93 protein-coding genes, 8 tRNA genes and 1 riboswitch (1 of these 102 running past the window's edge) are annotated in these 115,343 nt (G+C 56.5%); of the genes, 71 read left to right on the top strand and 30 right to left on the bottom strand.

Features of this window, described 5'->3' with window-relative positions:
• Nucleotides 1–82 precede the first annotated feature (82 nt).
• The 25 genes from HUV30_RS05495 (at nt 83) to HUV30_RS05375 (ending at nt 24,618) form a co-directional block, all read left to right on the top strand.
• A complete protein-coding gene (locus HUV30_RS05495) occupies nt 83–1,009 on the top strand; it encodes a DUF1385 domain-containing protein (protein WP_243452097.1) in 927 nt (308 codons plus the stop codon).
• A complete protein-coding gene (gene prfA, locus HUV30_RS05490; protein WP_174404412.1) occupies nt 1,009–2,079 on the top strand; it encodes a peptide chain release factor 1 in 1,071 nt (356 codons plus the stop codon). Before HUV30_RS05495 ends, prfA begins: the two co-directional genes overlap by 1 nt.
• Before the next feature lies 1 nt (nt 2,080).
• Complete coding sequence (prmC, locus tag HUV30_RS05485) at nt 2,081–2,965, top strand: peptide chain release factor N(5)-glutamine methyltransferase (protein WP_174404411.1); 885 nt, start codon at nt 2,081–2,083, stop codon at nt 2,963–2,965.
• Between the two features lie 134 nt (nt 2,966–3,099).
• Nucleotides 3,100–4,017, top strand: coding sequence for a UDP-3-O-acyl-N-acetylglucosamine deacetylase (gene lpxC, locus HUV30_RS05480; protein WP_174404410.1), 918 nt, complete (start codon nt 3,100–3,102; stop codon nt 4,015–4,017).
• Between the two features lie 392 nt (nt 4,018–4,409).
• Nucleotides 4,410–4,485 (top strand) — tRNA-Thr (locus tag HUV30_RS05475).
• Between the two features lie 3 nt (nt 4,486–4,488).
• Nucleotides 4,489–4,574: transfer RNA gene (locus tag HUV30_RS05470), tRNA-Tyr, on the top strand.
• A gap of 55 nt (nt 4,575–4,629) precedes the next feature.
• A tRNA-Gly gene (locus HUV30_RS05465) sits at nt 4,630–4,705 on the top strand.
• A gap of 37 nt (nt 4,706–4,742) precedes the next feature.
• A tRNA-Thr gene (locus tag HUV30_RS05460) sits at nt 4,743–4,818 on the top strand.
• A gap of 52 nt (nt 4,819–4,870) precedes the next feature.
• A complete protein-coding gene (tuf, locus tag HUV30_RS05455) occupies nt 4,871–6,064 on the top strand; it encodes an elongation factor Tu (RefSeq protein WP_174404409.1) in 1,194 nt (397 codons plus the stop codon).
• Nucleotides 6,065–6,067: 3 nt separating this feature from the next.
• Nucleotides 6,068–6,217 (top strand): 50S ribosomal protein L33, encoded by a 150-nt coding sequence (rpmG, locus tag HUV30_RS05450; protein ID WP_174404408.1) that lies wholly within the window; start codon nt 6,068–6,070, stop codon nt 6,215–6,217.
• 17 nt (nt 6,218–6,234) lie between these two features.
• A tRNA-Trp gene (locus HUV30_RS05445) sits at nt 6,235–6,311 on the top strand.
• A 35-nt stretch (nt 6,312–6,346) separates the two neighbouring features.
• Nucleotides 6,347–6,595 carry a preprotein translocase subunit SecE gene (gene secE / locus HUV30_RS05440; RefSeq protein WP_174404407.1) on the top strand — a complete coding sequence of 83 codons (249 nt, stop codon included), beginning with the start codon at nt 6,347–6,349 and terminating at the stop codon, nt 6,593–6,595.
• Between the two features lie 13 nt (nt 6,596–6,608).
• Nucleotides 6,609–7,163, top strand: coding sequence for a transcription termination/antitermination protein NusG (gene nusG / locus HUV30_RS05435; protein WP_174404406.1), 555 nt, complete (start codon nt 6,609–6,611; stop codon nt 7,161–7,163).
• Nucleotides 7,164–7,217: 54 nt separating this feature from the next.
• Entirely contained in the window at nt 7,218–7,640 is a 423-nt protein-coding gene (gene rplK, locus HUV30_RS05430; RefSeq protein ID WP_174404405.1) for a 50S ribosomal protein L11, read from the top strand.
• A 107-nt stretch (nt 7,641–7,747) separates the two neighbouring features.
• Nucleotides 7,748–8,455, top strand: a complete 708-nt coding sequence (gene rplA, locus HUV30_RS05425; RefSeq protein WP_174404404.1) for a 50S ribosomal protein L1 — start codon at nt 7,748–7,750, stop codon at nt 8,453–8,455.
• Nucleotides 8,456–8,623: 168 nt separating this feature from the next.
• Entirely contained in the window at nt 8,624–9,145 is a 522-nt protein-coding gene (gene rplJ, locus HUV30_RS05420) for a 50S ribosomal protein L10 (RefSeq protein WP_174404403.1), read from the top strand.
• A gap of 38 nt (nt 9,146–9,183) precedes the next feature.
• Nucleotides 9,184–9,564, top strand: coding sequence for a 50S ribosomal protein L7/L12 (gene rplL, locus HUV30_RS05415; protein WP_174404402.1), 381 nt, complete (start codon nt 9,184–9,186; stop codon nt 9,562–9,564).
• A gap of 464 nt (nt 9,565–10,028) precedes the next feature.
• The gene (rpoB, locus tag HUV30_RS05410) at nt 10,029–14,138 is read left to right on the top strand and encodes a DNA-directed RNA polymerase subunit beta (RefSeq protein ID WP_174404401.1); all 4,110 of its coding nucleotides are present in this window, start codon (nt 10,029–10,031) and stop codon (nt 14,136–14,138) included.
• A gap of 107 nt (nt 14,139–14,245) precedes the next feature.
• Nucleotides 14,246–18,418: a DNA-directed RNA polymerase subunit beta' gene (rpoC, locus tag HUV30_RS05405; protein ID WP_174404400.1), complete on the top strand. Its 4,173-nt coding sequence runs from the start codon at nt 14,246–14,248 to the stop codon at nt 18,416–18,418.
• Nucleotides 18,419–18,615: 197 nt separating this feature from the next.
• Complete coding sequence (locus HUV30_RS05400; protein ID WP_174404399.1) at nt 18,616–19,260, top strand: GAK system XXXCH domain-containing protein; 645 nt, start codon at nt 18,616–18,618, stop codon at nt 19,258–19,260.
• Nucleotides 19,261–19,265: 5 nt separating this feature from the next.
• Entirely contained in the window at nt 19,266–20,444 is a 1,179-nt protein-coding gene (locus HUV30_RS05395) for a hypothetical protein (protein WP_174404398.1), read from the top strand.
• A gap of 32 nt (nt 20,445–20,476) precedes the next feature.
• Nucleotides 20,477–20,743: an amphi-Trp domain-containing protein gene (locus tag HUV30_RS05390; RefSeq protein WP_174404397.1), complete on the top strand. Its 267-nt coding sequence runs from the start codon at nt 20,477–20,479 to the stop codon at nt 20,741–20,743.
• Nucleotides 20,744–20,746: 3 nt separating this feature from the next.
• Nucleotides 20,747–22,408, top strand: coding sequence for a phosphate signaling complex PhoU family protein (locus HUV30_RS05385; protein ID WP_174404396.1), 1,662 nt, complete (start codon nt 20,747–20,749; stop codon nt 22,406–22,408).
• Nucleotides 22,409–22,460: 52 nt separating this feature from the next.
• Nucleotides 22,461–23,333 (top strand): GAK system ATP-grasp enzyme, encoded by an 873-nt coding sequence (locus tag HUV30_RS05380; RefSeq protein WP_174404395.1) that lies wholly within the window; start codon nt 22,461–22,463, stop codon nt 23,331–23,333.
• 79 nt (nt 23,334–23,412) lie between these two features.
• Nucleotides 23,413–24,618: a GAK system CofD-like protein gene (locus tag HUV30_RS05375; protein WP_174404394.1), complete on the top strand. Its 1,206-nt coding sequence runs from the start codon at nt 23,413–23,415 to the stop codon at nt 24,616–24,618.
• Nucleotides 24,619–24,818: 200 nt separating this feature from the next.
• Here HUV30_RS05375 and HUV30_RS05370 read toward each other — a convergent pair whose 3' ends face one another.
• Nucleotides 24,819–25,433, bottom strand: coding sequence for a LysE/ArgO family amino acid transporter (locus tag HUV30_RS05370; RefSeq protein ID WP_174404393.1), 615 nt, complete (start codon nt 25,431–25,433; stop codon nt 24,819–24,821).
• 122 nt (nt 25,434–25,555) lie between these two features.
• On the opposite strand from HUV30_RS05370, the gene HUV30_RS05365 reads away from it, so the two are divergent.
• Together HUV30_RS05365 and HUV30_RS05360 are read left to right on the top strand one after the other, a co-directional pair.
• A complete protein-coding gene (locus HUV30_RS05365; RefSeq protein WP_174404392.1) occupies nt 25,556–26,440 on the top strand; it encodes a LysR family transcriptional regulator ArgP in 885 nt (294 codons plus the stop codon).
• Between the two features lie 85 nt (nt 26,441–26,525).
• Nucleotides 26,526–26,900: a hypothetical protein gene (locus HUV30_RS05360; protein ID WP_174404391.1), complete on the top strand. Its 375-nt coding sequence runs from the start codon at nt 26,526–26,528 to the stop codon at nt 26,898–26,900.
• A gap of 71 nt (nt 26,901–26,971) precedes the next feature.
• Here the strand turns inward: HUV30_RS05360 and HUV30_RS05355 are convergent, their stop codons facing one another.
• Nucleotides 26,972–28,276 carry a TolC family protein gene (locus HUV30_RS05355; protein ID WP_174404390.1) on the bottom strand — a complete coding sequence of 435 codons (1,305 nt, stop codon included), beginning with the start codon at nt 28,274–28,276 and terminating at the stop codon, nt 26,972–26,974.
• 213 nt (nt 28,277–28,489) lie between these two features.
• Here HUV30_RS05355 and HUV30_RS05350 point away from each other — a divergent pair, with 213 nt between their 5' ends.
• From HUV30_RS05350 to HUV30_RS05330, 5 genes are all read left to right on the top strand, one after another.
• Nucleotides 28,490–30,496: a response regulator gene (locus HUV30_RS05350; protein WP_243452079.1), complete on the top strand. Its 2,007-nt coding sequence runs from the start codon at nt 28,490–28,492 to the stop codon at nt 30,494–30,496.
• Nucleotides 30,497–30,755: 259 nt separating this feature from the next.
• A complete protein-coding gene (locus HUV30_RS05345) occupies nt 30,756–32,735 on the top strand; it encodes a PAS domain-containing sensor histidine kinase (RefSeq protein WP_174404389.1) in 1,980 nt (659 codons plus the stop codon).
• Entirely contained in the window at nt 32,716–34,164 is a 1,449-nt protein-coding gene (locus HUV30_RS05340) for a sigma-54-dependent transcriptional regulator (RefSeq protein ID WP_174404388.1), read from the top strand. Before HUV30_RS05345 ends, HUV30_RS05340 begins: the two co-directional genes overlap by 20 nt.
• A 677-nt stretch (nt 34,165–34,841) precedes the next feature.
• Nucleotides 34,842–35,978 (top strand): ABC transporter substrate-binding protein, encoded by a 1,137-nt coding sequence (locus tag HUV30_RS05335; protein WP_174404387.1) that lies wholly within the window; start codon nt 34,842–34,844, stop codon nt 35,976–35,978.
• Nucleotides 35,979–36,257: 279 nt separating this feature from the next.
• Nucleotides 36,258–36,686, top strand: a complete 429-nt coding sequence (locus HUV30_RS05330) for an RrF2 family transcriptional regulator (RefSeq protein WP_174404386.1) — start codon at nt 36,258–36,260, stop codon at nt 36,684–36,686.
• 78 nt (nt 36,687–36,764) lie between these two features.
• On the opposite strand, the gene HUV30_RS05325 is transcribed toward HUV30_RS05330, so the two are convergent.
• The 5 genes from HUV30_RS05325 to HUV30_RS05305 form a co-directional block, all read right to left on the bottom strand.
• A complete protein-coding gene (locus tag HUV30_RS05325; protein ID WP_174404385.1) occupies nt 36,765–38,225 on the bottom strand; it encodes a carbon starvation CstA family protein in 1,461 nt (486 codons plus the stop codon).
• A 321-nt stretch (nt 38,226–38,546) separates the two neighbouring features.
• Nucleotides 38,547–39,278, bottom strand: a complete 732-nt coding sequence (locus HUV30_RS05320) for a PAS domain-containing protein (protein WP_174404384.1) — start codon at nt 39,276–39,278, stop codon at nt 38,547–38,549.
• A 265-nt stretch (nt 39,279–39,543) separates the two neighbouring features.
• Nucleotides 39,544–39,702: a rubredoxin gene (locus HUV30_RS05315; protein WP_174404383.1), complete on the bottom strand. Its 159-nt coding sequence runs from the start codon at nt 39,700–39,702 to the stop codon at nt 39,544–39,546.
• Between the two features lie 135 nt (nt 39,703–39,837).
• On the bottom strand, nt 39,838–41,010 hold the full coding sequence (locus tag HUV30_RS05310) for a KamA family radical SAM protein (protein WP_174404382.1): 1,173 nt from the start codon (nt 41,008–41,010) through the stop codon (nt 39,838–39,840).
• A gap of 609 nt (nt 41,011–41,619) precedes the next feature.
• Nucleotides 41,620–42,165, bottom strand: coding sequence for an arylesterase (locus tag HUV30_RS05305; RefSeq protein WP_243452078.1), 546 nt, complete (start codon nt 42,163–42,165; stop codon nt 41,620–41,622).
• A gap of 211 nt (nt 42,166–42,376) precedes the next feature.
• On the opposite strand from HUV30_RS05305, the gene HUV30_RS05300 reads away from it, so the two are divergent.
• On the top strand, nt 42,377–43,081 hold the full coding sequence (locus HUV30_RS05300) for an ABC transporter ATP-binding protein (protein WP_174404381.1): 705 nt from the start codon (nt 42,377–42,379) through the stop codon (nt 43,079–43,081).
• A complete protein-coding gene (locus HUV30_RS05295; protein WP_174404380.1) occupies nt 43,078–45,645 on the top strand; it encodes an ABC transporter permease in 2,568 nt (855 codons plus the stop codon). Before HUV30_RS05300 ends, HUV30_RS05295 begins: the two co-directional genes overlap by 4 nt.
• A 300-nt stretch (nt 45,646–45,945) precedes the next feature.
• Here HUV30_RS05295 and HUV30_RS05290 read toward each other — a convergent pair whose 3' ends face one another.
• Both HUV30_RS05290 and murI read right to left on the bottom strand, forming a co-directional pair.
• A complete protein-coding gene (locus tag HUV30_RS05290; RefSeq protein WP_174404379.1) occupies nt 45,946–46,518 on the bottom strand; it encodes a hypothetical protein in 573 nt (190 codons plus the stop codon).
• Nucleotides 46,519–46,616: 98 nt separating this feature from the next.
• Entirely contained in the window at nt 46,617–47,441 is an 825-nt protein-coding gene (gene murI / locus HUV30_RS05285) for a glutamate racemase (protein ID WP_174404378.1), read from the bottom strand.
• 233 nt (nt 47,442–47,674) lie between these two features.
• On the opposite strand from murI, the gene HUV30_RS05280 reads away from it, so the two are divergent.
• Nucleotides 47,675–48,403: a TIGR00266 family protein gene (locus HUV30_RS05280; protein WP_174404377.1), complete on the top strand. Its 729-nt coding sequence runs from the start codon at nt 47,675–47,677 to the stop codon at nt 48,401–48,403.
• A gap of 231 nt (nt 48,404–48,634) precedes the next feature.
• A complete protein-coding gene (locus HUV30_RS05275; protein ID WP_174404376.1) occupies nt 48,635–50,674 on the top strand; it encodes a methyl-accepting chemotaxis protein in 2,040 nt (679 codons plus the stop codon).
• Between the two features lie 77 nt (nt 50,675–50,751).
• Here HUV30_RS05275 and HUV30_RS05270 read toward each other — a convergent pair whose 3' ends face one another.
• Nucleotides 50,752–51,633 (bottom strand): flagellin, encoded by an 882-nt coding sequence (locus HUV30_RS05270; protein ID WP_174404375.1) that lies wholly within the window; start codon nt 51,631–51,633, stop codon nt 50,752–50,754.
• Nucleotides 51,634–51,883: 250 nt separating this feature from the next.
• Nucleotides 51,884–52,044: riboswitch (cobalamin riboswitch) on the top strand.
• Between the two features lie 171 nt (nt 52,045–52,215).
• Here HUV30_RS05270 and HUV30_RS05265 point away from each other — a divergent pair.
• From HUV30_RS05265 to HUV30_RS05245, 5 genes are all read left to right on the top strand, one after another.
• Nucleotides 52,216–54,279: a ribonucleoside triphosphate reductase gene (locus HUV30_RS05265; RefSeq protein ID WP_174404374.1), complete on the top strand. Its 2,064-nt coding sequence runs from the start codon at nt 52,216–52,218 to the stop codon at nt 54,277–54,279.
• A 438-nt stretch (nt 54,280–54,717) separates the two neighbouring features.
• A complete protein-coding gene (locus tag HUV30_RS05260) occupies nt 54,718–55,383 on the top strand; it encodes a helix-turn-helix transcriptional regulator (protein WP_243452077.1) in 666 nt (221 codons plus the stop codon).
• 122 nt (nt 55,384–55,505) lie between these two features.
• Nucleotides 55,506–55,880, top strand: a complete 375-nt coding sequence (locus tag HUV30_RS05255; protein ID WP_174404373.1) for a RidA family protein — start codon at nt 55,506–55,508, stop codon at nt 55,878–55,880.
• Between the two features lie 86 nt (nt 55,881–55,966).
• Entirely contained in the window at nt 55,967–57,169 is a 1,203-nt protein-coding gene (locus HUV30_RS05250) for a dicarboxylate/amino acid:cation symporter (protein WP_174404372.1), read from the top strand.
• Between the two features lie 60 nt (nt 57,170–57,229).
• Entirely contained in the window at nt 57,230–58,522 is a 1,293-nt protein-coding gene (locus HUV30_RS05245) for an L-cysteine desulfidase family protein (protein ID WP_174404371.1), read from the top strand.
• 243 nt (nt 58,523–58,765) lie between these two features.
• Here HUV30_RS05245 and HUV30_RS05240 read toward each other — a convergent pair whose 3' ends face one another.
• From HUV30_RS05240 to HUV30_RS05230, 3 genes are all read right to left on the bottom strand, one after another.
• Nucleotides 58,766–59,029: an RNA recognition motif domain-containing protein gene (locus HUV30_RS05240; protein ID WP_174404370.1), complete on the bottom strand. Its 264-nt coding sequence runs from the start codon at nt 59,027–59,029 to the stop codon at nt 58,766–58,768.
• Nucleotides 59,030–59,479: 450 nt separating this feature from the next.
• A tRNA-Ser gene (locus HUV30_RS05235) sits at nt 59,480–59,571 on the bottom strand.
• Nucleotides 59,572–59,679: 108 nt separating this feature from the next.
• A complete protein-coding gene (locus tag HUV30_RS05230; protein ID WP_174404688.1) occupies nt 59,680–61,353 on the bottom strand; it encodes an ATP-binding protein in 1,674 nt (557 codons plus the stop codon).
• 325 nt (nt 61,354–61,678) lie between these two features.
• Here HUV30_RS05230 and rfbC point away from each other — a divergent pair, with 325 nt between their 5' ends.
• From rfbC to qrcD, 5 genes are all read left to right on the top strand, one after another.
• Nucleotides 61,679–62,230: a dTDP-4-dehydrorhamnose 3,5-epimerase gene (rfbC, locus tag HUV30_RS05225; RefSeq protein WP_174404369.1), complete on the top strand. Its 552-nt coding sequence runs from the start codon at nt 61,679–61,681 to the stop codon at nt 62,228–62,230.
• A gap of 557 nt (nt 62,231–62,787) precedes the next feature.
• Complete coding sequence (gene qrcA / locus HUV30_RS05220) at nt 62,788–63,417, top strand: menaquinone reductase multiheme cytochrome c subunit QrcA (RefSeq protein ID WP_174404368.1); 630 nt, start codon at nt 62,788–62,790, stop codon at nt 63,415–63,417.
• A 14-nt stretch (nt 63,418–63,431) separates the two neighbouring features.
• Nucleotides 63,432–65,501 (top strand): menaquinone reductase molybdopterin-binding-like subunit QrcB, encoded by a 2,070-nt coding sequence (qrcB, locus tag HUV30_RS05215; RefSeq protein ID WP_174404367.1) that lies wholly within the window; start codon nt 63,432–63,434, stop codon nt 65,499–65,501.
• Between the two features lie 12 nt (nt 65,502–65,513).
• Nucleotides 65,514–66,278 (top strand): menaquinone reductase iron-sulfur cluster-binding subunit QrcC, encoded by a 765-nt coding sequence (qrcC, locus tag HUV30_RS05210; RefSeq protein ID WP_174404366.1) that lies wholly within the window; start codon nt 65,514–65,516, stop codon nt 66,276–66,278.
• 6 nt (nt 66,279–66,284) lie between these two features.
• On the top strand, nt 66,285–67,547 hold the full coding sequence (qrcD, locus tag HUV30_RS05205; protein WP_174404365.1) for a menaquinone reductase integral membrane subunit QrcD: 1,263 nt from the start codon (nt 66,285–66,287) through the stop codon (nt 67,545–67,547).
• 275 nt (nt 67,548–67,822) lie between these two features.
• Here qrcD and HUV30_RS05200 read toward each other — a convergent pair whose 3' ends face one another.
• The 7 genes from HUV30_RS05200 to HUV30_RS05170 form a co-directional block, all read right to left on the bottom strand.
• Nucleotides 67,823–68,818 carry a hypothetical protein gene (locus HUV30_RS05200; protein ID WP_243452076.1) on the bottom strand — a complete coding sequence of 332 codons (996 nt, stop codon included), beginning with the start codon at nt 68,816–68,818 and terminating at the stop codon, nt 67,823–67,825.
• Between the two features lie 133 nt (nt 68,819–68,951).
• The gene (locus HUV30_RS05195; RefSeq protein ID WP_174404364.1) at nt 68,952–69,611 is read right to left on the bottom strand and encodes a flagellar brake protein; all 660 of its coding nucleotides are present in this window, start codon (nt 69,609–69,611) and stop codon (nt 68,952–68,954) included.
• Nucleotides 69,612–69,794: 183 nt separating this feature from the next.
• Nucleotides 69,795–70,259 (bottom strand): ribonuclease HI, encoded by a 465-nt coding sequence (gene rnhA / locus HUV30_RS05190; RefSeq protein ID WP_174404363.1) that lies wholly within the window; start codon nt 70,257–70,259, stop codon nt 69,795–69,797.
• Nucleotides 70,260–70,401: 142 nt separating this feature from the next.
• Nucleotides 70,402–70,899 carry a TPM domain-containing protein gene (locus HUV30_RS05185; RefSeq protein WP_174404362.1) on the bottom strand — a complete coding sequence of 166 codons (498 nt, stop codon included), beginning with the start codon at nt 70,897–70,899 and terminating at the stop codon, nt 70,402–70,404.
• Entirely contained in the window at nt 70,899–72,677 is a 1,779-nt protein-coding gene (locus tag HUV30_RS05180; protein ID WP_174404361.1) for an aldehyde ferredoxin oxidoreductase N-terminal domain-containing protein, read from the bottom strand. Before HUV30_RS05180 ends, HUV30_RS05185 begins: the two co-directional genes overlap by 1 nt.
• The gene (locus HUV30_RS05175) at nt 72,667–73,218 is read right to left on the bottom strand and encodes a 4Fe-4S binding protein (RefSeq protein ID WP_174404360.1); all 552 of its coding nucleotides are present in this window, start codon (nt 73,216–73,218) and stop codon (nt 72,667–72,669) included. Before HUV30_RS05175 ends, HUV30_RS05180 begins: the two co-directional genes overlap by 11 nt.
• 36 nt (nt 73,219–73,254) lie before the next feature.
• The gene (locus HUV30_RS05170; RefSeq protein ID WP_174404359.1) at nt 73,255–74,628 is read right to left on the bottom strand and encodes a phosphomannomutase/phosphoglucomutase; all 1,374 of its coding nucleotides are present in this window, start codon (nt 74,626–74,628) and stop codon (nt 73,255–73,257) included.
• Nucleotides 74,629–74,726: 98 nt separating this feature from the next.
• Between HUV30_RS05170 and hflK the strand changes: the two genes are divergently transcribed.
• The 3 genes from hflK to HUV30_RS05155 all read left to right on the top strand — a co-directional run bounded on the left by hflK (nt 74,727) and on the right by HUV30_RS05155 (nt 77,921).
• Nucleotides 74,727–75,809, top strand: a complete 1,083-nt coding sequence (gene hflK / locus HUV30_RS05165) for an FtsH protease activity modulator HflK (protein WP_174404358.1) — start codon at nt 74,727–74,729, stop codon at nt 75,807–75,809.
• Between the two features lie 2 nt (nt 75,810–75,811).
• Nucleotides 75,812–76,660 (top strand): protease modulator HflC, encoded by an 849-nt coding sequence (gene hflC, locus HUV30_RS05160; protein WP_174404357.1) that lies wholly within the window; start codon nt 75,812–75,814, stop codon nt 76,658–76,660.
• A 565-nt stretch (nt 76,661–77,225) separates the two neighbouring features.
• A complete protein-coding gene (locus tag HUV30_RS05155; RefSeq protein WP_174404356.1) occupies nt 77,226–77,921 on the top strand; it encodes a LexA family transcriptional regulator in 696 nt (231 codons plus the stop codon).
• Between the two features lie 86 nt (nt 77,922–78,007).
• Here HUV30_RS05155 and HUV30_RS05150 read toward each other — a convergent pair whose 3' ends face one another.
• Genes HUV30_RS05150 through HUV30_RS05140 form a run of 3 tightly spaced genes read right to left on the bottom strand, consistent with a single transcriptional unit; the run spans nt 78,008 to nt 83,036 of the window.
• Nucleotides 78,008–81,175: an efflux RND transporter permease subunit gene (locus tag HUV30_RS05150; protein ID WP_174404355.1), complete on the bottom strand. Its 3,168-nt coding sequence runs from the start codon at nt 81,173–81,175 to the stop codon at nt 78,008–78,010.
• Nucleotides 81,172–82,284, bottom strand: a complete 1,113-nt coding sequence (locus HUV30_RS05145) for an efflux RND transporter periplasmic adaptor subunit (RefSeq protein WP_174404354.1) — start codon at nt 82,282–82,284, stop codon at nt 81,172–81,174. The genes HUV30_RS05150 and HUV30_RS05145 overlap by 4 nt, the downstream gene beginning before the upstream one ends.
• Nucleotides 82,275–83,036, bottom strand: coding sequence for a TetR/AcrR family transcriptional regulator (locus HUV30_RS05140; protein WP_174404353.1), 762 nt, complete (start codon nt 83,034–83,036; stop codon nt 82,275–82,277). Before HUV30_RS05140 ends, HUV30_RS05145 begins: the two co-directional genes overlap by 10 nt.
• Nucleotides 83,037–83,287: 251 nt before the next feature.
• On the opposite strand from HUV30_RS05140, the gene HUV30_RS05135 reads away from it, so the two are divergent.
• Both HUV30_RS05135 and HUV30_RS05130 read left to right on the top strand, forming a co-directional pair.
• Nucleotides 83,288–84,937, top strand: coding sequence for a flagellar assembly protein A (locus HUV30_RS05135; RefSeq protein ID WP_174404352.1), 1,650 nt, complete (start codon nt 83,288–83,290; stop codon nt 84,935–84,937).
• A gap of 11 nt (nt 84,938–84,948) precedes the next feature.
• A complete protein-coding gene (locus HUV30_RS05130) occupies nt 84,949–86,079 on the top strand; it encodes an HD domain-containing phosphohydrolase (protein WP_174404351.1) in 1,131 nt (376 codons plus the stop codon).
• 270 nt (nt 86,080–86,349) lie between these two features.
• Here HUV30_RS05130 and HUV30_RS05125 read toward each other — a convergent pair whose 3' ends face one another.
• Complete coding sequence (locus tag HUV30_RS05125; protein WP_174404350.1) at nt 86,350–87,279, bottom strand: DUF362 domain-containing protein; 930 nt, start codon at nt 87,277–87,279, stop codon at nt 86,350–86,352.
• Entirely contained in the window at nt 87,276–88,151 is an 876-nt protein-coding gene (locus HUV30_RS05120) for a rhodanese-like domain-containing protein (RefSeq protein ID WP_174404349.1), read from the bottom strand. Before HUV30_RS05120 ends, HUV30_RS05125 begins: the two co-directional genes overlap by 4 nt.
• A gap of 164 nt (nt 88,152–88,315) precedes the next feature.
• On the opposite strand from HUV30_RS05120, the gene HUV30_RS05115 reads away from it, so the two are divergent.
• The 3 genes from HUV30_RS05115 (at nt 88,316) to HUV30_RS05105 (ending at nt 89,922) form a co-directional block, all read left to right on the top strand.
• Nucleotides 88,316–88,392 (top strand) — tRNA-Pro (locus HUV30_RS05115).
• Between the two features lie 128 nt (nt 88,393–88,520).
• Nucleotides 88,521–88,596: transfer RNA gene (locus tag HUV30_RS05110), tRNA-Thr, on the top strand.
• Between the two features lie 252 nt (nt 88,597–88,848).
• Nucleotides 88,849–89,922, top strand: a complete 1,074-nt coding sequence (locus tag HUV30_RS05105; RefSeq protein WP_174404348.1) for a hypothetical protein — start codon at nt 88,849–88,851, stop codon at nt 89,920–89,922.
• 253 nt (nt 89,923–90,175) lie between these two features.
• On the opposite strand, the gene HUV30_RS05100 is transcribed toward HUV30_RS05105, so the two are convergent.
• Both HUV30_RS05100 and HUV30_RS05095 read right to left on the bottom strand, forming a co-directional pair.
• Nucleotides 90,176–90,859, bottom strand: coding sequence for a DUF6946 family protein (locus HUV30_RS05100; RefSeq protein WP_174404347.1), 684 nt, complete (start codon nt 90,857–90,859; stop codon nt 90,176–90,178).
• 248 nt (nt 90,860–91,107) lie between these two features.
• Entirely contained in the window at nt 91,108–91,965 is an 858-nt protein-coding gene (locus HUV30_RS05095) for an acyltransferase family protein (RefSeq protein WP_174404346.1), read from the bottom strand.
• A 681-nt stretch (nt 91,966–92,646) separates the two neighbouring features.
• Here HUV30_RS05095 and HUV30_RS05090 point away from each other — a divergent pair.
• The 5 genes from HUV30_RS05090 to HUV30_RS05070 all read left to right on the top strand — a co-directional run bounded on the left by HUV30_RS05090 (nt 92,647) and on the right by HUV30_RS05070 (nt 98,823).
• Nucleotides 92,647–93,063: a PaaI family thioesterase gene (locus HUV30_RS05090; RefSeq protein ID WP_174404345.1), complete on the top strand. Its 417-nt coding sequence runs from the start codon at nt 92,647–92,649 to the stop codon at nt 93,061–93,063.
• A gap of 439 nt (nt 93,064–93,502) precedes the next feature.
• Nucleotides 93,503–94,645 carry a GGDEF domain-containing protein gene (locus tag HUV30_RS05085; protein ID WP_174404344.1) on the top strand — a complete coding sequence of 381 codons (1,143 nt, stop codon included), beginning with the start codon at nt 93,503–93,505 and terminating at the stop codon, nt 94,643–94,645.
• Between the two features lie 107 nt (nt 94,646–94,752).
• The gene (locus tag HUV30_RS05080; RefSeq protein WP_174404343.1) at nt 94,753–95,199 is read left to right on the top strand and encodes a GNAT family N-acetyltransferase; all 447 of its coding nucleotides are present in this window, start codon (nt 94,753–94,755) and stop codon (nt 95,197–95,199) included.
• A gap of 734 nt (nt 95,200–95,933) precedes the next feature.
• The gene (locus HUV30_RS05075; RefSeq protein WP_174404342.1) at nt 95,934–97,526 is read left to right on the top strand and encodes an alkaline phosphatase; all 1,593 of its coding nucleotides are present in this window, start codon (nt 95,934–95,936) and stop codon (nt 97,524–97,526) included.
• Nucleotides 97,527–97,584: 58 nt separating this feature from the next.
• On the top strand, nt 97,585–98,823 hold the full coding sequence (locus tag HUV30_RS05070; protein WP_174404341.1) for a YibE/F family protein: 1,239 nt from the start codon (nt 97,585–97,587) through the stop codon (nt 98,821–98,823).
• Nucleotides 98,824–98,933: 110 nt separating this feature from the next.
• Here the strand turns inward: HUV30_RS05070 and HUV30_RS05065 are convergent, their stop codons facing one another.
• Both HUV30_RS05065 and HUV30_RS05060 read right to left on the bottom strand, forming a co-directional pair.
• Entirely contained in the window at nt 98,934–99,521 is a 588-nt protein-coding gene (locus tag HUV30_RS05065) for a GNAT family N-acetyltransferase (RefSeq protein ID WP_174404340.1), read from the bottom strand.
• Nucleotides 99,522–99,731: 210 nt separating this feature from the next.
• Nucleotides 99,732–101,162 carry a response regulator gene (locus HUV30_RS05060; protein ID WP_174404339.1) on the bottom strand — a complete coding sequence of 477 codons (1,431 nt, stop codon included), beginning with the start codon at nt 101,160–101,162 and terminating at the stop codon, nt 99,732–99,734.
• Between the two features lie 406 nt (nt 101,163–101,568).
• On the opposite strand from HUV30_RS05060, the gene HUV30_RS05055 reads away from it, so the two are divergent.
• The gene (locus HUV30_RS05055; protein WP_174404338.1) at nt 101,569–102,774 is read left to right on the top strand and encodes an ABC transporter substrate-binding protein; all 1,206 of its coding nucleotides are present in this window, start codon (nt 101,569–101,571) and stop codon (nt 102,772–102,774) included.
• Nucleotides 102,775–102,911: 137 nt separating this feature from the next.
• A complete protein-coding gene (locus HUV30_RS05050; RefSeq protein ID WP_174404337.1) occupies nt 102,912–105,236 on the top strand; it encodes an ATP-binding protein in 2,325 nt (774 codons plus the stop codon).
• Between the two features lie 172 nt (nt 105,237–105,408).
• Here HUV30_RS05050 and HUV30_RS05045 read toward each other — a convergent pair whose 3' ends face one another.
• A complete protein-coding gene (locus tag HUV30_RS05045; protein WP_174404336.1) occupies nt 105,409–105,996 on the bottom strand; it encodes an NAD(P)H-dependent oxidoreductase in 588 nt (195 codons plus the stop codon).
• A gap of 360 nt (nt 105,997–106,356) precedes the next feature.
• Between HUV30_RS05045 and HUV30_RS05040 the strand changes: the two genes are divergently transcribed.
• From HUV30_RS05040 to HUV30_RS18360, 10 genes are all read left to right on the top strand, one after another.
• Nucleotides 106,357–106,761 carry a hypothetical protein gene (locus HUV30_RS05040; protein ID WP_174404335.1) on the top strand — a complete coding sequence of 135 codons (405 nt, stop codon included), beginning with the start codon at nt 106,357–106,359 and terminating at the stop codon, nt 106,759–106,761.
• 272 nt (nt 106,762–107,033) lie between these two features.
• Nucleotides 107,034–107,498 (top strand): outer membrane lipoprotein, encoded by a 465-nt coding sequence (locus HUV30_RS05035; RefSeq protein ID WP_174404334.1) that lies wholly within the window; start codon nt 107,034–107,036, stop codon nt 107,496–107,498.
• A gap of 278 nt (nt 107,499–107,776) precedes the next feature.
• Nucleotides 107,777–109,174 carry an SLC13 family permease gene (locus tag HUV30_RS05030; RefSeq protein WP_174404333.1) on the top strand — a complete coding sequence of 466 codons (1,398 nt, stop codon included), beginning with the start codon at nt 107,777–107,779 and terminating at the stop codon, nt 109,172–109,174.
• 204 nt (nt 109,175–109,378) lie between these two features.
• Nucleotides 109,379–111,034, top strand: coding sequence for a sigma-54 interaction domain-containing protein (locus tag HUV30_RS05025; protein ID WP_243452075.1), 1,656 nt, complete (start codon nt 109,379–109,381; stop codon nt 111,032–111,034).
• A gap of 45 nt (nt 111,035–111,079) precedes the next feature.
• Entirely contained in the window at nt 111,080–111,451 is a 372-nt protein-coding gene (locus HUV30_RS05015) for a NifB/NifX family molybdenum-iron cluster-binding protein (protein WP_174404332.1), read from the top strand.
• A complete protein-coding gene (locus tag HUV30_RS05010; RefSeq protein ID WP_174404331.1) occupies nt 111,418–113,202 on the top strand; it encodes a sensor histidine kinase in 1,785 nt (594 codons plus the stop codon). Before HUV30_RS05015 ends, HUV30_RS05010 begins: the two co-directional genes overlap by 34 nt.
• Entirely contained in the window at nt 113,199–113,627 is a 429-nt protein-coding gene (locus HUV30_RS05005; protein WP_174404330.1) for a response regulator, read from the top strand. The genes HUV30_RS05010 and HUV30_RS05005 overlap by 4 nt, the downstream gene beginning before the upstream one ends.
• Nucleotides 113,628–113,876: 249 nt before the next feature.
• Nucleotides 113,877–114,509, top strand: coding sequence for a hypothetical protein (locus HUV30_RS05000; protein ID WP_174404329.1), 633 nt, complete (start codon nt 113,877–113,879; stop codon nt 114,507–114,509).
• Between the two features lie 33 nt (nt 114,510–114,542).
• A complete protein-coding gene (locus HUV30_RS04995; RefSeq protein ID WP_174404328.1) occupies nt 114,543–114,950 on the top strand; it encodes a response regulator in 408 nt (135 codons plus the stop codon).
• A gap of 87 nt (nt 114,951–115,037) precedes the next feature.
• A protein-coding gene (locus HUV30_RS18360; protein ID WP_174404327.1) for an ATP-binding protein crosses the window boundary here: on the top strand, nt 115,038–115,343 show its 5' end (the start). 1,191 nt of this gene lie beyond the right edge of the window; 306 of the gene's 1,497 nt are visible here — the first part of the coding sequence; its start codon is at nt 115,038–115,040; the stop codon falls past the right edge of the window.

Below are 115,343 nucleotides of genomic sequence, written 5' to 3'. Positions count from 1 at the left end.
GAGCACTAAAAGCAACGTGATCAGGCACATCATTACCGCATTGGGCGCATCTGCCCGATGCACCGTCGGCGGCCAGGCCGTGATGGAAGGCGTAATGATGCGCAACAAAGACCGGTTGTCCATCGCAGTCCGTCGTCCTGACGGGTCCATTGTCGTTGACAACCGCCCCTGGTTTACTTTCCCGGGCACGGATTTTCTCAAACGCCCGTTCGTCCGCGGTTTTCCCATTCTCATTGAAACGCTTGTCAACGGCATAAAGGCGCTGAACTATTCGGCAACGCAGGCTGTTGATGAAGAGATCGACGGAGAGATCAAGCCCTGGCACCTTGCCATGACCCTTATCTTCTCCATTGTTCTTGCTCTTGGCCTGTTCGTCGTATTGCCGCACCTTTTCTCACTGGGCATGAAGTTTCTGGGCCTTGGCGGCGATGCTGACGGCCTGAGCTTTCATGTATGGGACGGCATTTTCAAATTCGGCATATTTCTCGCCTACATCATTGGCATTTCCTTTATTCCGGACATCAAGCGCGTCTTCCAGTATCACGGCGCCGAGCACAAGGTTATCTGGACCTATGAAGACGGCTATGCCGTCACACCCGGTTCGGCCAGCCTGCGCAGCCGCCTGCACCCGCGCTGCGGCACCACATTCCTGCTGTTTGTGCTGTCCATTGCCATCATTCTGCACACCATACTGGTTCCCGCGCTGCTGCTGATCTGGAGCCCCGAAAGCATGTGGGTGAAGCACAGCTTCATCATCGTGCTCAAGCTGGGACTCATGGCTCCCATCAGCGCCATCGCCTACGAGGCGATCAAGTATTCGGCAAAGATCAACGACACCTTCTGGGGCAAGATCTTCAGCGCTCCCGGCATGCTTCTGCAGATGCTGACGACCAACGAGCCGGATGAACAGCAGCTGGAAGTAGCCATTGTCGCCCTCAAGGAAGCCCTCGGCGACGATGCCGAAGCCGAGTTGCACGCCCCTGAATATACCGTTTCGGAGAAAAACTGATGTTTTCCAAACTCGAAAATCTGGAACGTCGATTCGAAGACCTTGAACAGCAGCTCAGTTCCCCCGAAGTCTTCGGGGATCAGGATCGTTACCGCCAGCTGACCAAAACCCATTCAGACCTCAAGCTTGTGGTCGATGCGTTCCGCAAATACCGCAAGATGAAGCAGGACCTTGAAGAAAACAAGATGCTGCTTCGCGACAGCGACCCTGAAATGGCTGAAATGGCCCGTGAAGAAATCAAGGGAATTGAAGCAGCCCTGCCTGAAATGGAGCACGATCTCAAGATCCTGCTGCTGCCCAAAGACCCCATGGACGAAAAGAACTGCATTCTCGAAATCCGTGCAGGTACCGGCGGCGACGAAGCAGCCCTGTTCGCGGGCGACCTGTTCCGCATGTACAGCCGCTATGCGGAAGCCACCGGCTGGCGCATGGAAGTGCTGGAAACCAGCGAGACGGGTACGGGCGGCCTCAAGGAAGTCATCGCCATCGTCAAGGGTGACAAGGTATACAGCCGGCTCAAGTTCGAATCCGGCATCCACCGTGTTCAGCGCGTTCCCGCAACGGAAACGCAGGGCCGCATCCACACTTCCGCAGCCACGGTTGCCGTTATGCCCGAAGCAGACGAAGTGGACCTGAACATCCGCCCCGAAGACCTGCGTTTCGACGTGTACCGCTCTTCCGGCCCCGGCGGCCAGTCGGTTAACACCACCGACTCCGCAGTGCGCGTAACACATATTCCCACCGGCCTCGTTGTCTGCTGTCAGGATGAAAAATCCCAGCACAAGAACAAGGCCAAGGGTCTGAAGATTCTGTCTTCCCGCCTGCTCCAGCTGGAACAGGACAAGCAGCATGCCGAACAGGCCGAAAAGCGCAAGCTTCTGGTCGGCAGCGGTGACCGCTCCGGTCGCATACGCACCTACAACTTCCCGCAGGGACGTTGCACGGATCACCGTATCAACCTGACCCTGTATAAGCTGGATGCCATTATGGAAGGCGATCTCGAAGAGCTGCTCGACGCTCTGGTAACGCACGACCAGACCGAAGCCCTGCAGGCTCAGGCCGAGGCCTAGGATGGCCGTAGCCAGACCTGCGCAGCTTACCATACGCAATATCATCACGGCCTTCTCGGAATACCTTTCCGGGAAGGCCGTTGATTCTCCGCGCCTGTCCGCAGACCTGCTGGCCATGCATGTGCTCGCGATCAGCAGGCTCGACCTTATCACCGAACCACACAGGCAGGTCTCGGAAGCTCACTGGCAAGCTATCGCCGACCTCGTAGAAAGACGCGGCAACGGCGAACCGGTGGCTTACCTGCTCGGCTCGCGTGAATTCTACGGACGGGATTTTGCCGTTTCCCCCGCCACACTCATTCCGCGTCCTGAAACGGAACACATCATAGAAGAAGTAGTCAGGCGCTTCTCGGGCAAGGGGCGGTTCATATTCGCCGACCTCGGCACCGGTACGGGATGCATAGCTACGACTATTGCCGCAGAGCTTCCCGACGCAATGGGCATTGCCGTGGACCTGTCGGCGGACGCACTGGCCGTTGCCACCGCCAACGCGAGAACCCACGGTGTGGCCGACCGGTTGCTTTTTCTCAACGGCGACTTCACATCCCCCCTTTTCCGCCACACAAGCCTGGACTGCATAGCCACCAATCCGCCGTATGTCAGCGAAGCCGAGTATGCGGAACTCAGCCACGAAGTTCGCGATTACGAACCTCGCACCGCACTGGTTCCCGGTGAAACCGGCCTTGAGCATGCGGCTCTGCTCATCCGCAATGCACAGGACTGGCTCAGGCCCGACGGCATATTTATAATGGAGATGGGCTATACACAGGCAGGGCCCAACCTATCCTGTTTTGGCGATGCACAGGGCATATGGCACGGTGAAAAAATCATCCGCGATCTGGCCGGACTTGACCGCATGGTCTTTGCGATTCGCTCCCGCAACTAGTGTAAAAAAGCAACACGTTGCTGAAAAAACACACTCAACTCCGCAAAAACCACAACACCGCAACCTGTAATTCCGGCTAGTTACAAGCACATCCCTCGCGGCATGTTTTTTGCTTTAGAGACGTCGGAGGCTGTATGAAACAGACAACGATCAAAAAAGCAATCGGATGCTCCGGCATCGGACTACATAGCGGCAAAGTGGTGAAGCTTTCTCTTTCCCCTGCGCAGGAAGACACCGGTGTGGTATTCCACATCCACGGTGAGCACGGGGTAAAGGTCATCACTCCCGAACCCAATGCAGTTGTGGCCACAGGGCTTGCAACAACGCTGGGCCTTGACGGTGCTTCCGTAGCTACGGTCGAACACCTTCTCGCCGCCATCGCCGGCCTCCAGATCGACAACATCAGAATTGATATCGAAGGCGGAGAAGTGCCGATCATGGACGGCAGCGCCGCCTCCTTCGCGTTCATGCTCAGAGATGCAGGCATAGCCCGCCAGAGCCGAAACCGCGTTGTGCAGCGCATCAAGAAGTCCATCAACTTCGAAAGGGACGGCAAGTTCATCAAGGCCACCCCTTACAACGGCCTGCGCATAGACTACACCATCGATTTCGACCATCCGCTCATCGGCCGCCAAACCATGAGCCTTGAAATAACTCCCGCCACATTTACGCAGGAAATCGCCAAGGCCCGGACCTTCGGCTTCATGCGTGAAGTGGAATATCTGCACAAGAACGGCCTTGCCCTTGGCGGATCGCTGGATAACGCCATCGTGCTGGACGAATACTGCGTGCTCAATCAGGACGGCCTGCGGTTCGACGACGAATTCGTACGCCACAAGATTTTGGACTTCATCGGCGACATGACCATGCTGGGCACCCCCCTGCAGGGTCACTTTGAGATCTTTGCCTCCGGCCACGCACTCAACAACCAGTTCCTCCGCACTATTAATGATAATGCAGAGATCTATCTGGAAACGGTTGAACTGCACGCCTTCACCCCCGAAAGGGCGAATGCAGAATCCCACGCCGGTCAGGCCGTTATCGCCGCCTAGCACGAACCATAATGCGTTTGAGAGCCGCTCTTACGGGCGGCTCTTTTGTTTTGCAGGCTCCCAGTCACGCATATTTATGCCTGAAACAGCCCGGAAACCAGCGGCAAATCACCTGATAATCATTGTTTTGAAAAGAAAATGGCGTACGGTGCATTTTTCGCTTGCGTGTTTATGCCGGGTTGTATAAAAGCCCCCTACGTGAAGCGTGGGCCCTGCAACGCAACTGTCAGTAGACAAAGTTAAATGGCAATCGAAGCCCTTTTTCGAAGCCGGAATCAGCATGTAAACCCAATGGTTTTACCGAGAATCCCAAGCTACGAAAAAAAAATTCAAAAAACGCCATTTTTTGCTTGCCAAATGTTCGAGTGAAATATAAACACTCAACCTCGTTGGCTGGCGTAGCTCAACTGGCAGAGCAGCTGATTTGTAATCAGCCGGTTGCGGGTTCGAGTCCCATCGCCAGCTCCACGTGGAGGGGTTCCCGAGTGGCCAAAGGGAACAGACTGTAAATCTGTCGTCGTACGACTTCGGAGGTTCAAATCCTCCCCCCTCCACCACACGACGCTGACAAAGCTGTAGGAGACATACGTCGGAGAACTACGGCATTACGATGCGGGAATAGCTCAATGGCTAGAGCATCAGCCTTCCAAGCTGAGGGTTGCGAGTTCGAGTCTCGTTTCCCGCTCCACCTACGCTTGAGTTCTCCCCTACAGTTGAGTATAGAAGCCCACATAGCTCAGTAGGTAGAGCGCGTCCTTGGTAAGGACGAGGTCAGCAGTTCAACTCTGCTTGTGGGCTCCATTTTTTATTTTCGGTGTAAAATCGAGAACAACATCGCCAGGGAGAACTACTCATGGGTAAGGAAAAATTTACTCGTACTAAGCCGCACGTTAACATCGGCACCATCGGTCACATTGACCATGGCAAGACCACTCTGACTGCAGCCATTACCAAGTGCGCTGCCATGATCAGCGGCGGCAAGGCTATTGCATTCGACGAAATCGACAAGGCTCCTGAAGAAAAGGAACGCGGTATCACCATTGCTACCGCTCACGTCGAATACGAATCTTCCAAGCGTCACTACGCACACGTTGACTGCCCCGGCCACGCCGACTACATCAAGAACATGATCACCGGCGCTGCTCAGATGGACGGCGGTATCATCGTAGTTGCAGCCACCGACGGTCCCATGCCCCAGACCCGTGAGCACATCCTGCTCGCTCGTCAGGTTGGCGTTCCGTCCCTCGTCGTGTTCATGAACAAGTGCGACATGGTTGACGACGAAGAACTGCTGGAACTCGTAGAAATGGAAGTTCGCGAACTTCTTTCTTCTTACGACTTCCCCGGCGACGACATCCCGGTTATCCGCGGCTCCGCTCTGAAGGCTCTTGAAGCTGAAAGCGCTGACGATCCGGCTGTTGATTGCATCAAGGCTCTTCTCGACGCTTGTGACTCTTACATTCCTGAGCCCGAGCGCGAAATTGACAAGCCCTTCCTGCTTCCCATCGAAGACGTGTTCTCCATCTCCGGCCGTGGTACTGTTGTTACCGGTCGTATCGAGCGCGGCATCATCAAGGTTGGCGAAGAAGTGGAAATCGTGGGCATCCGTCCCAACCAGAAGACCACCTGCACCGGCGTTGAAATGTTCCGCAAGCTGCTCGACGAAGGTCAGGCTGGCGACAACGTTGGTCTGCTCATCCGTGGTATCAAGCGTGATGAAGTTGAGCGCGGTCAGGTTCTCTGCAAGCCCGGCTCCATCAAGCCCCACACCAAGTTCAAGGCAGAAGTTTACGTTCTGTCCAAGGATGAAGGCGGCCGTCATACCCCGTTCTTCACCGGCTACCGTCCCCAGTTCTACTTCCGTACCACTGACATCACCGGCGTGATTGCTCTGGACGAAGGCGTGGAAATGGTAATGCCCGGCGACAACGCTGTGTTCAACGTAGAACTCATTCACCCCATCGCAATGGAAAAGGGTCTTCGCTTCGCTATTCGTGAAGGTGGCCGTACCGTTGGTGCAGGTGTCGTGTCTGAGATCGTGGAGTAAGTCATGCGCGTTAACATTCAGCTTGCTTGCACCGAGTGCAAGCGGCGCAATTACGCGACCGACAAGAATAAGAAGAACACTACCGGTCGTCTGGAGCTGAAGAAGTATTGTCCCTGGGACAAGAAACACACGCTCCATCGCGAAACCAAGTAAGGTAGTTTCGATAAAGCAGGGGTGTAGCTCCAACGGCTAGAGCGCCGGTCTCCAAAACCGGATGTTGCGGGTTCGAATCCCTCCACCCCTGCCACTTTTTCTTCTTACCCCCTTTTCGGTGAGGCGACCATGGCGAATAAGCACTCTAAGAAAGCTGAAAAAGCCCATGATTCCCAGTCGGGAGTTGAAAGCAAGATTTCTCAGCTCAAAGAGTACTTCGAAGAATCCCAGGTTGAAATTAAGAAGGTAGTCTGGCCTTCCCGGAAGGAGACGATAACCACAGGCGTAGCAGTGCTGGTGCTTGTTGTTATCATGTCTCTTTTTCTGGGTGTAGTTGATCTGGGACTTACGAAGCTCGTTGAATACATCCTTTCCTAAATTGGACTGTCCCATGACTGAGGAACACATTCCCGCACCGAAGGCTCGTTGGTATATCATTCACACCTACTCTGGTTTTGAGCAGCGTGTTGAACTGACCATCAACCAGATGATCCGTACCAATGAATCTCAGGGCCAGATAGAAGAAGTCGTTGTACCAACCGAAAAGGTTGTTGAACTTGTTAAGGGCGAAAAAAGAACGTCCACCCGCAAGTTCTACCCTGGGTATGTCATGGTCAAAATGGTCATGACCGATTTTTCATGGCATCTGGTTTCCAATATTCAGCGGGTAACCGGCTTTGTGGGCGGCAAAAACCGTCCTACCCCCATGCGGGACTCTGAAGCCGAACGCATCCTCGCCATGATGGAGTCCAGACAGGAACAACCCCGACCGAAGTTCAGCTTCGATCGTGGGGACGAGGTCCGGGTCATTGACGGTCCTTTCGGCGGATTCAACGGCGTTGTAGAGGATGTCAATTTCGACAAGGGCAAACTTCGCGTCTCAGTGTCCATTTTCGGCAGACAGACTCCAGTTGAACTGGATTTTGTCCAGGTTGATAAGGGCTAACGCGCATAGAGCATTTTCGCCGATCAAAGGCGATTGCCATAGAGGTATATTGGAATGGCTAAGAAAGAAATTGCAAAAATCAAGCTTCAGATTCCGGCAGGCGCAGCTAACCCCTCCCCGCCCATCGGTCCTGCTCTGGGCCAGCATGGTCTGAACATCATGGGCTTCTGCAAGGAATACAACGCAAAGACGATGGACCAGAAGGGTCTGATCATCCCCGTTGTTATTACCGTTTACGCAGACCGCTCCTTCAGCTTCATCACCAAGACCCCGCCTGCTTCTGTTCTGATTCTCAAGGAAGCCAAGGTTCAGAAGGGTTCCGGCGAGCCGAACCGTAAGAAGGTTGGTTCTCTGACCATGGATCAGGTTGAAGAAATTGCCAAGCTGAAGATGCCCGATCTGAACGCAGCCAGCCTTGAAGCTGCGAAGAAGACCATCATGGGCACCGCCCGCAGCATGGGTGTTGACATTAAGTAGGTTTCTGGAAATCAGTCGGACTGCCGCTCGCTGGATAAAACCAGCAGTTACTACTTTACATTGAGTGGCAGGAGATTATCGCAGAACAAGACAAAGGAAGGATGACAATGCCCAAGCACGGCAAAAAATATCGCAAGGCAGTTGACGGAGTTTCCCTCCTCGACAAACTGCCCGTAGAAGAAGCGGTTGCAAAATCCGTTGCTTCTGCCTTCGCCAAGTTCGATGAAACCGTAGATGTTTCCATCAACCTTGGTGTAGACCCCAAGTACTCCGACCAGATGGTTCGCGGCGCTTGCGCCCTGCCCCACGGCCTTGGCAAGACTGTTCGCGTTGCAGTATTCTGTAAGGGCGAAAAGCAGGCTGAAGCTACTGCTGCAGGCGCAGACGTTGTAGGTGCTGAAGAACTGGTTGAAAAAATCAAGGGCGGCTGGCTGGACTTTGACAGCGCAATCGCCACCCCCGACTGCATGGCCCTTGTCGGCCAGGTAGGTCGTGTGCTCGGACCCCGTGGTCTTATGCCCAACGCTAAGACCGGCACCGTTACCTTTGACGTTGCAGGCGCCGTTACTGAAGTAAAGGCTGGCCGCGTAGAGTTCAAGGTTGACAAGGCTGGTGTTCTGCACGCTCCCATCGGTAAGGTTTCTTTCGGTCCCGAGAAGCTTCTCGGCAACCTGAAGACCCTGCTTGATACCGTGAACCGCCTGAAGCCCTCTTCTGCTAAGGGCACCTACATGCGCGCCATGTGCGTATCCAGCACCATGGGCCCCGGTTTCAAGATTGATCCGACCCTGATTAAGAAGTTCCTCGAAGGTTAATCGAAAGATCCTTCGACAGATATTCGGCTTGGGTGGTTTCCACCCAAGCCTTTTTGGCAAGAGAAATGGAATCTAAGTCGCAGACAGCAGGCTGTTGAAAGACTTAAGCCCTGCCGAGACGATTGGCTTAGCTTCCACTTGGCACCCCTTAGTCCAAGGAGACTCACCGTGAATAGGTCTGAAAAAGCTGCGATTATTGAGCGACTGAAAGCTCGTGCCGAAGGCGCCAGCATCGCAGTGGTGACCGACTTCAAGGGTATGCCGGTGGAAAAGATGACCGAGCTGCGTGATGTTCTTCGTAACGGCGGTGGTGAATACCACGTCGTGAAGAACACCCTGGCCGGCATTGCATTCACTGGCAGCCAGCACGAAGTTCTTTCTTCCAAGTTGAAGGAGAACTGCGCTGTTGCCCTTGGGTTCGATGATCCTGTCGCAGTGGCTAAGGCGCTTGTTGAATTCACCAAGAAGAGTAAGCATTTCGCAATCAAGTTTGCTTCCCTTGAGGGTTCTTTCCTCAGCGAAGCACAGATTGGTGAACTTGCAAAGCTCCCTGGCAAGCAGGAACTGCTCGCCAAGGCTCTTGGTACAATGAACGCCGTACCCACCAACTTCGTTGGCCTTTTCGCCAACATCATCCGCACCTTCCTGTACGCCTTGAACGCAATCAAGGAACAGAAGGAAGCTGCTTAACCCAACCTAACTAAGCCAAAATTTGTAAGGAGATCACCATGTCCGTTACCAAAGAACAGGTAGTTGAGTTCATTTCCAATATGACCGTTCTGCAGCTTTCCGAGTTCATCAAGGAACTGGAAGAAACCTTCGGCGTTTCCGCTGCCGCTCCCGTAGCCGCTGTTGCTGCTGTTGCCGCTGCTGCTCCTGCTGAAGAAGCTGAAGAAAAGACCGAATTCGACGTTATCCTGAAGAGCGCCGGCGCCAACAAGATCGGCGTTATCAAGGTTGTTCGCGCTCTGACCGGCCTCGGCCTGAAGGAAGCTAAGGACAAGGTTGACGGCGCACCTGCTTCCCTGAAGGAAGGCGTGTCCAAGGACGACGCTGAAGCCGCTAAGAAGCAGCTCGAAGAAGCCGGCGCAGAAGTCGAAATCAAGTAATTTCGATTTAGCACCTAGCTATTCCAAGCGCGGGCAGGGAAACTTGCCCGCGCTTCTTCAACTATAAATTATAACGGTTAAGAGCCAAAATAACTCTTGCCATTTTGCGTAGGGCAAACTACTCTGCAAATTTTGGTCGACCTCTCCATACACCTAACGCAAATCCATATCGGGCGACACGTTGCACACCCTTTCCGGACGCATAACACCCCGAATTTTCTGCATAAGTGCAGGGCGCTCTATGGCGGACGCGCTCTGCTTTCTGCTGTCGTGTAAGCATGCGCGCGACGGCCTTTTTTCTGCAGACTCATCTTCATGGCAGTCCCCGGCCAAGAGTCTGTGTCCAGCATGCATGTATCCGTTCCGGACCTCCGCCAAACACGGTCTCGCAACTGCCGTCGCCAGTTGATGCGGAACAGCCGTTTTCCGTATCTGTGGCAAACCGTCTCCCCTGAGGTGAAAACATGGGCCAGCTTACAAAGAAATTTGGTAAAATCGAAGTAACTCTTCCCATTCCGCATCTGCTCAACCTGCAAGTGGACTCCTACAAGAAGTTCCTGCAGGAAGGCCGTACGGAACGTCTGCCTGAAGAAGGCCTGGAAGGGGTATTCAGATCCGTATTTCCCATTGAGGACTTCAACCGTACTGCAAGCCTTGAGTACGTCAGCTACGAAGTTGGCGAACCCAAGTACGATCAGGCGGAGTGCATATCCAAGGGCCTCACCTATGAAGCCCCCATCCGCATCAAGGTTCGCCTTGTTGTGTATGACGTTGATGAAGATTCCCAGAACCGCACCATCCGTGACATCAAGGAACAGGATATCTACTTCGGTACCCTGCCCCTGATGACCGAGAAGGGCACCTTCATCATCAACGGCACCGAGCGCGTCATCGTCAACCAGCTGCAGCGTTCTCCCGGTATCATCTTTGAGCATGATTCCGGCAAGACCCATTCCAGCCGCAAGGTTCTCTACAGCTGCCGCGTTATTCCCATGCGCGGTTCGTGGCTCGACTTCGACTTCGATCACAAAGACATTCTCTATGTCCGCATCGACCGTCGCCGCAAGATGCCCGCGACCATCCTGTTCAAGGCCATGGGCATGAGCCGCACCCAGATTCTGGACTACTTCTACAAGAAGGAAATCTTCCATCTGGACGGCGACAAGCTGCTGTGGGACGTGGAAAAGGACCTGTACCGCAAGGAACCCGCCTACGTGGACCTCGGCGTGGGTGAAAATATCTTTGCCAAGCAGGGCAAGCTGATCACCAAGCGCGCATGGCGCCAGCTGGTGGACGCCGGTATCACGAGCATAGAAGTAGCTCCTGACACCGTCATCGGCATGTACCTTGCCGAAGACATCGTCGACGAGAACACCGGCGAAGTGCTCGCCGAAGCCGCTGACGAAATCTTCCCCGAAACCATCGAGCGCCTGCGCGATGCCGGCGTAACGCGTCTGCCCATTCTGCATACCAAGGGTACCGACGTGTCTTCTTCCATGCGCGACACCCTCGTCATGGACAAGACCACCGACGAAGACAGCGCCCGTGTGGAAATATACCGCCGCCTGCGTCCCAGCTCGCCGCCCACTCCCGAAATTGCGTCCTCGTTCTTCGAGAACCTGTTCCGCAATTCCGACTACTATGACCTTTCTCCCGTGGGCCGCTACAAGCTGAACCAGCGTCTCTCCCTCAAGGAATCCCTTGAGCTGCGCACCCTGACCGATGAGGACATCCTCACCGCCATCTCCGTGCTCTGCAAGCTGAAGGACTCCCACGGTCCTGCCGACGACATCGACCATCTCGGCAACCGTCGCGTACGTCCCGTTGGCGAGCTGGTGGAAAACCAGTACCGCATCGGTCTCGTCCGCATGGAGCGCGCCATCAAGGAACGCATGAGCCTGCAGGAAGTCGCCACCCTGATGCCCCATGACCTGATCAACCCCAAGCCGGTTGCCGCCGTGCTGAAGGAGTTCTTCGGAACTTCGCAGCTCAGCCAGTTCATGGACCAGACGAACTCCCTGTCCGAAGTCACGCATAAGCGCCGCCTGTCCGCTCTGGGACCCGGCGGTCTTACCCGTGAACGTGCAGGCTTCGAAGTACGCGACGTGCACACCTCGCACTACGGACGTATCTGCCCCATTGAAACGCCTGAAGGTCCGAACATCGGTCTTATCGTTTCTCTGACCACCTATGCAAAGGTGAACGATTTCGGTTTCATCGAAACCCCCTATCGCGTTGTACGCGACTGTCAGGTGACCGATGAAGTCCATTACATGGACGCTTCCGGCGAACTGGGTGCCGTTGTTGCACAGGCAAACGCACCTCTTGATGCCGAAAACCGCTTCGTGAACGAATTCGTTACCACCCGCGTAAACGGCGACGTTATCATGTCTCCCCGTGAAGAGGTGACGCTCATGGACATCTCGCCCAGCCAGATGGTGTCCATTTCCGCAGCGCTTATTCCCTTCCTGGAACACGACGACGCCAACCGCGCACTCATGGGTTCGAACATGCAGCGTCAGGCCGTTCCGCTGCTCCGCTGCCACAAGCCCATCGTGGGTACCGGCATGGAAGGCGACGTGGCCCATGACTCCGGCGCATGTATCATCGCCGAAGGCAACGGTATCATCCGCTACGTGGACGCAGACCGCATCATCGTGAGCTACGAAGGTGATCTGTATCCCAATACCGGCGGCGTGCGTAACTACGACCTTTTGAAGTACCACAAGTCCAACCAGAACTCCTGCTTCGGCCAGAAGCCCACCTGCCTCCCCGGGCAGATCGTGAAGAAGAACGACATTCTCGCGGACGGCCCCGGCATCGAAGAGGGTGAACTGGCTCTGGGCAAGAACCTGGTTGTCGCGTTCATGCCCTGGTGCGGTTACAACTTCGAAGACTCCATTCTCATCTCCGAGCGCATGGTGAAGGAAGACGTATTCACCTCCGTGCACATCGAAGAGTTCGAAGTGGTTGCCCGTGACACCAAGCTCGGACCCGAAGAAATCACCCGCGACATCCCGAACGTCAGCGAAGACATGCTGCGCAATCTGGATGGCAGCGGTATTATCCGCATCGGTGCCAACGTGAAGCCGGACGACATCCTTGTGGGTAAGATCACCCCCAAGGGTGAAACCCAGCTCACCCCTGAAGAAAAGCTGCTCCGCGCCATCTTCGGTGACAAGGCACGCGACGTGAAGAACACCTCCCTCAAGGTTCCTCCGGGAATCGAAGGCACCGTCATCGACGTGAAGGTGTTCAACCGCCGCTCCGGTGAAAAGGATGAACGCACACGCAACATCGAGGACTATGAACTGGCCCGCCTTGACCGCAAGGAACAGGATCATATCGATGCCCTGACGACCACCACCATGGATAAAATCGTGGAACTGGTGGCCGGCAAGCAGCTCGCGACCAACATCGCAGGCAAGAAGAAGGGTGAAGTTCTCGCCGAGGCAGGCCATGTGCCTTCCGAAGAAGTGCTGCGTCAGGTTCCCGTGAAGAAGCTTGCGGGCATCTTCAAGGACAAGGAAATCAACGAACAGCTCGACGCCGTTATCGAGTCCTATGACAGCCAGATCGCATTCATCAAGGGCATCTACGACAACAAGCGCGAGAAGGTGACTGAAGGGGACGACCTGCCCCCCGGCGTCATCAAGATGGCCAAGTGCTACATCGCCGTTAAGCGTAAGCTGAGCGTAGGTGACAAAATGGCAGGCCGCCACGGTAACAAGGGTGTTGTTTCCCAGATTCTGCCCCTTGAAGACATGCCGTTCTTCGCAGACGGCACCGCCGTGGACATCGTGCTGAACCCCCTGGGCGTTCCTTCCCGAATGAACATCGGGCAGATCATGGAAACCCACCTTGGCTGGGGCGCACTCAAGCTCGGTCAGCAGCTGGCCGATCTGGTTGCCTCCAGCGAACCGCTCAAGCAGGTGCGTGAGCAGGTCAAGGCAGTCTTCAAATCCAAGCACATCGACCAGATGGTCGACAGCATGGACGATGAAGAATTCGTGAAGGCCGTTCGCAAGCTTGAAAGCGGTATCGTGACGAAGACCCCGGTCTTCGACGGTGCCTCTGAAGAAGAAATCTGGGGCTGGCTTGACCATGCCGGTCTCGCAAATGACGGTAAGACAGTGCTGTACGATGGCCGCACCGGTGACGCGTTCCATAACCGCGTAACCACGGGCGTCATGTACATTCTCAAGCTCCACCACCTGGTAGACGAGAAGATCCACGCACGTTCCACCGGTCCCTACTCCCTGGTTACCCAGCAGCCGCTCGGCGGTAAGGCCCAGTTTGGTGGTCAGCGTCTGGGTGAAATGGAAGTGTGGGCGCTGGAAGCACACGGCGCCGCTTACATGCTGCAGGAATTCCTCACCGTTAAGTCGGACGACGTGACCGGCCGCGTGAAGATGTACGAAAAGATCGTGAAGGGCGACAACTTCCTCGAAGCCGGTCTGCCCGAATCGTTCAACGTTCTCGTGAAGGAACTGATGTCCCTCGGTCTGGACGTCACCCTGCATCAGGAAGAAGGCAAAAAGCGCCCCAAGCGCTCCGGATTCGTAACCGAGTAACCTCGCGGGCCTGCGACCGCATCCCAAGGTCGCAGGCCCGATTCTGAATATACAGATACAGGTTCCCGAAACCCGCATACAAACCAAATTTGGGTGGGGTATCAACCATGACGTTAGACGACCTTTTCACTGTCCGGGGCACCAGCACCCAGACCACCAACATTCGCAACCTTAAGGCCATTCAGATTTCCATTGCCTCCCCGGAGAGCATACGCGAATGGTCTTATGGCGAAGTTAAAAAGCCGGAAACCATCAACTACCGTACGTTCAAGCCTGAACGCGACGGCCTTTTCTGCGCCAAGATCTTCGGTCCCGTTAAGGACTACGAATGTAACTGCGGCAAGTACAAGCGCATGAAGCACCGCGGCATCGTCTGCGAAAAGTGCGGCGTTGAAGTTATTGCTTCCAAAGTACGCCGCGAGCGCATGGGCCACATTGAGCTGGCCGCACCCGTTGCACATATCTGGTTCCTGAAGACCCTGCCTTCCAAGATCGGTACCCTGCTCGACATGACCATGGCCGACCTTGAAAAGGTGTTGTACTTCGATTCCTATATAGTTCTCGATCCCGGCCAGACCTCGCTCTCCAAGATGCAGGTCATTTCCGAGGATCAGTACTTCCAGGTGCTCGACCACTACGGCGAAGACGCCATTACCGTGGGTATGGGTGCCGAGGCTGTACGCAGCCTGCTGGAAGAACTGAACATGGAAGAACTGCGCGCCACCCTGCGCGAGGAATCCCAGTCCACCCGCTCTCAGACCAAGAAGAAGAAACTCACCAAGCGCCTCAAGATTGTTGAAGCGTTCATCGAGTCCGATAACAAGCCCGAGTGGATGATCATGGAAGTTATTCCGGTCATTCCGCCGGAACTGCGTCCTCTCGTTCCGCTCGATGGCGGCCGTTTCGCCACCTCCGACCTGAACGACCTGTACCGCCGCGTCATCAACCGTAACAACCGTCTGAAGCGACTGATGGAGCTGGGTGCGCCCGACATCATCATCCGCAACGAAAAGCGCATGCTGCAGGAAGCAGTTGACGCGCTCTTCGACAACGGTCGTCGCGGCCGCGCCATCACCGGTACCAACGGTCGCCCGCTGAAGTCCCTTTCCGACATGATCAAGGGTAAGCAGGGCCGCTTCCGTCAGAACCTGCTCGGTAAGCGCGTTGACTACTCCGGTCGTTCGGTTATCGTTGTGGGTCCGAACCTCAAGCTGCACCAGTGCGGCCTTCCCAAGAAGATGGCTCTGGAGCTCTTCAAGCCGTTCATCTACTCCAAGCTCGAAGAAAGGGAACTTGCTTCCACCATCAAGAGCGCAAAGAAGATGGTTGAGCGTGAAGAACTGGTCGTATGGGACATTCTGGAAGAAGTGGTTCGCGAATACCCCATTCTGCTGAACCGCGCTCCCACGCTGCACCGACTCGGCATCCAGGCATTTGAGCCCATCCTCGTGGAAGGCAAGGCAATCCGTCTGCACCCCCTCGTCTGCTCCGCATACAACGCGGACTTCGACGGTGACCAGATGGCCGTGCACGTGCCCCTTTCCGTGGAAGCCCAGATCGAAGCCCGCGTGCTCATGATGTCCACCAACAACATCCTGTCGCCCGCCAACGGTTCGCCCGTTATCGTGCCTTCTCAGGACATCGTTCTCGGTCTGTACTACATGACCGTTGAGCGCTCGTTCGAGAAGGGCGAAGGCATGTACTTCTGCGGCCCGTGGGAAGTTGTTACCGCATACGATCATGGTCAGGTTTCCCTGCATGCCCGCGTCAAGGTGCGCATGCCCAACGGTGAGCTGGTAGCTACCACGCCCGGCCGCGTGCTGGTTTCCGAAATCCTTCCCGAAGGACTCGGTTTCGAGCATGTGAACTGCGTCATGACCAAGAAGAACATCGCCCGTCTGGTGTCCACCGCCTATCGTCAGTGCGGCATCAAGGCAACCGTTCTTCTGTGCGACAGCCTGAAGAACCTCGGTTACGAGTTCGGCACCCGCGCCGGTGTAACCATTGCTGTTAAGGACCTTGAAATTCCTGCCAGCAAGAAGGGCATCATCCAGCGTTCGCAGGACGAGGTTGACGATATCGAACGCCAGTACCGCGAAGGTATCATCACCCGTACGGAAAAATACAACAAGATCGTTGACGTGTGGACCAAGACCACTCAGGACGTTTCCAACGAGATGATCAAGTCCATCTCCACGGAAACCCTCACCTGCCCCAAGACCGGCAAGCAGGAAGTGAACCAGACGTTCAACTCCATCTTCATGATGTCCAACTCCGGTGCCCGAGGCAACCAGGACCAGATGCGTCAGCTGGCCGGTATGCGCGGTCTGATGGCAAAGCCCTCCGGCGAAATCATCGAGACCCCCATTACCTCAAGCTTCCGCGAAGGCCTCTCCGTGCTGCAGTACTTTACCTCCACGCACGGTGCTCGTAAGGGTCTTGCGGATACCGCACTGAAGACGGCAAACTCCGGTTACCTCACCCGTCGTCTGGTTGACGTTGTTCAGGACGTTATCATCGGCGAACACGACTGCGGCACTGTCGACGGTCTGGAACTGGGCCACCTTATCAAGGGCGGCGAAATCAAGATGCGCCTCACCGAGCGTTGCCTCGGCCGAGTACTGCTCTACCCCGTGTTCCACCCCGAGACCAAGGAAGAGCTCATTCCTGCCAACACCCTCATTGATGAAGAGGTGACGGCAAAGCTCGACGCGTACGCCATTAACACCATCACCATCCGCTCCGCACTTACCTGCGCAAGCGAACATGGTGTGTGCGCACTGTGCTACGGACGCGACCTTGCACGCGGTCAGCTGGTCAACACCGGTGAAACCGTGGGTATTATCGCTGCACAGTCCATCGGTGAACCCGGCACGCAGCTCACCATGCGTACGTTCCACATCGGTGGTACTGCATCGCGTGAAATTGAACGCTCCAACATCGAAGCGCAGCATACCGGCCGCGTGGTCATGTCCCGCGTCAAGGCTGTTACCAACCGCGACGGCTACATGCTCGTGCTCGGCAAGTCCGGCCAGCTCGGAATTGTCGACGAACAGGGCCGTGAACGCGAAAAGTACATTCTGCCCAACGGTTCGCGCCTGAACGTCGTGGACGGTCAGGAAGTGAAGAAGGGCACCGTTCTTGCCGAATGGGACCCCTTCAACGAACCCTTCGTTTCCGAAGTGCAGGGTACCGTCAAGTTCAGCGACCTGATCGACGGCAAGACCTTCCAGGAAAAGATCGACGAAGCCACGCATATGGCGACCCGTACGATCATCGAGTACCGCACCACGAACCTGCGTCCGTCCGTGTCCATCTGCGACGAGACCGGCACCCCGATGATGCGCGGCGAATCCAGCATTCCCGCCGTCTACCAGCTGCCCGTGGGCGCAATTCTCATGATCCGCGACGGTCAGGAACTGAGCGCCGGTGACATCATCGCCCGTAAGCCCCGCGAAACCTCCAAGACCAAGGACATCGTGGGTGGTCTTCCCCGCGTTGCGGAACTCTTTGAAGTTCGCAAGCCCAAGGATCTGGCAGTTGTCACGGAAATCGACGGTGTTGTCTCCTTCGAAGGTGAAACCAAGGGTAAACGCAAGCTCAAGGTTACTCCCGAAATCGGCGATGCCAAGGAATATCTGGTACCTAAGGGCAAGCACATCACCGTTACCGAAGGCGACTTCGTGGAAGCGGGCGAACAGCTCACCGAAGGCCAGCCGGAACTGCACGACATTCTCCGCATCAAGGGTGAGAAGTACCTCGCCAACTACCTGTGCGAAGAAATTCAGGACGTGTACCGCTTCCAGGGCGTTGGTATCGATGACAAGCACATCGAAATCATCGTGCGCCAGATGCTGAAGAAGGTTACCGTCATCGACACCGGTGAATCCAGCTTCCTCGTCGGCGAGCAGGTGGACAAGCAGGAATTCCGTATCGAAAACCTGCGCCTGGTGGCAGAAGGTCTCCAGCCTGCAAAGGCGGAACCGCTGGTTCTGGGTATCACTCAGGCATCGCTGACCACCTCTTCCTTCATCTCCGCGGCATCCTTCCAGGAAACCACGAAGGTGCTGACCGAGGCTTCCCTGCGCGGCAAAATGGACGCGCTGCGCGGCCTCAAGGAAAACGTCATCGTGGGTCGCCTCATTCCCGCCGGTACCGGTTACCGCGAGTATGTGCACTCCGACATCAATGTGCCGGATCAGGAAGAACGCGCAGACAAGTTCCTGGAAGAACTGGAAGACAATCCTCTTCTGGTCGACAGCCACGCTTACTACGCCTAATCCCGATTCACACCCGGATTATCCAAGGCCCCCGCTTCTGCGGGGGCCTTTTTCATGGCCTGCCTACACGCAAACACGGACTGTTGCCTCGCCGTATTTCCTGCATCTATCCGCGCTACGCTTGCACATTGACACGACTCGCTCATGCGCTAAAATGGCTGGCCGCAGAACGGAACCGCCTTTGCAACGAGGTATGTATGAGCAGGAAACACGTTTTGGAATGCACCCGCGATGAGCTGCCCGCCCTGTTCAGGGCCATTGCCGATGCATTGGAAGGGAAAGAGCCCAATGACCATCCAGATAGTCAGCCAGACGGCCATCACCTCCCTTCTCTTGCTGCGTTCCGCAAACTGCAGATAAGCGTCAAAGACGACTACGGGCTCGTAAGCCTCAAGCTCAAATACAGAAACGACCACGGCTGTATCGAATCGGACGATGCGCCGGAAGCCTGCCAAGCGGCACAGTCATCAGCAACACCGTCTTCCGGACCACCGTACTCACATGCTCTGTCCTCAGGCGCACCATCCACTGGTGCTCCTTCCTCCGGCCCCCCTCTCCCGCGGTACAGCAACCTCAAACACGAGCTGCAGGCCAGCTACAAGGCCATATACCGCGCAGTGCATGCAGGCACCCTGCCCCCGGTCGATGCCGTGCGGGCCTTTGAGGAACAATCGCGGCAGATGACACAATACGAAGATGCCGGTTCCGAATATTATGCACCATACAACGCCGCGCTGGAGCGCTTTCTCAAGGCCTGGACCTCTGCGGACATCGCCGCAATGCACGATGCCGTAGATGCCCTCAATCACGTAAAAACCGACTGCCACCAGCGGTACAAGTAGGCCCCATGAACAAGCAGCCCTCACCCTCTCCCACCGCACGGTACTGCGAGGATACCGACAAACTCCTCTCAGCCTTCTCTTCTGCTGTCACGGAAGACGATCAGCTCCTTTTCTCAAGCATCGTCTCCACGGAACTTTCCGACTGGCAACGGCAGCAGATAGAGAACCCGCCCCAGATCTTCAACCGGCAGGACACCCTGCTTGCATGCCACTGGCATCCGGAATTCGTTCCCATGGACCTGTGCCGCAAGCGTATAGAAACCATGTTCCCCGGCGTGCGTGAGCAACTGATCATTCCCACGCAGCACAACGTGCTCATGTCCTACGACGACTATTCGGGAGTGGAAGTGGACTGCTACGCCAGCAAGTTCAACCAGAAGGTGCAGCTGCTTTTCCATTTCCATAACTCGCGGCTTGAGCAGGCCCATACCTTCAAGGCCATGCTGGATCATACCTTTCAATACCGCTCAAGCCAGCTGTTTGAATTTCTTGCCTCTTTCAGCACGCCCCACACCGAGCGACTTGAAAAGGCTGCGCGTGAAACAGGTGCCACACAACAGGTAGTTGATTTTGTCACCCTGCTGGCAGCCAAGCTGGAACGCCTGCTGGATGAAAACAGAGACAGGATAGATCCCGCATCCATCAAGAACAAACTGCTGCGCGATTTTGCAGACGGCATGCGCCCCCGTTTCGGCCACTTGTTCATCAACCACGCCCAGGCCTTCATCAAAGAGGTAAAAGAATCCGTCAAACGCGGTTTTCCGCTGGACTATTTCTACAGGGCGTCGGAAATTATCGAGGAAGCAAGGAGCCTTGGCTGCGGCATTGTCATACCGCACCCCGAACAGTTCTGGCCGATTCTGCTGCGCGGGTATGATGTAGACGGCTACGAGGTCTGGAACCCGCAGTCGCAGCGGTACACGGATTTTCTCATAGAAGTGGTGAACCAGCACAATCGCTCGCGCAACGGCGCGCAGCGCGAACTGCTCATCTTCATGGGGGATGACTGTCACATGGGTGAAAAAACCCGCCCTGCCGAACAGCAGGATATGGAAAAGTGCGGCCGCGAAATAGGACTTCAGCCGCCGTGGGATGACCTGAACATACGAAAGAAGCTTGTTTCCGGCGCGGTGGACCGCCCTTCCGTCATCCGCTGCTACAGGGAACGGCTGGCTGGTTTCTGATCTGCATCTGCGTATAACCGGAGAGGACCATTATGCCTGAAGAAAAATTCGTTTTCGAATCCATACAGGATACACAATCCATCAAGGTCTTTCTGGAATCCCTGATTCAGGGATTCGAAAATGAAAAAGTCACCCTTGCTGCGCACGGCGACAAAATCGACCTTGCCCCCAACGGCCTGCTGGAATTTTCCGTCAAGGCACGCAAGGCCGGCAACTCAAGCAAACTGACCATCAAGATAGGCTGGAAGGAAAACCGCCATAAGACAGAAGGGAGTACTCTCTCTGTAACCACCGGATAACACATGATTACCTTTGAAGGTCTGAGCGAGAATTTCAAGTTCATCATTCTGGAAGTTGAGGGGCAGATCAATGCCACCCTCTCCTTTCTGCGTTCTCCCTCGCGTCCGCTGCTGGAAAAGATCGAAACACGCGACGACTACATAGACAACCTCAAGAACATCATCGAGAACAAGTGCTATTCCCGCCTGCACACGGACAAGCAGCTCGACAAGCGTGAGATAAACCGCATCCGCTCCATTCTGGCCATCACGGTCAACCTTGAGCGCATTGCGGACTTCTGTGTCTGCATCGTACGCCAGATGGGCTATCTCTCAGACCATACCATCCTGCAGGAAACCGACTACCTGCCCATCTTCTCCGAAATACAGGGGGCCATACGGCGCATTCTGCCCACCATGGAAAAAGAAGAGCTGCACAACGCCCTTGCCATATGCAAGGCGGAATACGAACTTGATACCATGTACAAGCATGTGTTCGAACGCGTGCTGGCGGAAATGGGCAGCGGGCGCGACGCGCGCAACCACATCACGGTCATCTTCATCTACCGCTACCTTGAGCGCATCGGCGACTCCCTGCTCAATGTGGGCGAGGCGCTCATCTTCAGCATCATCGGCGAGAAGATCAAGATAACCCAGTTCGAGGCGCTGCAGCGCACCCTGACCAGCTCCGGCTTTCAGGGTTCCCTGCAGGACATAGATTTTCAGGCCATATGGGGAACCCGCTCGGGTTGCCGCATAGGCAGGGTGGACGCGGCCCCCGAAAAGGGCGGCACCATACGCGAGCAGGCCAACAAGCTCGGTTCCATCTACAAGGAAGGCACCATCGCCAAGGTCAGGAAGGAAAGGGCAAATATAGAGCGCTGGAGCACCATTTTTCCCAACCTTGTGCCACAGATCTACGGGTACCATGAAGAGGGAGCCAATGCCTCGCTGCTGGTCGAATTCCTTCGTGGCTGCACACTGGACGAGGTGCTGCTCACAGGCGACGAGGAGCTGGTGAACAACGCCCTGTTCATCCTCTTTCAGACCCTGCGCGAAGTATGGGACAAGACCCGCCGCAACACGCCGGTATCCGTTGACTACATGGCGCAGCTGCGCTCCCGCATGTCGTCCATACAACAAGTGCACCCCGAACTGGTGCGCGATTCAATGGGTGTCGGCACCACGCGCATCCTGTCCACATACGATCTGCTGGACGAATGCGAGGAGCTGGAAGAAGAACTCAGCGCCCCCTTCTCCGTCTTCATCCACGGCGATCTGAACGTGAACAACGTGGTGTATGACCACACGCAGCAGGCCATACGCTACATAGACCTGCACCGCTCAAGAGACTTCGACTACGTGCAGGACGTTTCCGTCTTCATGGTTTCCAACTTCCGCATGCCCGTGTTCGAGCCGGAAATGCGCACACGCCTGAACAGGGCCATACATGAATTCGACCAGTTCGCCGCCGCATATGCAAAACAGAACAGCGATGAAACCTACGAGGCGCGGCTTGCCTTCGCCCTTGCGCGTTCCTTCTACACGTCCACGCGCTACGAGCTGAACTTCACCTTTGCCAAGGAAATGTACATGCGGGCGCAGTTCCTCATGGACAAGATCATCACGCACAAGGACTTGCCGTGGCGCACCTTCCGGCTGCCGAGGGATGTTCTCTACTACTGAGCCGGGCTTGATGTCAGTCTGATCTCACCTGCCAATGTATGAGGAGAAGCGTATGAAAATAGGCGTTGTCGGCACACGCGGAGGCTGGTCTTCCGAGCGGCTTGCTGATGCCGTTGCCGAAAAGACCGGCTTCAGGCTGCTTGTCGAAATGGACAAGGTGCGGCTGGACCTTCCCTCCGGCCGGTGCCTGTATGAAGGCGAAGATATTTCGGCACTGGACGGCCTTATCATCAAGAAAATCGGTGCGCGGTATTCCCCCGACCTGCTGGACAGGCTTGAAATACTCCGCTTTCTCAAAGAACGCGGCATGCCTGTGTTTTCCGATCCGCTCAAGGTCATACGGGTGCTCGACAGACTTTCCTGCACGGTAACGCTGCAATCGGGCGGCATTCCCATGCCACCCACCACCATTACCGAAAACATCGGGCTTGCTCTGGACGCTGTCAAAGAATACGGTCGCGCGGTATTCAAGCCGTTGTATACATCCAAGGCCCGCGGCATGTTCATGCTGGAACACGGGCCGGATGCGCGGGAAGCTGTTGAACGCTACGCCCGCGAATACCGGCTCATGTACATCCAGAAAGCCGTTGATCTTGAGGAGGGCAAAGATCTCGGTGTGGTCTTTCTCGGCGGGCGGTATCTCACCACCTACGCCCGCTGCAAAACCAACGATTCGTGGAACACCACCACGGCCAGCGGCGGACGTTACGCCCCCTTTGAACCCTCGCAGGAGATACTGGACCTCGCCTACAGGGCGCAGTCGCTTTTTGGTCTGGATTTCACCTGTGTGGATGTGGCATTAACCCAAGCCGGACCATATGTATTCGAGGTTTCCGCATTTGGCGGATTCAGAGGCATCAGCGATTCCTCGGGAATGGATGCGGCCTCCCTCTACGTCGACCATGTCCTGAACAGCATCAGGTGATACCGGAATAACCGGGCTAGCAGGGGAAGGCAGACACAGCCAGCCCCATACAGTGAGAAACGAGCCGACACACAACACCATGCAGACACGGAAACAGCTTATTACGCCGGCGCCCGCCACCATACCGGACCAGACCAAACTGGCGCGGCACACAGGCGCGCCCGAGCATGGACCCGGCATTCTCTTTTTCAGCGGCGGCTCGGCACTGCGGGATGTTGCCCGCGCCATTACGCACTACACGCACAACACGGTGCACCTGATCACGCCGTTCGATTCCGGCGGCAGTTCAGCAACCATACGCGAAGCATTCAACATTCCCGCGCTTGGTGATATCCGCAGCCGCCTCATGGCCCTTGCAGACCAGTCCGTTCCGGACAATCAGGCCATTTTCGACCTGTTCTCCCACCGGCTGCATGCCAAGGCATCCCCCGAACTGCTTTCCGAAGAACTGGCGAGCCTTGCCGATGGTACGCATGCTCTGTTCCGGCCTCTGCCTGCTGCGCGGCGCGAGGCTATCTGCCGGCAGCTCAGGCAATTTGCCGAGCTCATGCCATCCGGCTTTGACCTGCACGGCGCGAGCGTCGGCAATCTGGTGCTTGCCGCAGCCTTTCTGGCAAACAGGGAACGCTTCACCCCTGCCATAGACTTTTTCTCGCGCCTCCTGAACGTTCTCGGCACCGTGCTTCCGGTTGTGGACTGCAACGGACATCTGGCCGTGCGCCTTGCCGACGGAAAAGTGCTGGTGGGCCAGCACCGTTTCACGGGCAAGGAATTCCCGCCCATTCGGAGCGCCATTCAGGATATCTGGCTCACGCCTTCGCTGCAGAGCGCCAGCCGCATCACCACCCCCATCTGCGACACCTCGGCGGCGCATATCCGGCGGGCAGACCTTATCTGCTACCCCATGGGCAGTTTCTATTCCAGCATCATTGCCACGCTTCTGCCCCACGGCACAGGCACGGCCATTGCCGCCAACCCCTGCCCCAAGGTCTTTGTGCCCAACACGGGCGCAGACCCTGAACTGTTCGGGCACGATCTGCCTGCACAGGTGGAACGCCTGCTGCGTACCCTGCGCAGCGATTCACCCGAAACCATTGCCGACAGCGATGTTCTGAACATCATTCTGCTGGACAAGGAAAACGGGCGATACAAAGGTACCCTGAACAGGGATGCCCTTGCCGCCCGTGGCATTTCGGTTCTTGAACTGCCGCTGGTCAACGATGACAGCGAACCGTATATGGATGGCGACCGGCTTTCCGCCACCCTGATCTCTCTCTGCGACTAACCGCAGGCACGCTGTTTCTCCTTTTCCGCTTTCATCTTCAGACTGCCTGCAGGTCTGATGCCCGCCCTGTTCCACCCGGTTCTGCCCAGTTCTGCCCGGTTCTGCACGATTCTGCACGATTCTGCACGTCGCCTGCCTGCAACATTCGTACGGCAATATGACGGTGGCAGGACTCTCCGGCGACTGGCGACGTATAAAACTCAGGCAAGTCCCCGCATCAGCAGTCCGGTACCTATATACCACATGGTGAGGCATACCACGCCATCCAGCACCTTCCATGCGGTCTGGGAACGAAAGAACGGAGCCATCATCCTGCCACCGAAGGAAAGCGAAAAGAACCACAGAAAGGATGCCGTTGCCGCCCCCGCGCCGAACACATAGCGCGCATCGTCCACATACTGCCCGCTCACCGCGCCCAGCAGAACAACAGTATCCAGATAGACGTGTGGATTGAGCAGGGTTACCGCCAGCGTTGCCGCAACTGCCGAACGCCGGGTGGTCAACTCGCAGGCGGCATCATCTTTCAGGCAGCCCCCACGGAGCATGGACCGCATGGCCCCGAGCCCGTACCAGAATAGAAAGGCAGCACCGAACAGGGCGGCATAGCGCCCCAGCACCGGATTGGCAGCCACGGCCGTTCCCACGCCGGTGACGCCAAGACAGATAAGAATGGCATCACACAGGCTGCACAGCAGTGCGATGGTCAGAGGATGATTCTGTCGCACCCCCTGTGAAAAGACAAAGGCATTCTGCGCGCCAATGGCAATGATAAGACTGCCTCCCATGCCCATGCCCTGTATATATGTTCCCAACATGTTCTCTCCGGAAACGCAGCCAGATTTGCCCTGCGGCGCTGCGTCAGTCCTGTTTAGACTCCCTATACAAACAAGTAAAACTTATTATTTTACTATCCAATAAGTTTTACTTATAATTAGACATGCTGGATTACAAACAACTGGAAGCACTGGCCACGGTGGTGGAAGAAGGCGGCTTCGACAAGGCCGCAGGCAGGCTGCACATTACGCAGTCTGCTGTCTCGCAACGCATCCGCGCACTGGAAGACACTGTGGGGCAAGCCTTGCTCATACGGTCCACCCCCGTCAGGCCCACGCCCGCGGGCCAGCGCCTGCTCACGCACTTTCGCAAGGTCTACCATCTGGAATCCGACCTGCTTGCCGACCTGCTCCCCTCGTCGGACAGTGTTCCCATGATTGCGCTGGGCATCAATGAAGACAGCCTCGCCACATGGTTCCTGCCTGCCCTGCATCCTTTTCTGCAGGCAAACAATGTTCTGCTGGACCTGTATACGGATGATCAGGAACAGACGCACGACCTGCTGCGCGCGGGCAAGGTGGCCGGTTGCGTCAGCACCAGACCGGACCCCATTCAGGGCTGCTCCTGCTTCCGTCTCGGCAGAATGGAATACCAGTGCCTCGCCACGCCGGAATTTGCCCGAAGGTGGTTTCCTCACGGCGTAACGGCAGAAGGGATTCGGCAGGCTCCTGCGGTCACCTTCAACCGCAAGGATATGCTGCACTGCCGTTTTGCACAGGCGTGGAACGTGATGCCGGGAGAATTTCCCACCCATTACGTGCCATCCACAGAAAAGTTTGTCGAACTCATCTCCGCAAGCCTTGCCTACGGCATGGTACCGCACCCTCAAGGGTTGCCGCTGACCACACGAGGCGAGCTTTTGCCCCTTGCCCCCCAATCGCACATATCCATCACGCTCTACTGGCACCAATGGAGCCTTGGCACCACGCTCATACGCGACCTTGCCGGGGCATTGAAGCAAGGCTGCCGCGACATGCTGCTGCAATAGGCGGGGACCATATGATTATAATTCTACCATCCGGCCGACATGCTATGATTACGGCATCTTCGCATTCAAACCATTGGAGGATGATATGCCGAACATGGATTACCCCGGTCCCTGCCAGAGTTGCTCTGCCATCGAAGGGTGCAGCACCGACGCTCAACGTGAAGCCGCTGTTCAGAGCTATTGCAAAGGCGTTGAGATGGAGTTGAATATTTGGAAAGCCCGCCTGTACGATATTCTCGCCGAGGCCCCCAAGGCAGAAAACAAGGCAGGCTTTGAAGACACACTGAACCTCATCAAGTCCACGGTTCGTGAAATCGAAATGCTCAACACCCAGCTCTCTTCCGAGTGCTCTCTGGACATTGCTGCTCAGGAAAAGGCCGTAGGCGGCAAGCTCGCGCTGTTGCGCAGCAAGTACACCGAAGCCCTTTCGGTTATCAGCCCCGGCTATTTCGGCGGTTAACAACCACAAATACCAATACAAAACGCCCTGCAGAATGGAACCTGCAGGGCGTTTTCACGTTGTGATATGTATCAGCGGTTTGCAAACAAGGAAAGATCGAGCTTGCCCATGGCGTGCAGTGTTGCGTAACCGGAGCGGATGGCGTCTGTTTCCGCTGCCAGTGCAAGGCTCACGGCGTTTATGTAGTTCACTTCAGCCACCAGCACGTCCAGCAGGGAACGGGTGCCGAGCTTGCGTTCGCGCTTGGCCATATCCATGAACTCACCGAGAATCTCCGTCTGTTCCCTCAACAGCTTGGCATTGCGGCGGCTGGTGCGAAGGTCCTGCCACGCTACGCGGACATTTTCTTCAACCGTGCGGCGCATATCAGCCTGCGTATAGCGGGCCTGTGCCTCCGAAGCACGGGAAGCGCTCAGCTGAGCCTCGTCCCCGAAGCCCGAAAAGAGATTCCACTGCATCTCGACACCGACGGAGGAATCCTCGCGCACGCCAAAATCGCCGGTGTCATTCTCACGCCGACGGGCCTCTGCGAACAGATTGAAATTGGGGTAAAAGCGGGTGCGGTCAATGTCCACCTGCTTGGCGCTTGCCTGCACGGTGGCATCGGCAGCTTTAAGCAGCGGGCTGCCGTCTATGGCAGCCACAGCGGCATCATCGGGGGAAACAGGAAGCAGATCGGCAGGGACTACGGGCTTTTCAAAGGTGTTTATTTCCGCCATGTCGGGTGCATACCCGAACAGGGAACGAAAGCGTGCACGGGCGCGGGCCAGTTCGCCCTCTATGTTCACCCGCAGCGCCATGGCCCCCAGCAATTGCTGCTTGGCCTGCAGAACGTCGGACGAAACGCCCGCTCCGCGCTGCACCAGCGTTTCTTCTATGCCGGTCTGCTGCTTTATGCGTTCTTCAGAACGGGTGGCATATTCCAGCCTTTTGTAGGCCTTGAAGACATCCAGATAGGCACCAATGCCTTCCAGCAAAAGATCCTGTCTGGTGGAAACCTGCTCCAGCCTGCTGCGTTCCAGCAGACTCTCGGACTGCTCCACCCGCAGCGTGGTGGCATCAAAATCATAGAGCAGCTGGGTTCCGCGAACCCTCTGCATATTCCGCTCGCGGGACGTATAATCGTTCGGCTGGCTTCCGGGACGCTCTATCTGCTCGCTGGAGACATCGCTCGTCACATCCAGTCTGGGGAACCAGCCGGAACGGCTCACATCCACAGTATGCGCGGCAGCTTTCGTCTGGCTGTCCTTGGCCAGCACGCGCTCATGCCTTTCCAGCAGTTCCGGCAGCAGGTCGCCCAGGTTTCTGGCCTGCGCCGATGCTGCCCCACCGAAACAAAAGACAGCCGCAGCCAGCAATGCTCCCAGACGTTTCATGCAACATCCCCCTCATTCAGGTGGCAAACACCAGCGGCGAGAGTGACACAACACAATATGTTCGTCAACACGCTCACATTTCTTTATCACCTGAACTTGCTTGAAATATTCCATGCTTTGTAGCATACATGCCCTGTAGAATTGATGCACCGTTCCGGTGCTTCCGGCGCACTCCCCCCGTCAATGCCCCCTGCGCCCACAAACGGAGGAACCATGTCCCTTTCCATCCTGGTTGTGGATGACGAACAGATCGTTGCACTGGATATCAGGCGTACCCTCGAACGCCTGGGCTATGCTGTCCCGGCCATTGTCGCCGACGGAGAAACCTCCATCAGCAAGGCATCCGAACTGCGGCCGAGCCTTGTCCTCATGGATATCCGCCTGAAGGGCGAGATGGACGGCATTCAGGCCGCAAGCATCATCACGGGCAAGCTCAACATTCCGGTCATCTATCTTACCGCCTATTCGGATGAAGCAACGCTGGAACGGGCCAAGGCGTCCAATCCCTTCGGCTTTCTCATCAAGCCGTTCGAGGAAAGGGAGCTGCATTCCACCATCGAAATAGCCCTGCTCAAACACCGCTCGGAGCGCAACCTTGACGAAGCCCGGCGCAGGGCCGAGCAGGATAACCTTGCCAAATCCGGCTATTTCGCGGACATGAGCCACGAAATTCGCAACTCGCTCAACGGCATTGTCGGCATGACCGATCTTGCCCTTGATACAGACCTTTCCACGGAGCAGCGCGAATATCTTTCCACAGTGCTGGATTCCGCAGAGCATCTGCTCAGCATTCTCAACGACGTGCTGGATATTTCCCGCATCGAGGCCCGTAAACTTTCGCTCACCGAGCGCCCTTTCGAACTTGCAGGGTGCGTTTCGAAAGCCGTGCGCACGGTCCGGCCGGATGCGGAAAAGAAGGGACTGCAACTTGAGTGGCGCATTGCCCCGGACGTTCCCAAGGCCATGGTGGGCGATGCCGGACGCCTGCAGCAGATTCTGCTGAACCTGCTGGGCAATGCCATTAAGTTCACAGCCAGCGGCGGTATTTCCGTGGAAGTGAACACCGTGCAGGATGCCACGGGACCGGCAATCCCTCACGCTCCGGGCAGGCAGCGCACACTGCAGTTGCTGTTCTCCGTGCGTGATACGGGCATGGGCATACCGGAAGACCGGCAGACAAGCATTTTCGAGCGCTACCGGCAGGTGGACAGGGAGGGGCCGCAGGATCAGGTGGGGTCCGGTCTGGGACTTGCCATTTGCAAAGAACTTATCGAACTGATGGAAGGCGCCATATGGGTGAGAAGCCGTGTGGCCCACGGCAGCACCTTCTATTTTACCGCACGGCTGGCCCCGACCGACCAGCCCCAGCCGGAACGCGAAACCGGCGCACCCCTGCTGCCTGTAGAAAAACATCTGCATGTTTTGGCCGTGGATGACAATCTGGTCAGCCGCAAACTCCTGCGCCTGCTGCTGGAAAAGCAGGGGCACACCTGTGTCACCGCGTGCAACGGGCTGGAAATGCTTGCGCACCTTGCGCAGGAGCGGTTCGACCTTGTTCTCACAAACATCCAGATGCCGCGCATGGGCGGCCTTGAGGCCGTGCGCCGCATACGTTCCGGCATTGCGGACGGCGTACCGCAGGACATTCCCATCATCGCGGTTACCGCGCACGCTCTCAAAGGTGACCGGGAGCGGTTTCTCGAAGCCGGAATGACAGACTATATTGCCAAGCCCATCCATGCCGCCCGATTTTACAGAGCCATTAACAGGGCCATCCATCGGGATGCTTCTCCGGCGGAAGACCTGCCCCCGCCGGACCAGCAGCGACTGCTGCACCCCATACTGGACACGGCCGGAGTGCTGGAACGCATGGATGGCGATGTGACCCTTGTCCGTGAAATATGGCAGGCGTTTCTGGCCGATTCGGCCGACCAGATGCTCAGTGTCCGCGAAACTTTGCGGGGATCATCCCCCCGCCTTGACCTGACACTCACTGAAGTCGCCATCGGCGCTGCACAGGCCTTGCAGACGGCCGCACGCAACGTGGGCGCGCTGGAACTTTCCGTCACCGTGGAGCAGTGTATAACAGCCCTGCGATTCGGAGAGCGCGAACGGGCCGAAGCTGCCATAATGCATGTAGATACCGTGCTCAGACACACCCAGAGCGTCATGGACACGAGCATGAAAAGCCTTTCGCAGCCGGAAGGTGAGACACCCTGAACCGGGCGAAACTCACAGCTTACACAGTGCGCACCTCAAGAAACAAGGCTCACCGCCGGACAGCCTTTTCTGCGCCCCTGAAAACACCATTTTGCTTTTGACCGATGGGCCGAAAAACCGCATCATCCCGTCACTGCTGCCGCGTGTACCATGGCATATCTGCAGGAGCACCAGACGCAGAAGACGCGCGGCAACAGAGTGCGGCAACAGAGCGCGGCAACAGAGCCCGACAACACTATTACCCCGCAGCACATACAACATGCAGTCCCAACGATACCCGCAGCCTCATACGCAGTGCGAGGCCACGCCGCCTCCGCAGGTGCTCCGCTTCCTGCGCCAGATAAGCGACTCCGCCGCCGGCAGCAACGCGCTGGATCTGGGGTATGCAGGCTCCTTTCTCTGCCCGCTGCTGGGCATCCCGCGGCGGGATATCCTGCAGGCGCTGACCAGGATACTCTGCGCCGAGCCCATTCCGGCCATACTTGCAGACCAGATGCGTAAACAGGAGCGGGGTATTTTCGAAGCGTACACCCTCAGCCTGCATTCCCCCACAGGACACAGTGCGGAGGTGCAGGTCTGCCCGCGCCCGGTTATGCTGCCGGACGGCAGCGAAACCGTTACAGCCACGCTCAGCCTTGCGCCCGCAGATATGGAAAGGCAACGTGCGGTGCAGGCAGAACGCGACAGACTGCTCGGCCTGCTCGACAGGCTGCCCGCCTTTGTCAGCCTTATCGCACCGGACTATTCCCTCAGGTACCACAACCAGACCTTCCGGGAACTGTTCGGCTCTCATCCGGGCCAGCCGTGCTACAGAACGCTTAAAGGCAGAAACACCCCCTGCCCCACCTGCCCGCCATTCGACGTGTTCGACACCGGCAGCCTTTCCATCTACGAGTGGACCAATCCTGCCAACGGTCAGGCATTCCGCATCTATTCCTATCCTTTCACGGATGAGGACAACTCTCCGCTGGTACTGAAGCTCGGCATTGATATCAGCCAGAGCAAGCAGGTTCAGGAAGCGCTGGTCATATCTGAAGCCCGCTACCGTTCCATCACCGACAACCTTGCGGTGGGCATTGCCGTGGTGGACCGGAACATGCGCATAACAGCCGCAAACCCACTTTTTTCCCAATGGTTCGGCATCTTCATCCACGACAGGCACGGCCCTGCCAACCTGCCGCAGGCCGACGAGCTCTTTGCCGCCATGTGCCCGCCGGATATCGCCGAACGCACCGAAACGGCAGAGGGCGCATCTCCCGGACAGGCAGATCCTGAATCCCTGCTGCGGTCGGTTTTCATCTATGGCAGAGCGCGGGACATGGAATTCTCCTGCCGCCTCTTCCGCCCTGACGACCCCAAGGAAGAAGAGGGTATCCGGACGCTGCGCATTACGGCATGTCCGACAAGAGATGCCTCCAACGCGGTTGATTCCATTATCCTGCTGCTTGAAGACATAACCGAACGCAAACGGGTAACCGAGCAGCTGAACCGTGCCCGGCAACTGGAAGCCATGGGTACCCTTGCGGCAGGCATTGCGCACGAGATTAACCAGCCGCTTTCAGCACTGCGCCTCTACGCCAGCGGTCTTGAGCTTCTGGTGGAACAACAACACGCCATTTCGCAGGATACGCTGCTGGAACGGCTAGGATGGATACTCCGCGAAGCGGAGAATATTCAGGAAATCATCGCGCACATGCGTTCGCTGGTCATGCAGCAGGATGCTCCGCCCATCGGCAGGGCCAGCCTGAACAAGGCCGTGGAACGGGCGTTGGGACTTGTGGGTGCGCAGCTCAAGGCACACGGTATTCAGCTTGATCTGCAGCTTGCTCCGGATCTCCCGTGCGCCCTTGCCAACATTGTGCAGTTGGAGCAGGTTGTCATCAATCTGGTCGTGAACGCCATGCATGCGCTGGACACCATAGATGCTGCACGCCAGACGGAAAAATGGATCCGCATCGTCACGGAGCAGACCGAATCCGGCTCCCTGCGCCTGCGGGTGGCTGACAACGGCCCCGGATTACAGGGGCTGGAAAAACGCATCTTCGATCCGTTTTTCACCACAAAGGATGCGGGGTCAGGCATGGGGCTCGGGCTTTCCATTGTTCACACCTTCGTGGAAGCATGGCACGGCGAGATAACCACCCTTCCCACAATGCAGGGAATCGGGGCCACTTTTATCATAACCTTGCACGCAGCGGATACCACAGCGGGAGACACGGATGCGCATACTGATAGTTGACGACAACACCACAAGCCTTCAGAGCCTGCGTATTGTTCTCAGCGATCTTGGTCACGAACCTGCACCGTTCACCGACCCGCAGCTTGCTCTGGAAGAAGCCAGACGCAACCGGTATCCGCTCATCATAACGGACATCCGCATGCCGCGCATGGACGGCCTGACGCTGCTCAAGGAACTGAAGGGCTCGCCGGATACCGAAACGTGTGACGTTGTGCTCATAACCGGTCACGGGGATATGGAAACGGCGGTGGGTGCTTTGCGGCACGGGGCCTATGACTATCTGAACAAGCCCATCAACGCCCGAGAACTTGCGGCGGTGGTGGAGCGAAGCGCCGAACATCAGGCGCTGCTCTCAGAAAACCGTGACCTCAGACAGCATCTGGATTCCCGTGTAAACGAGGTGGCCGGCACCCTGCGGCGCGATCTGGACGAAGCACGCACCCTGCTGCGCGAAGTATCCGGCATAGGAACCGTGGTATCACAGTCACCGGCTACCGAGCGGGTCATGAACGATGCCCGCATGTTTCACAACGATCCCTCCGTTCCGGTTCTCATTGAAGGAGAAACCGGCACCGGCAAGGAAATCATCGCCCGCCTTATCCATTTCGGCGAGAGCGGTTGTGAGCATCCCTTTGTGGCCATCAACTGTGCCGCCATCCCCCACGAGCTGTTTGAAAGCGAATTGTTCGGACACGAAGCAGGCGCGTACACGGGCAGCCGTGCCGGTGGCTCGCCGGGCAAACTTGAACTTGCAGCCGGTGGCACACTGTTCCTCGACGAAGTGGCGGAAATGCCTCTCACCCTGCAACCCAAGCTGCTGCGTGTTCTGGAAGAGCGCACGTTCTACCGCGTCGGGGGCATCCGCAAACGGGAATTCAGAGCCCGCGTCATCTGTGCAGCCAACATAGACCTTGCCGGACAGGTCGAACGCGGACACTTCCGCCGCGACCTGTACCACAGACTGAAAGTCGGCCATCTGGTCATTCCTCCGCTCCGGGAACGTCAGGAGGACATACCCGCCCTTGCCGGACTGTTCCTCAAACGACAGGCAGAGAGAAAACGCAAAAAGTTCACATCCATATCCTCCGAGGCCATGGACGTGCTGCTTCGGCATATGTGGCGCGGTAATGTGCGGGAACTTGAAAACACCATAGAACGGGCCGTGCTCGTGAATGATGACCCAATTCTCAAACCCGAGCACATCGCCTTCCTGAACATGGACCGCAGTCTCCACTGCGGAGCGGAAAGCATGGGAACAATTCCGCTGGATATAGAAAATCTGGAACTGCCTGAAGCTCCCATCGACCTTGAGGCGCTCACCACCGCCATCGTCCAGAAGGCGCTTGACCGCTTTGACGGCAACAAGAGCAAGGCAGCCGCCTATCTCGGCATTTCCCGCTTCGCCCTGCACAGGCGACTGCAAAAGTGATGTGCGGTTTCGAACACTGAGCGATTTCGCACGTGCACTTTCGCACACTGGAACATGTGCCGACAAAATGCGGGATACAGTCGCGGCAAAACCTTACAAGATTCCCCCTGATTACGAGCAGTGAATTAATCATTGCAGCAACAACAAAACTGGCACGCCCTATGCATACAGGGATCTGCAGACGGCGGTCAGGATGCCAGCGATCAGGCGTTCACCCCCCCCAACAATTCTGACCAAAGTCTGTAACGGGATCTGAATACCGGAACCGCAGCAGGTTCATGGAATACCCCCCCCTTTCCATGGCCGTTTATGTGCGTATCCGGGGCGTTTGTTCAGACCAACCTATCTTGGGCTTCCGGCAGATCACCTCCCCCCCGATCTCCGGAAGCCCTACTTCTTTCCGCCCATCTTTCGCTTAATCCCGTCCTCCATTCATGAGCAACAGCATCCGGAACCAGCATCCATAACAGTCATCTGCACCATGATTTGTTTTGCCCTCCCCCACATCGAACACCCTGCCGCACTTGACAGAACGCTCCCCTTCCGAAAAAGTTCCGACATGCAGCACTGCTGCCTGTAACAGGGGCACTTGCTGTATTGCGCACCGGCCGGGGTAGACTCCGCCATGGCGGAGAGTGTGGACAATGAAACAATTTTCACTGGGAAAGAGGGTTTTCATGAATCGTTCCGGCCTTGTTCTCCTTTTACTCATCGTTTTTTCGGCAACCGCTTCACTGGCGGCGGACCCCATCCGCATCGGCGCCATTTTCTCCAGCACCGGACCGGCATCCTTTCTTGGCGAGCCGGAAAAGAACAGCCTGGAAATGGCGGCGCACTCCATCAACGCTTCCGGGGGCATACTCGGCAGGCAGGTCGAGATCATCCAGTATGATGACGAGACTGAAGTCAACAAATGCGTACTTGCCGTGGAAAAGCTGGCCCGCAAGGATGAGGTGAAGGCCATCATCGGCCCCACCACCTCGGGCAATACGCTTGCCGTTGTCCGGAATATGGCCCGCTACGGCATTCCGCTCATCTCATGCGCGTCTTCGGACAAGATCGTGCAGCCGGTGAACCCGTGGGTCTTCAAGGTTGCCCCTTCCGACAGCTTTGCCATCGAGCGGCTGCTTGACTACATACACACCACCGGCGCCAAGCGGATTGCCATTCTCACCGTATCGGACGGCTACGGTCAGTCCGGCCGCGCCGCTCTGCAGACCCTGATTCCACAAATGGGCTACGAGCTTGTGGCTGATGAAGTGTACGGCCCCAAGGATACGGACACGACAGCCCAGCTGACCAAAATACGCGGGCTTTCCGCCGATGCCATCATCTGCTGGGGCACCAATCCCGGTCCTGCCGTTGTTGCCCGCAATCACCGCCAGTTGGGAATGGAAGCCCCTCTCTACATGAGCCACGGCGTTGCTTCCAAGAAATTCATGGAGCTTGCCGGCGATGCGGCAGAAGGCATCATCCTTCCGGCTGGCCGCCTCATCGTTGCCGGCCAGCTTGAAGACGGACACCCGCAGAAGGCCATGCTCATCAGCTACGAAAAGCAGTATGGCGAGCAGTACAAGGCTGCCGTGTCCACCTTCGGCGGTCATGCGTGGGATGCCATGCTCCTGCTCAAGGCCGCCATTGAAAAGGCCGGTTCCGATGACCCCAAAGCCATTCGCGATGCCCTTGAATCACTCACCGGCGTGGTCGGCACGGCAGGCATTTTCAACTTCTCCGCACAGGACCATAACGGTCTGGACAAGTCCGCTTTCGAAATCATCCGCATAGAAGGCGGCGACTGGAAGATCGTCCGCTAATCACTGACGGCATCTCCCCCGAAACAACAAAGGCCGCCTCCGGGCGGCCTTGCTATTTCGTCACTCCAGCACTGCCTGCTGCGGTTGTCGCTGCCAGATCAAATCCTACATGCCAAGTATGCTATTGACTGACACATAGGCATTGCATATTCAATTCATATAACACAGGGCATGCCGCCTTAACGATCAGCTGAAACACCACCACGCACAAGGGCACTACAATTACATGCGAGAGCAATGCGGCACACCCTGTCACTGCAACCCAGATGAGGCACCGCAATGAAATTGTCCGCACGGTCCCGCTATGCCACCCGCATTCTCGTCATTCTGGCAGAGAACAAGGGGACTGTGGTCAATACGACCAGTCTCTCGGAGCAAACGGGCATTTCAGTCCAGTTCATAGAGCAGATCATACGTCCGCTGAAGCAGGGCGGCCTTGTCACCAGCACCCGCGGCGTAACAGGAGGTCACACGCTGGCCAATCCGCCATCCGGCATTTCTCTTGGTGACGTGGTCAGGGCCATCGAAGGCCCCATTGATCTCACCCAGTGCTGCGACGGAGAAGCCGCCGCATTATGCCCCCGCAAGCAGGAATGCCCTACCCGTCCGGCATGGCTGCAGGTATCCGGCATATTGGAAAACGCGCTGGACAACATATCCATTGCCGATCTGCTGACCCCACCACCGCACCTTGCAGCCTTCGCCTGACACAACAATTTCTCATACACTAGAAAAGCCCCCGTCCGGAAACGGGGGCTTTATCATTTGCGGTCAGTACACCGGCCGTTAGCCGATGGTACCGGGAGAATCGGGAGCATCCACTTCCACGACAGTCTTGCGGGCCTTCAGCATGAAGAGCACGAAGCAGACTGCAGCCGTGGCGATGCCGATGGGGTAGCCCACGCTGGAATCGAACTTGAGAGCGAATTCCGGAGCAACGCACAGGTAGGTTGCGCACACTGCGGTCATGAAGGTGGCGGGTATGGAAGCAATCCAGTGAATCTTGCCGTGGCGCACCAGATAGACAGCGGCAGCCCAGAGCACGATGGTGGCCAGAGTCTGGTTGGAGAAGCCGAAGTAACGCCAGATGATGTTGAAGTCGGTCTTGGTGATCAGGTAGCCCACAACAAACAGGGGCACTGCGATCATCAGGCGCTTGGCAACATCGCGCTGCCCCACGTTGGTGAAGTCGGCGATGATGAGGCGGGCAGCGCGGAATGCCGTGTCACCGGAAGAGATGGGCAGAATGATAACACCGATGATGGCGAGGAAGCCGCCGATGGGACCCATGAGGGTGGTGGCAACCTGGTCGACAACGGCTGCGGGACCACCGCTGGCCAGAACGGCCTGCAGGGCTTCGGGGGTCTGGTAAAAAGTCATGCCGAGGGTTGCCCACACAAGGGCGATGATGCCTTCACCGATCATTGCGCCGTAGAAGATGGGGCGGCCGCACTTTTCATCGGGCAGGCAGCGTGCCATGAGCGGAGACTGGGTTGCATGGAAGCCGGAAATGGCGCCACATGCGATGGTGATGAACATCAGAGGCCACATGGGCAGGCCGGTGGGGTGCACGTTGGCAAGGCCGATGCCGTTGGGGAAGAAGGTGTAGCCGTCAACGATAAGCATGGTGGAGAGGCCGCCGGCCATAACCAGCAGACATACGGCAAACAGGGGGTAGAGGCGGCCGATGATCTTGTCAACGGGAAGAATGGTGGCAAGGAAGTAATAGGCGAAGATGATGCCGGTCCACACAGCAACGGCAGCCGTCTTGTCCAGTTCAAAGCCTATCTTGTTGGCCAGCAGCTTGGCGGGGCCGAGAACGAATACCACACCCACGAGCAGCAGCAGCACAATGGAAAACACGTTCATGAACTGCTTGGCGAACTTGCCGAGGTTGTAGCCGACGGCATCCGGAATGGACTTGCCGTCGTAACGCACGGACATCATGCCTGCAAAATAGTCATGCACGGCACCGGCAAAGATGCTGCCGAGCACGATCCACACCAGGGCTGCAGGACCGTAGAGAGCGCCGAGAATGGGGCCGAAGATGGGACCCAGACCTGCAATGTTGAGCAGCTGGATAAGGTAGATCTTGGCGGGGCTCATTTTGACGTAGTCCACACCGTCTTCCATGCGGCACGCAGGTGTTACGCGGCACTGGTCGGCGCCGAAGTTGGCTTCAACCACTTTACCGTAGATAAAGTAACCGGCAATAAGCAGTGCGCAGGCTAGAAAGAAGTAAAACATTCCTCACTCCTTTGACAGATGATTGATTGCTGCCGCGTCGGAGACACCCCCCGGCGACATTGGACCGGCTGCATTCACAGAGAATCCGTCCGGCAATCAGCCTGCCGACGGCATCCCTGCGGCGGAAGATTCAGACCGGTCCCCTTTTCCCTCAAACAGGTTATGGCGTTATAGCGCACTCTCATCCATTATTTCCGTGTGCGGAGTGAATGAACATATCGGGCACGTGAACCGACAGCAGGCAAGAATGATTTGCACGCAACAATAAAAGCGCCACTCTCTGCCCGAGAATGGCGCTTTCAATCGCGATGTGAGTAACTTCTATTGTAGTTCTGGCGTGGTCATATCCAGGCGCAATTCTATGCAATGTGTTATGGTGCCGTCTTCTGCCTTGACCGGCGCAGTGGCCACAAGCCAGCGGGTATGTGTTCCGTCGGGGTAGGCACCGTTTTCCTCAAGAAGTCTGGGCTGCCCGTCCGCAAAGGTCTGCGCCACAGGGCAGTCACCGCCCGGAGCGGGACGGTTGCACAGCCTGCGGCACGAATCGCCGGGGCGGGTGTTAAAGACTTTGGTAAACGTGGCGTTGCAATAGACCACCCTGAAGGACCTGTCCTGCACGCTCACGAACCCCGGCAGACCGGTCAGCAGCGCATTGAGCATGCCGTTGGAATCGCGCAGGACACGGAGCCGTTCCGAAAGTGATTCACCGGAACGGACAAGTGCCACAGCCAGCGCATCCAGCTCGTCCTCGACGGGTATACGGGTGGGCAGCGGTGCGCTGCCAAGATCATGGGCCGTCTGCGTCAACTCTTCCAGAGGACGGGAAATAAGCTCTCTGCCGATATAGTTCAGCAGGAAATAGTACAGTGGAAGAAACAGCGCGGCGCAGCAGGCCATGAGCCATACAATGTCTACCGGCGTTAACGGGGCACTGACAGACAAAGCCAGCAGCGCACCAAGGACGCAGATGCCGGAACAGGCAAAAAGCACTGTTCCCACGGCAGCGACCTTGGTTGAAAGAGGCATGCGTATCCCTCTGAGCAGTCTGAACACTCCCCCCTCCTTTTGGTACGGCACACAGCCCGTGCCCACAGAGCACAAGCCCCTGTTCATGTGACAGGGGGCTGAAGCTATCACGCACTGCGTGATTACTCAACCTACATGCAGCCGGGCATAATATCAGAACAGAAAGGCCCGAACAAGCCGGCATTATCGGGCGCTCCGGGCAGGAATACCTTGCCGGAGCAGATTGCATACCTGACAAAAAAACCCCCGTCGAAACGGGGGTTCAGAGGTAATACTCAATGCTGTCAGTGTGCTACGCCTTTTTGGTGAAGAATTCCTTTTCAGCACCACACAAGGGACATACCCAGTCATCCGGCAGATTCTCGAAGGCTGTTTCCGGCGGAATATTGTTTTCAGAATCGCCTTCCATGGGGTCATAGATATATCCGCAGGGACATTCGTATTTATGCATCAAATCCTCCATGAGTCGTGCAAGGGTTGCAGAACAGGCATCCGGTCTTGTTGCAGCGAACAGATGCCACCACAACTACAGGACTATACAGGGCGCCCCTCCCTGTCAACCTGTTCCGTATGCCCGAATCGCTCTCTAGTTGGGACGCGGCACACCGGCACCGCAGGTCTTGCACAGGTCCGGAAGGTCGAGAGCAGCTGATTCGGCCTGCAGGGCTTCGGCGCTGTCCGCCTCGGTATCAAGGTAGTCGTCAAGCCATGTGGCGCGGGGATTTCTTGGAAATCCGAATATTTCTCCCGCCACCTTGTCTGCGGGAGCACGATGTCTGCGGAAGAGCACCTGATCCTCGGTTACGCCCAGCACCTCTATCTTGCCTGTAGCATGCGACATGCAGAAGCGGGCCCGCTTGGCAGGGCCGGAGCAATGCCTGAGAGCGGCCTGCAGAATGGTATATCCCTCTTCAACGGGCACAGTGAAATGCTGATTGCCGGTGGTGGGGCGGCACACGAACAGGTAGTACGGAGGCACCCCCATACGGGCCAGTCCGTTGAACAGGTCGGCCAGCACCTCAGGATCATCATTCACTCCGCGCAGCAGCGGCGTCTGGTTGGTAAGAATGATGCCGGCCCGCTGCAGCATATGCACGGCCTTCTGGGCTGCTTCCGTGATCTCGTTGGGATGGTTGAAATGCGTCTGAATGTAGATCTTGCTGCCGGGGCGGCTGTAGCTGCCGAGCATTTTGACCAGTGCAGGATCATTGATGATCCGGTACGGATCGAACACGGGCATACGCGAGCCTATGCGGATGAACTGCACATGGGGAATGGCGGAAAGCCCGCTGATGATCTCTTCGAGCCTGGCGGTTGAAAGCAGCAGCGGATCGCCGCCGGATATCAGCACATTGGAGATCTCGGTGGCCCCCTCGATATACCGCAACGCTTCGGGTACATCGACCTTTGCAGGCTCGGACCCGTCCATGAAAATGCGTTTGCGGAAACAGAAACGGCAAAGCCCGCCGCATACGTCGCTGGCCAGCATGATGGCCGTGTCGGAATACTTATGCTGCAGCCCGGGCATGACAGTGTAATCACACTCACTGGAGGGATCAAGCGCGCCCCAGCCGCGGGCTTCGTCAGGATGCGGCACAATGATGCGGCGGATGGGATCGGAGGGATTCTCCCAGTCGATGAGAGAAAGATAGTAATCGTTGGCGCGGAACTGATACTGCGCCATTACTTTGGTCACAGCCTGCTTTTCAGAATCGGTCAGCGGCAGACTGTCCAAAGAATGTGTATAGTACGTAGACATTGCAAATCCCCTTCGGTTACGCGGCGTCAACCGCCTAGCCATTACAGCCGGCAGGCTGGCACAACGCCAAGGTTCGAGACTGTCAGCCACATAGGCTGTCGGCATGGGGAGACTCTCTCCCTTCAAAGATATGTATAGATGGTTCAGCACGGAATCCGGCCGGGAAGCGGTTTGACGCGTTCAAGAGGCGGGCGGATTTCAGGATATGAAATGCTGAACAGGATGTGAGCGGCGATCGTGGAAGAAAAACCGGACCATTCCGCTTATAGTGATTTGATACAGCAATGTATTTTGAAAATCAAGCGATTTTTACCCCGCAACACAACCATAACGCAGCCGCAACACACTCTTAACATGTAGTGCAACACTGCGTTATATAAAATGAAAACCCTATTGATCGAGGGGATTTTCGCCCGACGTTGCCGCAGGGCCATACACAGTCCGCTTCCGGGCCTTACTGCATAGCGCTTTGAGGAGAGAGGTGATACTTCCGGGACGATCTGCCAATGTTCTGCCAATGGGCTGCCAGCGATTCGCCAGTGATTCACCGGACAATCTGCCGGACAATTTACCGTAAGATTTGCCGGAAAACGGCACAATGCCCCGCCGTTACGGCAGCAGGCGTTCCACAGCAGGGACGATATTGCGGACAACCACTTCCACTCCGGCAGCATTGGGGTGCATGCCGTCCTGCTGGTTCAGGGAGGCATCAAGCGCCACTCCCTCCAGAAAAAAGGGATGAAAGGCAACGCCGAACTCCTGCACCAGCGCCGGATACACGGCATCAAAGGCCGCTGCGTATTCCGGTCCGAGGTTGCGCGGCGCGTGCATGCCCGCAAGCAGCACCCGCACCCCCTGCGCCTGACAGGCGCGTATGATGTCGGCCAGATTCCGTTTTGTATGCTCCGGCGAAAGACCTTGCAGAGCATCGTTGGCCCCGAGTTCCAGAATCAGGATATCGGGCTTGTCTGCAAGAGCCCAGCTTATGCGGGCTGCTCCTCCGGCAGAGGTATCGCCCGATACACCCGCGTTGGTGACACGTACCGCGTGTCCGCGCTCTCGAAGCTGACGTTCGAGCACTACGGGAAAGCTGAACATGTTCTCCAGCCCGTATCCGGCAGTCAGACTATCGCCAAATGCAAGTATGTGTGTCACCTTTTGCGAAGAACCGTCCTCTGCGGCATTGCCTGCAGGCGCAGATTGGTTACTATGAACGACAGGGACATTGATTATTCCCAGCATCACCACCGAAAACAGCAGCGACAACAACGCATGCCTGATACACCGGCATACGGCAGAACCGGTCAACGGCAACACGCCGGAGGCCGCCCTGGCATTCTTATGCGGACGAAAAGGAACGGTACACATGAGCAACTCCATAATCGAGCTTTCTGATATACATCTGAATCTAGTGGGCGGTTCCGGCGAGGTCAACATCCTGCGCGGGGTATCTCTGCATGTGAAAGAAGGCGAAACCGTTGCCATTCTCGGCCCTTCCGGTTCCGGCAAAACCACAACACTCATGGTCATGGCAGGGCTTGAGCGCCCCACATCCGGCTCCGTGCGCATTGCGGGCAACGACCTGTGCGCCATGAGCGAAGATAACCTTGCCCGGTTCCGCCGCACGCATCTGGGAATCGTATTCCAATCCTTCCATCTTGTCCCCACCATGACGGCTCTGGAAAACACCGCCCTGCCGCTGGAATTTGCCCACATGCCCCGCGCACGCGAACTGGCACTGGAAGCACTGGAAGCCGTGGGCCTTGCAGACAGGGCGCGGCACTATCCGGCTCAACTTTCCGGCGGTGAGCAGCAGCGGGTTGCACTGGCACGCGCCTTTGCCGCCCGCCCCAGAGTCATTCTGGCGGACGAACCCACAGGCAACCTTGATTCCGAAACAGGCACCCGTGTGGTGGAACACCTGTTCTCGCTACAGCAGCAGCACGGGACCACACTGGTACTGATCACCCATGACAAGGAACTGGCCCTGCGCTGCGCCAGACAGGTACGCATGGAAGACGGCCGCCTCGTCACCCCCGACACGACCGGCGTTGCGGAGAACAGGCCATGATGTCCCTGCGCGACCTGACTCTGGCCGCACGGCTGGCCATGCGGGAGCTGCGATCCGGAAAACGCCGCTTCACCGTCTTTCTCAGCTGCCTCATTCTCGGCGTATTCGCCATAGCGGCCGTGGGTTCCGTCTCCGAATCCGCACGCTCGGCCATCAACCGCGACGCACGCACGCTGCTCGGCGGGGATGCGTCCATACAAATTTCCGGCCCCTATCCGGAAACGGAAGAACGGGCGTGGCTTGACCGGCGCGGAACAGTAAGCCACTCCATAAGCCTGCGCGGCATGGCCCACACGGCCTCCGGCGATGCCATGCTTGTGGCGCTCAAGGGGGTGGACGCCGCCTATCCGCTGTATGGCAGCCCCGTACTTGCTCCCGCAATACCGCTGGAGCAGGCCATAGGGCCGCAACCCGCAGCCGCAGGTTCCCCACCCGAATTCGGGGCTGTTGTGGATGCCCTGCTTCTGGAACGCCTGAAATTGAAGACGGGCGATTCCATGACCATCGGCAACGCCACGCTGCGTATTACTGCCGTTCTTGAACGCGAGCCGGACCGGGCCTTTCAGGGCATCATCTTCGGCCCGCGGGTGCTCGTATCCATCAAGGCGCTGGACAACACCGGTCTGCTCATTCCCGGCAGTCTCATCCACAGCCACCTGCGCATACGGCTGGATACAGGAGCGCAGAATCGCGCTGCAACCGAGCAACAGGTGCACGACTTCACGGAAGCAGTGCGAACGGCCTTTCCCGATGCCGGATGGCGCGTTGAACCCTTCACCCGTGCCGCGCCACGCATTCGCACGTTTCTGGACCGCATAGATACGGACCTGCTCCTCATCGGGCTTGGCGCCCTGCTTGTGGGCGGGCTTGGCATTGCCGAGGCGGTTCGCGGCTATCTGGCAAGCCGCATACAGAACATTGCCACCCTCAAATGCGTGGGGGGCGGTGTTGGTACCGTGCTATGGACCTACTTTTTCCAGATTGCCATCATCGGTGCATTCGGCATCATCATCGGGTGCGCACTCGGCGCACTGGTTCCCATGCTTGCGCGGGAGACGCTTGCCGAAGTGCTGCCCGTCATGCCCGATGCCACGCTGCACTGGGCTCCGCTCCTGCGTGCTGCGCTGCTGGGCGGGCTTATCATCGTCGCGTTTTCGCTCAGGCCGCTCCTGCTTGCGGGCAATGTTTCCCCTGCCGTTCTTTTCAGGGGCTACGTGGCAACACACCGCGCACGCCTCACTACAGCAGGCAGGGTCATGGTCACGGCAGCCTTTGCTGCGCTGACGGCAATGGTCTTTCTCTTCACGCCGGACTGGAAGCTTGCGGCGGGATTTGTTGCCGTGGTTCTGGGCTGCCTTGCCATCTTCCGAGGTGTGGCGTGGGGCATGATTCATCTTTCACGCCGTGCACCGCAAAAGGGACACCCCAGTTTCCGGCTGGGCCTGTCGTCCATCCACCGGCCCGGCGCACCCACGGTCAACCTCGTCTTCGCCCTCGGCCTCGGGCTGACCGCACTGGTTGCCATTGCCCAGATCGAGCAGAATCTTACCAAGGCGCTGGACCGCGACCTTTCGCGTGAAGCTCCGGCCTTCTTTTTCATCAACATCCTGCCCAACCAGCTCAGCGACTTTGAGGCTCTTGCCAAAGAGCCGGGTGTAACCCGCATGGAACAGGGCCCCATGGTGCGCGGACGCATCATCCACATCAAGGGAGTCCCCGTTGAAGAGGCCCCCGTCTCGCCCGATGTCCAATGGGCCGTGCGCGGAGACAGGGGGCTCAGCCATGCCGCCGTAATTCCGGACGACACAGAAATTGTTCAGGGCGCGTGGTGGCCGGAACACTACGCAGGCCCCCCCATAATTTCCCTGACAGAAGATCTGGCAAAGGGATTCGGCACCGGCATTGGCGACACCCTCACGTTCAACATTCTCGGACGTGAGGTCACGGCAACCATTGCCAACATCCGCAAGGTGGACTGGATGACATTTCAGTTGCAGTTTGCTGTGCTGTTCGCCCCCGGCCTGCTGGATAACGCTCCGGTCACGTGGGCGGTTACCGCCTACGGCAAAAGCGACGGCATGGACGCCCTGTACCGCAAGGTTACCGGAAGCTATCCAAACGTCACGGCCTTCAGCATGCGCGAAATTCTGGCAGATGTGCGCACCTTGATGGAGCGCATGGGCATGGTCTTCCGTGCCATGGCCGCCGTTATGCTCGCAACCGGCCTGCTTGTTCTGGCGGGAGCCATTCTGGCCGACAGGCACCGGCGCATTTATGATGCGGTCATCTACAAGGTGTGCGGGGCAACACGCGGCGACATTCTGCTCGCCCTTGTCACGGAATTCCTGCTCACAGGACTGGCAACCGGCCTGTTCAGCGCCATGACGGGCACCCTTGCCGCGTGGGCTGCGGTAGAAGGCCTGATGAAGCTCAGCTTCTCCATACAGCCTGCAGCCGCACTGACAACGGTGCTTATGGCCACTGGCTTCTCACTGCTTTTCGGGCTGGCAGGCACGGCGCGGGCGCTGAACCGCAAACCGGCCCCCTACCTGCGGAACGAATAAAATGGCCTCTTTCAAGGGGCCCTTGCCGACAGCTGACACAATCAGTTCCAGTTTTTTTGGCTCCGCCGGGCAGGAACCTGACGTTCCTGCACCTCGTATATGCGATGAGAATCCGTTTTGGGTGCTCAGTTCCGGCTTAACGGGAATATGAGTTTTATGAGTTCACGGAAAAACGAGCGGTTGTCACCAAACTAAAAAGGCCACCCTTTCGGGTGGCCTTTGCTTGTTTATTCTTTGTCAGGAGTTCTCGTCCGGCTTACCGGATCGGCTAGGATTTCTTATCCAGCTTGCCGGAATTACCTAGGATTTCTTATCCATCTTGCCGGACTTGCCCTTGGACCCCTTATCCGACTTGCCCGACTTATCCGACTTATCCGGCTTGCCGGACTTGCCCTTGGACTTACCCTTGCCTGAGGAATCATCCTCATCATCGTATCCGGATTTCTTACCCTTCATGTGCTTGGATTTCTTGGCGCCCTTGCTCACGATGGAAGGATGCAGGCCCAGATCCTTGGCAATGTTGCCCCAGCCCATGCCGGAGGCACGCATCTGCCGCACTTTTTCGGGAGACACGCCCGCTGCTTCGGCAATGGCCTTCTCGCGCGCATAGTCGAGCTTGCCATTGGCGTTGCGCAGGTTGTCTTCCGCATTCTTGAGGTCTTCCTCAGCCTTGCGGACCTCAGCGGGTTTGCCCACGTTCTTTACCCGGTCATAGACATCCCGTGCTCTTTCCGCACGGCCCATGGCCTCATCCACCTTGTCGAAGACGGAATCCGCGATAACAAGAGGGTCTTCGGCAGCAAAGGCGGGAACAGCCAGGCCGAACAGCACAGCCACGGAAAGAACAAGAACACTCAGACGTATTGTATTCATAACGTGTTTCTCCTGTTACGGTATACGCGCCCGACACCTTTCAGGTCACATTACCACGTCATTTTCTTCAGGCACAGATAAAATACTCGTCAAACGGACTAAAGGTCCACCAGCTCCACATCTTCCGGGGCTATGTTCATGCCCAGAAACAGGCTACCGGTTCTAGCAAAACGCGGCACATCGTCCGTGGTCAGAAAACGGGTTCCGCCACACCCCGGCTCGGTACGCAACAAGCCGCGGGCCGCCAGCTCCGCCTCCACAGCAAGCGAGGTCGTCTCCGCTGAATCGACAATGGCGATATCCGGCCCTATGACGTTGCGTATGGCCCCTGCCAGCAGGGGAAAGTGCGTGCAGCCAAGCACCAGGCAGTCCGGCCTGTCAGCCTGTTCAGCCGTCTCGAACAGGGGACTCAGGTAGCGGGCGGCCACTCCTTCCACCAGTTCGCCGTCCAGCCAGCCTTCTTCGGCAAGGGAGACGAACAACGGGCAGGGCTTGCCCACGACTCTGGCTTCCGGACGAATGGCGTGAATGGCCTTCTGATAGGCATTGCCGCGAATGGTCGATTCCGTGGCAATAACGGCAATATTGCCGGACACGGATGCACGGCAGCTGGCCTGCGCACCGGGCTGCACAACGCCTATGACAGGAATGCCGGGGTACGCCTCGCGCAACGCGCCGAGCGCAACGGATGTAGCCGTGTTGCAGGCGATAACCAGCAGCTTCACGCCGCGTTCAATCAGTTTGCCCGAAGCCTGCACGGCGTATCGGCTGACTGTTTCAGGGCTTTTGGTGCCATATGGCAACCGGGCGGTATCACCGAGATACAGAATATCTTCACAGGGCAGGCGGTGTCTGAGTGCCTTGAGAACGGTCAGCCCCCCTACCCCCGAATCGAACATACCTATAGGTAATGACGTCGTCATACATACTCCATGAAAAGATCAGATGCGTCGGCACAGCAACATGCCCGCATAAAAAATGCAAGAACCCCGCTTACAAAATATGACAGCGTATTTTTCACTGCATATTTCGCAAGCAGTGCAGCAGAAGCGTGCTGTTGTTCGACCTAAAGGGGTGCTCTTCTTCCACATTTGTGTTAGGAGACAGTGCAGACAATCAGATTCAACCGAACAACGACTCCAGACAGGAAAGCACTATGCAAAGCCATGAGATTGACTACCAGATTTACGGCAACGACCTGCAGGTCGTGGAAGTGGAACTCGACCCTGAAGAAAGCGTCATAGCAGAAGCCGGGGCCATGTGCTGGATGGATGCGGACATCGAATACGCAGCCCGCCTTGGCGACGGCTCCGAAGCTGATTCAGGCTTCTTCGGCAAAGTATTCAGCGCGGGCAAGCGCATGGTAACAGGCGAAAGCCTGTTCATGACCCACTTCACCAACAAGGGAAGCAGCAAACGGCGTGTGGCTTTTGCCGGCCCTGTGCCGGGGCATATCGTACCCGTTGACCTTTCTGCTACCGGCGGCAAGCTGCTTTGCCAGCGCGATGCCTTTCTCTGCGCCGCGCGCGGTACCCGCATCGGTGTTGCCTTCACCAAAAAAATAGGGGCCGGCTTCTTCGGCGGTGAAGGATTTGTGCTGCAGAAGCTGGAAGGCGACGGCATGGCTTTCATGCATGCCGGCGGTGCCGTTGTGAAAAAAGAACTGAACAACCAGACCATCATGGTTGATACTGGCTGTCTTGTGGCATTCAGCGAAGGTATAGATTATTCAATAGCCGCAGCAGGAGGCCTTAAAACCATGATGTTCGGCGGAGAAGGCATGTTCCTTGCCACACTGAAAGGCACAGGAACCGTCTACCTGCAGAGTCTGCCCTTTGCAAAACTGGCAGACAGGATCATATCTGTGCTCCCCAAGAAAGAATAACATCAGGCAACAGGAATTCACAGGACACCGGAAGGCAACCAGCCTTCCGGTGTTTTTGTTTTATCAACAGGCAAATAATGCAAGATATCTTGCAACAACCATAACTGTTTGATAATCTATCATAAAATGCATAGTATTTATTAATAGTAACCATATACCAAGAGTGATGGACGTTGCGCAAAGCTCAACTTCTGCCACACCCGATAGCTGCAACACACCAAGGGAGGATTTATGAAATTGGGTTTACGCGAACGCATTCTGCTGCCCATCATATTTTGTATTGTCATAGGTATGGGGCTTGCCTCCGTGCTTACCTACAACCTTGCCAAACAGGCTGTGCAGGATGCCATGAACGGTCAGGCACGGCAGTCGGCTGAAACCCTCACCCGTCAGATAGGGGCATGGGTGGATGATATCCACAGCTCGCTGGCAAACGAAGCAAAATGGGAGACGTATACCAACGTCATGGCCAACGGGGGCAGCAACCCGCAGGAAGTGGAAGCGGCAAACGCCAAGTTGCTCGCATACACCAAAACCTCCCTGTATGTTTCCTCCATCAAGTTCACCAACAAGGACGGTCTGGTCTTAGCCAGTGACAACCCTTCGCAGGTGGGCAAGCTTAATGTGGGCGACCGCGACTACTTCAAAAAAGCCATGAGCGGCGAACCTGCCTGCTCCGACGCCATTCTCAGCAAGGCCACCGGCAAGCCGGTGCTCGTTGTTGCCGTGCCTGCCAAGGTCAACGGTCAGGTTACCGGCATACTCTACGGCACGGTGGAAATGAGCGGTTTCACCGAACAGGTTGTCTCGCCCATAAAAATTGGCAAGCAGGGGTTTGCCTTTGTTATCGCCAAGTCAGGCAAGATGGCCGCACACCCCGACAAAAACGCCATTCTGACACTTGATGTCAATGACTACGACTGGGGCAGAACCATACTGCAGCAGCGCAACGGGGTACTGGAATTTACGGTTGACGGTCTGGAGAAGATTGTCACCTTCCGTCATGAAGACAAGACTGGCTGGATTATAGGCGTGGGCGCCGAAATGGCGGACATCTTCGCCTCCGTGGCAGACGTACGCGACACAAGCATGTACATCACGGTGGGCGTCATTCTGGCCATTGCCGTGGTCATCATCCTTATTGTCCGCACCATTGTGGGTGCCATCCGCACGTCCGTGGCCTTTGCCGACACGGTGGCTGGCGGCGACCTTTCCGGCACCCTTGCCCTGCACCGGACAGATGAACTGGGAACCCTTGCGGATGCCCTGCGAATCATGGTGGGCAAGCTCAAGGAAATGATCGCCGTATCAGAACGCAAGACAGCCGAGGCAGAAGAAGAATCCGCCCGGGCACGCGTGGCAACCCAGCAGGCTGAAGAAGCCCGCCTCAAGGCCGAAAACGCCAAACGGGAAGGCATGCTGCAGGCAGCTGCCCAGCTGGAGAGTATTGTCCAGCGGGTGCACGCCTCTTCCGGCATGCTTTCGGACCAGATAGGCGAGGCCCTGCGCGGTTCGGAACGCCAGCGTGAGCGCACGGCCGAATCTGCCACCGCCATGGAAGAAATGAATGCAACCGTCATGGAAGTGGCCCGCAACGCATCGGAAGCAGCCGAACACGCGGAAGATGCACAGGCCAAGGCCAACGAAGGTTCCGGCGTTGTGGATTCCGTGGTGGAAGCCATCTCGGATGTGAACAACAAGTCCATGGCCCTGCGCGAAAGCCTTGGCGAACTTGGTGAACGGGCAGAAGGCATCGGCTCCGTCATGGGAGTCATCTCAGATATCGCCGACCAGACCAACCTGCTGGCGCTGAACGCAGCCATCGAAGCAGCCCGTGCGGGCGAAGCAGGACGCGGATTTGCCGTTGTTGCCGACGAAGTGCGCAAGCTGGCGGAAAAGACCATGACCGCCACCAAGGAAGTGCACGATGCCATCAAGGCCATTCAGGAAGCATCGCGCGAGAACATACGCGGCATGGAAGAAGCATCCATGTCCGTAGGCAAGTCCACCGAGCTGGCCACCATAGCGGGCGACTCGCTCAAGGCCATTGTGGATATAGTGCAGGCCAACGCCGATCAGGTGCGCGCCATTGCCACTGCCAGCGAAGAACAGTCGGCCGCCTCGGAAGAGATCAGCCGCGGCGCGGAAGAGGTAAACCAGATCGCACTGGAAACCTCCGACATCATGAACCGTTCTTCAGAAGCCGTTGAGGAACTCTCCGAAATGGCGCAGGAACTTCAGGGCCTCATAGAGGAACTGAAGAATTCATAACCCTGCATGACATCATTACAAAACGCCCCCGTACCTGTCCGGTACGGGGGCGTTTTTTCTGAATGCCAAATCGCACCTCAGGTTGAACTGTCGATTATCTTGCCTACATTGTTCACAATATAGTCGAGAACAAGCTGTTCAATCGAGCGGGACTCATTCGTCTTGGCGCGGGTACTGGCGGCGGCATCCAATATGGAAGATTGCGCGCTCAGCCCCGATGCCTGCGAGGCAAGGTCGGAGGCGCGGCCTTCCAGCATGCTTTCTATGCCGGATACATAGGAAGACAACGAAGAGACACGGGACGAGGTGGTGGCGGCAGCCGTTGCGTCTGCCAGATCTGTCGCGCCAGTCATGGTAAGACCGTTCACGGAGGAAAGGGTTGCAAAACTGCGGTCGGCAATGAACGAAAGATCCTGCAGTGAAATATTGAAACTGCTGTCCCCGGCCTGAATCGAGAGCTTACCTGTTGTGCCGGGGACACCGGAGGTACCACTCTGCGCGATACGCTCGTCAGATGCCCAGCCCGCACTGTCGAACAGGTTCATGCCGTTATAGGAGGTAGAGGAGATGATGCCGTCAATCTTGGTGACAAGATCATTATACTCCGCCTGCCCCGCCGATGTGCTTATGGTGCCGTCTGCCACGCCGTCGGCAATTTCCTTCATGCGGTCAAGCGACTGGCGCAGTGTCTCCACGCCGCTTTCCGACTGCAAGGTTATGGAGGCTGCCTCCGATACATTCTTGGAAGCCTGCCGGAGCATGCCTGCATCACTGCGGATGCGCCCCGTCAAAGCCGCCGAGGACGGATCGGTCAGGCGCAGGGCAGCGCTTTCCTGCAGCAGCATGCTGCGCAGATCACGCCCCACCTGCCCCCCCGAAAAAAGCGTATTGGTAAGCAGGTCCTGCTGCAAAAGCTGCATGGACAGACTGACGATGAGCTGATTGGTATCCACGGCCATGGTCCACCTCCCTTCCGGTATACTCAGATGCCGGGCGGTATTCACCTGATGGATATATCGGCAGATCGGGGAGTCTCTTTAGGGGCTTTGCCGTTTTAGGGGCAGTCAACACCTTTTTTCCCCTTACAGGGGCATTCAAAAAAAATTATCGCTATACTTCCGGTGCGTTGCAAAATTCCATAAGGTCTCACAGCGGAACAAGTTTTACACGGTCTTGAAACGAAAATGTGCTTTTGCTAGGGTGCCATCTGTCGCAACGTACTCTTCAGGCGGCGCAAGCCAACAAGGATAATCCGGTGCAAATCCGGAGCGGTTCCGCCTCTGTAATCCCACTCAGCTTCGCTGATCCGTGCCCGGACATGACGCACGGAGAGGGAGAGTCAGACATCCGGCCTGAAGCGATTCCGGTGCTCATCGCACCGGAATACATTCCCAACCACCACGCCGACGGTATGCGGAAGGTTCCGCCACCGCATGCTTCCCGTTCGGCAAAAGGCAACACGAAATTTGCCGCCCTTGCGGTTTTCGCTCTTCCGCTGTGCCAGTGCACCGGAGATTCTTACGTGTTGCCCCGGAGACAAAATGCCCAAGCAGATCCTCAAACGTGACGGTTGTATCGAAACCTGGTCTCTGGACCGCATTGCCAACGCCATTTTCAAGGCCCTCAAGGGTAGCGGCATCAAAGATCCCCTGCTCTCCAAGCGCCTTGCAGGCAAGGTGGAAAAGAAGCTCGAAGGTGTCGACATGCCCGAACAGGAGCATGTGCAGGACATGGTTCAACAGGTGCTCATGGAAGCGCGCCTGTACACCGTAGCCGAACGCTACATCATCTACCGCGAAAAACGCCGCGAAATGCGCAGCCAGAATCAGACCTATCTCGACATCGCCACGATGATCGAAAGCTATCTGGACCGCAGCGACTGGCGCGTGCAGGAAAACTCCAACATGGGCCACTCGTTCCAGGGCCTCATCCTGCACATGGCCGGTTCGGTACAGGCACGCTACGTGCTTGAAAAGTACCCCGAAGAAATCCGCCTGGCCCATAACCACGGCTATTTCCACATACACGATCTTTCCTTCGGCCTTGCGGGCTACTGCTCGGGCTGGAGCCTGCGCGACCTGCTGCTCGAAGGCTTCAACCTCGAAGGCCGCTGCTGCTCTGCCCCCGCCAATCACTTTGATTCCGCATGCGGGCAGATCGTCAACTTCCTCGGCACCCTGCAGAATGAATGGGCCGGTGCGCAGGCGTTCAACAACGTGGACACCTACCTCGCTCCCTTCATCCGCCACGACGGGCTGTGCTACAAGCAGGTGCGCCAGCAGCTGCAGAAGATGATCTTCAACCTGAACACCACGTCACGCTGGGGCGGCCAGAGCCCGTTCACCAACTTCACCTTCGACATGGTTCCGCCCGCGCACATCGCCAAGGAACCCGTCATCATCGGTGGTCAGTATCAGGATTCCACCTACGGCGAATACGCCGAGGAAATGGAAATGATCAACCGCGCCTTCCTTGAAGTAATGCTGGAAGGCGACGCCGACGGCCGCATTTTCTCCTTCCCCATTCCCACGTACAACGTGACCAAGGACTTTGCATGGGATACGGAAGCAGGCCGCCTGCTGCTGCAGCTCACCGCCAAGTACGGCGTTCCCTACTTCCAGAACTTCATCAACTCCGACCTCAATCCGGAAGATGTGCGTTCCATGTGCTGCCGACTGCAGATGGACCTGCGCGAAATCCGCAAGAAGACCGGCGGCCTTTTCGGTGCGGGCGACCTGACCGGCTCCATCGGCGTGGTTACCCTGAACCTGCCCAAGCTCGCCTACCTTGCGCACAATGAGGAAGACTTCTTCGACCTCATCACCGAGTACGCTGAACTGGCCAAGGATTCTCTCGAATTCAAGCGCAAGCTTTGCCAGCAGAACCTTGAAGCAGGCATGTTCCCCTACAGCCGCCGCTATCTGAAGAACGGCTACAGCGGCCATTTCTCCACCATCGGCGTTATCGGCGGACACGAAGCATGCCTCAACCTGCTCGGCAAGGGCATTGATTCCGAAAGCGGTCTGCGTCTCATGCGCCGCGTGCTGGACCACCTGCGCAGCCTCACCCTGAACTTCCAGGAAGAGACCGGCCACCTGTACAACCTTGAAGCCACCCCCGGCGAAGGCACCTGCTACCGTCTGGCCAAGATCGACAAGGACCTGTACGAGGACATCAAGACCTCCGGCGAGAGCATTCCCTACTACACCAACTCCACTCTGCTGCCCGTGGGCATTACCGGCGACGTATTCTACGCGCTGGAGCACCAGAACGAGCTGCAGACCCTGTATAACGGCGGCACCGTGTTCCACACCTTCCTCGGCGAATCCGTTCCGGACGTGGACAGCGTGAAGAACTACCTGCTGAAGGCCATGAGCCAGACCAAGATGCCCTACATCTCAGTTACGCCCACCTTCTCCATCTGCAAAACCCACGGCTACCTGCACGGCGAGCATTTCAACTGCCCCAGCTGCGGTGAAGATGCCGAAGTGTACACCCGCGTTGTGGGCTATTACCGCCCCGTCAGCCGCTGGAACAAGGGCAAGCAGGAAGAGTATCGCGAGCGCCAGGAATATGGCATGACCACCTTCTGCGACTGCCGCTAGACGCAGCTACATGCAAACACAAAGGGCGACCGGAAACGGTCGCCCTTCTATTTTTCTTCCCTCCCCCGATTCCCACAACGTCCCACACCTGATGTCCCCAAACACAATACGTTGCTCCTCTCTGCCAAATGGCAGGCCGATTGGAAGCGCTTCGCTTCCACGGCAAGACGCACAAACTTTCAACGACCAGCCGGGGCGAGGCAGGGGGAGTCCAGAGGGGGCCTTGCTGAGGGCGGGCACCGCCCGGCAGAGGCCCCGCTCTGGTCCCGCGGAAGGCGAAAAGAATAAACAGGGCAAGACTACTTACAGCTAATGAGCGGCCTACCGGCTAAGAAATCCACTCCCTCATTATTTTTTCCTCAATTGATTTGACACCCAATTCGCACAACGCTACCTCTTTCTCGTCCTAAGAAATTTTTCACAGCATAAGGATTTATTGTGTCCACCAAACCATCCCCAACAATTGAGGCATATGTACCCCTTGTCCAATTCCTCGGTGCCTTTCTGGGCACCAATTGCGAGGTGGTGCTGCATGACACATCCTCCAAGGAGCAGTCCGTGCTCGCCATTGCGAACGGCCATATCACAGGACGCAAGGTTGGTGCCCCGCTCACCGATCTTGCCCTCAAGTTCGTGGCCAACCGTGAATATGAGCACAGAGACTGGGTCATGGGCTACACCACCCGCGCCCGCGACGACCGCCCCCTGCATTCCGCCACCTACTTCATACGTGAAGCAGATGGCACTCTTGCCGGAATGCTCTGCCTGAACATGGATGTTTCCGATCTCAGGCAGGCCCGGGAACTGCTCGGCCGCATGGTGCAGGCCCTGGGCATAGACAACGCCGGCCCCAAGGACACCGACGACCACAGCGAAACATTCTCCGAGTCCATCGAGGACCTCACCGAGAATCTTATCGTGCAGGTCATCGAGGGAGCCGAAGTGGCCCCCGAGCGCATGACAGCAGCCGAAAAGATGGACATAGTGCGCACCCTCAACGCGCGCGGCGTGTTCCTTCTCAAGGGAACTGTCGGCATCGTGGCCTCGCGTCTTGCCGCTTCCGAAGCCACAATCTACCGCTATCTGCAACGGGTGAACGGCTAGAGTGATAAAATTTTCTCGCATTGCGAATAAAATTTATTGACCTGATATTTTTTTCGCAATAAGAAAAATTTTACGCAAGCAAAGCAACTCTTCCGCGTTGCACCTTACAGAAAGGAGTTACCATGTCCGACATCATCAAAACCGACAAAGCCCCTGCAGCCATCGGCCCCTACTCTCAGGGCACCGTTCTCGGCGGGCTCGTGTTCACTTCCGGCCAGCTTCCCATTGTCGTGGAAACCGGCACCATGCCCGACACCATCGAAGAGCAGGCCAAAGCCTCTCTCGAAAACGTGAAGGCCATTCTCGAAGCTGCCGGTTCTTCCATGAACAAGGTGCTCAAGACCACCGTGTTTCTGAGCGACATGAACAATTTCGCCGCGTTCAACGCAGTCTATTCCACCTACTTCGCAGAACCCTTCCCGGCCCGCAGCTGCGTTCAGGTGGCCCGTCTGCCCAAGGATGCGCTGGTCGAAATTGAGGCCATTGCGGAGAGATAGTCCCTCTCCCCTCTTCCACTCCAACCACATCATACGGAAGGTACGGACATGGGGATGGCCGTACCGATCTACGCAAAGGGGTTACCATGTCTCACAATTCAAAGCGCAAGAGTGAATTCGGCCTTATTTTCCAGCTCCTCATCGGCATCGCAGCCGGCGTCGTCATCGGCCTTGTCTGCAATGAAGCGGCAATGGAAGTCATCGCCAGCATCAAGCACGTTCTCGGCCAGATCATCTTCTACACCGTGCCGCTGGTCATCATCGCCTTCATCGCTCCGGCCATCACCCGTCTTGGCCAGAACGCGAGCAAAATGCTCGCAGCCGGCGTTTCTTTCGCCTACCTTTCCGCTGTGGGTGCCGCCACAATGGCCGCCATTGCCGGCTACATGATCATTCCTCACCTTTCCATCGCCACGCAGATGGAAGGCCTCAAGGAAATTCCCGAGGTCATGTTCCAGCTGAATATTCCTCCGATCATGCCCGTCATGACCGCCCTGTTCACCGCCATTCTGCTCGGCGTGGCCACCCTGTGGAGCAATGCCAAGACCTTTGAAAAGATCCTCGGCGAATTCGAAGGCATCATGATGAACGTGGTCACCAAGGTGGTCATTCCCGTTCTGCCCTTCTTCATCGCCACCACCTTTGCAGGGCTGGCCTATGAAGGCAGCCTGACCAAGCAGCTGCCCGTGTTCCTGCAGGTTATCGGCATAGTGCTGCTCGGCCACATCATCTGGCTGACCGTGCTGTACACCATCGGCGGACTCATCTCCGGCCGCAACCCCATCGAAGTTATCCGCCACTATCCTCCGGCCTACCTGACCGCCGTCGGCACCATGTCCAGCGCCGCAACGCTGCCCGTTGCCCTGGAATGCGCATCCAAGTCCTCCGTCCTCAGCCGTAACACCGTTGAGTTCATGGTTCCGCTCGGGGCCACCATCCACCTGTGCGGCTCCGTGCTCACCGAAACCTTCTTTGCCATGACCATCTCGCAGATGCTCTACGGCCACCTGCCCGAACTGCACACCATGATTCTGTTCATCGCTCTCTTCGGCATCTTCGCCATCGGCGCCCCCGGCGTCCCCGGCGGCACCGTCATGGCCTCTCTCGGCATCGTGGTGAGCGTGCTCGGCTTCGACCCCGCAGGCGTTGCACTGCTGCTCGCCATCTTCGCCCTGCAGGACAGCTTCGGCACCGCCTGCAACGTCACCGGCGACGGCGCTCTTGCGCTGATGCTGGAGGGCATATTCAACCGCAATGGCGAGCTGCAAGCGGAAAAGGTAAGCGCCTAGACCGTGCAACTGCATATCGCAACGAACATGTACCGAAACATGTACCGACAGGATACACACATGACTAAGCCAGAATGGTCCGACTATATTGCCCTGCTCAACCGCGAGGTTGTCCCCGCACTCGGCTGCACCGAGCCGATCACTATATCCCTTGCCACGGCGCGCGCCGTGCAGGAACTGGGAGCAGCGCCCGAACGCATCACCGTGCTCGTGAGCGGAAACCTTCTCAAAAACGGCATGGGCGTGGGAGTACCCGGTACCGGCATGACAGGACTGGACATTGCTGCCGCTGTGGGTGCCACGGGCGGCAAGGCAGGGCTGGCTCTTGAAGTGCTGCGCGACCTGACGGAAGAACAGATTGCGGCAGGCAAGCAGATGCTGGCCGAAAAGCGCGTGACGGTCGCCCTTGCCGAAAGCACCGAACTGCTCATTGCAGACGTGACGGTCTTTGCCGGATCCGACTCCGCCCGCTGTGTCATCGCCCGCGAGCACACAGCTATTGTGCTGGTTGAAAAGAACGGAAAGGAGACCTTCTCCGCTCCGTGGCCCGGTGAAGAAGCAGTCAAGACCGAATGGCCCCTGACCATGGAACGCATTTACGACTTTGCCGTGAATGCCCCCTTCGAGACGATCAGCTTCATCCTCGAAGCGGCCCGTCTCAACGAGGCCATTGCCGCTGAAGGCATGTCCCGCGAATGGGGCCTGAAGGTCGGTCGCTCCATGGAAGAGGATATACAGCAGGGACTGCGCGCAGATGATATCGCCTCGTTCGCCATCAAGATGGCGGCAGCGGCATCCGACGCCCGCATGGACGGCATCATGCTGCCCGTAATGAGCAACTCGGGCAGCGGCAATCAGGGCATCACCGCCACCGTACCGGTGCTGGCTTTTGCCCGCAGATTGAATGCCGATGATGAACAGCTGGCCCGTGCGCTCATCATGAGCCACCTCACCGCCATTCACCTGAAGCACCATCTCGGCCGTCTCTCTGCTCTGTGCGGAGCCATTCTGGCTGCCACGGGCTCCAGCTGCGGCATTGTCATGCTGTTCGGTGGAGGCATGCGTGAGATCGGCTTTGCCATCAAGAACATGGTGGGCAACATTGCAGGCATGATCTGCGACGGCGCTAAAACCTCTTGCGCGCTCAAGGTGGCGTCTGCTGTTGAAGCAGGCATTCAGGCCGCCCTGCTTGCCAAGAAGGGCACCTCTGTCAGCGGCAAGGAGGGCATTGTGGACGACGATCTTGAAATCAGCATCCAGAACCTCGGACGCCTCGGCACCAGCGGCATGGCTGAAACCGACAAGGTGATTCTGGACATCATGGTTTCAAAAAAGCACACACCTGCCAGCTAGCCCCCTTTCGGTACTATTGAAATGAAAGAGGCAGCGCCTGTGCGCTGCCTCTTTTTTTTCCAATCAAAACCAGCATAATCGCTGATTACGTTCGGCCTTAATCAACAATCAATCAAACAATCCACTGTTGAATGCCTGCGAATATGCTGATTTTTTATGCATATGCATTAGCATACAGCAATATCACTGATAATAAAAAAAGCCCTCCAAACGGCGGGCTTATGAATCCTGAGTCAGCTTCGATTAGAAGCGAAGACGGCCCCCGCGGGGCTGAGATTCGTTCACTTTAATATTTCGTCCCTGATAGCTTGAACCATCAAGAGATTTAATGGCATCTGCAGAACCTGAAATACCCATTTCAACCAACCCGAAACCACGGGAATATCCATTCTCACTATCTTTTACCACACGTGCAGAAACAACTGCTCCGTATCTATAAAAAAGGGCGTGAAGATCATTATTAGTACATTCCCAGGACAGGTTTCCAACATAAATAAACTTATTCAAAAAAACTCCAAACTTTAATACTTTCGATAACTATCTGATAACTCGCGCACGTACACATGTACGTTTCTTTACAACGAATTAAACAGACTACGCCAACACGCACAATGCGTCAATTTTTATTTTTAATAATTACCATCAAACATACTCTCTAACGACACAGAGCAACCATATAGGACATTCAACCCTGCGTCATACTTATGATAAGCACACAGATATTTGGGCAGCCAACATGAAGTGCACCCGAATGGTATGCACGTATTCCCGCTCGGCAGAAGGAAGCACACCCTCAGATCGTGTGAAACCTGAATCACTTGCAAACTGGAAATGACAGGGGGGAGCAGAAAATGACACAGGCTTGCACCTCGCAATATGTACCACCAAGGTATTCCAAGGTTGTCCATTTGCCGTACAAGCCTGAAAAAGATTGCCCTTCAAGGCAGTTATGCTCAATGGCGGAAGGGGTGAGATTCGAACTCACGGACGTCGTAAAACGTCGGCAGTTTTCAAGACTGCTGCAATAAACCGGGCTCTGCCACCCTTCCGCTTGATTATGACCGTTGCGGCCATGCCGCGCGGGAAACGGTGTATATATGTTTCCCGCAGAAAGTGCAAGGCCGCAAAAGCATTGCCACCGGCCCGCCTGACTAATTCTATGCCTGATTCTGCAAAAGGTACTTCAAAATCAGGCTGAGCAGGTTGTCCGAGTTGATGGGCTTGCCGATGTAGTCGTCCATACCGGCGGCAAGAAACTGCTCCCGGTCGCCCTTCATGGCGTGAGCCGTCATGGCAATTATCGGCACCGTAGAAGGAGTCTTCAACCCGCTGGAGGCACGCACGGCCTTTGCCGCGCCCATCCCATCCATTTCGGGCATGGCAATATCCATAAGAATAAGATCGAACTCCCTTTCCCGCAACGCAGGTATCACCTCGGTTCCATCAGACACGGCCTGCACTTCAAAGCCCTGCTTCTTCAGGAACTTTTCGATATACAAGAGGTTTACCGGATGATCCTCGGCAACGAGGATGCGACCACGGCAGGCCGCAACCGGCTTTTTCTCTGCGCTGCCTGCTTTGCGGGCTACGGGCTTCTCCTCAAGGTACGCCAGCTGGAAGGGAATGATGAAGCTGAACCGGGCACCCTGTCCCGGCGCACTCTTGACCTTGATGTTGCCACCCATGAGCTCGACGAGCCTTTTGCAGATGGCAAGGCCGAGCCCTGTACCCTGATGCCGACGTGAGAATGAGCCGTCTGCCTGCGCAAAGCTGTCGAAGATGCGCTCCTGATGGGCCTCGAGAATTCCCGAGCCCGTATCAGTAACAGAAAATTCAATTTCGACCGAATTGTCGGGAAAGTCCTGCACCACATCCACAGCCAGCTGCACCTGCCCCGATTCGGTAAACTTGAGTGCATTGTCCAGCAGGTTCACAAGCACCTGACGCAGGCGCAGCGGATCTCCCATCAGACCGTCGGGAACGGAATCCGGAACGGAGAAACGGAAGTCGAGCCCCCGCTCTTCAGCGCGGTGCACAAACATGGTGTGCAGAGCTGACAGGCGCTTTCGAAGCCGGAAGGCCTGATTATCAAGCTCAATGACGCCCGCTTCGATCTTGGAGAAATCCAGAATGTCATTGATGAGCGCCAGCAGAGATTCAGCCGAGTTCTGGACTGATTCCAGATACTCACGCTGCTCTTCGTCCAGTTCGGTATCCATGGCCAGATCAAGCATGCCCAGCACCCCGTTCATAGGCGTACGTATTTCGTGGCTCATGGATGCAAGAAATTCGCTTTTGGCCTTGTTCGCCGCATCTGCGGCTTCCTTGGCAACACGCAGCTCGCGTTCCATCTTGCGGGTGGCGGTAACATCGCGCACATACTCTGCCACCATGGAACAGTCTTCGCTCTTGCAGGCAACCGGAAACACAGTGATAGAACGATATTCCCGCGTCTGAGGATTGTAGAGCTCGATGACTTTCTGCTTTCTGGTCTCAAAAACCTCTTCGACCTGACACTGATCGCAATACTTCTCGCCCCTGAAAAAACAGCCGAAGCAGACGGTACCGTCTCTGTCTCCGCCCCTGTTCTCCCAGTAGGTATCCTCTTCGCTCCAGTTGCTGAAGACAACCTTCTCAGCACGGTCGTGCACCGTCAGCTTGTCAGGAATGGCGTTCAGGATATCCTCAAGCAGCTGTCGCTCACGCTGCAACCGTTCCACCGTCTCTTCAAGCGCGGCATGAGACTCACGCAGCGAAAGAAGCTGCTCGCGCAACACCTCGACATCAGACCCGGCATCACTCACAGAGGACACGCCCGATGCATTCGCCATTCCGGCGATATCATTTTTAACAACACTCATTTTCTGAACCAGCCCCTTACCACAGCATGCCGGCAATAATACCCCGAAACCCTGCCTCCACGCCCCCCACGGGCCTGTGCATCCGGTTCGCAGTCGTGCATACTGCACGATATTCGGCAATCCTTATACCTATGCGTACCACACTTGGGAAGGGGGCAAGACGTTTTTTTGAGAAACCCGCCCCTGCTTCACACCTCTTTCCAACCCCGCCGGGTTCATGTACACTTGTCACAATCATTTTCGGGCAAGCTAACATGCCCCTATTATTATGATACTACCAGCCAAGGAGTTGGGCTTGCAGATCGTACAAACCGGCATTCCGGGGCTGGTCGTCCTGGAACCCAAAGTTCACGGAGACCACCGCGGTTTCTTCATTGAAACGTACCGTAAGGAAACCCTGCAACAGGCAGGGCTGCCGCACGACTTTGTGCAGGACAATCACGCCCGCTCCGAGCAGGCAGGCGTTCTTCGCGGACTGCATTTCCAGCTGCCACCGGTATCACAGGCTAAACTGGTGTGGGTAACACGCGGCTCTGTCTTTGACGTTGCAGTTGATCTGCGGGCCGGATCGCCCACCTTCAAGCAATGCTACACGCTTGTTCTCTCCGAACAGAATTTCAAACGCCTGCTCATTCCGCGCGGCTTTGCGCATGGCTACATGACTCTGGAGCGGGGAACCGAGTTCCAGTACAAGGTCGACGCCTACTACGATCCCAAGATGGAAGGGGGAATCGCGTGGAATGACCCCGACCTCGCCATAGAATGGCCGGATATGGCACCCGTTTTATCTGAAAAAGACAAGCTGCTGCCGGCATTGCGGGACTTCGCCACGCCTTTTGTCTACTAACGGCAAACACATCCCGCTCCGCCATCTTCCGGTTTCAACGCACCCCATGTCTGTGACAATCAGTCAGCATGATTCGGGTCTGACACGGTATCCCATGTCCGGCCCTCGGGCTATCAGATGTTCCCTGCGGGGAATCCATACAAGGCACGCAAGTCGCGGCTCTGCGCCGGGCTCAAGCACGCCCTGCACACTGACGTGCGCGTTTGTGCCAAACAAGGACAAACGCCTCGCGCCCACACCTCTCACTGACAGAACGCTCGCAGAACATCACCCGCATCGCAAGACACATCCATTTTGAAAGGACGCATTCACCGGAGATCATTGAATCCGGAATCGGGCGTAAAAATGACAGGGCGAGTCTGATCACCCTGAATGCGTAAATGGAAGGATGAGAGCGTATTTTTCTACTTCCAATACATACAGTCGGTTACCGCTGCAGACGCTGAGTTCGTGAATTATTTCACCTTGACACGGCAATTGGCTTCCGCTTAGGTAATGGGCGTGGCAATTGTGGGCATTTTTTTTAATTTTTCAAACCAGCTATGAGGCGAAGGGTTATGGCGGACAGGCATTTACATCCTGCCAACGGGAACAGCGCGTCCGGCCAGTTTGGCGGCGCAGCCCCGTTCTTCGTAGGTCTGGTAGTGGCACTCATCTTGGGCTGGTGGGCGTTCCCGCAGATGCTTTATTCACAGAAGCATCAGCCGATACGTTTCAGCCATAAGGTGCATATGGAGGGTGCAGGCATGGAATGTTCGTCATGCCACTTCCTCCGTGAAGACGGTACTTTTGCGGGTCTCCCCACCACGGAAAGCTGTGCAGAATGTCACAGCGAACCCATGGGAAGCGATCCTGAAGAGGTCCGTTTCATTGAAGAATATGTAAACACCGGCAAGGAAGTCGAATGGCTTGTCTATCAAAAACAGCCGGACAACGTGTTCTTCAGCCATGCGGCTCACTCGATGGATTCGTGCAACAAGTGTCACGAATTTACCGAGACCGAGCTTTGTTCTTCGTGCCATCCCAATGTGGCCGAAACGGACGAAGCCCCGGTTTACTATGAAAACAAGCTGACCAAGTACAGCAAGCAGACCATGAAGATGTGGCGCTGCGAGGAATGCCATGCTCACCCTGAGCACTACGGCACCACTCGTTCCAGCAACGCATGTTATGTCTGCCATAAGTAAAAGGGGTGGTTTCAATGGCAGTTGATAGAAGAGGTTTTCTCAAGTTCGTCGCGGGCGTCAGCGCAGGCGTTATGGTAACGCCGATTCCGTGGAAACTGCTCGACGACGCAAGTATTTGGACCCAGAACTGGCCTTGGATTCCCTCCAACGTAGATGGCGCAAGCACCTATGTCTCCACCGTGAGCAAGCTGTGTCCTTCCTGCGTGGGCATGAAGGTTCGTCTTGTGGGCGACCGCCCTGTGCGCATCCTCCCCGACGAAAACCATCCGCTTTCCAAGGGCGGTATCTCCCCCCTGGCAGTTGCTGAAGCACAGATGCTCCACAGCCCCGCGCGCGTCATGCGTCCGCTGAAGAAGGCTGCAGACGGTGCATATGTTGCCATCAGCTGGGAAGAAGCCGACGCCATGCTGGCCGAGAAACTCGGTGCAGCAAAGGGCGGCATCGCATGTGTGTCCGGTGACGAAACCGGCACCATCAACGAAGTTCTTTCCGCAATCGCCGTCCAGGCGGGTTCCGGTAACTTCTACCTGATGCCCACCGAAGCGCAGCCCGCAGCCAAGGCCGTTGCAGCCATGGGCGGCAAGGGTCAGCTCGGTTACGACATCGAAAACAGCGACTACGTTCTCGCCATTGGCGCAAACGTACTCGAAACCTGGGGCACCGTTATCCGCAACCGTGCGGCATACAAGGCTGCCCGTCCCCATGGCGAAGAACCCGCAGTTCAGTACGTGTTTGCCGGTCCTGTGCAGAACAGCACCGCAGCAGGCGCTGACCAGTGGGTGCCCATCAAGGCCGGCACCGAAGGCGTTTTCGCTCTCGGTATCGCGCATCTGCTCATCAAGGCCGGGGCAAGGGCCGATGCTGCAGACTTCGACGCATTCCGCAGCCTTGTTGAAGCATACAACCCCGCCAAGGTTGCCGAGATCACCGGCACCAACCCCGAACAGCTCAAGAGTGTGGCCGGCGCACTGATGAAGGCCCGCACTCCTCTGGTAATCACCGGTTCCGACTTCGGTCAGGGCACCGGTGCCGCCACTGTCATGGCAGGTGTTGCCGTGAACATGCTGCTCGGTGGCATGAACCGCAAGGGCGGCCTCAAGCTGCTGCCCGTTGCCGAACCGGTGGTATCTTCTGCAATGACCCGCGCCGAGATGATGGGCAAGGACTTCGTGTCCTACATGTCCCGCATCAACGCAGGCAAGGAAAAGGCCCCCGCGGCCATGGTCTTCTACGAAGCCAACCCTGCCTATGCGCTGCCGCAGGCAACCAAGATGTCCGAAGTGCTGGCCAAGGTGCCCTTCAAGGCTACCTTCACCACCTTCCTTGATGAAACCGCGATGCTCTGCGACCTCGTGCTGCCCGTTCCCATGGGCCTTGAGCGTCTGGATGACGTTGCTACCCCGTACGGTTCCGGCCAGGCACTTTACTGCCTTGCCCGCCCCGTGGCTCCCATGCCCGCAAACGTGAAGCCCGCCGGCGACTACATTATCGCCCTTGCAGGAAAGCTCGGTTGCTCGCTTGGCGTAAGCTCATGGGAAGAAGTGCTGCAGGCCAAGGCTCAGGCCATGGGTGCAGACTGGGACAGTCTGATGGACGGCAACGTCTTCATGAGCGACGCCACCGTAAGCGCTTCCCTTTCCTTCGGTGCAGACGCTCTTGCAAAGAGCGTGGCCCCCAAGGCCAAGGAAGGCGACTTTGCAGTGGCTCCCGTCTTCAAGCTCGGCATCGGTACCGCAAAGACCGCCATCCCGCCGTACAACAACAAGCTTATCCGCCGCTGGGAACTGCAGGGCAATGAGCTGTACGTAGCGATGAATGGCGCCACCGCCCGCAAGCTCGGCGTGCTGATGCATGACAAGATCGTCATCAGCAACAAGAGCGGCAACCTGACCGCCCGCGTGAACATCTTCGAAGGCATCATGAACGACACCATTGCCGTTCTGATGGGCCTCGGTCACACCGCCTTCGACCAGTTCAGCAAAGGCAAGGGCGAGAACGTCATGCAGCTGCTGACCGTCGGTTTCGAAGCAGGAACGGGCCTTTCCGTCTGGAACATGGCCGGCGTCACCATCAGCAAGGCATAAGGGACGATCGTCATGCAAGTAAAAGAATTCAAAGTAAAATGGGGGATGGCAATCGACATCGATAAGTGTACCGGTTGCGGTGCCTGCATGGTTGCATGCCAGGCTGAAAACAACCTGTCTCCTATCGAAGATGCCTCCAACAAGATCAAGGTGATGAACTGGCTGGTAGTCTATGAGCTCAGCAACAAGAAGCCTTTCCCTGAGCATGATGTAGCGTACCTGCCCCGCCCCTGCCAGCAGTGCGGCCACCCGCCCTGCGTATCGGTCTGCCCCGTTATTGCAACGGACAAGAACGAAGAAGGCGGCATTGTCAGCCAAATCTACCCCCGCTGCATCGGCTGCCGGTACTGCATGGCAGCGTGCCCTTACCATGCACGCTACTTCAACTGGCTTGACCCTGTGTGGCCCGAAGGCATGGAAAAGGCCCTCACCCCCGACGTATCCGTACGTCCCCGCGGTGTGGTCGAAAAGTGCACTTTCTGTCACCACCGCTTCATGCAGGCCAAGGACAAGGCAATCGTGGAAGGACGTGACCCCGAGGCTCTGGCCGACGGTGACTACGTTACTTCCTGTACCGAAGCTTGCCCGAACGGCGCTATCGTATTCGGCGATCTGAACAATCCCGACCATCAGGTGTACCACCTGGCACGCTCCAAGTATGCCAGCCGCCTGCTCGAGCGCCTGCACGCCGACACTCAGGTATACTACATCAGCCGTCGCGAGTGGGTTCGCCGCCAGCTGGATAACTACCTGGATAATGAAAAGGTCAAGGGGTAGAACACCATGGAAAAGAACTACTCTCTTCCCGCTGATCATGATCTCTTCCCGGAAGGTGCACAGCGCTGTTCCCTGCTGAAGTTCATGATCTGGATGGGACTTGTCGGTGTGGTCGCTGCCTGGGGTCTCTACGCCGCGTACAAGGTGCTCAGCACCGGTCTTGGCGTAACCGGACTGGACGACTACTTCGGCTTCGGCCTCTGGATTACCTTCGACCTCGCCGTCATCGCCCTCGGCGCAGGTGCGTTCTTCACCGGTCTGCTCAGATACATCCTGAACATCGACCCCCTGAAGAACATCATCAACCTGACGGTTATCGTAGGGTTCATCTGTTACTCAGGCGCCATGCTCATTCTGGTTCTCGACGTAGGTCAGCCGATTCGCGCATGGTTCGGTTACTGGCACGCCAACGTACACTCCATGCTCACAGAAGTTATCTTCTGTATCACGTGTTACCTTATCGTGCTGATCATCGAATACGTACCGCTCATCCTTGAACAGAAGCAGCTTAACCGCAATCCGCTGCTGCATCACATCGCGCACAACCTGCACGTTATGATGCCTCTGTTCGCCGGTATCGGTGCGTTCCTTTCCACCTTCCACCAGGGCTCTCTCGGTGGCATGTACGGCGTGCTCTTCGCCCGCCCCTATGTCTTCCGCGAAGGTTTCTTCGTATGGCCCTGGACCTTCTTCCTGTTCGTCATTTCCGCTGTGGGTTCCGGTCCGGTGTTCACCGTACTGATCGCCACCATCATGGAAAAGATGACCGGCAAGAAGCTGGTAAGCTGGGAAATCAAGAGCCTCATGGGCAAGATCGCCGGTTCCATGCTGTTCGTGTACCTGATCTTCAAGTTCATGGACACCTACGGCTGGATCAATACCATCCTGCCCAACGCGGGTCTTACTTTCGAACAGAACTTCTATGGAAACATATACGGCCAGTGGTTGCTCTGGACTGAACTGGGTCTCTGCGGTGTGCTGCCCTGCATCATCCTGCTCGTTCCCAGCCTGCGCAACAACCCTGCACTGTTCTACTCCGCCGCCCTGCTCGACTGCATCGGTGTAACCATCAACCGCTACGTCTTCACGGTTCAGGCACTGGCTATGCCGGTAATGCCCTTTGACAGCTGGGAAACGTATGCACCGAACTGGGCGGAATGGGGCTCCAGTGCACTGGTTGTCGCTTACGGCGCCATCGTGCTCTCGCTCTCTTACCGCTACCTGCCGGTCTTCCCGCAGGAGAAAAAGCTGAATGCGACCAAGGCATAACGCCTGAGTCACATATACGGTATAAGCTCAAAGTAGTTGAACCCCGGCACGGCCCCCACCCGTCCCGGGGTTCTTCTTTTGCCATGCAAAACGGCCGCTCTTCCCTGAAGAGCGGCCGTTTCATGAAGCGCAAAGATCGCAACCAGCATCCGCTGGTCACGCCCCCTCCAGGGCAAAGACTTCAAACTTTCAATCCCACACCAGCCCCTGCATGCGGCAGAACTCTACGAGCGGAGCGGCACTGTTCGGTCATCAAGCTTGCAGACCGGCGCTGCCTACGCGGTCCACCAGTAATAGAGGGCGGCCATCAACGCGATGGAAGCAGCCCTGAGCACCTGATTGAAGGCGATAAGAAACAAGGCCAGACGCGGCTTGAAAATGCCCGCATAGGAAGGGAACTGATGCCTGAATGCCCGCATGGGGGATGAAAGGATGTTGCCCACAAGCAGAGTCATCACAACATCCCGCGCAGTCAGCGTTCCGGCATGCAATAGTTGTCCGGCGGCGGCAAGTGCGGCGGCGAACTCTGCGGCAAGATGCATGAGCACCACGCTGATTCCGGCAGGATTGAGAAAGTTCAGCACGCCCACCCTGCCTTCCATCATTGCCTGCAGAGAATCGAACCCACCAGTCTTATTCATAACATACATCAGCAAATACACCGGCATGGTGATGTAGAGAATGCGCGGCAGGCGCTGCCGAAACCGTCGCCAGCTCTTGCGCAGCGCATCCTTCCAGCTGTTGCTTCGTTCTTCTTCAAGACGGCAGGTTATGCACCCTTCCGGTAACGGGGGCAGCATGATGCGGCCAGCCGCCACGGTTCCCAAAGTGCGGAGAATGGCAGCCGCGAGCACCAGCCCCACATACGTAAAGGCTGCATCCCCAATGAACGGGACCGCCATGAAGAACATGGATGGCAGATGGAGAAAAAAGGCCGGTGTGCTGTTAAACAGGTTGGCAAAGACAAGTTCCCGACGGGAGATTTCCCCCTTCTCGTAGCTGCCTGCCAGCATGGTGTTGGCCGTAATGGTGGAAAAAAAGGCCATGGAAAAGGATGCACCCGAGATATCCCGCAAATGCCCCATACGCACAAGAGGAGCGGCAATGCGCGCTACCCCGTGTGTCCAGTTAAGCGCCTCGATGATATTCCCCAGCATGAGGCCCGCTGCGATGAAAAATACGAGCCTGAGCATGGGCTTGATCAACCCCGCCCACAGCACGGGCCAATCCGTGAATCCAAGCTGATGCAACAGGTCCATAAAATTCTCCATTATTCCCTCTTACGCTTCCGTACCGGGCATGTAAACTCTGCAACCCGTATGTGCTGAAAACGCGACAAAAGAAAAAGCCATGCCGCGCAAAAACTGCACATGGCATGGCCCGCTTGTACTCCGTATACGACAGTTACAGGAAGGTCGAAACGGTTTCTATATACTCTCTGAGTCTTCTGGAGACACAGGGGTCAAGATCAGTGAAAGCCGCCCCCACGGTCATGGTCGACTTTTCTATTTCGACATTGCGGCACACGCATGAAAGCGTTGCATCTTCGCCTGCAAACAGATTGCCCTTGATAACCAGCATCTCGTCCGAATCGAGCTTGCGCACAGCATCCGAACTCTTCACTTCGAAGCAGATTTTGCATCCGCCGGCAGAAAGATCCACAATGGCTGCCTTGTGCACCCCGTGCGAAGAATGCACCTCTGTGGGAATGATGCATTTGAGGCGTTTATCCGACCGCAGCTCATACTGCTCCAGACTATCGGGAAACTCCACGAAAACCAGAGAGGAAGGCTTGCTGATATGGTTGATGACATGTGTCTTGAAGCCGATGATGGTCCCCTGAAACATGTATCTGATCGTCAGTCCTTCGCCGGGCATCATGCGGTTGCGAATACCCGGTACCAGCGGCATCTTGAGGATGAGATACTCATAAGGGTTCAGTCCGATCAGTTCGGTACCATGCTTGCTTTCCGAACCATACAGGCTCATGAGCATTTTAGTGCCAAGCTGTATATCAAGCTTCATGCCGGGGTTACGAGTTCGCAAAGCCACCGCCTGCTGCATGATGACTATCTCTCCTCTGAGTGTGCCGTAGTATTTCGTCTGTATTTACCTGTCTGCAGGCACTTAGACAATGAGAATTATTCTTTATTATAGCGTAACCTGATACATCGATGAAAAAGGACAGGTCCGGACTACCGAACCTGTCCCTGAAAAACAGCATCGTGCTACACGGTATGCGCAGGTTTACGCCTCGTGCCCCGGATCAGCCGGCTGCCCCTTGCGGCCTGCCTCTGTACGGGCCAGAACGTCACAGCGCTCATTTTCGGGATGCCCGCTGTGTCCCCGTACCCAGTGGAACTGCACGGTATGCTTCTTCAGCATCGGCACAAGCCGTTCCCACAGGTCGCGGTTCTTCACAGGCTGCTTGCCTGCGGTCTTCCAGCCGTTCTTCTGCCAGTTCACCAGCCACTTCTTCTCAACTGCATTACGCACGTACTGCGAGTCTGTGTACAGGTCGACCTTGCACTCCTCAGTCAGGGCAGACAGCCCTTCAAGAACGGCAAGAATCTCCATGCGGTTATTGGTTGTCAGCGAAAAACCGCCGGACAACTCCTTTTCCGTGCCATTACAGCGAAGAATGGTGCCCCAGCCGCCGGGGCCGGGGTTTCCGAGACAGGAACCATCCGTGAATATCTGAACTTGCTTCATATATGTCATTCACCTGATACCGCCCGGCTGTCTGAAAACGGGCGGTGCGTAGCTGGCAACCGGACAGGCAGTAATCTGCCCGTTCCGGTCAAATAATAGTAGTTTCAAGCCGCATGCGAGCGAACCGTGCTGGCCGGTCCTGCTAACCGCCCCCCATGTCCAACCACAACCGGGTCAACGCGTCTGCGAGCCCCTGCTGCCATTGGCCCTTTTGAAAATAGGGGCCGAAATGCTCGTTCTGCATACGGTACAGGTAATCATCTCCCAAAGCCTTGCGCAGCAATGTGGGGAACTCGACCAGCACCTGCTGTGTCTGCGGATTTATGCCTATGAACAGGGTCTTGCTGTCCATATCCGGCAACGCGACCGGCGAGGTGCGAATCTGCAGACGCAGCTTTATGCCATATACTTCCTTCAATTCGGCGGCATACTCGCGCAAGGCTGCCCGCTGGTCGGCAGTGAGCACATTGGCTTCATCCCACACAGCCCCCCGCGAGTTGATATCGCGGAGGTTCGCTCCGATCTGATACCAGAAGGCCACGCCCACGAGCACAACCACGGTAATCAGCAGCATCGAGCGGAGAAAGAGTTCAGACCCGCTCTCGGCCTTGATGAGCGGGCCCCTGGAGCGGAACAGCATTACCCCTCCTCTCCTCCGGAAATGGCAGGAGCCTTTGCCGCCATATCCAGAATAGCCTGTTCGTAACGCCTGCGCACATCGTTCATGTAGGCCTCGTCAATGCCGCCCTTCCATGTGACAACCTCTGAATACCGCTTGGGTATACGCACGGCGTGCACATCAAAACCGGTGCGGCATTTGAGATTCCAGCGCAGGGCCTGCATGGCTTTGCCGGCCGTGCCGAGATTGGCGGCCACATCTGCAAGTCCCACCGATTCGAGGCACTCGCCTATGCGATCAGGGCCATACGAGGCGCGGGCAAACATACAGGAAACCATGCTGTTGATGAGGATGCGCTTGTACTCGTCATCCACGAGGAAGTCCACAGCCTTGCCTGCATCCTTGTCCTTGGCGCTCTGGTCCCACGAATAGCCGCCGGAATCCAGATGCGAATGGCGGAACCCGTATGCCTGTGCGACGAAGAACACTTCGCCCGTGGCATAGCCCGCCATTTCCTGCCCGAGAACACAGGCATAATCCGCGCCGCCGTATATGTCGGCCGCTTTGAGCGTACCGGTACCCAGCACACGGTAAAACTCGTTGCTCGCCATGCCCAGATGACGCAGCGCTTCCAGAAAGCCCTGCACCTCACCGAAGCGTATGGGAACAATGGTTTCCTTCTCGCTCAACACACCCTTTTCCGAAGCCTCGGCAACCCATGCGAGCGCCACACCGGAACTCATGCAGTCCAGTCCCAGCTTTTCTGTCTCGTCCAGCAGGGCCAGCACATCTGAGGCGTCTGTCAGCCCCAGCATGGTTCCCTGTGCGAAAATGGACTCATAGTCGTAGGAAACCTGCTTGTAGAGAAACTCATGGTCCTTGGCGAACTGCTGACGCAGCAGGCCGATATGGATACACCCCACGGGGCAGCCCGCACAGGCCGTCTGGCGCAGCAGGAACTTGTCGGCAAAAGTCTCGCCGGAAACGCCGTCTATGCGCTCGTCCGATGTCTTCTGCAGGTTGTTCCACGGCAGGGCCTTGAGCTCGTTCAGTGCCAGCAGGTTGGCCGGAGTTCCGAGGTCATGATACTTGCGCATCTTGTCCGTGGCGGTGATGTCCTTGTACACCTCGCGCATAAGCTTGGCGTAGGCATTGCCTTCGGGCAGCACAAACGATCCGTCGCCCTGCACAACAATACCCTTGAGGTTCTTGGCCCCCATCACAGCCCCGGCACCGAGCCTGCCGAAATGGCGGAAGGAATCCACATTAATGCAAGCGTAATGCACACCGCGCTCTCCGGAAGGTCCTATGCGGATGCAGGAACGGTGGCCCGAGCTGCTCTTGCCGAAACGGCGCAGATACTTACCGGCGGAGAAAACGTCTGCTCCGCGCAGATAGCTCACATCATGCACATCCACGGTGCGCGCGCCGACCACCAGTGCAGAAAGGCCGCGTGCCGCCCCCGTGACCATAAGCGCATCATACCCTGCAAAGCGCAGCGACAGGGCAAGCCTGCCACCGGCGTGGCTCTCTGCCCACTCGCCCGTATAGGGCGAACGGAATCCGCACACCACCTTGCTCATGAGCGGGAAGAAGCCTGTAAGCGGGCCCACGGCAAATATCAGAGGCTGTCTTGGGTCCAGCGCCGGAGCCTCCGGCAGGCCATATGTTGCATACAGGGCTGCGGCAAGACCGCTGCCGCCCAGATGCTCGGCTCTGCTGCCGAAACGCAGCACACGGGAGCGACCTGTTTCAAGGTCGACATGCAATACGCGGGAATAGCTGTAATCAGTACGCATCGCTCACCCCTTTGGCTGCCTGACCGTCCGTGGGAACATCCGTGGAAACATTCGTGGAAGCGTCCGTGGAAACGCCCGTGGAAGCGTCCGTGGAAACACCTGTGGAGCCACCCTCTCCGGCGGTTTCATGCACCGAATCAGGGGCATCGACAAGTTCCAGACACCCGTGCGGACAGAAGGCCACACACCGCCCGCAGTGAATACACAGATAGGGGACATTCTCTTCCGGTTCCATGTATATGGCATCCACGGGGCAGGCTGCGGCACATTTGCCGCAGCGGATGCAGAGATCGCGTTCCTGTTTCACGCCACCGCCCTTACGCTGTGTCAGCGAACCGGTGGGACACGCCGCAGCACAGGGTGCAGGATCACAGGCCACGCACAAATGCGCTTCAAAGCCGGTGGAAAGGCCGCCAGCCGACGCAATGCGTATACCCGCCGTGTTCCACGACAGTTTTCTGTGCACCAGACGGGCGCACGCCAGCGAACAGGAATGGCATCCGATACACCGCTCCATCTTGTTTGCCCGCAATATCTTCATCTCAGCCGCCTTCATCCGCGCACAGGGCGCGAAGCGTTATATTTGTCCGCCCGCTTCGGCTATCCATTCCAGAAGCGGCGTTTCCATCATCGTCCGTATCTCATCAAGTCTATCTCCGGTCTGCGCCTCATAACGCATCACAAGCACCGGCTGCGTATTGGATGCGCGCACCAGTCCCCATCCGTCCGGAAAATTCAGTCGCACGCCATCAATATCTATTACATCATCATGACGTGCCCGAAAATAATCCTGTGCTTTTTTTATGACGGCAAACTTCACAGCATCCGGACACGGTACGTGCAATTCCGGCGTACTACACGCATGGGGCCACCCCGGCAGTTCCGTCAGGGGTTTTTTCTGCGCGGAAAGGATGGAGGCCATGCGCGCCGCAGCATACACGGCATCGTCAAAGCCGAACCAGCCCTCGTTGAAGAACATGTGACCGGAAAGCTCGCCCGCCATGGGGGCGTTTTCCTCAAGCATCTTGGCCTTCATCACGGAATGCCCCGTCACCCACATCATGGTTCTGCCACCGTGCTGACGGATATCGTCAAACAGGCGGTGAGAGCACTTCACATCCCCGATGAGCAGACTGCCGGGCAATCTGGCCAGCACATCACGGGCAAACAGGCTGAAAAGTTCATCACCAAGCAGCAGCCTGCCTCCGGCATCCACTATGCCGAGCCTGTCGGCATCGCCATCCAGCCCTATGCCCAGATCAGCACCGGTAGCACGCATGCGGCCGATGAGGTCCGTCATGTACGCCTCTATGGTAGGGTCGGGATGGTGATTGGGAAAGTCACCATCCGGCTCGCAGTACATTTCCTCAACCTCGCAGCCCATGCGGCGCAATATGCGGGCGCAGACTTCGCCCCCTGCGCCGTTGCCACCGTCTACCACAACCTTGAGCGGACGGGAAAGCCGGTTGCGTTCAAGCACAGCGGCCTCATAATCCGGCACAATGTCAAACTCGCAGCCAATGCCCTGCCCTTCGGCAAATTCGCCGGAGGCCATGATCTCATAAATTTCGCGTATGGCAGTGGTGTGCACGGTCCCGCGTCCGGCCCAGACCTTGAAGCCATTGTACTGCGGCGGGTTATGGCTCGCGGTTATCATGACCCCCGCCTGCCGCCCGAGATGCACAATGCCGAAATAGAGCAGCGGGGTTGCCACCATGCCCAGAGCGGTCACGTCCACTCCGGTGGAAAGCAATCCTCTGGTCAGGGCCTGCTGATAAGAAGGAGAGGAATGGCGGCAGTCGTACCCCACCACGGCATCACGATGCCCCCGGCGCACAAAGAAAGTGCCGATGGCCCTGCCCAGGCATTCCACCCATTCTTCGTCAAAATCGGAGCCCACCACGCCGCGTATGTCATATGCGCGGAAGACGGTTTCAGTCACTGGTTTCATGTTCGGGGAGTAGTCCTGAATAAAGTTTTGACAGAGACGCGGTTTTATACCGATGCTTCTTGACCTATCCTCGTAACTGCCATATTTTTTCAAGCATTATGAACTGGGATTGGGAAAAACTGCAAGAAAAACGGCAAAGGCAGTCCGGTGGCGGACAGGGCCCCGGGCCCGGTTGGGGTCCCGGCGGTCCCAACCTCGACCCTATCGGCGACAGCCTGAAGAAGCTCAGGGGTTTCAAATTCCCCGCAGGCAAGCTTGTGCTTGGCCTGGTCTTACTTCTTTGGCTGGCTTCGGGCGTATTTATCGTGGAACCAGATGAAGTGGGTATCGTGCTGCGGTTCGGTCAATATGACCGCACTGTGGAAGCCGGCCCCCATTACCATCTGCCCTTCCCGGTAGAGAACGTCTACAAACCCAAAATCACGGAAATCCGCCGTCTTGAAGTGGGCTTCCGCTCCACTGAGCGCGGCACCTTCCAGCAGGGCGCCATGCGCTCGGTGAAGGAAGAATCCCTGATGCTCACAGGTGACGAGAACATCGTGGATGTTCAGTTCATCGTGCAATATCAGATCAAGGATCCCGTGGCTTACCTCTTCAACGTCACCCAGCAACCCTGGACCGTGAAGAGCGCCTCTGAAGCGGCCATGCGTGAAGTCATCGGTCACAACGTGATAGACAACGCCCTCACCAAGGGGAAAACCCAGATCCAGAGTGATTGCCGCGACCTGCTGCAGACCATTCTTGACCGCTACGGGGCAGGCATTCGCGTGGTGGCCGTGCAGATGCAGGATGTACATCCGCCCAAGGAAGTCATCGACGCATTCAAGGACGTGGCCAGCGCCCGCGAAGACCGCAGCCGTATCATCAATGAAGCTGAGGCCTACCGTAACGAACTGCTGCCCAAAGCCCGAGGCAATGCCGCGCAGATCGTGAACCAGGCACAGGCTTACAAGGAAACCGTGGTAAAGAACGCCGAGGGTGAAGCCAACCGCTTCCTCGCCGTGTTGCTGGAATACAACAAGGCCAAGGACATCACCAAAAAGCGCCTCTACCTTGAGGCCATGGAAGAGATCCTCGGCAACCCCGATGTGGAAAAACTCATTCTGCCGGACAAGGGCATGTCACAGGTAATTCCTTACCTGCCCCTCGACAAGCTGAAGACCGTGAAGGGAGGCGAGTAATCATGTCTAACAGATCGCTCACTCTCATCATCGGCATCTTTGTCGGCCTTGTGGTTGTGTTCCAGTCGGCATTTACCGTGCATCAGACCCAGAACGCGCTCGTGCTGCAACTTGGAAAGCCTGTCGGTGGCGTCCTCGAACCGGGTCTGCACTTCAAGCTGCCCTTCGTGCAGAATGTCATCTACTTCGACGCCCGAGTGCTCGACTATGATGCGCAGCCTGCCGAAGCGCTGACCAAGGACAAAAAGGCGCTTGTGCTGGATAACTATGCCCGCTGGCGCATTACCGACCCGCTGCGCTTCTATCAGACTGTCCGCACCATTCCCGGTGCGCAGGCACGTCTGGACGACATCGTGTATTCGCAGCTGCGTGTTTTCCTCGGCCGCTACACGCTGACGGAAGTGGTATCCTCTGAACGAAGCGCCATCATGGAGATGGTAACCAAACGTTCTTCGGATCTGATTTCGGAATACGGCATTGAGATCATCGACGTACGCATCAAGCGTACCGATCTGCCGCCCGAAAACCAGCGAGCCATCTTCGGCCGCATGCGTGCGGAACGTGAACGTCAGGCAAAGCAGTACAGGTCTGAAGGTCAGGAAGAATCCACGACCATCAAGTCCACTGCTGACAAGGAACAGGCCGTGATTCTGGCTGAAGCCCGCAGACAGGCTTCCGTAATCCGAGGTGAGGGTGAAGCACTTTCTACCCGGGTATTCGCCGAAGCCCTGAGCAAGTCTCCGGAGTTCTATGAATTCCAGCGTTCGATGGAGGCATACAAGAAGAGTTTTGCCGGCAAAACACGCATTCTGCTCACGACGGACGATCAGTTCCTGAAATACCTGAAGTAAGCACCTATACACAGAACAATACCAAAAACGCGGCAGAAGGCTTATACCTTCTGCCGCGTTTATTGTGTCAGCCCCGTCGCTTTTCAGGTGCTAAACACTGATAAGAATAGAACATTTCCACACCAAATAGGTTCGCACACATTGGTGTTTGATATCATCCTGTTTTTTGTATATGGTAATGTGTCTACATGCGCTTTGGCGCAACATGATACATCGCCACGGCAATGTGAACGCCGGACGTTATTCCCACGGGGATGGCATCGGCAGGGTACCGAGGACAAGCAGTGCTCTGCTTGCACACCCACTAGATGCACGACGATGCAGATGCTGACAAGGACCCTATCCATGGAAGGATGGAATGGGGATAAAGTTTGCCCCTTGAATAAAGGGATGCCCGCTTACCGTCATAAGTGTGCGCAGACGTTTCCGCCTCAGCACTGTTGCATCTACCGGGGAGCAGACACAGCATTACGATATAGCAATTCTTATACAAGAAAAAACACAATGTCAACCGGTGCATGCGCATCCCTTCCGTGCCATCGCCGTGACAGGCGGGAGAAATCACGTGTCCACCTTTGATGAAGTTTTTGAGCGCATCAAGCTCTCAACCCACACCAGAACTCAGGTTGAGCTGGCTGAAGTGCTGGACATCCGTCAATCCAGTATTTCCGATGCCAAGCGCCGCAATTCTGTACCTTCCGACTGGTATATGAAGCTCTTCGAAAAGTTCGGCTTAAACCCCGACTGGCTGAAGAAGGGCGTCGGCCCCATGTACCTGCGCACCGAACAGGGATATGAACCCCTTGAAGGCCCCGCCGCCGGCCGCGTGTTCGAGGATTCTGCCAAATTCGGAGATCCCGATGCCCGCAACGCCGTGGTTACCATACACTCCATGCAGTGCGAGACCGACGACAACGGTCAGCGCGTGCTGAAGGGAATCGGCAAGCTGTGCATTCCCCAGTCCTTCGCAGGCACCAACATTCAGGTACTGCGCGTGGAAGCATCCGGCATGGAACCCCTTATCCACAAAGGTGCCTACGTAGGTCTGGACACCAACCAGAAGAACGTCCTTTCGGGCGAAATCTACGGGGTGTTCGTCCCCTACGAGGGTATTTCACTGAAGCGCCTCTTCCTTGATGCGGCCAACAACCGCTTCATCATGCGCAGCGAAAACCAGTCTCATCCCGAGCAGTCTCTGCCCGTGGAAAAACGCGCCGAAGCTATTATCGGCCGCGTAGCCTGGGTGCTGCAGACCCTGTAATCAATGAGCAATCGTTGATAGCAACGCAATAAAAAAGGACGCTCCACGGAGCGTCCTTCTTTTTTGTCTTCAGTATCGGATGGCGGCTATGCGTGCTGCCCTTCCGGATCTGCGGGCGCAGTACCGGCGGCATCATCACTTCCCTTTCCGGCATCACGTTTGCGCTGCTTTCTGGCGCGCAGGCTGTCCTGCAGCGAGCAGAGCACAGGCACCACAACCAGCGTCAGCAACGTAGCCACCAGCAGGCCGAATATAACGGCGACTGCCATGGGGCCCCACCACTGGGCCGATTCCGATTCGGTGATCAGTTCCATCTTGAAGAAGTCGAAACTCACGCCGATAGCCATGGGCAGCAGGCCCAGAATGGTCGTGATAGCCGTGAGCATAACCGGCCGGAAACGGGTTATCCCGGCCTTGAGCAAGGCTTCGCGCGTCTCCATGCCTGTCTTCTTGAGCTGCTCGAAGTAATCGATAAGCACAATGGCGTTGTTCACCACGACGCCGGCAAGGGATATGACACCCACGCCCGTCATGATGATGCCGAAGGCCGTGCCCGTAATCAGCAGTCCGAGGAACACGCCGATGAACGAAAGCACCACCGAGGTCAGGATGATGAACGGCGTGAGCATGGAGTTGAACTGCGCCACCAGCACCATGAAGATGAGGAAAATGGCACCGATGAATGCCTCGGTGAGGAATTCTTCCGCCTTGCGCTGTTCTTCCTGTTCACCACCGAAGCTATATGAATAGCCGCGGGGCCAGCTCTGCTTCTTCAGCTTGGCGTCAAGCTCCTTGATGATGTCGTTGGCCAGCCTGCCGTTCACGTCGGACGAAACGGTAATTACGCGTTTCTGGTCCTTGTGGTTGATGGCTCCAAGACCGCTGGCAAGGTGGATATCCGCCAGCGTGGTGAGCGGAACAGGTTCACCGTTGGGACCGGACACCGTGATACGGCGCAGGGCCTCGACGGACTGTCTGTCCTTTTCGGGAAGCTTGGCAATGATGTCGTATTCATCCTTGCCTTCGCGGTATACGCCTACCTTGGCACCGTTGATGGCGGCCTTCACAGTATAGGCGACTTCATAGGTATCGAGCCCCAGCAGAGCGGTCTTTTCCTTGTCCACTCGGATCTGGATCTCCGGCTTGCCGTTCACGAAGTTGTCCTTCAGGTCCACAATGCCGGGAATATCACGCATGATGCCCCGCACCTGTTCCACAATCTCGCCTAGCACCTTCATGTCGTCGCCGTATATTTCAAGGCTCACAGGATCGCCCGTAGGCGGACCTTCCTTCTCTTTTTCCACCCGCAGTTCCGCGCCGGTGATCATGCTCGCGAGCCGGTCACGCACCTCGGCCACAATATCCGAAGAATGGCGCTTACGCTCGGCAATGGGCCGGAAGTCCAGCGCCACGGAACCAAGGTGTGTTCCCGTTCCGCCGCCACCGAAATCGCCGCCCGTGCCCGCGCCGCTGCTGGCAATGACAAACCGCACATCATCATATTCCGATGCAACGCGCTCGATAACCCTGACCTGCCTGTCAGTGGCATCAAGGTTGGTGCCTATGGGCATCTTGATATTGGCGTAGGCACGCTTCGGCTCGGTTTCAGGGAAGAACTCCACCCCTTTGCCGAACATGCTGAAAGCCGCCGCAGAACCGATGAACATGGCTACCGAGATCAGAAGGACAAGCCAGCGATGGTTCAGAGACCATTCCAGCATCCACATATACACCCTGCGGGAGCGGGAGGATGCCTCGGTACCGTCATCGGCAAAGCGCGGAGGCTTGGCAGTCTGATACCGTGCGGACAGCACCGGGTTCACCACCAGTGCCACAAACAGGGAGCCCACGAGTGCCAGAATAACTGTCTTGGGCAGGAAGGACATGAAGCCGCCCATGATGCCCGGCCAGAACACCATGGGGAAGAACGCGCCCACGGTCGTGAGCGTGGAGGTGATGACCGGCCACGCCACTTCGCTGGTGCCGTCCATGGCTGCCTGAAAGCGGGTTTTGCCTTCCTGCATGTGCCGGTAGATGTTCTCCACGATAACGATGCCGTTATCCACGAGCATACCCAGCGCGAGAATGAGCGAGAAGAGCACCACCATGTTCAGAGTGATGTCGAGCACCCGCAGCATGGCAAAGGTAATAAGCATGGACAGCGGAATGGCCACGGAAACAAACACGGCAGACCGCCCGCCGATGAAGACAAGCACCACTATAAGAACCAGCAGCAGGCCGGAGAGAATGTTGTTCTCAAGGTCGGCCACCATGCTGCGGATGTCTTCCGCCATGTCTGCCGTAAGGCTGATATTCAGCGTGGGCGGCAGATAGTCGCGCATCTCCTTCACGACCTCAGTGACCTGATCGTTGATGAAGATGATGTTCTCGCCGCTGCGCTTCACGATCTGCAGGGTAACCGCGTTTTCCTTGTTCAGCCGGCTCAGGGTGTCCGGTTCCTTGTAGTGGTCGCGAATGGAGGCCACATCACGCAGATACACGGGTTTGCCGTCGCGCACGAAGGCCACGATGTTGTTGATCTCCGAAGGATTCTGGAAATCTTCGGGCACGCGCACCTGATACCGGGCATCGCCGATGTTCATGGAACCGCCCGGCATGTTCACGTTGCCGCGCTCGACAGCCTTGAGCATGGTGGTAAACGGCACATTGTATGCCCCCACCCTGTCCAGATCGAACTCCACGTGAATCTCGCGCTCAAGCCCGCCTATGATGCGGGCGTCCAGCACGCCGGGAATGGCCTCAAACCGGTCTTCAAGCTCCTCGGCAAACACCTTGAGCCGCTTCAGGCTGAACGGTCCGGAAAGCACGACCTGCAGAATGGGCTGGTCCGAAAAGTTCATCTCGCTGATGAGAGGATCATCCTCAAGGTCCGAGGGCAGGTCGCCCTTGGCCTGATCCACCTTGTCGCGCACCTTCTGCAAAGCATCGTCAATATCAACGCTGGGCAGAAACTTGATGGCAATGGTGGAATTGCCGTCGTCGGACTGGGAAGTGAGCTCTTCAACGCCTTCCAGCCCCTTGAGCTTGCGCTCGAGCGGAATGGTGATGAGCTTTTCCATATCTTCGGGAGCCACGCCTTCATAGTCGGTGGTTACGAAGATATACGGAATCTGAATATCCGGCGCGGCTTCACGCGGCAGCTTCACATAGCTGTAGAGCCCCGCCACCACTATGAGTATGAGCAGCACCAAAACCAGAGACTGGTTTTTCAAAGCGCCTTCATTCAATATCATCGCACGTTCACCTTTGTGCCGTCTTCAACTTCGGTATGTCCGGCCACGATAAGCCTGTCGCCTGCTGCCAGCCCCTTGAGCACCTGCACGCGGTCGCCCTCAATGACGCCAAGCTCGACAGTACGCGCCTGCGCAACGCCGTTCTTTTCCACAAACACGATGCGTTCCCCGCCCTTATCCTGCACGCAGAACAGCGGCACAGTCACGGCATCGCTGAGAGAGCGGCGCACAAAGGCAGCTCGTGCAATCATGCCCGGACGGATTCTGCCGTCACGGTTGTCCACCACCAGCCGCACCTGAAAGGTTCTGGTAGCCAGATCAGCCTTCCATGCCACAAAATCCACTGTGCCTGTCCACTTGCGGTCGGGATAGGTATCTACCCGCACATCGGCCTGCTGGCCTTCGGACAGAAAGCGCACATCGGCCTCCGGCACATTGAAATTGATGCGCAGGGTACCCACGTTCACGATATCCGCCACGGTGGCGCCTTCGGCCACGTATTCGCCGGGATCGACATACACCTTGTTCACCACGCCGGAGACGGTAGAACTGGTTATGCCATAGTTGTAATTCACTTCTGCCTCGCGAAGGTTCGCCAGAGCCACGGTCTGTTCGTTTTCAGACTGTTCAAGCTCCTCGCGGGAGAGCACTTTGCGGGCGTAGAGGTCACGACGGCGGCGCAGCTGCTCATCAGCCAGCTTCAGGTTTGCCTTTGCCCTGTCCAGTGCCGCCTGCAATGCAGACAGATTGATGCGCACTATCTGCTGGCCTTCCTTCACCATCTGGCCTTCGGTAACGCCAACCCATTCCACAACACCGGCCCGTTCCGCAGCCAGACTGACGTCATCCAGCGCCTCGGTTTCTCCCGGAAGCACCAGAATATCCCGCATGCTTGCAGGGGTTATCGTTTCAACCTTCACGTTGACCACGTATTCCGGTCTGGGGGGCAGCTCAGGCTTGTCGGCCATGGCAGACGCATTGCCCGACACTGCCGCCTGCGTACCGGAATCCGTTGCCGATGCCTTGGACGAATCATCGCAACCGGCAAATGCCAGCGCTGCGGCAATCAAGACCCCTGCCGCAAGGGATTTAACGCGAACTATCCGCATATAAGATACTCCGAAACATTGTTTACCCCGCCCAGCGAGAACAGGGTGATATGTTGTGCCACAACGGCCAGTTCTTCCGCCGAAAAGGGATGCCCCCCGCGTTCGGCCAGAATTCTGTACCTGTTGGTATTATACATCAGCACCTGCGCCACAACGGAGCGAGCCAGCAGAATGATGAAATCCTCTCCGGGCTGCGGCACACCGGGCGCTGAAGCGCCAACCAGTTCCCGCAGCAAAGGAGACAGATACGCAACAACCGCATCACGATGCGCCTGTGCATGCGGTTCAAAGGGAGCCATGGGACGCATAAAGGCATCCGAGAGCATTTCCCCTAACCGTTTTTCCTCACCCCGGCCACTCACCAATAAAATTCTACACAAGAAAGCGAATACAAAACCGAACAGTCTGTCTTCTGCCGGAGCATCTTCCGGCACACCGCCGTCCATGGGATAGAGAGCAAGAGAATCCTCGAGCACCGAGCACATCACTGCGGCCAGCAACCCGTCCTTGCTGCCGAAATGGTAATTAACGGCAGACACGTTGGCACCGGCAGCGCGGCATATGTCGCGCACCGTAGCCTCGGCCCCTTTCTCCGCAAAAACACCCCGCGCAACCTGCAGCAGACGAAGGCGGGTTGCCGCATCATCTGCGGACCGCCCCGGGGCTGCCGGAATACGGCAGCAGGCTCTATGCCGCTCAAATATCTCCCGGGCCGTTTTCAGCAACCGGTCACACGAACGCGATTTATCCATCCCATCTCCTGTTTCAAACAGTGTTTGAAACAATTGATGAAACATGTCAACTGTAAGGTTAACCACACCAATATACGGCCGCAAACGGACACCAGCCAATAGCATATGCTCAAAAAATATACCTGATCGTTCTTGCCATTTCAGCACATACTGCAGCTAATGACAGGGCAGCACGAGAGAATGGTTGATCTAAAATACCATAATATCGTATAATGCATCATATTCACATACAAAGCCGGGAGGCGGGTAAGGTGACAGACGAGGTCGAAAGCGTTCAGCCAAGTTGCAGCCCCGAACCATTCTGCCAGTTCATGGATTTATCCGGTGATCCGGATTATCCGGCCATGGCCGGCACCCTGCTGGGCTTTGCCACCAGCCTTGCCCCCTTTGCCGCAGGTAAATCTGCGGGGGGCACCCCTGAACCACCCTACTACACGCTGGACATGACCACCCGTGAAGTACGCGCCACCGCGCCGGGCATGATGAGCATGGTGGGCGGCGTTCTTCAGATTGTGCCTCTTGTGCGCATCTCCAAGGACGCCCTTTCGGTGCAGGCTTCGGTATACGCCAGAGATTATCGCGGCAACCCCATCCCGCCCATCACGTACCAGAGGGCCACCAAGGACCTGAAGGTTACCCTGCCCATAGACATGCATCGCCTGAACGAGGCCATTGTGCGCGCGCAGGAAACAGGCGTGCCGCAGGAGCTGGTGCTCTGCGAGGGCAAGCCCCCGAAACACGGCTCCAACGGAAAACTCGAACGCCTGCTGACGGAACGCGAAACCGTGGGCAAACGGGCTGAAGACGGCTCCATAGACTACCGCGACCGTGGCGCTCATCCCCATGTTGCCGAAGGCACGCCCATAGCCCGCTATTATCCGCCCACCAAAGGAGAGCGCGGTCTTGATGTGTTCGGCGGAGAAATTCCCGCACGCGACGGAACCGACAGACCCGTAAGAACGGGCGACAATATCCGGGAGGTGCCGCAGGAGGATGGCACCACGCTGTACGAAGCCACCGCCAAGGGGCTGGTGGACGTAAGCAAGGGGAGTATCGGTGTTTCCACGGTGCTGCTCATACAGGGCGATGTGGATATGAGCACCGGCAACATTCTGGTGGAGACGGGCTCTGTGCATATCAAGGGCTCCGTCCGCACGGGCTTTTCCATCACGGCGGCCAGCCACATTATTGTGGAGGGCGCTGTGGAAAGCGCCATGATTAACTGTAACGGCGATCTTGAAGTGCGCGGCGGCATAGCCATGGAAGGCCGCAACCTCATCCGCACCGGCGGCACCATTCAGGCGGCCTATGCGCAGGACGCCGTGCTGGAGGCGGAAGGCGATGTCATCATAAACGGCGGCATCACCAACTCGTTCATTACCTGCAAAGGCTCGGTGCTGGCCCAGTCCGGAAAGGGCATAGTGCTCGGCGGCTCCATCATCGCCGCACGGGGCATAGAGATTCTCGAAGCCGGTTCGGAACTGGGAACACAGACCGCGCTTACCATCGCGCTGGACATTCCCGAACTTGATGTGCTCACCCGCGAGCAGGACACCATACGCCAGCAACAGCAACGGCTGAGTCAGTGGCTGGGCAACGGCACTCCCAGAGCCATACTTCTCAAAACCGCCGAAGGCGACCGCCGTATCGTGGCGGAAATGCTGCGGGTGCGCGCCCGGCTTGAAGAACGCCTCAACGAAATCCACAAGGAACTTGGGCGCCTGAAGGCACTCAACAACCACTCGCTGGCCCGTTCGCATGTCATCATCAAAAAAGAAGCCCATCCTGGAACACGCATCAAGATCGGAGACAAGGCCATGCGGCTCGACAAAAAGAATGTTGCCGTGAAGTATCAGTGGGATCCGCAGGAACGACAGATTCAGGAAATTTCACTCATCTGACGGAGGTCCCCTTGCTGGCTCAGGATAAAATACTGTTCGTGGACGACGAACCGAACATTCTCGCCACATTCCAGCGGAATCTGCACAAGAAGTTCGCCGTTGAAGTGGCCCCCGGACCGAAGGAAGCACTTGAAATCATCCGGACCAAGGGTCCCTTCGCTGTTGTCGTTTCCGACCTCAAGATGCCGGTCATGGACGGCATTACCCTGCTTGAAAAAATACGGGAAGTCGCACCGGACACAGTCCGCGTCATTCTCAGCGGACAAGGCGACTTTGATGCCGCCATAGACGCCGTGAACCGCGGAGCCATTTTCCGTTTTCTCACCAAACCCTGCCCGCCCGACACGCTGCTCGCCATGCTGCGTGATGCGCTTCGCCAATACCGCCTTGTCACGGCGGAAAAGGAGCTGTTGCGTGGCACCCTGCTGGGCAGCGTAAAGGTGCTTGTGGATGTGCTGGCCCTCGTCAGCCCGGAGGCTTTCGGCCGAAGCGAACGCATACGCACCGTGGTGGGTGCGCTGGGCAAGCGGCTGAACGAGAGCAACCTGTGGCAGCTGGATGTTGCCTCGATGCTGTGCCAGCTCGGATGCGTAGGGCTGCCCGAAGACCTGCTCGAAAAGGTCATGCGTGACGAACCGCTGGGAGCCGAGGAACAGCAGGTTTACGGCATGCATCCTGATATCGGTGCCAGCCTGATCTCCAATATTCCGCGCATGGCACCGGTAGCCGAGCTCATTGCCCATCAGCTGGACGATTATTCTGAAAATACACCGCTCGGGGCGCGGATTCTGCGCGTTTCTCTTGCCTATGACCGGCTTGACCAACAGGGAATAACCGCACGCGAAGCAGTGGACCAGCTTATCGCGGCAAATACCAACAACGCATATGACCCCGCCGTGCTGGATGCACTGAAGGCACACATAACCGAACAGATAGGCGGTGAGGTGAAGCTGACACGGCTTGAACACGTGGAAGTGGGCATGGTGCTGGCGGAAGATCTGGTCAACGCAGACGGCACGGTCCTGCTGCTCAAGGGGCAGAGCATTTCTGACAATGCACTCAAGCGCCTCAAGGCGTTGCCCGACCTGCTCAAGCTTAAAGGGCCGTTCCCCATTCTGGCACCCGCAAGCGCGGAAGCATAGTCACTCGACTGCTGTCTGCCCCTGCCCGATGCGGATAACGTCCCCTATCCGATTAGGAAACAGCAAGCGCTTTTTCTTCGTATGAAGCGGCAAGCGCTTATTTCACAATATGAAACAGAAAGCGCTCTTTGTGTATTCCGGAGCGGTAACATCCCTTTCATGTGCCGAACAACCGGCGCTCTCCGCTTCTTATAGAACGGCCAACGCTCCCGCATAGTCTGAAACGGATGCAGCCCACCGCAACAGCAGAGGAGGTCAGGCCCTTCACATTCACGAGCGGGCCATCCACCAGCGCTTTATCGCACTGCGCAGCAGTCTGAGCGGATGAAAGGTTTCCGGTGTCAAGGCACCCGGAAAACGGAATCCCTTTGCCGCCACCTCTTCCGGCGCAAGCAGGGGATAGCTCAGCTGCTCTGCAAACGCACCGTGCGTCCTGCGAGTTCGCAGTTCCCCCCACAGCGGAATCATCTCCGGCGCTGCCCCCAGCACCGCATAAACGGCCGTATCCAGCGCAACCGCACTCTGCGCGGCTCCCACCATGCCTAATGGAAAAGCATCTCCGCCGGAAGGACCAGTGCGGTCCATGCCCACAATGCCGTCCACAAGTGCCGCAGTGGGTGGCAAAGCGGCAGCCACTTCCACAAGCATGGCCCTGAATGCGTTCCTCTTGTCCCCATGCGTGGTGTGGGAAAGAGCTTTACGCACGCCCGCCACGCAACCGAACATATTCTTCACGGCGCATGTCACGCGCATTTGCGTGTGCGCCTTTACGCGCGGAACGGACACCAGCAGGTCCGTTTCAAGGGCATGCCGCGATATGCCAACAGTCATGCCGTAAGGCAGCGTCACAGAGACGGGAGTGTCCAGCGTGATGACAGGCACCCCGAGCGGGGTTAGCGCATCAGCCAGACCGATGGCCTGCGCCACCTTGTCTGCGGAACCGAAGGCAGGCGAATCGCCCACAGTGACGCGGCAGCCGTAATCCATAAAATACAGGCAGGCTGCCCGCACTACCATGGGGTGCGTGCAGCATAGCCCGCCGGACTCGGCCTTCAGAAGGTTGGGTTTGACCAGCACGCGGGTACCTGAAGCAGGGCGGACTCCGGCCGCATCCAGCACGCTGCGGACAGCAGATTCAACAGCGTCCGGCGAGTAGTCCGCGCAACGGGTCAGGGCAACGGGAATGGTGGTCGGTGTCACGCTGCAGTTGCTCCGAACGCTGCCACCTTGCTCATGATGAGACGGGCATGGTGCTTTTCCTGCGAAGCAAGGTTGAGGAAGATGAGTTCCGCATCCGCGCCAAACCCATAGGCCCCCCCTGTTCCCGCAGCATGCCGCGCGAGCGTGCGGTACAGGTCATAGGCGTTCAGTTCCACTTCCAGAGCAAGGTCGGCCAGTTCCATGCACTCACCGGCAAGCGCCCCGCGAATCCATGGCTGCAACTCATCCACGCACAGGCCCCCTTCCAGAATACGGCCGTTCAGCATTTCAAAGAGCTGTTCAAAGGCGGGCAGTTCGCCGGAGCCGTCTGTCCAGTATTGGGCAAGATATTTGTAGACCACCCTGGCGTGAGCTTCTTCCACCCCGATAAGGGTATCCATGAGTTCACAGATCATGTCGCGGTCGGTTGAAGCACGCACGGTAGCATAGAGAATGTAGGCGGCTTTCTCCATCTCCAGCGCCTTCATCAGCAGATCACCGGCGGTACGGATTCCGGCAAAGACCTCCACGCGCGGCATGCTGCCGATGGAGCCGCCGTCCCATGCCGTAATGCCACCTTCCAGATTGAAAATGCTGCCCCGTATGACTCCGCTGTCCTGTGCTATAAGCGCAGCTGCGGACGAGCGCGCCCCGCTGCGGCAGTAGAACACGACATCCTGCCCTGCCGGCAGCTCATGCAGGCGCGTTTCCAGCTCGGGAACGGGAATGAGAAGTGCCCCCGGAAGATGCTCCCGACGATACTCTTCCGGCTGACGGACATCGACCAGCGAGTAGGTTCCTTCCTCACGCCCGTCCATGAATTCCCGCAGCTGTTCGGGCGAAATTGCCCGTACTACCCTCGAAATTTCCATACTTCCTCACAAAGCAACAGATTTCAGAGTGTTAGATGATTACATCCTACACAAAGTCGTTTTGATTGTAACTATTCTCGAGTGCGGAAAGAAAAAAACACAGCTTTTTTCATTTTTTTGTTGACGCCACCCGCCCCAGCATATAAACACCCTCTTCGCAACGTCGGGATGTAGCGCAGCCTGGTAGCGCACCTGAATGGGGTTCAGGGGGTCGAAGGTTCAAATCCTTTCATCCCGACCACAGAGAACCCCCAGCCCCTCGAATGAAAATTCGAGGGGCTGGTTTTTCGAAGACCACCTGCTTTAGGTGGAATTCGCAACGCGGGTCTCCGGAACGATACCAGTACCGTTGAGACCGATCATATATAGGCTCTTGTAGCTCAATTGGCAGAGCGCGTCCTTGGTAAGGACGAGGTAAGCAGTTCAATCCTGCTCAAGAGCTCCATAAAATCTAAGCCCCTGCTTACAATCGTAAGCAGGGGCTTTTTCGTATGCAGCACCCGCCCTGATTTCGGATGAAGTCAGGGCGGGTTTTTTGTTTCCATTTCAGAATGGAGAGGTTAACCTGCCTACAAATTTCATGATAAAGGCAGTTCAATTCTTTGCCCCCCCCCCACAACTCGCGATCGGAGTCCAACCAAGCTACAAAACAACCACAGCAGCTACACCACTCAAAATCCGAATATAGAGGCCATAGATGGACAAAACATCACTAGAACACATCGTATACATTGATAATACCAATTATCTTGACGATAAGTCCGACTACACTTACCTACCGCAAAACCTTGTACTTGAATTAATCAGTTTATCTAAAAAAATTGAATTTGCAATACTTGACTATAAATTCTACCCTACAATTGAACAAATGGACAATAATTATTCTTCAAACCAATTAACATCAAACAACATATTCATACCAAGAATTGAAGGTACGTATTTTGCGCTAAAATTTAAAATAGAAATCGACAAACAAATACACATCAAAGAAGCATCAAAACTTAAAGACTACAACAAAGAATCAACATCAACAAATTTTGACTATCACAAGCACACTACTTTTATCTTCTTTGATTATTTTATCAGAGAAATTGACAACTTATTAATAATATGCAACCTAGCTCACCCTGGATCGCTATATACACTTACTGGACTAGGATATTTCAACAACAATCCAACAATATGCAATTTTCAAACCAGAAATCACCACCTTGAGCATATACAATTTTCAAAAAACACATTATGGCCAAAACTTGACAACATAGATATAATTAAATGCTGGGCATGGTACACAAACAACAGGGGAATTTTCACAGGAGAACAAAATAGTAATCTATGTAGAGCTGCATCAGCATACTCACTAACGCTTGGAGAACAATGCAGGTTAAATGAACATATCACCTTGCTATGGTCTATGATTGGAATTGAATCTTTATTTAAATCTAGCAACACAGCAAATTTACAATCCATACGATCTCAATTAAAACTTAACATAGAATCAATGCTCGGAACTTATTCTCTCTCAAGCAAAATAATAAACAGCATGTACGAGATAAGATCAAATTTCCTTCATGGAGGCCTAAACTTCCCCGGACTTGGACATGTTGCACATGAAAATTCAAGATTAGAAAAGAATAGAAGAGAAATAAAAGAGACAATTAGCGCAAGCATATGCATCCTAACATCTGCCTTACAATATATCATAAAACACGAATTGTGCGATATACACTTCAATTACAAAGTAACCATATCAGAAAAACCTCATATCTAGGAAATTAAAAACAGCCCCGACTTCAAAACGGAAACCGAGGCTGTTCAATTTCAAATCGTTATCAACGCAAAAGCTATTTCATAAGCTCGGCCAAAAGCTGGTTCAATGCCTGCCCGTTGTCGAAAAAGACGTAATGATCGCCTTTGCAGGACAAACCCCACCAAGGGCGAGGAAGCCTTTCAATCCTGCTCATGAGCTCCCTAATAAAGAACCGCCCTGATTTCGGATGAAGTCAGGGCGGTTATTTGTATTGTTAGCGGGCCACTGGAATGCCCTTAACCCAACCACAAAACAGATGCGGCTGTGGGTCTTCCAGCAGTTTATGAAGAACACCAATCTCAGCAGTCACACCATACAGATTCAAGAAAGACGCATAATCATCGAACCACCTGTTATCAATGGAAAACGAGTGCACCAACATGATTGCACTCGCAGCATGAAAACGCTCTGCGACAATCAATGCCGAAGCCGCCCGATGAAGAAGTTGATACCGGACGCTGTCTGACAGCCCCCCATTAAGGCGCAATACACTCTGCAAGTACGCAAGCCTGCTAACCTTACCAGACGAACCCTCAGCCCTCCACTCGCCAAGTGTTGGGCCAAATGACTCAGACGCTTTCCCTTCAACCATTATCACAGCGAGCCCATCAGCATGTCTTGCCAGCACAAAAAGGTCGTTCTGTGATGCTCTGCCCCCACCAGGCAAGGGTACTTTATACTCAGGAACGGCAAATAAAATTTCAAGGCTATCAAATGCGGGATGCGAATTGAGAGTTGCCGCAATTTCAAACGGAAAACCTTCTGCAGATTCCCAGCTGTATGCCAACTCTTTTGCTGAACACCCATTCTTCCATTGCTTAATGGGGTCAGCCAGAAATTGCCTCCACCCCTCAGGGCCGTCCGTAGGGACATAAACAGGCGTATGCTTTGCTACCATTCCAATTATCTCCCAAAGGATACCCGCCCCCCCTATCTCTGCCGGAAACACCGATCCAGACCTATTGAACTCATTCGACAACACCATCCACCACACTTACAAACTCAATACACCCCGACTCCAAAACGGAAATCGGGGCTGCTCAATTTCAAATCACAATCAACTCAAAACCTACTTCGAACGCTCGCCAAAGGCCTTGTTCAAAGCGTATGCTACTAAATACAACATAGCCTAACTGCAACTTTTCCCTACAATGTCCTGGCCACTATTGCCCGCTGGCCAACTTCTATCCATTGACACTTTTTAATAATTTCACCTGCTATATGCTTCAAAATAACAGCAAACACAATGGATATACCCCCTCCTAACAACAAAGCTGAATTTCCGTCCATTTTTACAACATGTGCCAACAAAAGCAACACAGGACCATGAACTAGAAAGAACTCATATGTGCAGTTTTGAACAACCATAACCAGCGATTTTATACGACGAAAAACGCTTCCTCCCGATGTACATAATATTCCATTGAACACATTAAACCGATAAAACAGTCGCGAAAGACACACACCAATAACAAAACCATACAACAAATACAAACTCACACCAAATACATTATGAATAACAATTATAAAAACAACTGGTAACAATTTGAGAACCTTTGTCTTCAAAACAACGAAATAATAATACATTAAATAATAGCTAATTATAAATCCAACATACCACGATACAACATACAAAACTCCACCAGTAAACAAATTTATGCCAAACAACACCGAAACAACATCTAATATATTTACAGTTTTATAATTCATATAAAAATTAGAAACAATAACAACAACAGCACACAACAAATATGGAACGTAAATTCTTACAAGCCGCCTTCTTACCCAACCACCCATATTCTTAGCGTTTTCCCGTGCGTAAAAACCAGATAAAAACATAAATATTACGAAAGGAATAAGAACGTTAATACCAGAATCATAATTATAAATTCCATCAAAATGAAATTTATAAATCAAACAACAGGCAGTTATTCTTAAAACACCAAACAATATTGAAAACATGTCTTTATATAGAAACTGGTCCCCGACAATATTCTTTCCCACCTGACACTCCCCACCTTACAAATACAACCATTACTACTTATTCCTGAAAACCAACAAGACTACACAATAACCTCTCTGCCTCCCCATGGCAGCCGCATCAACGCACAACAGCATCATTCCAAAAGCTTCCAAAATAATTCATATTCACCACATCAGCTTATCCGTCAAGAGAACAGTGCAAAACCGGGTTCTCAGCATTGTTATATAACACCTCAGATAACTTTAGAGTTCCGATAGAATCATGAGGCCGCTATTCGTTTGACTAGATTTTCCCTTGCAAACAATCTCACTAACCTCGCGCCTGAACAATTACAGATTCAAATACAACACGCCCGTACGTGCAGGTTCGGCTAAACCGCTCAAGGTGCCCGTTTTGATTATCCCCCTGACATGATTAACCCGCCATCAAGCTGCAGAACTGCCTTAAAAATTAGTGCACGATGCCACCACATGAAATGTCAACGCAAATGATTCACTACAATGAGTCAACAGCCCTCCCCCACTGCCTCAACCAACGCCCTCGCACGCCTTCACCCCCCCACCGCAACGGCATCACCCCTGTTTCATACAGCAGCACCAGATCTGATTTTTTCTTGCATTCGCCGCAGACATGAATAGGCTCACAATTCGTTCTGCTGCCAGCGTTGCAGCGTATTCACTTATTCAGAACAGGATATCATCATGCACAACGCCACGCTTCACAACTTCATCGAAAACGAATTCCCCTTCCATCTCCTGCTCGGCGTCCGGGTGGACCATCTGGGAGAAGATTGCGTCCGCCTGTTCATCCCCTACAAGGATCAGCTCATAGGCCACGCCAAGCGTTCCATGATCCACGGTGGCGTCATCTCCAGCCTTGTGGATATCTGCGGCGGCTTTGCGGTATGGACCCACTGCAAGCCGGAAGACCACATAGCTACCATCACCCTGAGTGTGGACTACCTGCGACCTGCCAAAGCGTTCGACCTGTATGCGGAAGCCAAAATCCGCCTGCTGGGGAACAAGGTCGGCAACGCCCACGTGGTTGTCTGGTCTGCGGGTAACCGCGAAACCCACATTGCAGAAGGTCGCGGCGTATACAACATCAAGCGGGGCTGAGCCGGATGCATAGACAGCCCTGCCAGACCGCCACGTGTGCAGGCTGTTCATAATTATATGGCAATAAGCACTCCCCGCCCTGCACCGGTACGTCGATCAATCCGACAGGCATTGACCTGACGCAGGAAGACATGTCGCAACCTGCGCGCCTGCATCAGCAAAGCGCAGGAAGAGGCCGCCCCGATCCTGTTCAAAACAAGGGCTGACATCATTCTGCCCTTATTTTGAACAGGGTTGGGGCAGTTTTTTGTGCCATACATACCTGTATTGCAATATACTGAAACCACCCTGTTTCCGGGTGCAAGCCTGACCGTTTTTGTGTAGGGTGCCGCTGCATACGCAACCTAATAATTTATATGGAGGAAATTTATTGCCAGACTTTGATATGAGGACAGCCCTCACCATCTATGTTCTCATCAACTATGTTTGCGCATATTTGATGGCAGCGACGTTCAAAGTCAGCAAAAACCGCTTTGGCGGCGTGGGCTATTTTCTTCTTCACTTCATCTTTCAGGCTGTGGGCATGACCATTGCCCTTATGCGCCCCGCCATTCCCCAGTTTTTCTCCGTAATACTGGCAAACACCCTCATGATCTGCGGTGTCATCAGCTTCACTCTCGGGGCGGCCATGTTCACACGCAGGCGTGTTTCACGGCTTCCATTTGCTCTCTACACCGGCGTCTTCATAGCCGCATTTCTCTACTTCACGTACATCACACCCGACATACAAATCCGCATATTGCTCTTCTCGGGCATGCTCATCCCCATATTTCTTTACGTAGCCTGCATCCTGTTCAAACCAACCGACGCAACCTACAAAGAACATTGCGGATTTACAGGAACCGCGGCCCTGATGTTCGCAGCGCTCTTTCTTGTCCGGGTATACGTAACATACATAAACGGCCCGGTTGCGGACTACGTCAATGCCCAGTCTCCCGATGCCATCATCAACATGTTCACCACACTGCTGACGGTGCTGCTGCTGTATTCCGTACAGCACATGATTAACGGCCGGCTGCTTGCAGAATTAGAGCTGCTCACCGATACACAATCGGGCATGCTTCTCAAAATGGAGCACCTTGCCACCAAGGACCATCTCACAGGGGCGTATAACAGGCGCAAGATAGAAGAGATCATCAAGAGCGAAATCTCGCGATACAACCGCCGCGAGCAACCTCTCTGCCTGATCCTGTGCGACATAGACAACTTCAAGAGCATAAACGACAATTTCGGCCACGATGTCGGCGACAAGGTGATAACACACACCATCGACCTCATCACCGCTCATAAACGTGATACGGACAAAGCCGGAAGGTGGGGCGGCGAAGAATTCATCATCGTCTGCCCCATGACCAACATCGAGCACGCGACAGCCATGGCGGAACGGCTGCGCAACATCATAGAGTCGCACCAGCCCGACTGCACCCAGGAAAGGCAAAAGGTAACCGTAAGCTTTGGTGTGGCTCAATACGTTACCGGCAGTTCTGTGGAATCCTTTGTCAAATGCGCTGACAAGGCTCTTTATCGGGCCAAGCAACGCGGACGGAACGCGGTTATGCCCTCGCCCGGGTCTTGCCTGTAGCGAAGACTCTCAGGAACAGCTGGGCATGCCGGATGCAAGGCCTGTTCTCAGTCCGCCGCATGCCGATTCTTGATGAATTTCAACCGCACATCCGGTATCAACAGCGCATGAATCAACATATTCGAAGCTACCGAACCGAAGACGGCGAGGCCGTTCTGGACATATGGCTCAAGGCCTCCCGCGCGGGACACCCTTTCTTCAGCGAAGAAGAGCTGCTCCGGCAATATGACCTTGTAAAGAACCATTATCTGCCCGTTGCGGAAATGTGGGTCTACGATTCCGGCACAGTGCAGGGCTTTATCGGCATGCTCGGCACCACCATCGGCGGCCTGTTTGTCCTTCCGCAGGCTTCCGGCAAGGGCATCGGCGCCCGGCTTATCCGCCATGTTGCTGACATGCGGGGCCCCCTGACTGTTGAAGTGTTCAGCGCCAACACACGGGCCTTTTCCTTTTACCGGCGCAGCGGATTCATCGAATGCGAACGCAGCATCAACATGGAAGTTGTTCCGCATCAGGAATTCATCATCATGCGCCAGCAGCCGGAACAGGCCTGACACACACAGACCCGCGCCCCGCAAAACCTGCCCGCCGTGGCCGTGGCAGACTTTGCAAACAAACATCATCCGCCCTGCAACCATATGGCTGCAGAGCGGATTTTTTTATCGCTGGTCGGGTTCCCCCCCAACAGTCACGGCACTACTTGCAGCAACAGATCTACATCACCTGCTCCGCAACAATGCCCTCATCAGCGAACCTGCACATCCCGCCCTCATACTACGGGCCCCGTGCATACAGTGTTGCAGCGAACGTCCGCACTTATCGCGGTGCACATCGCACGCAAAATGCGGCAACATACTGTTTATACAAACAATCAATCCTTACAACATTCCCCCAGAGGGCAAAGATGCAACAACGAAAAACCATGCTGAATGTTCAGCATGAGCCGGGGTTGTGGTGTGCATGCGCCAATGCACAGCACGCATGTCTCACTACGCAAATGCAGCATTACGGAGCACTCTGAGACACTTTGCGACATTCGCACCCCTCTGTTTGCTGCTTGCCGGAAAGATTGAAAAATAATTCACAATCCCTCTTGACCTTGCCCTACAGGGAACCGCCACACTGAGCAGTAAGTAAGCAGTGGCTCCAAATAATGTAGTACATCTGGACACAACCGAGACGCATTCTGCAAAGCAGTCGTCCCCTGACACTTCATGTACCGCCCGCTGCAGGGAGCCAAGCCGCAACCAATGGCGTTGTGCCAAATCCATACAACAGAGGACGATACATGAAACCCAGATTCAACATCCCCCGGACAATCGGCTCGTTGCTGCTCTCGGCTGCCTTCCTGCTGATTACCTCCGCCGCCTTTGCGGCAGCACCCAAGTATGTGTTCTACTTCATCGGCGACGGCATGGGGCCGGTTCAGCGGCAGGCTGCCCAGTATTTCCACAAGATCGAGACCGGCAATCCCGATGCCCGCCTGCTCATGAACAGCTTCCCCATTTCCGCGCTGGTGACGACCCACTCCGCCAACACGCTGATCACCGACTCCGCAGCAGGCGGCACCGCGCTGGCTACCGGCTTCAAGACCACCAACGACATGGTTTCCAAGCTGCCGGACGGCACCGATATAAAGACCATTGCAGAAGCCGCCCGCGATGCAGGCTACGCTGTAGGCATTGCCACCACCACCCGCATCACCCACGCCACGCCCGCAGCCTTCTCTGCGCACAACGTGCACCGCGATAATGAAAACGAAATTGCCGTGGACCAGCTCAATTCCGGCTTCGATTATCTGGCAGGCGGCGGCTACCGTAACTTTGTCGCCAAAAACAATGCCGAAGGCCTCAAGTCCAAGCGCAAGGACAACCGCGATCTGGTCGCCGAGTTCAAGGCCAAGGGCTACACCACCTTTATCGGTGAAAAGAACCGCGACGCCTTCCGCGCTTACAAGCCCAAGAAGGGTGACAAGGTGCTCGCCCCTGTTTCCTCCAGCGCCATGGACATGGAAATCGACCGCCGCAACAGCCGCGAGACCGAAAACGCCATGCCCTCGCTCGCCGAATTGACTGCCAAGGGCATTGAAGTGCTCGCAGCTCAGGAAAAGCCCTTCTTCATGATGGTGGAAGGCGGCCGCATCGACTACGCAGCCCACTGCAATGATGCCGCCGGCACCATCTGGGACACCCTTGCCCTTGATGAAGCCATTGCCAAGGCATACGAATTCTACAAAAAGCATCCTGAAGAAACTCTTATCGTCGTTGCCGCAGACCACGAAACCGGCGGCATGGCTATGGGCATCAGCCTTGACTCCAAGGGCTACTTCCTCAAGCTGAACGAACTCTTCAAGGTCAAAGCTTCCGCCGAAGACGTGCTGATGTACGTCTACCCCCAGATGGTCAAAGACTACCCCGATGTGGCCCAGCGCCAGAAAGCCTACCTCGGCTACATTGCGGACAAGTTCGGCCTGACCGACCTGAATGCCCGCGAACGCAAGATCATCGAATCCGCCATGGCCGTGGAAGACAAGAACCAGGGCCTGCCTGAAGAAAAGCAGACCACCTATGGCTATGCCTACACCCCCACCATGATCGCCGTTTCCCACGTGGTATCAGAACGCGCCCGCATCAGCTGGACCTCTTACGTGCACACGGCATCCGTCATCACGCTGTCTGCCGAAGGCAAGGGCGCTGAACAGTTTGCCGGATTCAAGGACAACACCGACCTGCCCAGAATCATGGCAAAGCTCATGAACGCAAAGCTGTCCACCTTTGAGCGTACTCCCTCCGCAGCCCTGCTGGGCGAGACCACCGGACCTTCCAAGAAGTATTCCGAAATCCCCTACGGGGAAACAGAGAACGTTCTCGGAAAGAACTAGTCATACCCATGGGGAAGGGCTGCGTGTAGCCCTTCCCCCCCCTCTCTGCGGAGCCTGCATGCCCAGCCTGAACAGATTCATTATCGAACTTGCCGTTGTCGCGGCACTCATTGCCGCGCTTTTCGTGGCCGCACATACGCCCCTTGCCGGAACCGGAGAGGAAGGCGTGCAGGAAGTAACCGCCATAGTCCTTGCAACGGATAACAGCGATATTATGCATTCAGCCGCAGGAGCAGTCGGCCCCCAGCGGCTCGAAGCCATGATCGACGGTGGAGCGTTGAAGGGAACAAAAACTCCTGCGCTCAACCACCTTAACGGACAGATGGACATGGACGAACTGTTCGTTCCCGGCGACCGCATTCTGCTTGCCATACGCGTTGCAGACGGCACGGTCAGCGAGGCGCGGACCATAAACACCTTCCGGCAGAACTGGGAGCTGGCGCTCTTTGCCGTATTTGCCCTTGCCCTTGTCGCCTATGCCCGTCTCACCGGCCTTAAGGCGCTTGTCTCGTTCATGGCCTCGCTCGGCGTGCTCTGGTATTTCTACATTCCCAACCTGCTGAACGGCGCAGCCCCGCTTCCGCTCAGTCTGGCCGTGCTGGTGCTGCTATCACTCGTCATCATCATTACCGTGGCCGGATTCACCCGACAGGGCATTGCCGCCTTTCTGGGAACCGTGAGCGGCATGGCCGTCACCCTGCTGCTCACCCTGCTCTTCGGCGAAGGGTTCAGGCTCTCCGGCATGACCACGCCCTTTTCCACCACCCTGCTGGTGCAGGGTGCCTACGGCCTGAACTTTCAGCATATTTTCTATTCCGCCGTGCTGCTCGGGGCCTCGGGTGCCGCCATGGATATTGCCATGGACGTGAGCGCCTCCATGCACGAAATCAAGGTGAAACGGCCGGATATAGGCATGAAGGAGCTTGTGGAATCCGGCTTCAATATCGGGCGCATGGTCATCGGCACCATGTCCACCACCTTGTTGCTGGCCTATTCCGGCGGCTACCTGACCATGCTCATGGTCTTCGTCTCGCAGGAAACCAGCATTGCCCGCATTCTCAACATGAAGCTGGTGGCGGCAGAAGTATTCCGGGTTCTCATAGGCAGCATAGGCCTGCTGCTGGTAGCTCCCGTAACCGCCATTATTGCCGGAGCCCTGCTCACCTTCGACTTTTCGCGCCTTCGCACAGGCATGCCTTATCGCATTGGCAGCACTGACCGCATCACTGGTGCCACCGGTATAACCGGCGTCACCAACGAACAGGAAACGGTAGTGGCACCTGCCGCCGACAAATAAAAAAGTCCGCCATAAGACGGACCTTCAATACGGCCACACAGTCACTTGGGCTTCTGCGTTCAGGCAGTCTTCGGCAAAAGACCATACGCCGCCTTCCCGGTATATTTCGGCTACAGCTCTTTCACCCAGAACTGCATGACATGCTCAAGGCTTGCCCCGCCCAGTTCCGGCCACTGCATCATGGTGGTCACACCGTCCATGCGATCATAAGCATGGTGTCGCAGAAAACGCTCTATGGGCACAAAATCCGAAGGCCGCATGGGATGATTATCGGGCCGGACCACGGTCGCACAGGCAAGATACCGGAACCGGTTCAGGGAGCGGACATGCGCTTCAGCCTGCTCCAGCAGAACCGAACCCCGCCCGCCGCCGCGAAATTGCCGATGAAAGAGCAATTCCCCTATGTAGTATCCCTGTTCGACAGGATAGGCTGTTCCGGCAAAGCCTGCAGTGAATTCTGCAGCCTCGCTTACGAGCGGAACACCGGTAACAGCACCGGCAACGGCCTCGCCTTCCCAGCCCATGATGGCCATGGCATCGGGAGATTCGGCATATACCTTCAGGTAGCCCAGCTCGTGACTCTTATCCCCCTGATACAGATAGGGAAACTCGCAGAATATGGATAACCTGAGGTCTGCAAGTGATTCCAGATGGGGAAGCAGTTCAGTCCCCTTCACCATCCGTGTCCGAAAATTCATGCTTTACTCCTCACGCAGGTGGCTCTGCCCATTCAGGGGCAGGAGCCGGATGGATATTTTCAACCATGCCCAAAAGCAGGTATTCCCCATCCCCGACACCTGTCAACGCCCGCACGCTCCTCGGCAGCCGGTCAGACAAAGCACTAAGGCCGCCCCCGGCATATCCCGGCGACGGCCCATGCGTCAGTTCCCGCAATTTCACGAAACAGATCAGGCTACCACGGATTTTTTGCGCGAACTCCCGCGTTTATCATTATTTCGGACAGGTACACCGCTTTCTCCGTCTTTCATCATGGAAAGGAAGGCGTCCACGCACTCCGGACACAGATGTGCACCTCGCATCTTCTTGATAACACCTATGGCTTCTTCATATTTCATGGCTGACCGGTACGGGCGGTTGCTCGTCAGCGCATCATAGACATCGGCCACGGCCACCACACGCGCATCCAGCGGAATGGAGGTTCCCTTGAGGCCAAGAGGATAGCCGCTGCCGTCCATACGCTCATGATGATACATCACCGCATCAAGAATGCTCTGCATGGATGGAATGGGCTTGAGAATCTGGGTTCCCTTGACGGGGTGCTCACGTATGCATTCGTACTCGTCGTCGGAAAGCTTGCCCTGCTTGAGCAGCACCGAATCGGCTATGCCTATCTTGCCTATATCATGCAACCGCGCTGCCAGAATAATCCGCTCCACATCTTCGGCGCAGAGCCCCATGTATTGGGCCAGACTTTTTGAAAGGGAGGCAACCGATTCAGAATGCCCCCGTGTGTAGGCATCGCGGGCCTCAAGCGCCTGAATGAGACTGGCAATGGCCGAAAGAAGCATGGTCCGCTCACGGGTAAGACGATAGCGCTCCTGCAGCAGCATCATGCCGTGGTCCGAGAGCAGTTTTTCTGCCAGCAGCACGACTTCTTCCACATTGAACGGTTTGACGAGATAGGCATCCGCCCCTTTCTCCGCCATTTCCCGCAGCATCCTGCGGTCTGAACTGCTGCTCATGACCACAAAGGGCGTATTCTGGTATTGCTCCATGGCACGCACGGCCTTGCAGAAATGCTGCCCGTCCATCACCGGCATATGAATATCCGAGAGAATCAGGTCCGGCTGAAAAGAGGCCAGCCGCGAAAGCGCTTCACGGCCGTTATCTGCCTCGATGACGCGAAAACCCGCCTGAGCAAGGCTGCGCGCCACGGCTGTGCGTATGCTGACAGAATCATCCACCACCAGTACGCCACGGCCACGAAGCAGGGCGGAGCGTTCCAGAGTGCGCTCCACTCGCTGAAGCAATTCGGCTTTACAGTCCGCCTTGGCGAGATAGCCGACAGCGCCCGCATCAAACCCGTTGGAAATATCCTGATCCGTGTCCATATTGCTGAGAATGATGATGGGCACCCCCTGCGTGGCGGGGTCATCTTTGAGCTTGCGGCACAGTTCCAGTCCGTCCATGCCGGGCATCTGCACATCGGTGATGATCAGATCGAGATACCGTGAACTGGCTATTTCAAAGGCTTCTATCCCGTTTTCCGCTTCATGTATCCCGGGCCGCAGGGAAGTAAGCTGACTTTTCAGAAAATCACGCGCCGAACGGCTGTCATCCGCGATAAGTATGTGAGGCTCGATTTGCTGTGAAGGCATATCCATCCCTCTTCAGGTATTGTAGTCAGTCCGCAACAGGTAAATCTGTTCTAAAAAGAATAATACATGAATCCCACCATGTAATTATATCTTGATAGATATCCCCCAAGCTGAGTTTCCCCATGCGGCAACCACTTCGAATATAAACATATTGCCTAAAACAATGAGAAGACAATATAATGACCGGTACGACCGGATACAGATCCGTAATGATTTTTTGTTCAATTGCGTAAAACATCACGGAGCATCCCGGACGTTGCTGTATCAAGACACCGAAATTACATGCGATGCATGCATACAGGCGGCAGACGGCCTTCTGCAGCTCCGGCAGGGCCGTCTTTCCGGACGGACACCGTTCACGGATCCGCAAGCCCCGTCCCTGCAAGGCGTAACGTAAGGATACCGTATGCCCCCCTATCACCGGAACAGACCCGCCTTTCGCGCTTCAGGAAATGCCCCGGTTCTTACCGGCCGCCTTCTTCATACCCTTCTGGCGGTGGCGGTAGTCATGATCTTTTTCGTGGCAGAAACACAAGCGGCAGAGCCTAAGCCCATTGTCATTGCGGCCTGTTTTGCAATGACCGGCAGCGGCGCTCTGGAAAACTCCCCGAACTTCAGGGTAGCCCAGCTTGCTGCAAAAGATATTAACGACTCCGGCGGGGTGCTGGGCAGGCCCCTGCAGATTCTCGAACTTGATACGGGCAGCACCCCCATAGGTGCGCGTCAGGCCGCGCTGGCCGCGCTGGATGCCGGAGTTGTGGCCGTAGTCGGCCCCTCATGGAGCTCGCAGGGCTTCCCCATGGCCAGAGTGCTCCAGAAAGCAGGAATACCCATGATCGGCCCCACAACAACTGCTGTGGGCTTGACTGCCATAGGCAACTACATTTTCAGAGCCTGCTATACGGATACGGGGCAGGCAGAGGCGCTTGCCGGCTTTGCCAGACAGGAAATGAAGGCGAACAGGGTCGCGGTGATGACCATAGCCGGAGACGTATACAGCGAAGGACTGAGCAGCGCCTTTGCCAAACGGTTCACCGAAACGGGAGGCACCGTGGCCGTGCAATCACGCTATCTGGAAGACGCCATGGACTTCACCAGACAGGTCGATGACATAGTGGCATCCAGACCCGACATCGTCTTCGCATCCGGCTTCACACGAGACTCCGGCCTGCTGCTCAAACAAGCCCGCAAGGCAGGAGTTGCCATACCGTTCATCGGCGGCGATGGCTGGTCCCCCTCTGAGCGCTTTCACCACATAGACCTGTCCGAGGGAGAAAATTACTACTCATCCCACTGGCACAAAGACATGGATACCCCGGCAAACAGACATTTCATCAAACTGCTCCAGCAGGAGATGGGAGACACCGCACCGGAGTTCATCGACGCGGCAACGCCTACCGTATTCGACGCAGTCGGCCTGATTGCGGAAGCCATCCGGCGGGCGCAGGACACTGATCCGGAAAAGATACGCATCGCGCTCAATTCCATCAGCAACTATGAAGGGGTTACGGGGACCATATCCTACGCAGGCTCGCGCGACCCTGCCAAGCCGGTCATAATACTGCACATCACCCCTGACGGGGTTGCATTCGTAAAAGCCGTAACCCCCTGACCATCTGCCGCAGGCAGAGCGGAATCAAACGTTGCCGCACGCAATGCGGAGACGAAAGCTGCCGCAGCCAGTGCGGAAATGAAAACTGCCGCAGGCAGTGTGATAATAAAAGACGAGCAACAACCACGGAGCACCACTTGGCCAAAAGCATCACCAACCGCCTGCACAACGATGTGTTTACCACCTTCATGGTCATTGCCCTGCTGTTCATCGCGCTTGGTATATTCATGCAGGTACAGTGGATGGACGATCATATCGAGGCAGAATGCCGCCATCTCGACGCGCTTGTGGCACGTGAGCAGAACATGCTGGCAAACGAGCTCTTCGAGGGCAGAACACCCGCACTCACCCTGCGCATCGGTGAAATAAGCATGGTGCAGGATATAAGGCAGGTGGTGCTGTACACGGCCGCAGGAACGCCTCTGGCGCATGCGGAAGCAGGAACAGCCACAATGGGGGGTGACACCATTGCCCCGCTCGCCCTTCAGCACATGGACGCAGGCGCTCCCTTTTCCTTCACGCACGATTTTGACACGCTCCAGTTCTGGCGTCCCATAACAGCCATCGGCGAAACACTGGGCTGGATACAAATTACCTACGAACTCAGCAGGCTGAAAAAACAGGCCGTGGGGTTTTTCGCCTTCTTCTTCTGTCTGCTGCTCATTACGCTGGTCTGCATGCAGATGCTGCTCATCAGCCGGTTACGCCAATCCGTGGTCAATCCCCTTGAAGAGCTGGATACCGCCATGCGTGAAATGGACGCCGGCAGCCTTTCCCTTTCCTTTCCCGCAGACAAGGCCAGCCGCGAAATAGCCATGCTGGCAAACTCCTTTCAGGACCTGATAGCGCGGCTCAAAGAGTCCTACCTGACGCTGGACAAGGCGAATGCCGCCCTTGCGCGCAGCGAGCAACGGCTTTCGCGGGTATTTGCCGCCACATCGGATGCCATATGGGAGTGGTCGTTCAAGACGGGAGAAACCTATTTCAGCCCCCGCTACTACGAGATGCTCGGCTACAAAGATCAGGAACTCCCCATGATTTATGAGACCTTCAAGTCGCTCTGCCACCCGCAGGACTTTCCTGAAACCGAGGCCCGGATGGCGGAATCCGTGCGCATCAACGACGCATTATCGTACAACGCTGAATTCCGTATGCGGGCGAAGGACGGCAGCTGGCGCTGGATTCACTCCCGAGGCAGGGTCGTTGAACGCGATGCCTCGGGCTATGCCATCAAAATCTGCGGAACGCATACCGACATTACGGAACGCCGTTACAACGAAGAAAAACACCGCGTCCTTTTTGAAGCCTCACCTGAAGCCATTCTCATATTGAAAGATGAGATAATAACCGACTGCAACCCCCGTGCGGCTGAATTCTTCCGCTGCCCGCGCAAGGCGCTCATCGGCCTTCGCCATACCGAGCTCTCTCCTCTGCACCAGCCTGACGGAAAAAGAACAGAGGACAGAGCAGCCGAAGTATTCCTCCAGCTTCAAACCAATGGCTCACTTACATTCGAATGGCTGCACCGCCGGTTCGACGGCACCCTGTTCTATGCCGAAGTCTCACTTGCAGCCATGGACCTGCGCAACGAGACACATGTTGTCACCTTCTTGCGTGACATATCCGAACGCAAGCAGGTGCAGGACATCATGATCCAGAACGAAAAAATGATCTCGGTCGGGGGATTGGCCGCAGGCATGGCGCACGAGATAAACAATCCGCTCGGGGGCATTCTTCAGGGTATTCAGAACATCAGGCGCAGGCTCTCGCCCGACCTGCCCGCCAATATTGAAGCGGCCGGAACTACCGGCTGCGACCTTGCTGCCATGGGTAAATACATACAGCTGAGAAAAATAGATCAGCTTATGGAAGGTATTCGGGAATCGGGCCAGCGGGCGGCTGAAATAGTCGCCAGCCTGCTCACGTTCAGCCGCAAGAGCGAGAGGGTGTATGCCCTCAGCAACATGCCCGAACTGATAGACAGGGCCATAGGCCTGACGGAATCGGACTACGACATGCGCCGCAGTTACGACTTCAAAAACATCGAGATTGTCCGCGACTACCAGCCGGACATGCCGGGAGTGGAATGTTCGGCAACAGAGGTTGTGCAGGTGATCTTCAACATCGTCCGCAACGCGGCCCAGGCCATTGCCCGACAGGAAGACAGAAAGGCAAAGGGAACCATCTCCATCGCCCTGCATCATGATAACGGACAATGCTTCATAGACATACAAGACAACGGGCCGGGAATGGACGACGAAACCAAGCGCCGCGTATTCGATCCATTCTTCACCACCAAGGAGCCGGGTGAAGGGACCGGACTGGGGCTTGCCGTGTCGTTTCAGATCATATCCGTATACCACGGCGGGGAACTCAGCGTGGCTTCCACTCCGGGGCAGGGAACCGTGTTCCGCATCCGGCTGCCGCTGCACCACAACCCGTACCCCCAGCTCAAGGCCTGATGCAGGCAGCACTTTTTTATGCAGACACCGCTTTCCCGCTCAGGAAAAGCGGTGTCTGTGTGTGCAGCGTCTGCCCGCACGCAGGAGCATCCTGAAGTCTGCAGGCCGCACCCGCATGGTATTGCGTGGATGCTTCCGGCTAAATACTTGAGGCGAGATATATCAGGAGATATCAGGCGAAGTGCTGTTCCAGATGGGTCTTGTAGCGGCTGAAATCTTCTTCGATTCTCGGGTTTTTCACCACATCGTAGCAGACAAAGGTATCAATCGGCGTCATGCCGAAAAAACGGAAGTTCATATGCATGGGCCAGAAGAGATCGTCCACTCCCCTGCCCTGAAACAGGTACTGTCCGGCATCGTCAAAAGCTTCGCGCGGGGCATTGAAGGTAAGCGAGAACATGTACTTGCGCCCCTGCAACACACCCCCCGTTCCATACTGCTTGCTCGCATCCGAACGGGTTCTGCCGTCTCCCGTGCAGAGCCTGCCGTCCAGCCCCGTGGTATAGACAAGGTCCATGTACTTCTTGCAGCTCCACGGCACCCCCATCCAGTTCACCGGAGACTGCACAATCACACTATCGGCCCAGACGTGCTTGTCCACCTCCGCACCGGGATCATATTCCTCGCGCATGGTACTCACCTGCACCTGGTGCCCCATAGCAGTCAGCGTATCCCGCGCCACATCCACCAGCGAGGCATTCAGTTTTCCTTCGGAAAAGGAATAATATTCATGGCCGTTTATGATGAGAACATTCGACATTGGCGTTCCTCCGTACACAGTTATCATGCGCAGGTTTCCCTCAGGCGGGCCGCTGCATCCACATGCCCGTTATCAGCCGCCGGGCGACTGCCGCAGGGCATCCGCTCTGGCGGCAGTATCATCCATCATGCACGAGGAACGGCTGAGGTCAAGAAGGCACTTTGCGGTAAGCAGGTATCCTGAAAAGCAACCTCCCGTTTACAGCCCGTCAAAATCAATGACACGGCAAGTATGCACACTGCGACCGCCACTCGCACCAACAGTCAACAATACCGGCATATTATCCTTACGATGTTTTTGGCACAGTCCTTGTTATCACAAGTCCGGCGAATACTCGGGTTGAGAGCGAAAGGATTGTACATGGCCATTCTTCAGGTATTGCTGGCGGGTGAGTGCAGAGGCAAACTGGTTCCGCTGGCGCAAGACCTCGCAAAGCTGGGATATGACACCACTGCGGCTGAAGGCAGGCTTGCCACAATGCAGCAGCTGTTTGCAGACACCTACGACGTGGTGGTGCTGGACGAAACCGTGCTGCAGGCAGACTGCCCCCGATGGCTGCGGCACATTGCCCTGCTTTCTCCGCAGAGTCAGGTTATCCGCCTCACCCCCTGCCCGACAGACGGCCTTTCGGCCTATCCCTGTTTTTCGCCTGTTGACCTTGTGACGCAGCTTCCATGCCCTGTTTCCGCCGAGCAACTTTCGCGCGCCATTCTGGATGCCTGCACCTGCGGAACGGCGGCACTGCCCATTCTGCCTTCATCCTGACCCACCCTGCGACTTGCCCGTGTTGCCCGCGTTACATGTATCGCGACCTTTTTCCGCACGCAGTTCCGGTTCCTTTCTGACAACCTTGCCTGCGGGTGTTCCCACAAACCGCTTCCTGTTATATTCTGCATATAACAGACACGGACCGTACTCCGGAAAAACCACATGCCGCCCGCTTCAGCAGTGACAACAGCAATGGTAGCAGCAGCGGTAACGGCAACAATGCCCTTTCCGGAAACGGTGCCAGACACAATGCAAGCAAGGAGATTCCGATGAAAAATCGTATTACCATCCCGCTGCTTCTGGTCGCCGCACTGCTGCTTTCCGCATGTGCCAGCAGCAGCGGAGATACCTACTCCCCCGATCAGGCCCGCATGGAACAGACCGTGACATACGGCGTCATCACCGGCATTGCACCGGTGACCATCCAGAGTGACCAGACCGGCCTCGGCACGCTCGGCGGCGCGGTTGCCGGCGGCGTGGTAGGCAGCACCATCGGCGGCGGCTCAGGCCGCATTCTCAGCGCCGTGGGCGGGGCCATTGTAGGTGCCGTTGCAGGCGGCATGGGCGAAAGCGCTCTGCGCAAGCACGACGGGCTGGAAATCACCGTCCAGAAGGACAGCGGCGAAACGGTTGTGATCGTGCAGGAAGCCGACAAGGAACCGCTCGCCAAGGGAGACCGTGTCCGCATCCTCAAGGCACAAGACGGCTCCACACGCGTTCGCCCCCTGCCCTGATCCCTTCAGTTAACGAACCGTTAGCAAACGACGGCCGGGGTACGCCCAATGGGTGTCCCCGGCCATATGAAGACTTGACATTTCTGCGCGGGGGGAGGAGTTGAAACGGATAGAGGGATGACTATCTCCCCCGTGCAACCCAACAAATCATTCTGCCGCCCACGCCGACGCCCGACTACCGGACACAGGAACCGCCTCTACCATGCTCGCGCATATTCCGACGGCTTCCCCTTCCTCTTCCCGCGCTCGACACCACAGCGGCTGCCCGTGAGTCCGCCATGTCATACCGCCCCGCTTTGTCCGTTGACCGTATCATTGCCCTGATCATCGCCTGTGTTGCAACTGCCATCTGGCTGTTCAAGCCCCTTGCCGCTTCCGGCATCACCACGCCGAATACGGACAGCGTGTTCGCGGTCATGGTCTTCACCATGGGCATGTGGGTCTGCGGCGCGCTGCCTGAATATCTGACCACCCTCATCTTCTTCAGCGTGATGATGCTCTGCAAGCTTGCCCCGCCTGCCGTGGTCTTTGCCGGATTCAGTTCATCCGCCTTCTGGCTTGTCTTTGCCGGACTTGTTCTCGGGCTCTCGGTAAGAGAAAGCGGCCTCGGCAAGCGTATTGCCGTGCATCTGGGCGCCCTGTGCGGCGAATCCTACATTTCCATCGTCATCGCCATGGCCGGATTCGGGCTCGTTCTGGCCTTTCTCATGCCTTCTGCCGTGGGCCGCGTGGTGCTCATGATCCCCATACTCACCGCCTTTGGCGAAAGCAGGGGCTACAAGGCCGGCTCACGCGGCGCAGGCGGCATTCTCATGGCAGGCGCGGCAGGGACCATGCTCCCCGCCTTCACCATTCTGCCCTCCAACGTGGCAAACATGGTACTCAGCGGCACCATGGAAGCCCTGTACGGCACCGTACCTACCTACGGCCAGTACATGCTCATCCACTTTCCCGTGCTGGGCCTGCTCAAGCTGTTTCTCGTGGTCATTGTCGCCGTGCTGCTGTTCAGGGAAAAGCCCTCGGCACCTCCGGCAAAGCAGGAGGCGCTCGCCCCCATCTCGTCCGCCGAACGCAACCTCATGCTGCTGCTCGTGGCATCCCTCATTCTCTGGATGACGGACGCCGTGCACGGTATTGCCCCTGCGTGGGTCGGCCTTGCCGCGGCTGTTGTCTGCCTTGTTCCCAAGGCCGGACTGCTGAAGGAAGGGGCCTTCTCACGCCTCGGGTTCGCCTCGCTGTTCTATGTGGCCGGTGTTATCGGGCTGGGCGCGGTAGTGCGCGACTACAATCTGGGGGTGTTAGGAGCGCACGGCGTGCTTGATATCTTTCCGCTCACCCCGGGTGCAGACGCCTGGAACTATGCCGTGCTCACAGGCACCAGCACCCTTACGGGCATGCTGACAACCACAGTTGGCGTTCCTGCCGTCATGACCCCCATGGGGCCGGAGCTGGCCAACGCATCGGGCCTTGCGCTCATGACCGTGCTCATGACCCAGACTATCGGGTTTTCCACCATATTCCTGCCCTATCAGACACCGGCCATTGTGGTGGCGGCGCAGATGAGCAACCTGCCCTCGCGGGCGGTGAACAGCTATTTTGTCTCGCTGTTCGTAACAACAATCATCTTCATCCTGCCGCTCAACTATTTCTGGTGGAAGCTGCTGGGGCTTCTGTAGTTGCAGAATGTTCACTTTTACGCCCTGTAAAAGCGGTTGACACCCTGCATACTGAAACAGGCTGCAACGCCATGAAGCTCAAGAGAAAAGTTTCACAATAAAAGACAGTTACAAACGCTGACATTCTGGCCTGTTCCTTGCTTCTCCCTGTCCGGATGCGGACACCCGTCGCGTCCGTTGCATTATGTCGCACCGGAGAGAAGCATGGCAAATCTGACCACAGGACCGCCCGCTGAGAAAGCGGGGAACAAAAACATTCCCACTCCCATTCCCGTCATAACGGGATTGCTGCACGGTTCCGTGGCAGCCGCATCCCTGCTGGACGGCCTGCCTGTCGGCGTTGCCCTGCTGGATACCGAAAGACGGGTAATACGCATCAACAGCCGTGGCGAAGCCCTGCTGGGCATAGGTCCGGATCAGGCATGCGGCCTGCCGTGCCACCATGTCATCCGTTCCTCCCGCTGTTTCAAGGACTGCCCTCTGGCTCCGGGCGGCCCTGACGGGGGGCTTGTGGAGGCCGTCTCCACCACCTGCCCCATCTCTCATGACACGGACATCATAGACAGGCAGCGCCGCAAAGTGCCTGTGCGTGCCTGCGTTGTTCCCCTGCATGACGAGAAGGGGACACACGTAGGCTACATGGAAGTGCTTGAAGAAGTCACAGCCTGCGCCGCCCCCGCCCCTTCGGCTGCAGGGGACTCCGAACTGGAAGGCTTCATTTCGCACAGCCCGGCCATGCAACCACTGTTTTCCGCCATGCGCATCATTGCGGAGACCGATTCCACAGTCCTCATCACCGGCGAAACCGGCACAGGCAAAGACCTGCTCGCCGAAGCCATACACAAGGCTTCAGGCCGGGCATCCGGCCCCTTTGTCAAGGTGAACTGCGGTGCCCTGCCGGAGCATCTGCTTGAATCGGAACTCTTCGGCCACGTGCGCGGCGCCTTCACGGGCGCGGTATCGGACAAACCCGGCCGCTTCCGCCTTGCCGCAGGCGGCACACTCTTCCTGACTGAAATCGGCGACCTGCCTCTCTCGCTGCAGGTAAAGCTGCTCACCGTGCTCGACGACCAGTGCATACACCCCCTCGGGGCCACCCGCCCTGTTACCGTGGATGTCCGCATCATTGCGGCCACCCACCGCAACCTCGAACGCATGGTGCAGGAAGGCCGCTTCCGCGAAGACCTGCTTTTCCGGCTTAATGTCGTGCGTCTGCATGTTCCCCCGCTGCGTGAACGCGAGGGCGACGTGCGCCTGCTGCTCGACCACTTCCTGCGGCGCATGGCCAGCTCCGGCAAGCGCGGTGTGCAGAGCTTCACCCCCGAAGCGCTGAAACTGCTCTGTGAATACGACTGGCCCGGCAATGTGCGCGAATTGCGCAACATCGTGGAGTATGCCGTGCATTTTTCTTCGGGTGATACCATCGGTATTCCGAGCATTCCCAAATCTGTACTCGACCGCATAGAGCAGGGTCCTCAGCTCAGGGCCGAGACATCGCATCCAGCCCAGCGCAGCCTCCCTGCGCCAGGGTCAAGCTACAGTGCGCACGATTCTGCCTATGGCACCTCTTCCACTCACAGCCACACATCCGGCAGGGAACAGGACGAAGCGGAATCTCGCCAGCACAACCGGCAGCACGAAGGTCAGCACGGGCGGCAGTTCGACCGCCGCCACGATGCCGAGCGCGACAATCCGGCCCAGCGCAACGACCCTGTTTTCCTGTCATGGCAGGATAAGGAACGCGCCATGATACTCGACGCACTTGAACGCACGGGCGGACGCAGACAGCAGGCAGCCGAGCTGCTGGGCTGGAGCCGGAGCACCCTGTGGCGCAAGCTGAACAGCCACGGGCTAGTCTAACTTCCCCCTGTCCGTTTCAAACCCTCTGACCCCCAAAGGCCGGATATGAAAAAGCTGCTCATTGCCCTGCACGGAGACGAAGTCTCTCCGCGCTTCGACCTCACACGTGAAGCATGGATAGGCAGCATCCACGACGGCGGCGTTGTCCGCAAACGGAACGTGGTGCTTCCGCAGGCTTCTTCCGAAGGGCTCTGCCACCTTGCCGTCACGGAAGACGTGGACGCGCTGGTATGCGGCGGAATTGAAGACGAATTCTATCAGTATCTGCACTGGAAGCGGATAACCGTATATGACAATGTCATCGGCCCGCTGGAAGATGTGGTTCAGGCATATATTGACGGCACACTGGTGGCCGGAGCCATACTCATCGAAGGAGGCGCATCATGTCCCGATGGCAGCACTGGCGAAAGCGCGTAACGGACATTTTCACCTTTCCGGAAGGAATGGATGAAGCCCGCTACAGGCACCTCAAGCGCAATATCGGGGTGCTCATGGCCATGGTTTCCATCGTTCCCCTGTGCCTCATGGCGCTCATCAACTTCCACATCTACCGCGCCTCTCTGGACAGGGAGCTGGAAGTGCCCATGCGCGGTCTGGTCAACAAAACCAAGCATTCCTTTGAACTCTACCTTCGCGAACGCCTCTCCGCTGTCAGTTTTATCGCCTCTGCCTATTCGTGGGATGAACTGTCCAAGGAACAGACCCTCAGCCGTATCTTTCACATCGCCAAGCAGGAATTCGAGGGCCTTGTCGATTTCGGCCTCATAGATGCCGAAGGAAGGCAGGTCGCCTATGTCGGCCCCTACAACCTCAAAGACAAAAATTATGCAGAGCAGCCGTGGTTCCACGAAACCCGCATCCGCGGCTCGTTCATAAGTGACGTATTTCTCGGTTACCGTAACGTGCCGCATATCGTCATTGCCGTGGAGGGACACACGGTTTCCGGCAGAATTTGGGTGCTGCGTGCCACCATCAATACAGACAGGTTCAACGAGCTTATCGCCTCCATGGAACTTGATGCGGAATCGGACGCCTTTCTCGCCAACACCAAGGGGCTGTTGCAAACCCGCTCGCGTCTCTTCGGCGAGCCCATGACCCAGCTGCCCTTCTCCCTGCCGGGCTCAAGTTATCAGGCCAGCGCCTTTCATGTGGACGGGCCTGACGGCGTGCACTATTTCGCCACGGCCACATCGTTCGTCAATCCTGACTATGTGCTTGTGGCCATGCGCCCTGTTTCAGGCCTTGCCAGCTCCTGGTACACACTACGCAGCGACCTGCTCATGGTGCTCGTCGGCGGCGCGGTGCTCATCATGCTGGTGGCATTCAAACTGACGGACATTCTCGTGCAGCGCGTCATGGATGCCGACCGCAGCCGCGAGGCAGCCTTCCGCGAGATAGAGCACACCCACAAGCTCTCGTCCATCGGACGCCTTGCCGCAGGTGTGGCGCATGAAATCAACAACCCGCTGGCCATCATCAATGAGAAAGCGGGCCTGATGAAGGATCTGCTTGCACGCGAACCGGAATCGCCGCTGAACGAACGGCTTGGCAAGCAGATCGGCGGGGTGCTCGAATCCGTGGCCCGCTGCCGCACCATCACCCACCGTCTGCTCGGCTTTGCACGCCGCATGGATGTTTCCATCGAGCAGCTGGATGTGAATGACGTCATACGTGACGTTCTCGGCTTCCTTGAAAAGGAAGTGGTGAAACGCTCCGTTGACCTGCGGCTCGAACTCTCTGAGGCCGCCCCCCTTATCGCATCCGACAGGGGTCAGCTGCAGCAGGTGTTCCTGAACATCATCGGCAATGCCTTTGAAGCCATTGCCGACGGCGGCTCCATCACCATTGCCACCCGCACCGTGGATGACGGTGTGAGCGTTTCGGTCCGCGACAACGGCTGCGGCATGTCGCAGGAAACGCTCTCCCACATTTTCGAACCCTTCTTCACCACCAAGAAGGGCACGGGCACCGGACTGGGGCTTTCCATCACATACGGCATAATCCGCAAGCTGGGCGGCAGGATTGACGTACATAGCGAAGTGGGAGAAGGCACCATCTTCACTGTGCTTCTTCCCTGGGGAAAACCGGAAACTCCGGCTCCGCAGGGCGACAATGCCCACATCGGCTACGCCTCGCTGCCGTGGCCCGAACAGGAGAACAACTCGTGAGCGACATACGCATACTGTTCATTGACGACGAGACGGCCTTCACCGCCACCCTGCTTGAGCGCATGGAATTGAGAAACATTACGGCCATGTCCGCACCGGACGGGCATAGCGGCATAGCCATGATGGATGAATCCGTGCGCAGGGGCACCCCGTTCGAGGTTATCGTGCTGGACGTGCTCATGCCCGGCATGGACGGACTGGAAACCCTGCGGCACCTGCGCCAGAGACACCCCCACATACCGGTTGTGGTGCTCACGGGGCACGGGTCCACGCGCGACGGCATGAAGGCCATGCAGCTCGGTGCCGTGGATTATCTGGTCAAGCCCGTGGATATTGATGAACTTGTCCGCGTTATCCATAACGCCGCAGAATGCGCAGGCGCGCTCGCCCCCAAGGTATGTACTGAAGGAACGGCGCAAGAATGACACCTCTGCCAACGGCACGGTCGCGACGCTGAAACATAGCGTTGCATGGCGTTTCAGAAAAATGTTTCATGCTGTTTCATGATGTAGCAATACTGCAACCTGTCAAAGCCGAAAGATCTTGGCATGATCATAACACACTGAAATAAAACAAACTCCAACTTTGGCACGCGCCTTGCCTTTACCTAATCAAAGCGCAACACCAACACCGGAATCCCTTTCTCAGCAAAGGGCCGGGATAAGGAGGACACCATGACCGCCATTACCACCACCATCATCGATACGTTTGCTGCCGTTGCCTATGCCGAAGCCAACCTGCACGACCTCGCCCGCGAAGTGGCCGGTCTTTCCGCCCCTTCCGGCAGCTTTGCCATCGATACTTTCGCAGCCGTGGCCTTTGCGGAAGCCAACCAGCACGCAGCAGCCTATGAACTGACCGGCATGGCAGTGCCGACAGAAGGCTACCTGAGCGACATCTTTGCCGCCACCGCCTTTACCGATGCCAACCTGCACGAAGAAGCCCGCCAGATGCTGAACATGGAAGCCCCTGACGGCGAATGGCTCAACGACATGTTCGCCGCTACAGCATACGCCGAAGAAGGCTTCCCTGATGCCGCCATGGAACTGCTCGGCATGCAGGCCGGTCCCGAAATCGCCCTGAACTGGAACACGGGCGCCCTTTCCGACACCTTTGCAGCCGCAGCCTTTGCCGAAGCAAACGAACACGGACAGGCCGCCAACATGGCCGGTGTTACGGTACCCCCGGCAACCCAGCGCGCCATCCGCATGCAGCGCGGCCATAACGCCCCGCGTACGCTGGAAGGCTTCATGGCCACCGTCGGCCTGCAGCAGGCACCTGTCCGCTACGGCATAGCCTGCCTGTAATCCGCAACGCTGCACGAACCAGGAGAACCCGACATGAAGAACATCAAGCTGCTCCTCGTGGATGACGAACAGGAATTCGTGGAAACTCTGGCAGAACGCCTTCGCCTTCGCGACCTCGGTCCCGATGTGGCCCTGAACGGCGAAGCCGCCCTGACCATAGTGCACGACAGCGTACCGGACGTGATGCTGCTGGACCTGATGATGCCCGGCATCGACGGATGGGAAGTTCTGGAAAGGGTCAAGGGCCAGTATCCCGACGTACAGGTCATCGTGGTTACCGGTCACGGCTCGGATGCAGACAGGGACCGGGCCATTGCCAGAGGTGCCTTTGCCTACATGCGCAAGCCCGTGGATTTTGACCAGCTGGTCATCACCATAATGGCCGCATACGACCGCAAGCTCGCCATGGAAAATTCCCCGTCTCAGGCGGCAACAGCATAACCGTAAGTATTTACTCCCCGACCGCAGAACGTTAAGGTGGACAGGTCCCAAAGGCCTGTCCGCCTTATTTTTACAAACGAGGTCCTCATGTCCTTATCGCTCCGCAAGCGCATTCTTCTGCTGCTGACGGCCATTGTACTCGTCAATATTGTCGGTGCGGGCGTTACCCTTTGGTACACCCAGCGCAGCAAGGCCCTGCAATCGGGCATCATTGATATGGAAGTGGGGGCCATGCATGCGGCCTTCGGGCTGACCTCCGAACTGCTTTCGCAGCGCGGCTACACCACCTACTTCTTCCTGAACAGCGACCCCGCATGGCTCAACCAGATGGAAATCCATCACAAGGCCTTTCAGGAACAGCTTGCCCTTGCCCGCAATTTTTCCACCCTCAGC

Origin of the sequence: Desulfovibrio subterraneus (assembly GCF_013340285.1) — a bacterium.
Classification (GTDB): Bacteria; Desulfobacterota; Desulfovibrionia; order Desulfovibrionales; family Desulfovibrionaceae; genus Halodesulfovibrio; species Halodesulfovibrio subterraneus.
This window is presented reverse-complemented; position numbering and strand designations above follow the sequence as displayed.

Coding starts and splice junctions, on each gene's coding strand:
- HUV30_RS05495 (WP_243452097.1), top strand. CDS start 83: ATGGAAGGCGTAATGATGCGCAACAAAGACCGGTTGTCCATCGCAGTC.
- prfA (WP_174404412.1), top strand. CDS start 1,009: ATGTTTTCCAAACTCGAAAATCTGGAACGTCGATTCGAAGACCTTGAA.
- prmC (WP_174404411.1), top strand. CDS start 2,081: ATGGCCGTAGCCAGACCTGCGCAGCTTACCATACGCAATATCATCACG.
- lpxC (WP_174404410.1), top strand. CDS start 3,100: ATGAAACAGACAACGATCAAAAAAGCAATCGGATGCTCCGGCATCGGA.
- tuf (WP_174404409.1), top strand. CDS start 4,871: ATGGGTAAGGAAAAATTTACTCGTACTAAGCCGCACGTTAACATCGGC.
- rpmG (WP_174404408.1), top strand. CDS start 6,068: ATGCGCGTTAACATTCAGCTTGCTTGCACCGAGTGCAAGCGGCGCAAT.
- secE (WP_174404407.1), top strand. CDS start 6,347: ATGGCGAATAAGCACTCTAAGAAAGCTGAAAAAGCCCATGATTCCCAG.
- nusG (WP_174404406.1), top strand. CDS start 6,609: ATGACTGAGGAACACATTCCCGCACCGAAGGCTCGTTGGTATATCATT.
- rplK (WP_174404405.1), top strand. CDS start 7,218: ATGGCTAAGAAAGAAATTGCAAAAATCAAGCTTCAGATTCCGGCAGGC.
- rplA (WP_174404404.1), top strand. CDS start 7,748: ATGCCCAAGCACGGCAAAAAATATCGCAAGGCAGTTGACGGAGTTTCC.
- rplL (WP_174404402.1), top strand. CDS start 9,184: ATGTCCGTTACCAAAGAACAGGTAGTTGAGTTCATTTCCAATATGACC.
- rpoB (WP_174404401.1), top strand. CDS start 10,029: ATGGGCCAGCTTACAAAGAAATTTGGTAAAATCGAAGTAACTCTTCCC.
- rpoC (WP_174404400.1), top strand. CDS start 14,246: ATGACGTTAGACGACCTTTTCACTGTCCGGGGCACCAGCACCCAGACC.
- HUV30_RS05400 (WP_174404399.1), top strand. CDS start 18,616: ATGAGCAGGAAACACGTTTTGGAATGCACCCGCGATGAGCTGCCCGCC.
- HUV30_RS05395 (WP_174404398.1), top strand. CDS start 19,266: ATGAACAAGCAGCCCTCACCCTCTCCCACCGCACGGTACTGCGAGGAT.
- HUV30_RS05390 (WP_174404397.1), top strand. CDS start 20,477: ATGCCTGAAGAAAAATTCGTTTTCGAATCCATACAGGATACACAATCC.
- HUV30_RS05385 (WP_174404396.1), top strand. CDS start 20,747: ATGATTACCTTTGAAGGTCTGAGCGAGAATTTCAAGTTCATCATTCTG.
- HUV30_RS05380 (WP_174404395.1), top strand. CDS start 22,461: ATGAAAATAGGCGTTGTCGGCACACGCGGAGGCTGGTCTTCCGAGCGG.
- HUV30_RS05375 (WP_174404394.1), top strand. CDS start 23,413: ATGCAGACACGGAAACAGCTTATTACGCCGGCGCCCGCCACCATACCG.
- HUV30_RS05370 (WP_174404393.1), bottom strand. CDS start 25,433: ATGTTGGGAACATATATACAGGGCATGGGCATGGGAGGCAGTCTTATC.
- HUV30_RS05365 (WP_174404392.1), top strand. CDS start 25,556: ATGCTGGATTACAAACAACTGGAAGCACTGGCCACGGTGGTGGAAGAA.
- HUV30_RS05360 (WP_174404391.1), top strand. CDS start 26,526: ATGCCGAACATGGATTACCCCGGTCCCTGCCAGAGTTGCTCTGCCATC.
- HUV30_RS05355 (WP_174404390.1), bottom strand. CDS start 28,276: ATGAAACGTCTGGGAGCATTGCTGGCTGCGGCTGTCTTTTGTTTCGGT.
- HUV30_RS05350 (WP_243452079.1), top strand. CDS start 28,490: ATGTCCCTTTCCATCCTGGTTGTGGATGACGAACAGATCGTTGCACTG.
- HUV30_RS05345 (WP_174404389.1), top strand. CDS start 30,756: ATGCAGTCCCAACGATACCCGCAGCCTCATACGCAGTGCGAGGCCACG.
- HUV30_RS05340 (WP_174404388.1), top strand. CDS start 32,716: ATGCGCATACTGATAGTTGACGACAACACCACAAGCCTTCAGAGCCTG.
- HUV30_RS05335 (WP_174404387.1), top strand. CDS start 34,842: ATGAATCGTTCCGGCCTTGTTCTCCTTTTACTCATCGTTTTTTCGGCA.
- HUV30_RS05330 (WP_174404386.1), top strand. CDS start 36,258: ATGAAATTGTCCGCACGGTCCCGCTATGCCACCCGCATTCTCGTCATT.
- HUV30_RS05325 (WP_174404385.1), bottom strand. CDS start 38,225: ATGTTTTACTTCTTTCTAGCCTGCGCACTGCTTATTGCCGGTTACTTT.
- HUV30_RS05315 (WP_174404383.1), bottom strand. CDS start 39,702: ATGCATAAATACGAATGTCCCTGCGGATATATCTATGACCCCATGGAA.
- HUV30_RS05310 (WP_174404382.1), bottom strand. CDS start 41,010: ATGTCTACGTACTATACACATTCTTTGGACAGTCTGCCGCTGACCGAT.
- HUV30_RS05300 (WP_174404381.1), top strand. CDS start 42,377: ATGAGCAACTCCATAATCGAGCTTTCTGATATACATCTGAATCTAGTG.
- HUV30_RS05295 (WP_174404380.1), top strand. CDS start 43,078: ATGATGTCCCTGCGCGACCTGACTCTGGCCGCACGGCTGGCCATGCGG.
- HUV30_RS05290 (WP_174404379.1), bottom strand. CDS start 46,518: ATGAATACAATACGTCTGAGTGTTCTTGTTCTTTCCGTGGCTGTGCTG.
- murI (WP_174404378.1), bottom strand. CDS start 47,441: ATGACGACGTCATTACCTATAGGTATGTTCGATTCGGGGGTAGGGGGG.
- HUV30_RS05280 (WP_174404377.1), top strand. CDS start 47,675: ATGCAAAGCCATGAGATTGACTACCAGATTTACGGCAACGACCTGCAG.
- HUV30_RS05275 (WP_174404376.1), top strand. CDS start 48,635: ATGAAATTGGGTTTACGCGAACGCATTCTGCTGCCCATCATATTTTGT.
- HUV30_RS05270 (WP_174404375.1), bottom strand. CDS start 51,633: ATGGCCGTGGATACCAATCAGCTCATCGTCAGTCTGTCCATGCAGCTT.
- HUV30_RS05265 (WP_174404374.1), top strand. CDS start 52,216: ATGCCCAAGCAGATCCTCAAACGTGACGGTTGTATCGAAACCTGGTCT.
- HUV30_RS05255 (WP_174404373.1), top strand. CDS start 55,506: ATGTCCGACATCATCAAAACCGACAAAGCCCCTGCAGCCATCGGCCCC.
- HUV30_RS05250 (WP_174404372.1), top strand. CDS start 55,967: ATGTCTCACAATTCAAAGCGCAAGAGTGAATTCGGCCTTATTTTCCAG.
- HUV30_RS05245 (WP_174404371.1), top strand. CDS start 57,230: ATGACTAAGCCAGAATGGTCCGACTATATTGCCCTGCTCAACCGCGAG.
- HUV30_RS05230 (WP_174404688.1), bottom strand. CDS start 61,353: ATGGCGAATGCATCGGGCGTGTCCTCTGTGAGTGATGCCGGGTCTGAT.
- qrcA (WP_174404368.1), top strand. CDS start 62,788: ATGGCGGACAGGCATTTACATCCTGCCAACGGGAACAGCGCGTCCGGC.
- qrcB (WP_174404367.1), top strand. CDS start 63,432: ATGGCAGTTGATAGAAGAGGTTTTCTCAAGTTCGTCGCGGGCGTCAGC.
- qrcC (WP_174404366.1), top strand. CDS start 65,514: ATGCAAGTAAAAGAATTCAAAGTAAAATGGGGGATGGCAATCGACATC.
- qrcD (WP_174404365.1), top strand. CDS start 66,285: ATGGAAAAGAACTACTCTCTTCCCGCTGATCATGATCTCTTCCCGGAA.
- HUV30_RS05200 (WP_243452076.1), bottom strand. CDS start 68,818: ATGGAGAATTTTATGGACCTGTTGCATCAGCTTGGATTCACGGATTGG.
- HUV30_RS05195 (WP_174404364.1), bottom strand. CDS start 69,611: ATGCAGCAGGCGGTGGCTTTGCGAACTCGTAACCCCGGCATGAAGCTT.
- rnhA (WP_174404363.1), bottom strand. CDS start 70,259: ATGAAGCAAGTTCAGATATTCACGGATGGTTCCTGTCTCGGAAACCCC.
- HUV30_RS05185 (WP_174404362.1), bottom strand. CDS start 70,899: ATGCTGTTCCGCTCCAGGGGCCCGCTCATCAAGGCCGAGAGCGGGTCT.
- HUV30_RS05180 (WP_174404361.1), bottom strand. CDS start 72,677: ATGCGTACTGATTACAGCTATTCCCGCGTATTGCATGTCGACCTTGAA.
- HUV30_RS05175 (WP_174404360.1), bottom strand. CDS start 73,218: ATGAAGATATTGCGGGCAAACAAGATGGAGCGGTGTATCGGATGCCAT.
- HUV30_RS05170 (WP_174404359.1), bottom strand. CDS start 74,628: ATGAAACCAGTGACTGAAACCGTCTTCCGCGCATATGACATACGCGGC.
- hflK (WP_174404358.1), top strand. CDS start 74,727: ATGAACTGGGATTGGGAAAAACTGCAAGAAAAACGGCAAAGGCAGTCC.
- hflC (WP_174404357.1), top strand. CDS start 75,812: ATGTCTAACAGATCGCTCACTCTCATCATCGGCATCTTTGTCGGCCTT.
- HUV30_RS05150 (WP_174404355.1), bottom strand. CDS start 81,175: ATGATATTGAATGAAGGCGCTTTGAAAAACCAGTCTCTGGTTTTGGTG.
- HUV30_RS05145 (WP_174404354.1), bottom strand. CDS start 82,284: ATGCGGATAGTTCGCGTTAAATCCCTTGCGGCAGGGGTCTTGATTGCC.
- HUV30_RS05140 (WP_174404353.1), bottom strand. CDS start 83,036: ATGGATAAATCGCGTTCGTGTGACCGGTTGCTGAAAACGGCCCGGGAG.
- HUV30_RS05120 (WP_174404349.1), bottom strand. CDS start 88,151: ATGGAAATTTCGAGGGTAGTACGGGCAATTTCGCCCGAACAGCTGCGG.
- HUV30_RS05105 (WP_174404348.1), top strand. CDS start 88,849: ATGGACAAAACATCACTAGAACACATCGTATACATTGATAATACCAAT.
- HUV30_RS05100 (WP_174404347.1), bottom strand. CDS start 90,859: ATGGTAGCAAAGCATACGCCTGTTTATGTCCCTACGGACGGCCCTGAG.
- HUV30_RS05090 (WP_174404345.1), top strand. CDS start 92,647: ATGCACAACGCCACGCTTCACAACTTCATCGAAAACGAATTCCCCTTC.
- HUV30_RS05085 (WP_174404344.1), top strand. CDS start 93,503: ATGGCAGCGACGTTCAAAGTCAGCAAAAACCGCTTTGGCGGCGTGGGC.
- HUV30_RS05080 (WP_174404343.1), top strand. CDS start 94,753: ATGAATCAACATATTCGAAGCTACCGAACCGAAGACGGCGAGGCCGTT.
- HUV30_RS05075 (WP_174404342.1), top strand. CDS start 95,934: ATGAAACCCAGATTCAACATCCCCCGGACAATCGGCTCGTTGCTGCTC.
- HUV30_RS05070 (WP_174404341.1), top strand. CDS start 97,585: ATGCCCAGCCTGAACAGATTCATTATCGAACTTGCCGTTGTCGCGGCA.
- HUV30_RS05065 (WP_174404340.1), bottom strand. CDS start 99,521: ATGAATTTTCGGACACGGATGGTGAAGGGGACTGAACTGCTTCCCCAT.
- HUV30_RS05060 (WP_174404339.1), bottom strand. CDS start 101,162: ATGCCTTCACAGCAAATCGAGCCTCACATACTTATCGCGGATGACAGC.
- HUV30_RS05055 (WP_174404338.1), top strand. CDS start 101,569: ATGCCCCCCTATCACCGGAACAGACCCGCCTTTCGCGCTTCAGGAAAT.
- HUV30_RS05045 (WP_174404336.1), bottom strand. CDS start 105,996: ATGTCGAATGTTCTCATCATAAACGGCCATGAATATTATTCCTTTTCC.
- HUV30_RS05040 (WP_174404335.1), top strand. CDS start 106,357: ATGGCCATTCTTCAGGTATTGCTGGCGGGTGAGTGCAGAGGCAAACTG.
- HUV30_RS05035 (WP_174404334.1), top strand. CDS start 107,034: ATGAAAAATCGTATTACCATCCCGCTGCTTCTGGTCGCCGCACTGCTG.
- HUV30_RS05030 (WP_174404333.1), top strand. CDS start 107,777: ATGTCATACCGCCCCGCTTTGTCCGTTGACCGTATCATTGCCCTGATC.
- HUV30_RS05025 (WP_243452075.1), top strand. CDS start 109,379: ATGGCAAATCTGACCACAGGACCGCCCGCTGAGAAAGCGGGGAACAAA.
- HUV30_RS05015 (WP_174404332.1), top strand. CDS start 111,080: ATGAAAAAGCTGCTCATTGCCCTGCACGGAGACGAAGTCTCTCCGCGC.
- HUV30_RS05010 (WP_174404331.1), top strand. CDS start 111,418: ATGTCCCGATGGCAGCACTGGCGAAAGCGCGTAACGGACATTTTCACC.
- HUV30_RS05000 (WP_174404329.1), top strand. CDS start 113,877: ATGACCGCCATTACCACCACCATCATCGATACGTTTGCTGCCGTTGCC.
- HUV30_RS04995 (WP_174404328.1), top strand. CDS start 114,543: ATGAAGAACATCAAGCTGCTCCTCGTGGATGACGAACAGGAATTCGTG.